The following is a 115,343-nucleotide window of genomic DNA, read 5'->3' as shown; positions in this document are numbered from 1 at the left end:
CGGCATGAGCGAGGAGGACCTGGCCGCGGCGAACCACCGGATCGTCGACCAGTCCGAGCTGAACCTCGCCAACGCCGCCCGCCTCGGGCTGTACGTGGTGAGCCGGCTGACCGAACGGCACGGCGTACGGGTCCGGCTCAAGGAGTCCGCGTACGGCGGCACCACCGCGGTCGTGCTGATCCCGCTGGAGCTGGTCACCGAGGCCGAGGCATCCCCGGAGGACTCCGGCTCGTTCCGGGCGGGTTCGGCCATCCCGCTGCCGTCCGCGCCCGCCACGGAGAGCAGCCGTCCGGCGTCCTCCGCACCGGTCGCGCTCGCCGCACCGACGGCGACCGCGCCGGACGCACCGGTGACCGCGGCGGTGCCGACCGACACCACCACCGCACCCACGGACGAGGAGGCGGAGGCGGACAGCGTTCTCCCCACCCGACAGCGGACCACCCCGACAGCCGGCACACCGGATCTGCCCACCCGCGCCCGGCGCGGCCCGGGTCAGCCAGCCCTGGAGGCCCCGACCGTGCCCACCGGTCTGCCCGCCGTTGACCGCGCCCGACCGAAGGACCGCGACGCCGAGCCGGTCGGGACCGGTGACGGTGGTCCGATGCCGGCCCGGGCCGAGGCGGAGCGGACCGACTCGGGCCTGCCGGTCCGGGTCCGACAGGCGAACATCGTTCCCGAGTTGCGGGACGACCCGGCGGTGTCGGAGAGCGACGACGAGGATGTGGTGCGTCCACCGGAGCAGGTGCGCCGGATGATGAGCTCCTACCAGACCGGTACCCGGCGTGGTCGCACCGACGCGGCTCGACTGCTCGGCGGCGGCTCCGGCGCCCCGGCGGCGACGCCGTCCGAGCCGACCGACGAGGATCCACAAGCGACCTGACCGAGCACCGAAGGCGCGGGTTCCCGCGCGGTGTGACGGTCAAGCCCCAGATGAACACGGCGCACAGCCGGGCGAGAAGAGGACGACGAAGTGACCCAGAAGACGGCTTCGAGCGCCGACCTGACGTGGTTGCTGGATGACCTGGTGGGCCGGGTGAAGCAGGCCGAACACGCGGTCGCGCTCTCCACCGACGGCCTCATGATGGCCTCCTCCCAGGGGTTGAGCCGGGACGACGGCGAGCACCTCGCGGCGATGGCGGCCGGCATCCAGAGCCTCGCCCGAGGCGCCGGTAAGCGTTTCGGCGGTGGGCAGGTGCAGCAGACCATCATCGAGATGCAGTCGTCGTTCCTGTTCGTCACCGCGGCCGGGCGTAACGCCTGCCTGGCGGTGCTGGCCACCGAGGACGCCGACGTCGGCCTGATCGCCTACGAGATGGCGATGCTGGTCACCCGCGTCGGCAAGTACGTCGCGTCGCCCTCGCGTGGCAGTGATCAGCAGGTCGGCGAGAGGTAACGGCGATGACGGTCCAGGGGGAGTCCGCAGACCACCAGTGGGTGGATGACCATGCGGGTCCGGTGGTGCGTCCGTACGCGGTGACGCGCGGTCGGGCCCGCCCGGTCACCGGCACCTTCGACCTGATCTCCCTGGTCACGGCGACCCGAGCCGAGGTCACGCCCGAGGTGGGTCTCGGTCCCGAGCATCTGGCGATCGTCGGGCTGTGCCAGCGCATACAGTCCGTCGCCGAGATCGCCGCCCATCTCGACCTGCCGGTGGGCACCATCCGGGTGCTTCTCGGTGATCTGGCGGCCCGCAGCCTGGTACAGGTGCGCGAGCCGCAGACCACGGCCGGTCTTCCCGACAACAGCATCTTCGAGGCGGTAATCAATGGACTACGGGCACTCTGACCGGCCGGCGGGAGCGACGCCACTGCCCACCGCGATCAAGATTCTGGTCGCGGGCGGCTTCGGCGTGGGCAAGACGACCATGGTCGGCGCGGTCAGTGAAACCCGGCCGTTGCGCACCGAGGAGGTGCTGACGGAGTCGGGAGTCGGCATCGACGACCTGTCCGGGGTGGAGGGCAAGACCACCACCACCGTGGCCATGGACTTCGGCCGGATCACCATCAGCGACGACCTGGTGCTGTACCTGTTCGGCACGCCGGGGCAGGACCGGTTCTGGTTCGTCTGGGACGAGTTGGCGTTGGGCGCGATCGGGGCGGTGGTGCTGGCCGACACCCGCCGGCTCGCCGACTGCTTCCCCTCGATCGACTACTTCGAGGGTCGGGGCACACCGTTCGTGGTCGCGGTGAACTGCTTCCAGGGCGCTCGGACGTACCGGCTCGACGAGGTGCAGGCCGCGCTGAACCTGGACCCGGGTGTGCCGGTGCTGCTCTGCGACGCCCGGCAACGGGAGTCCAGCAAGGAGGTGCTCGTCACGCTGATGGAGCACGCCATGAAGACCCGCGAGGCCCGCCGCCGCGCCGCCAACGGAGACTGACCGACATTTCTCGGGGGAGGGTGTCCGGAACGCGGTCGGCCGTTCGTCATGCTGGCGATGTCCCGAGAGACCAGGGAGTGACCAGATGAAGTACATGATGTTCGTTTGCAGCGACACCGAGCCGGACACCGACCCCACCCCGCTACCCGACATCGACAAGTGGGTGGCGGAGAACGACTCTCGTGGCCGCCGCCTGAGCGGCAACGAGCTGGGGCCGACCAGCGCGGCCACCACCGTCCGGGTCCGCGACGGTGAGCTGCTCGTCTCCGAGGGGCCGTTCGCGGAGACCAGCGAGGTGATCGTGGGCTTCGACCTGCTCGAATGCGCCGATCTGGACGAGGCGATCGAGGTGGCCCGCACCCACCCGATGGCCCGCGAAGGGCGACTGGAGCTGCGCCCGTTCGCGGACCTGCCCGACTGACGGGGTTGTCCACCTCACCGCGCCGGCCGATGCGCACGGGGGCAACGGCCGGCGCGGTGGCGGAGGCCGTCGCCGCCGCCGGCGTCGAGGCGTACCCCCGGATCGTCGCGACCCTGATCCGGGTGACCGGGGACTGGGCGTTGGCCGAGGACTGCGCCCAGGAGTCGTTGACCGTCGCCCTGGAACGCTGGCCCGCCGACGGTGTGCCCACCAACCCGGGCGGATGGCTCATGACGGTGGCGCGCAACCGCGCGATCGACGTGCTGCGCCGGGCCACCGTGGAGCGGCGCAAGTTGCACGACCTGGCGTTGCTCACGCCGCAGGACGCGCCGCCGGAGCCGGACGTGAGCCAGGACGTGGTGGACGACCGGCTGCGGCTCATCTTCACCTGCTGCCACCCGGCGCTCGCGATCGAAGCCCGGGTGGCGTTGACGTTGCGAACCGTCTGCGGCGTGCCGACCGCCGACATCGCCCGCCTCCTGCTGGTCAGCGAGTCGACGATGACCCGCCGGCTGACCCGGGCCCGTACCCGCATCGCGCAGGCCGGCATCCCGTACCGGGTGCCGAGCGGGCCGGCGCTGACCGAACGGCTGCCCGGTGTCCTCGCCGTGCTGTACCTGCTGTTCACCCGGGGTTACGTCGCCGACGGCGAGCCGGCCTTCGCCGACGAGGCGGTCCGGCTGGCCCGGCTGCTCGACCGGCTGATGCCCGAGCAGTCCGAGGTCGCCGCGCTGTTGGCGCTGGTGCTGTTGCAGCACTCCCGCCGGGACGCCCGCCGCGACGCCACTGGCACCCTGCTCACCCTGGAGCGGCAGGACCGCGACCGGTGGGACCGCGCCGCCATCGCCGAGGGCCTGGCCGCCCTCGATCGGGTACGCCACGACGGGCCGTACGCGTGGCAGGCCCGGATCGCCGCCCGCCACGCCACCGCCGCCTCGGCCGAGGACACCGACTGGCCGACGATCGCACGGGCCTACGACGCGCTGGTCGACATCCGTCCCTCACCGGTGATCGCGCTCAACCGTGCGGTCGCGCACGGTTACGCGTACGGGCCGGCCGCCGGGTTGGCCCTGCTCGACGCGGCGCGCGCCGGGGGAGGGCTGGACGGCTACCCGCTCACCGTGGCGGTGGAGGCCGACCTGGTGGCCCGGCAGGGGGACCGGCTGCGCGCCGCCAGCCTGTTCCGTCAGGCGGCGGCAGCGGTCGGCTCGACCGCCGAGCGCCGCGCGCTGCTCGACCGGGCCGACGAACTCACCCGCGCTTGACCAACACCAGGAACCGGGCCCAGGCCGCCGGGTCGAAGGCGAGCGCCGGACCGGCCAGGTCCTTGGAGTCGCGTACGCCGATGACGCCGGGGAGGTTGTCGGCCACCTCGACGCAGTCGCCGCCGTTGTTGCCACTCTTGCTGCTCTTGCGCCACCGAGCGCCGATCAGGTCCATGATGCTGCCGCTTCTCTGAGGAGGTTGAGGGACTGCGCGCGGGACAGGGCTGCGTCACGAATGCGTTCCCACCGCCGATCGAGCGTAGCAAGGTCGGCGGTCTTGTCGATGAGCTGCGCTTGCGCCTGGCTGTCGACGTGCGCGACCCGCGCCCCGTCCGGCATCTCGGCCACGGTGAACGGCCCCCCGAGGCCCGGATACATGCCGACGTCGGCGGGCACGACGAAGACCGACACGTTTGGCAGAGCGGCCTGCTCGGCAAGCCGCTCGCACTGCTCCCGCATCATGGCCCGGTCACCGTCGAGGGTGCGCTGGAGGACTGCCTCGTCGAGGACCGCGACGAGCAGCGGCGGGCGCTCCCGCCGCAGGACGGCCTGCCGACTCAACCGCGCCTCGGCGAGATCGTCGGCCTCGGCCGGCGTCAACGCCTCGCCGCCCAGCGTCGCCAGCGCGTACGCCTTCGTCTGGAGAAGCCCAGGAATCCACGCGAGCTGGAACGATCGCAGTGACAGCGCCTCACGTTCGATCTCGGCCCAGGGCCGGAACCAGGCCGGCGTCCGGCGCTTCAACACGTCCGGCCACAGCTCCTCGACGTTCCGACCGAGCAACTCGGCGACCCGCGCACGATGACGCGTCTGTGGAATTCGTCCCGTGCTCGCCCACTTCGCTGCCGTCTTCGGATCGACACCAATCTGAGCGGCGAGACTGTCCGCTGTGTGTCCTGTCTCGACCATGGCCACCTGCACCGCTCGATTCATCTCCGCACCCTCCAGAACGTTCCAGACGTCAGAAGGAGATACTTCTACGCGGTGTAGTCGGTTGGCAACCCTCGGCAGGGTGCTGTGGAGACAGCATCGAGGAGGGAGCGCAGGATGACCGACGACAGGCCCCGGAATCACCCGAAGCTGACGGGCGGTCCGTCACCGGCCCGGCCGCGTGTACCCCGCCGGATCGGGCCACCGCACCCCCCGTACCGTGGCCCCGGTCGCGCGCCGAACGTCGTACCCGAAGCACGCTGGCGCTCCCGGTGCGGCCCACCGGTGGCGCACACCGCCGACGGCCCCCTGTGGACGTGCGACATCTGCGGTCAGGACTGGCCCTGCCCGACGCTGCGCGCGACCCCGACGGACGCCGTCCGCCGCGCGACCCTGATCCCCGAGTTCTCCCGGATCACCCGACGGGCGATCCGGGACCTGCGCGGCCAGCCAGGTGGCCCCGATCCGGTGGCCATCGTCCGCCGTTTCCTCTGGTTCCTGCCGCTGACCGACGAGGAGGCCCGCGCTGTCGCGCTGCGGCTGCGCTGAGCGTCCACCCTGTCGCGCATCCTGTTGGACACGAGCCGGGGACCGATACGGTGGCCGCATGACATTGCCGTTCGACCTCGCTCTGCGAGGTTATGACATGCGTCAGGTCGAGAGTCTCTTTGCCACTGTCGACGGGGCTCTGGCTACCGACACCCCCGCGTCACGGGCTGCCGCGCGGGACGCGCTGCGGGCGGCCAGCCTGCGACGGCGGCTACGTGGCTACGAGATGCGGCAGGTGGATGCGGCGATAGAGCAACGGCTCGCTGCCCTCGCGCCCTGACCGCACGCCTTCCTCGGCTCGGACGGCGCAGGCCGCCCCCGCCGAAGCGGGAGCGGCCCTCGACCAGCCGTACGCGATCAGTTGGCGATCATGCGGCGCAGCACGTACTGCAGGATGCCGCCGTGCCGGTAGTAGTCCGCCTCACCGGGGGTGTCGATCCGGACCACAGCGTCGAACTCCACGCCGGTGTCGGTGCTGACGTGCACCGTACGCGGGGTCTCGCCGTCGTTCAGGGCGGTCACCCCGGTGATGGTGAACGTCTCGGTGCCGGTCAGGCCGAGCGACTCGGCGGTGACGTCCACCGGGAACTGCAACGGCAGCACGCCCATGCCGATGAGGTTGGAGCGGTGGATCCGCTCGTACGACTCGGCGATGACCGCCCGGACGCCCAGCAGCATCGTGCCCTTGGCCGCCCAGTCCCGCGACGACCCCGAGCCGTACTCCTTGCCGGCCAGCACGACCAGCGGGATGCCGGCCTCCTGGTAGGCGACCGAGGCGTCGTAAATCGAGGTCTGCTCGCCGGTGAGGTGGTTGACGGTGAAGCCGCCCTCCACCCCCGGGACCAGCTGGTTGCGCAGCCGGATGTTGGCGAAGGTGCCCCGGATCATCACCTCGTGGTTGCCCCGGCGGGAACCGTACGAGTTGAACTCGTGGCGCGGCACGCCGTGCTCGGCCAGGTACGTGCCCGCCGGGGAGTCCGCCTTGATCGCGCCGGCCGGCGAGATGTGGTCGGTGGTCACCGAGTCACCCAGCTTGGCCAGCACCCGGGCGGCGGAGATGTCGACGACCGGGGCCGGCTCCTGCTGCATGCCCTCGAAGTACGGGGGCTTACGCACGTAGGTGGAGTCGTTCGCCCAGGCGAAGGTGTCGCCGGTCGGGGTCGGCAGCGACTGCCACCGCTCGTCACCGGCGAAGACATCGGCGTACGCGGCGCTGAAACCGGTGGCACCGATCGCCTGGGCGATGACGTCCTGGATCTCGGCGCTGTTCGGCCAGATCTCGCGCAGGTAGACCGGGTTGCCCTCGGAGTCCTCACCGATCGGCTCGTTGGCCAGGTCGATGTCCATGGTGCCGGCCAGGGCGTAGGCGACCACCAGCGGCGGCGACGCCAGGTAGTTCATCTTGACGTCCGGGTTGATCCGGCCCTCGAAGTTCCGGTTGCCGGAGAGCACCGAAACCACCGACAGGTCGTGCTCGTTGACCGCGGCGGACACCTCCTCGGGCAGTGGACCCGAGTTGCCGATGCACGTGGTGCAGCCGTAGCCGACCAGGTTGAAGCCGAGCTTGTCCAGGTACGGGGTGAGGCCGGCCCGCTCGTAGTAGTCCATGACGACCTTCGACCCGGGGGCCAGGGTGGTCTTCACCCACGGCTTGCGGGTCAGGCCCTTCTCCACCGCGTTGCGGGCCAGCAGCGCGGCACCGATCATCACCTGCGGGTTCGACGTGTTGGTGCAGGAGGTGATCGCGGCGATCACCACGGCGCCGTGGTCCAGCTCGTACTCGACGCCGTCGGCGCCGGTGACCCGGATCGGGTTCGTGGCCCGGCCGCCCGCGCCGACCGCGGCGGTCTCCAGGTCACGCGGCTCGTCGGCCGGGTCGCTGAAGTCGTTGGCCGGCGGGTCGCTGGCCGGGAAGGACTCGGCGCTGGCCTCGTCGGCCGGGCCGTTGGCGCCACGCGGCAGCTCCTCGCGCGGGACACCCGGCTTGAGGTCCCGCTCACCGACAGAGTCGTCGGCGACGTAGTCGGTCAACGCGGAGCGGAACAGCGTCTTCGCGGCACCCAGCGGCACCCGGTCCTGCGGGCGCTTCGGGCCGGCGAGCGACGGCTCGATGGAGCTGAGGTCCAGCTCCAGGCGCTCGGAGTACTCCGGCTCGGCGTCCGGGTCGTGCCAGAGGCCCTGCTCCTTGGCGTACGCCTCGACGAGCGCGACCTGCGCGGCGTCGCGGCCGGTCAGCTCCAGGTAGCGGATCGTCTCCGCGTCGATCGGGAAGATCGCCACGGTGGAGCCGTACTCCGGGGACATGTTGCCGATGGTGGCCCGGTTGGCCAGCGGCACGGCGCTCACGCCGGGGCCGTAGAACTCGACGAACTTGCCGACCACACCGTGCTTGCGCAGCATCTCGGTGATGGTCAGCACCAGGTCGGTGGCGGTGGTGCCGGCCGGCATCTCACCGGAGAGCTTGAAGCCCACCACCCGCGGGATCAGCATGCTGACCGGCTGGCCGAGCATCGCGGCCTCGGCCTCGATGCCGCCGACGCCCCAGCCCAGCACGCCCAGGCCGTTGACCATGGTGGTGTGCGAGTCGGTGCCGACCACGGTGTCCGGGTACGCCTGGCCGTTGCGCTCCATGATGGTGCGGGCCAGGTACTCGATGTTGACCTGGTGCACGATGCCGGTGCCCGGCGGGACGACCTTGAACTCGTTGAACGCGGTCTGACCCCAGCGCAGGAACTGGTAGCGCTCCTTGTTGCGCTCGTACTCCAGCTCGACGTTGCGGGCGAACGCGTCCTCGCGGCCGAACAGGTCGGCGATGACCGAGTGGTCGATGACCAGCTCGGCCGGGGCGAGGGGGTTGACCTTGCTGGCGTCGCCGCCCAGGTCGCGCACAGCCTCACGCATGGTGGCCAGGTCGACCACGCACGGCACGCCGGTGAAGTCCTGCATCAGCACCCGCGCCGGGGTGAACTGGATCTCCACGCTGGGAGCGGCGGTGGAGTCCCACGCGCCGAGCTGGCGGATGTGGTCGGCGGTGATGTTCGCGCCGTCCTCGGTCCGCAGCAGGTTCTCCAGCAGGACCTTCAGGCTGTACGGCAGCCGCGCGTGGCCCTCCACCTTGTCAATCTTGAAAATCTCGTAGCTCGCGTCTCCGACGCGTAGCTGGGTCTTCGCACCGAAGGTGTCGAGGCTCGCCACGTCGTACTCCTTCACACCAGCGACCGTGAGTAGTCCTGAGCAGTCTGTCGCACCGGTTGGGGTGTCGCCGAGGTTAGGTGACACTTACCCGCCGATTCTGCTTCCAACAAAACCGTACGTCCGTCTTGCTATATACGCAACCCGGCGTCACGGTAGGGCAGCCACAACCCCGCCGCGTCATCAGACCGGCGGGGTAGGGTCGGGGCCGATTCGAAGGGGTGCCGAGTGATCGACGTTCAACACTGGCTCTCGGCGCTGCCTCCGGGCGTGATCTACCTGATCGTCGCCGGGGTGATCGGCGTGGAGAGCATGGGCGTCCCCCTGCCCGGGGAGATCGTCCTGGTCAGCTCCGCCCTGCTCGCCGCCACCGGCGTGGTGGAGCCGGAGTGGGTGGCCGGCGCGGCGGCGTTCGGCGCCATCGTCGGCGACTCCGTCGGGTACGCCATCGGTCGACGCGGCGGCCGTCCGCTGCTCGCCCGACTGGGCAGACGGTTCCCCAAACACCTGGGCCCGGCGCAACTCGCCCGCGCCGAACAGAGCTTCGCGCGGCACGGCGTCTGGGCGGTCTTCTTCGGCCGGTTCGTGGCACTGCTGAGGATCCTGGCCGGGCCGCTCGCCGGAGCGCTGCACGTGCCGTACCGCCGCTTCCTGCTGGCCAACGCAGCCGGCGGGCTGGTCTGGGCCTTCGGCACGACGTACCTGCTCTACTCGGTCGGCCGGGCGGCCGAACACTGGCTGAAGGACATCTCCTGGGCCGGGCTGGTCCTCGCGGTGCTCGCCGGGCTCGGCAGCACCTGGTGGCTACGCCGACGCGCGCAGCGCATCGGGTCGGCCGACAGCACCCCTGACCGGGAAGCGGCCGCTGCGGCCGGCGGTCAGCCCGCTGCGGTCGCCCCCGGCGCTGATCCGGTCCCTGCGGGCAACGAGCACTGACCTTTTGGGTATGCCGAAGGGCCGGGCCCCGGTGGTGGGGTCCGGCCCTTTCGGTTGGTGTGTGGTGGTGCGGTTGTCAGCTGGTGGCGTAGCCGCGGGTGGCGATCCAGTCGGCGAGGTGTTCGACGCTGATCTGGTAGGCGGCCTGGTTGGGGTCGGCGGAGTCGGCGATGGTGACGGTGTTGCCGTTGTCGTGGTAGCCGACGACGCTGATGTAGTGCCCGCCCTCGTAGGAGTGGTTGACGCCGTTGGTGTCGGTGCTGGTGCCGGCGATGTTCGCGACCACGGCCCGCCCGTCGTCCACGGTGCGGACGATGTCGGTGCGCAGTTGGTCGGTCTGCTTCGCGTCGGCGTCCGGGGAGCTGATCTCGACGGAGTGGTAGGCGTCCGCCTTGCCGGTTTCCTTGTTCAGTACGGGGGTGATGTCGTTGATGGAGTTCGTGCCGGCCTCGGTGGTGCCCATCTCCTTGGCCATGTCATCAACGTTGATGTCCTTGCCCTGCACGGACAGGGCGTTACGGGTCGCGGCGGGGCCGCAGTAGTAGAAGTTCGGCTGGGCTTCGTAGCGCACGCCCAGCTCCCGCTCACCATGACCGCTCTTGCGGTCGGTCTGGGTCTGGGTGGTCGGCTTGGCGTCCGACGCGGCGTAGGCGGCGGTGACGGGGCCGGCGATGGCGCCGCCGGTGAACGCGAGACCAGCAGCGGTCAGGGCGGTCTTACGGATCAGATCGGTACGCATGATGGCGTGCTCCTCTGCATCGGGGGATGCCCACACGACGTCCGGGGGGTGCGGGGCCGTGCGGGGGAAGTTCGAAGGGGTTCTGCCCGGCGACCCGGGAGACGGGGTCGGCGTCGGGACACGGTGTAACGGCTCGCGGTGCCCGCTCATTCCACCCACCCACCGGCCGGCCGGTTGCGGTGCTCGGCCGTCGTGGTGCTCGGCTGTACGGGGGTGGTCGGCCGTCGTGGTGCTCGGCCGTACGGGGGTGTAACCGGGGCGGCCGGCCGGGTGTTCCCGGCGGGGCCCGCCCGCCACCGACCCGCAAGGGGTGCGGTGATCTGCCAGGTATAACGACCCCGCCCGGCCGGCGATTCCGCCGCCGGGGTGGCCCCGACCACCCGACACCCACCCCCAAACCCGACAAACCACCCGCCCGACGTGGTTGGCAAACCCGACGCCGCGGACACCGCGGGATGATCGACTCGCGTTTCAGGAAAACGCGGTATCCCACTGCCCGCAACACCCCGACATCCTGAAACCCGAGTGGATCACGCGGATCGCGCGGATCACGCACGCACGCACGCACGCCCGCCGCCCGCCGCTGACGAGTCGAGTACCTGGTCCACTGCCCGCTGCCTCCGGGCAACATCTAGGCTCTGACCGAGAGGGGTGGATCATGGACGCTGCTATCCGCCGAGCTCTGGCTTTTTCCCCACTCGGGGTCGGCCGATGAGCGCCGTGGCATTCCTGAACATAAACATGCACGGGCACATAAACCCGACACTGCCCGTTGTGGGTGAGCTCGTGCGCCGTGGTCACTCCGTCACGTACCACACCACGCCGAACCATGCCGAGCAGATCGCGGCCACCGGGGCACGGGTGTTCCTCTACCACGGGGAGGATGCACCGCTGTCCGGTCCGCCGACGCCCGTCACGGTGATGGAACAGCTCGCGCGGACCGCCGTACGCGTGCTGCCGGCCGTCCTCACCGATCTGCGGGGCACCCGGCCCAACCTGATCGTGCACGACTCGCTCTGCCCGTGGGGGCCGGTGGCCGCCCGGGAACTCGGCGTGCCGCCCGCATCATCGTTTACCACCTTCGCCTTCAACCGGCGCGTGCCCAGCCCTACCCGCGGTTCCTGGGAGCTGTTCAGGGCGGCGGCGGCCCTTCCCCGCCCCACCGTGGGGTACCTGAGGTCGCGCTGGGAGCTGCGCCGCCGGTACGACACCCGCACGGTGCCCCTGATCGACCTGGCCAACATCCGTCAGCCGCTCAACCTGGTGTACACCTCGCGGGCGTTCCACCCGGAGGCGGACAGTTTCGACCAGTCCTACCAGTTCGTCGGGCCCAGCATCGGTGCCCGCCCCGCAGACTCGTCGTTCCCGGTCGATCGCTTGCAAGATCCGGTGATGTACGCCTCGATGGGCACGGTGTTCGACGCTCCGACGTTGCTGCGCACCTTCGCCGACGCGCTCGCCCCGCTCGGTGGCACCGTGGTCATCTCCACCGGGCACACCGACCCCGCCACGCTCGGCCCGCTACCGGACAACGTGCTCGCCTACCGTTCCGTACCGCAGTTGGAGGTGCTGGCCCGCGCCGCGCTGTTCATCACCCACGGCGGGGTGAACAGCGTCAACGAGGCCCTGTACGCGGGCACCCCGACGCTGGTGGTCCCGCAGGGCGCCGACCAACTGCTGGTGGCCTCCCGCATCGTCGAGCTCGATGCCGGCCTGTCGATCCGCACCGAGGACGTCACGGTGGAGGCCGTGCGGGCCCTCGCTCAGCGCCTGCTCGACGAGCCGCGATTCCGGGCCGCCGCGAGCACCCTGCAGGTCGCCCAGCGCGAGGCGGGCGGCTATGCGCGTGCCGCCGACGTCCTTGAGCAGTTCGTGCGGCAGACCGGTTCGGTCAGCCAGCCGGGCTCCGCCGACCTGCCACCACGGGGCTGACCGATGACTCCTTTCGTCGCCATCCTGTTGCTGGTCGCCGGGCTCTCCGAGGCCGCCGGACGTCTCCTGCCGGTGGTGGCACGCCTGTCCGGGGTGTCGCACGTGCGGGTGGTCAGCCTGTTGCTGGCGGGCGCGGTCGTCGACGGCGCGGTGTTCGCGCTCTGGCCGCTGTCCGCGTGGGCCGTCGCCAATCTGGTGCTGCCCACCTCCCCGTCCGACGAGGCCGCGCTGGTCTGGACACCGGGCCTGGCCGTTCCGCTGGTGCTCGCCGGGGTTCTCGCGTTTCCGCTCCTCGGGCCGCTGCTGCACCTGTTGCTCATGGTGGGCGTGGGGGCCGGCCTCACCGGTGCGCTCGCCACGTTGGCCGGAGTTCGCTGGTGGGAGGCCGCCGGCTGTGTCGCGATCGCCGGAGTGGGGCTCGGCGTCTCCGTCGAGGCCGTCCGACGCCTTGTCGTGAAGCTCAACACCAGACGCGCACCGGAGCGGGTCGCGTGATCGGGTTGGCGTTCCTGCTGCTGCTCGGCGTGATCGGACTGGTGCTGATCGCCGAGGCCCTGCTTGCCCGCTACGAGGTGCTGGTCTACGCCGCTGGCTGGCGCACACCCACCATCTCCCGCCCCGAGGGCATGTCCTACGCCCGAGGGGCGGATCCGGACCGCCCTCCGGACGCCTACCTGGTCTATCTGGACGGCATCGGGAAACGACGTTTCCACGACACCCGCGATGGTGGCCGACTGGTCAAGGCCCTGATCAACCGGGCGCCGGAGCTCCGGGTTCTGGGCCAGGTGCAGCCCTACTCGCCGCTCGCCGTGCCGCTCGCCGACCGGCCGGTCTGGACCTGGGTGCGCCGCCGCGTCGGGCTGGCGCTGTTCCTGCACAACGTGATGCAGATCTTCGTCGCCGCCGACCGCCGATACCGTCCGCTGTACAACCGTGCCGTCGGCGCGCAGATCGCCACCGAGCTCACGGTCGCCGGTTACCGGCCGGACAGCGGTATACCCGTGGTCCTGCTCAGCTACAGCGGTGGCGCCCAGGTCGCCAGCGGTGCGGTGAACGAACTGTGGTCCCAACTGCGTACGCCGCTCTGGCTGATCACCCTCGGCGGATTTCACAACGGTGCCAACGACATCACCCATGCTCAGCACCTCGACCAGCTCACCAGTGCCGGTGACTGGATCGAGCGCGTCGGCACCTGGATCTTCCCGCAGCGGTGGCGGCTGTTCCGTTGGAGCGGATGGAACCGGGCCGACCGCGCCGGCAAGATCACCGTGCACCGGCTCGACCCGGCCACGCACATCGGTCCCCGCAGCTACATCGCCCCGGAGGCCCGCCTACCCGACGGCCGCAGCCACCTCGACCGGACCACCGACACCGTGCTCGCGGTGATCCGGGACCGCCTCGGCCGCACCGCGGAGACCGACGGCCCGCGGCCCTGAACGTTCACACCTCGGCCTTCAAGCCCGCCTGGTGATCCGCCTCTGTCTGGGACAGCCCGGAGATCTGGAGCAGTTGACTGACGACAACGCGCAGCTGCGAGACGACGACCGCACCGGAGGACCCGACACCCTCGGTACACGCCTCGTCGATGTCGGCGATCACCTGTAGCGCTCGCTCCCGCGCGCGGTCCGGCTCCCGCCCGGCCAGGAAGTCACGATGCAGGAGCCTGAACGCCTGGCCGAAGTGCTCGATCGCGGCGGCAAGGCCGGCCGGCAGCGTCTCCCGGGCGTGCAGTGCCGAGACCACCCACTGCACCATCTCGCGGGTGCTGGTGTAGGCGAGTTCAAGGTGCTCGGCCGCGCGCGCGTACCGACGCATGATGCCCAGCCGTCGTCTCCGCCACGGCGAGAGGATCGCGACTTCGCAGGCCGCCGCGACCACGTCGGCGGTGTTGCGTCGTTGCGCCTCGGCCGCACGCAGTCGCTGTAGGGCGGCCTCGGCCTGCCGTGCGTCCTGGCGAGTCAGCGCCTCAGCGATGGCGGTCATTTCACGGGCGATGGCATCGACTGTCGGACCAGCGGCGCGGTGCACGATCCGCACCGGATTGAGCGGCAGAATCAGCAGGGCCACCACGATGGCCACCACGACACCGACCAGGGCATTCGCCGTCCGGGGTACGGCCAGGTCGGGCCGGTCCGGAGACACTGTGCCGAGCAGGACGGCGGTGCTTCCCGCCTGCACCATGACGGCTCCGGTGCCTCGAAAAACGGCTGCCGCCGAAATGGCCAACGCCACGACCACGCCGGTCTGTATCGGGCCCGCCCCGATCAACCCGACGATCCCGTTTCCGACCAGCACCCCCAGGAAGACCCCGGCGAGAAGTTCCAGAGTTCGACGGGCCCGATTACCGATGGCCGCCGCGATGGTGCCGACGGCGGCGGCGGGCGCGAACAGTGGCTGCGGGTTGTGCAGCACGTCGCTGGCCACGAACCAGGCCAGACCGGCGGCCAAACCCGCCTGCACCGCGAGGATGAGGTACGTGCGGAGCCGTTCGTAGGCCTCCCGGCCCTCGCGCAGGGCACTCTTCGCCGGTCGGGCACCCCGACGCCTGCCGCGCACCTCTCACCCCCCCCACCACCGATCGGCTCTCTGACGATCGTCGTACGACGGCGAGCGTCGGGGGTGAGAGATCCCCAATCTGCTGCGGCAGCGGCCGAAGCCTGCGCCTCGGCGCGCAGGGCCGGTGGGGTGTGGTCAGCCGGCGTCGAGCAGGTCCAGGACGGCGTCGCGGGCGGCCCGGACGGTTGCCTCCGACTGCGGGTTGTGGTCGAGGATGTCGAAGGAGTGCTGGCCGTCCGGCACCTCGATCACCCGCAGCGGCCAACCCTGCGCGGTCGCCGCGGGGAGGAACGCGTCGAGGCCGGCCAGCACCGGTGGGATGTCCTTACCGGCGCGGGTCAGCACCAGCGGCCTGTGCGACGGGCCTCGTCATGCCCTGACCATATCGATCTTCGACCTGCCCGGTGGCCCCGTTGACCGTCTACGGGGGACGGTGCTCAGGCCGGGTCGGCGGGCTTCGCGGCATCGCCGGACTGGGCGTGCCGCTCCAGCAACCGCTGCCGGATCTCCTCCGGGGTATACGCGCGTCGACGCCGTTCGGCCCGCGCGATGACCACGCCGGTGGCCGCGACGCCGGCGAGACCGGCCAGCCCGAGGACCTTCCACCACCGCATTCGTTGCCGCATCGGCCTAGGCTAAACCCTCATGAGCATCAGCCTGGATGAGGCCGTCGAGGTGACCCGCACCGGTGACGTGTGGGTGTTCCGGGGCCGCAGCGTGCCGGACCGGGCGATCCAGTTCACCACCAACAGCCCGGTGAACCACGTGGGGATGGCGGTGGTGTTGGACGACATGCCGCCGTTGATGTGGCACGCGGAGTTGGGCAGGTCGTTGCCGGACCTGTGGTCGGGCACCCACCAGCGCGGTGTCCAGCTGCACGACCTGCGGGACGCGGTCTGCGTCTGGGCCAACCGGTACGGCCAGCGGGCCTGGCTGCGTCAGCTCGACCCACCTGCCGACGGGGAGATGGAGCGGGCGGTGCTGCGGACGATCGCGCGGTTGGACGGTACGCCGTTCCCGTCGACCGCGCAGTTGGCGTGGCGCTGGGTGCGGGGTCGGGTGCCGACGCTGCCGCGCCCCGGCCGGCTGTCCGCGCTGGCGCGCCCCACCAGACCCACCAGGCCCGCCAGCCCGGCCGGATCGGCGGGGGAGCGGGACCGGGCGTTGGAGACGGCGTACTGCGCCGAGGTGGTGGCGGTGACCTATGAGGCCATGGGGTTACTGCCGGCGGGCCGGCGTCCGAACTGGTATGACCCGGGGCGGTTCTGGAGCGGTGACGACCTCGGCCTGGCCGCCGATGCGCGGTTGGGTGCGGAGATCGAGGTGCGGGTGCCGGCGCGCTGAGGTTTGACCGCAGCGGTGACCGGCAATTGCTGGGGCCGTGACCGCCTCCACGGACCTTGAGACGTTGGCCGACTTCTTCGACCGGTACGGCGTGGCGTTGACCTCCGGCGACCTGCCGGCCATCGCCGGCTGTTACGCCCTGCCAGGGTTGGTGGTGGCCGACACCTACAGCTTCTCGTTCACGTCCGCGGCGGCGGTGGCGCTGTCCTTCGTGGGCGCCGCGCCGGACTACCAGGACCGGGAGTTGGTCGCCGCCCACGCCCGGATGGAGGAGGTGCAGCCGTTGTCCGCCCTGTTGACGATGGTGGCGGTGGAGTGGGAGTTCCTGGACAGTCGGGGGCAGGCGGTGCCGGGTGAGCGGTACCGCTATCTGCTGCGCACCTCGGATGACGGGCCACTGATCTGCACGGTCGTCCGGACGGGCTGACCGACCGGGGCCGGTCGGCTCGATCCGTACCCGCCCGGTTTCCGGACCGTGCGGCGCTGGCTACGCTGTCGCGTCGGTGCGGGACGAGGGGAGACCTGATGGCGGTGCGGCCGGACGGTGCGGCAGATTCGCGGGCGGTGCGGGTGTTGGCATCGGTGCCGTGGATCGTGGTGCTGCTCGGTGTGGGTTTGCTCGTGGTGCTCCTGGTGGTTGCGCTGTTGTCGTTTCGGACCAGGGAGCGGGACGCCGCGCCGCAGGCCGCGCCTCCGGCGTTCCTGCCGACCGTGCCGGCCGGCGCGTCGACCACCGGTGGGCCGACCCCGGCCGGTGTGGAGCGGCGCTCGGTGTCTCCGCGACCATCGCGCAGTGGTCGGACGCCGTCGCCGCGGGCCACCGGGACCGGCTCGCCGACACCGGGGCGGACGAGCGTCCTGACGGCCCCGACGACGGCGTCGGCGGACGACACGGTCAGCGCCCGCTACCAGGTCGGTACGAACGGCTACAACGGGGACGCGGCGGTGCTGTCGGTGGTCAACAAGTCGAGTCGGTCGGTGGACTGGCAGGTGGAGTTGGCGTTCGACGACGACACGTGGGCGCTGCGCGTGGGTGATGACTCGGGCGTCTCGGTGCGCGGGCGGGGGAACGGGGAGTTCGTGTTGCGCGGCACCCGTTCGCTGAATCCGGGTGACTCCCGGACGGTGCGGCTGCGCGTCGGCTGGGGCGAGTCGGCGCAGCGACCGCTCACGTGCACGATCAACGGGGTCGACTGCCGGATCGGTTGACCTGGGGCCGGGCCAGCGTTGCGCCGCCAGGCTTTCCGGCCCGGGCCGCCGATCGCTACGCTGCGCGGACGGTCCGCTGAGGGAGGTACATGTCCGGCATCCGCCGTGCTTCGCGTCCGCCGAACGGTCCGGTCGCGATCGCCACGTCGCCCTGGATCGTGGTGGGCGCCGGTGTCGTCGTGATGGTGGTTCTGCTCTTCGTGGCCCTGGGCGCGTACCGGGGACGTAGCCCTGCGCCGGACGGCGCGCAGCCGCCGGCGTTGCCGCTGCCGTCCGCGGTGGCGGCGCCGAGCGCGCCCACGTCGGCGCCGTCTCCTGCTCCGGTGGTGCCGGGGTTGTCCGGGCGGGCGAGCGGGCTGCCGCCGAGCACCGCGCCCGGGTCGGGTTCACCGTCGGCGGCCCCGACGGTCGGTCCGATCACGAAGCCGACGGCGACGCGGTCGCCGAGTCGGGCGGCCTCGGGGCAGCCGGCGATGACCGGGCGGTACCGGGTGGTGCAGAGCTTCGACGGGGGTTTCATCGGCGAGGTGTCGATGGTCAACGGGTCGGCCCGCAGTCGTGGTTGGACGGTGTGGTTGGACTTCTCCGGTGGGCGGCTGGTGACCGCCTGGGTGGAGGGTGTGCCGCAGGGGACGGTCCGCCAGTTCGATGGTGGTTTCACCTACGTCAGTGGGGTTGAGGTGTCGCCGGGCGGTTCGGTGTCGTTGCGCTTCCACCTGGAGCGGGCGTCCCACACGCCCCGGGAGTGCACTGTGGACGGGGTGCGCTGCACCGGGCTCTGACCGGCACTTGCGCAAGGTTGCTGCTGCGTTGCGACCCTGTTTGCAAACTATTGCAGAATGTTTCGGCAAGGGTTAGCGTGCGGCCATCAGCGACCAGAGGAAGGCGTCGATGAAACCCCCGCCGATACCGCGCACCGCCCTGCTGGCCCTTGCCTCCCTGCTCACCGTCACGCTCGTCGGCGCCCCGGTCGCCGTGCACCCCGCCGCCGCGAACCCCCGACCCTCCGATGGCACCCCACCCGCCGCCGGTGGTGCGACCCAGTGGCGTACCGAACCCACCGCCGAGGCGCTGCTGAAAGCAGGCGACAACTCCGCCCGCGCTGAGCAGTTCTACTTCGTTCTGCCGGACCGGTTCGCCAACGGTGACCCCCGCAACGACCGGGGCGGCCTCAGCGGCGACCGGCTGCGGACCGGCCTCGACCCCACCGACAAAGGCTTCTACCACGGCGGCGACCTCAGGGGCGTCATCGACAAGTTGGACTACATCCAGGGGATGGGCACCACCGCCATCTGGCTCGCCCCGATCTTCAAGAACCGGCCGGTGCAGGGGGCCGGCAACGACATCTCGGCCGGCTACCACGGGTACTGGATCACCGACTTCACCCAGGTGGACCCGCACTTCGGCACCATGGAGGAGATGAAACGGCTGGTCAAGCTCGCCCACCAGCGTGGCATCAAGATCTACCTCGATGTGATCGTCAACCACACCGCCGACGTCATCAAGTACGCCGAGAACACGTACGCGTACGTGGACAAGGCGACCTCGCCGTACACCGACGCGCAGGGCCGTGCGTTCGAGGACCGCAACCACGCCGACGGCAGCCGCCCGTTCCCGCCGGTCAACAAGGAGTCCTTCCCGTACACGCCGACGTTCGCCGAGCCGAAGGACGCCAGCGTCAAGGTCCCGGCCTGGCTCAACGACGCCACCATGTACCACAACCGCGGTGACTCCACCTTCGCCGGCGAGAACAGCGAGTACGGCGACTTCTTCGGCCTCGACGACCTGTGGACCGAACGTCCCGAGGTGGTCCAGGGGCTGACCAAGGCGTACGGGGACTGGATCGGCGCGACCGGCGTCGACGGGTTCCGGCTGGACACCGTGAAACACGTCAACATGGACTTCTGGCCGCAGTTCAGCCAGGGCATCGAACGGGCCGCCGAGAAGGCCGGCAAGAAGGACTTCTTCATGTTCGGCGAGGTGTACAGCGCCGACCCGGAGATCAGCTCCAGCTATGTCCGGCGGGGCGGTCTGCCGGCCACCCTCGACTTCGCCTTCCAGGAGGCCGCGCGGGGCTTCACCGCCGGCGCCGGCTCGGCGAAGGCGCTCGCCGACGTGTACGCGCGCGACGACCTCTACGCGGCACGCGACACCGACGCGGGCCGGTTGACCACCTTCCTCGGCAACCACGACATGGGCCGGATCGGCTCGTTCATCGCCGGTGGCGGCACCGACCCGGCCAGTCACCTGCGCCGCGACCAACTCGCCCACCAGTTGATGTTCCTGACCCGTGGCCAGCCGGTGGTCTACTCCGGCGACGAACAGGGCTTCACCGGCCCGGGCGGCGACAAGGACGCCCGCCAGGACATGTTCGCCTCAAAGGTGCCCGACTACCTCGACGACGACCTGCTCGGCACCGACCGCACCCACGCCAGCGACCAGTTCGACCCGACCCACCCGCTGTACCGGACCATCGCCGACCTGGGCCGGCTGCGCCAGGCGCACCCCGCGCTGCGCGACGGTGTGCAGGTCACCCGGTACGCGGCCGACGGGCCCGGGGTCTTCGCCGCCTCCCGGATCGCCCCGGCCGACCGCATCGAGTACGTGGTGGCCGTGAACAACGCCGACACGGCGCAGACTGTCACCGTGGACACCTGGTCGGCCGGCGCCACCTTCACCGGCATCTACGGCGGCTCGAACGGCGACGCCGGTGCGCCCCCGGCCCCGACGACCGCGCGGGCCAACGGTGACGGCGAGCTGGCCCTCACCGTGCCGCCGCTGTCGGCGGTGGTGTACCGGGCCGGTACCCCCATCGCTGCGGCGGCCGACAAGCCGACCATCACCATCACCAGCCCCGACCCGGGCGCACCCGTCGCCACCCGCGCGGCGGTCAACGCCCGGGTGACCGGCGACCCGCTCGCCACCGTCACCGTCGCCGCCCGGGTAGCCGGCGGCCGGTGGACGCTGCTGGGCAGCGCCGACCACGCCCCGTACACCGTGCAGCACGACCTGACCGGCCTGGCCGGCGGTGTCCGGGTCGAGTACAAGGCGGTGGTCCGCGACGGTCGGGGTCGTACCGCCACCGCCCGGTCCGCCGCCGTGGTGGGCACCCCGGCCCAGGGCAGCTCCCGGGAATGGGCGGTGGTGCACTACCAGCGCCCCGCCGGCGGGTACGACGACTGGGCGTTGTACGCCTGGGGAGACATCGACCCGGCGTACGTCACCGAGTGGCCGAAGGGGCAGCCGTTCGCCGGGGAGGACTCCTACGGCCGGTTCGCCTGGGTGAAACTCAAGCCCGGCGCGACGTCGGTGAGCTTCCTGGTGGTCGACTCCGACGGCAACAAGGACGTCGCCCAGGACCGCAGCATCGACGTCACCCAGACCGGCGAGATCTGGCTCAAGCAGGGCGACCCGGCGATCTACCCGAGCCGACAGGCGGCCACCGGTGCCCAGGACCCGCCGGTCGAGGAGGGCACCGCCGTGCTGCACTACCGGCGGGCCGACGGCAACTACGACGGCTGGGGCCTGCACCTGTGGGACGGCGCGGCCAACCCGACCGAGTGGTCCGCCCCGCTGCGGCCGAGCGCCGTCGACGCGTTCGGGGCGGTGTTCCGGGTGCCGCTGGCAGCCGGCGCCACCGGTCTGAACTACATCATCCACCAGGGCGACACCAAGGACCTCCCCGACGACCAGCGGCTCGACTTCGCCAGCGCCGGCCGGGAGGTGTGGCTGCTCGCCGCCACACCGGGCCGCCTGCTGCCGTCGATGGCCAGCACCGCCAGCGGGGACACCGACATCAGCAAACAGAAGGCGCACTGGATCGACCGGTCCACCGTGGCGTGGCAGACCCCGCCGACCGACAGCAAGACGTACGCGCTGGTCGCCGCGCCCACCGGCGGCGTCAGCGTGGTCGACGGCGAACTGACCGGCACGTACACCACGATGCCGCTGCGGGCGCAGCGTAACGGGCTCACCGAGGCGCAACGCGACAGGTTCCCGCACCTGTGGTCGTACCGTAGCTTCGCCCTGGACACCGCGGACCTGGCCAAGGTCCCGGCGGCGCTGCGGGGGCAGGTGCTGGTCACCGAGCGCGACGCCGAGGGTGCGCTGCTCGCCGCGACCGGCGTGCAGCTGCCCGGTGTGCTCGACGACGTGTACTCCCGGGCGGCCGACGCCACCCTCGGGCCCACGTTCGTGGGCCGGACGCCGAGCCTCGCGTTGTGGGCGCCGACCGCCCGCACCGTGCGCCTGCAGCTGTTCGCCACACCCACCGCCGCGCCGAAGACCGTGCCGATGCGCCGCGACGATCGCACCGGCGTCTGGTCGGTACGCGGCGACCACACCTGGACCGGCGCGTTCTACCGGTACGAGGTGACGGCCTGGCAGCCGGCGACGCAGCAGATGGTCACCGCGTCGGTCACCGACCCGTACTCGGTGGCCCTCGCCGCGGACTCCACGCACAGCCAACTGGTCGACCTGAGCGACCCGAAGCTGGCCCCGCCCGGGTGGCGCACGCTGCGCAAACCGGCACCGGTGCCGCCCGCGAAGGCGCAGATCACCGAGCTGTCCGTACGGGACTTCTCCATCGCCGACGACACCGTGCCGGCGCAGCGGCGCGGGACCTTCCTCGCCTTCACCGACCCGGGAACCGCCGGCATGACCCACCTGCGGGCGCTCGGCGACGCCGGGGTCACCCACCTGCACCTGCTGCCGGCGTTCGACTTCGCGACGATCCCCGAGCGGCGGGCCGACCAGCGCCAGCCCGCCTGCGACCTGGCGGCGCTCCCGCCAGACTCGGCGGAGCAGCAGAAATGCGTGGCGGCGGTCGCCGAGACCGACGGCTACAACTGGGGGTACGACCCGCTGCACTACACCGTGCCGGAGGGCGGTTACGCCGTCGACCCGGCCGGCGCGGCCCGGACCACCGAGTTCCGGCGGATGGTCGCCGGGGTGAACGACGCCGGGCTGCGGGTGGTCATGGACGTCGTCTACAACCACACCTCCGCCGCCGGCGCCGACGCGAAGTCGGTGCTCGACCAGATCGTGCCCGGCTACTACCACCGGCTGCTGGAGGACGGCACGGTGGCCAACTCCACCTGCTGCGCCAACACCGCTCCGGAGCACGCCATGATGGGCAAGCTGGTGGTCGACTCGCTGGTCACCTGGGCCCGACAGTACAAGGTGGACGGCTTCCGCTTCGACCTGATGGGACACCACCCGAAGGCCAACATCCTGGCCGTCCGTGCGGCCCTGGACCGGTTGACCGTCGCCCGCGACGGCGTGGACGGCCGGTCGATCCTGCTCTACGGCGAGGGCTGGAACTTCGGCGAGGTCGCCAACGACGCCCGTTTCGTCCAGGCCACCCAGGCCAACATGGCCGGCACCGGCATCGGCACCTTCAACGACCGGCTCCGCGACGCGGTGCGCGGCGGTGGACCATTCGACGCCAACCCACGGGTGCAGGGTTTCGCCTCCGGGCTCTACACCGACCCGAACGGCGATGCGGTCAACGGGTCACCGGCCGAGCAGAAAGCCCGGCTGCTGCACGCCCACGACCTGCTCAAGGTGGGCCTCACCGGCAACCTGCGCGACTACCGGTTCACCGACACCGCCGGGCGGCAGGTCACCGGGGCGCAGGTGGACTACAACGGCTCCCCGGCCGGCTACACCGCCACGCCGGGGGAGGCCATCACCTACGCCGACGCGCACGACAACGAGATCCTGTACGACGCGCTGGCGTACAAACTGCCGCAGGCCACCACGGCGGCGGACCGCTCCCGGATGCAGGTGCTGGCACTGGGCACGGTGGTGCTGGGACAGGGCACCGGTTTCGTCACCGCCGGCACCGAACGCCTGCGGTCCAAGTCGCTCGACCGCAACTCGTACAACTCCGGTGACTGGTTCAACCAGATCCGCTGGGGCTGCGCACGGGGCAACGGGTTCGGCGCCGGTCTGCCCCCCGCGCCCGACAACGAGGACAAGTGGTCGTACGCCAAGCCGCTGCTGGCCGACCCGGTGCTGGTGCCCGACTGCGCGGCGATCAACACCACCGACGCGCGGTACGCCGAGTTGCTGCGCATCCGGGCGTCGTCGCCGGTGTTCGGGCTGGCCACCGCCGAGCAGGTGCAGCAGCGGGTCGCGTTCCCGCTGGCCGGTGCCCAGGAGACGCCCGGTGTGCTGACCATGACCCTGGATGCCCGCGGGCTGGGCGGTCCGTGGAAGTCGGTGACAGTCGTCTTCAACGGCACCCCGTCGGCGGCGACGCAGACGGTGACCGGGCTGCGCGGAGCGGATGTGGCACTGCACCCGGTGCTGGTCGACTCGGCCGACCCGGTGCTGCGCAGCGCCTCGTTCGACCGGGCGACCGGCACATTCACCGTACCGGCGCGCAGCGTGGCGGTCTTCGTCCAGAAGTGACGGTGAACCGGCCCCCTTCCGCGTCTCGCGGAAGGGGGCCGGTCCGTTGTGCTGGCGCTGCGTCGCGGTCACCCGAGGGTGCTGCGCTGCGTCACCCGAAGGTGATCAGGCGAAGCAGTTCTCGATGGTGCCGCCCGGGATGGCCAGGCAGTTGGTCGGACGGTTCGCGGTGATCGCAGACTTGTCGTCCACGTTCACGTCTCCGAAGAAGCTGAAGACACCGCCCGGCTCGAAGGTGGAGAAGTTGTGGGCGACCTTCGTCTTCAGCAGGTTGACGTCGCCGAAGATGTTGAAGATGCCGCCACCGACCCCGATCGGACCCAGGGCCCGGTTGCCGACAACCTCGCTGTCGCGCAGCGTGGTGGTGCTGCCGGCGTTGAAGAGCCCGCCGCCGAAGAAGCCGGCGGTGTTGTCCTTGATGCTGCTCTTCTCGAACGTGGCCACGCTGTCGAAGGCGATGGCCACACCACCACCGACACCGGCGGTGCTGTTCTTCTCCACCGTGACGTGGTGCAGGTTCAGCTGGCTGTCCGCTGCCGCGATACCACCGCCAGCGAGAACCGCGGTGTTCGAGACGAACTTGGTCTCGTACGCCGTGGTGTTGCCCTCGATGTCGAGGTAGCCGCCGCCGAAGCCCAGCGTCTCGTTGTCGGTGATCTCGGCCTTTTTGAGCTCGACCGTTCCGCCGTCGACGTCGTCGGTGAAGATCTCCGCGGCACCGTTGGAGATACCGCCACCACCGATGATGGCGGTGTTGTCCTTGATCTTCGACTCCTCGACCTTGAGCAGGCCGGCGTTGAAGACGCCGCCACCGAAGAAGAAGGCGGTGTTACGGGCGACGGTGCTGTGCCAGATCTTCGTGGTGCCGAAGTTGGCCACGCCACCACCGTTGCCGCCCGACTGGTTCAGGACGACCTCGGACTCCAGGATCTCGGCGGTGCCACCCGGTTGGACCAGGATTCCGGCACCGTCGGTCGCCTCCGGCTGCTCGACGAGCGGCGTGACGACGCCCGCCTTGGCGGTCGGCGCGGCCTTGGCCGTGACCTTCGGAGCGGCCGTCAGGCCCGCCTTCGGGTTGGCCTGCCGGGCGGTGAGCGCCTGGTTCAGCGGAACGCCGGCCTTCACCTGCGCCGCAATGGCCTCGGAGTCGGAGTACGACGCCCAGACGGCCGCCGGCTCGACACCGTTGAACAGTTCGAGGGTCTGGCCGCCCTTGATGGTCAGGCCCTTGATGGTGAGGTGACCACCCGCGCCGACGTTGAGGATGCGGAAGTAGTCCGCGGTGGCTTCCCGAGCGATCGTCGTGTGCTCACCCTTCAGGGTGATGCGCTCGGTGATCACCGGCAGGCCGTTGCCCTCGTAGTCGTTGCGGGTCAGGTTGTAGGTGCAGCCCTTGGCCAGTTCCAGCACACCGCCGTGCTTGTTGTTGGCGAACACGATCGCCTGAATCAGCTTGTCGGTGTCGCAGGGCACCTCCTTCCCGCGCTCGTGGTCCTTGTCCCGGTCCTTGTCGCGGCCCTCGTCCCGGTTCTTGTCCTTGTCCTTGTCCCAGTCGCGCCCTTCTTCACCCCGCTGGTCGCCGTCCTTGCTGACCTGCGCGGTGTTCCAGTTCAGGCCGACCGCTCCGGCGCTGCCCGCGACGCCCACCGCCGCAAGACTGATCACGCCCGTCAATCCGGCCACGCCACTGGCGAGCCAGAGCTTGCGGCGGCGCTTGGCCGTCGCCTGCCCGGAGGCTTCGTTGTTCGATAGGTAGTTGGACATCGGAGCTCTCTGCCCTCTCCTCGTACCAGACAGGGTCGCCGCCGTCAGACGGGCGTCCCCTGCTACAAATCGGTTGTAGCTCCCAAAACCACCGTATGAGAAGGTTCCTCGCCTCGCGGGCTTATCCGAGAGAAGCCCACATTCGGTTCATGTTGCCCTCGGAGGCCCGGAAGGGCGCGCTGCCGCCCAAGCCGGTCGCGCAGCCCTGTGACCTGCCCAAATGGGTACGCCCCTCCGAACCGTGACCGGCTCGGAGGGGCGCGCCCTCTATGTAAATCAGCCCCACCCGATCAGGCGAAGCAGTCCGGAACGTTGAAGCAGTTGGTCGGGCGGTTGGCAGTGACCGCAGACTTGTCGTCGAGCGTCACGGTGCCGCCGAGGCTGTTGAAGATGCCCCCCGGCGGGAGGGTGGAGAAGTTGTGCGCCACCGTCGTCCGGTGGAGCCTGACCTCGCTCCCCTCGGTGTTGAAGATGCCGCCGCCGCGAGCGAACGGGCCGACCGCGCGGTTGCCCACCACCTCGCTGTCGCGCAGCGTGGTGACGCTGTCGTCGTTGTAGAGACCGGCGCCGAAGAAGCCGGCGGTGTTGTCCTTGATCCTGCTGTTCTCGATCGTCGCGACGCTGTCGAAGGCCACGGCCAGGCCGCCACCCACACCGGCGGTGCTGTTCTTCGCCACCGTGGCGTCCTTGAGGGTGAGCTGGCTGTCGGCCACGGCGATACCACCACCGGCCAGGACCGCGGTGTTGTCACTGACCGTCGTCTGGTGCAACGTCGTGGTGCCCTCGACATCCAGGACGCCGCCGCCGAAGCCCAGCGTCTCGTTGTCGCTGACCTCGCTCTTGTAGATCCAGGCCGAGCCGCCGTCGACGTCGTCGGTGAAGATCTCCGGAGCACCGTTGGCGACGCCACCGCCGCCGATGATCCCGGTGTTGTCCTTGATTTTCGACTCGTCGACCTGGAGTACGCCGGCGTTGAAGATGCCACCGCCGAAGAAGAAGGCGGTGTTGTGCGCGACCGTCGTCTTGCTGAGCCGGGTGCTGCCAAAGTTGGCCAGCCCGCCGCCGTTGCCGCCGGACTGGTTGTAGAGCAACTCACTGTCGAGGATCTCCGCGCGACCACCGGGCTGCACCAGCACCCCGGCACCGTCGGTGAACCCCGGCTGCTCGACCAGCGGCGTCACCGCCGGCCCGGCAGCGACCGGCTTCGCCGCTGCGGCTACCGGCTTGACGGCCGTCGCCTTGGTGGCTGTCGGTGTGGCCTTGGTGGCTTTGGCTGCCGTTGGGGCCTTGGCCGTGGTGGCTTTCGCGGTGGCCGGCGCCGGCGCTGCCTTGGTGGCAACCTTCGCGGCCGGCTTCGCGGTCGCAGCGGGCTTCGCTGCTGCTGTCGCCGGCTTGGCGCCAGGCGCCGCTGCGGCCGACGGCTTGGCCACGGTGGAGCGGACCGCAGCCGAGTACGGCGCCCAGACCGTCGCCGGGTCAGCCGTCATCACGGGTTGAAGGGTCTGGCCACCCCTGATGCTCAGGCCCTTGAGAGTGAGGTGCCCGCCGGGGCCGACGTTCAGGATGCGGAAGTAGTCGGCCGTGGCATCGCGGCCGATGGTGGTGTGCTCACCCTTGAGGGTGATGTGCTCGGTGATCACCGGGAGGCCGTTGCCCTCCTGGTTGCGCGTCAGGGTGTAGGTGCACCCCTTGGCCAGCTCCAGCACGCCGCCGTGCTTGTTGTTGGCGAACGTGATCGCCTGAATCAGCTTGTCGGAGTCGCAGGGGACCTGCCGGGTGCGGTCCTTCTCGCCGTACTCGCCCCCCTTGCCGTACTCGCCCCCCTTGCCGTCCTTGCCCGACTGGTCGTCGAATCCGCTCCAGTCGCCGCCGCTCCACTCGTCGTCCTGACCACCGTCGTCCTTGCCGCCGTCTCGGTTCGCGCCGTCGTCGCTGACGTTCTGCCGATTGGTCGACGGCTGCGCGTCGGACACCTGCTCGGACTGCGGCTTGTCGTTCCGGGCGGCGACGCCGCCGAGGGCCGCCAGGCCGACCACGCCGGTCAGCCCGGCCACACCGGCGACCCAGAGCGCCCGCCTTCGCCGTGTTGGCGGAGCTGTCGAGGCCCCGCCGTCGGTACTCGTTACGTCGTTGGACATCAGAGCCTTCCGCCCTTTCCTGCTACCAGACGGGATCGCACCGCCCGAGGCGCCACGACCAGCTACAAATGGGTTGCAGCCACTGATCCCCACGGTATGAGAACCATCTTCGCGATGCGGACGTATCCGAGATAACCGCACATTCGACGCACCCGCGCAGAGGGTGACCAACCGGTTTCGGGCTGGCAGAAACGGCGCGAGCAGCACAAACAGCGACGGGCAGTGTCACTGGGCAGGCCGAACGCCCTCGGCGCCCAACCCGCCACGCGTCCCCGTGCGAGCGCCACCATCCCCTCGTGCGGACAGGACCGCACCAAAGGCACACCGCCCTTTGCTCTGCACCCGCCCATGCGCCGGTTACGGACCGTGCGTGGTGCGCGGGCGGGTGCAGAGCAAAGGGCGGAGACCGCTCGGCAGGCCGTGGTCACCGACGGGGTGAGGGGGTTGCCGTCTGGGTCATCTGGCGGCCGGCGGCCTGCCCGGTGGCCCCTGTGTCAACGCCGCTCCAACCCTGGATCTGGCCCACTTTCCGTGATCAGGACTGACCCGGCTCGGGGTACCAAGTCCACTGTGTAGGGTGCGTCGTGCGATCGGCTGATCTTGTTGCGGTCCTGCCTCATCTGGCACCTGTCGTGGTTGAGCGAGTGGATCGGCAGTCAGCTGGCCTGCGGATATGGGCGCGAGCGCGAGCCCGTCGTGCGGCGTGTACCGGTTGTGGGCGTCGGGCCCGGCGGGTTCACAGCCGCTACGAACGTCGACTCAGCGATGCCGCGGTGGCTGGCCAGCCGGTGGAGATCCGGTTGCGGGTCCGCCGGTTCTTCTGCGACACGGTGCGCTGCCCGGTCCACACGTTCGCCGAGCAAGTCAGCGGGTTGACCTGCAGGTATGGGCGGCGCAGTCCGCTGCTTCGCCAGACGCTGGAGAAGATCGGGCTGGCGCTTGCCGGTCGAGCGGGTGCCCGGCTGGCCGGCCGCCTCGGTCTGGTGACCAGCCGCAGCAGCGTCCTGAGGCTGGTCCGCGCCCTGCCCGACCCGCCGGTCGGGAGGCTCACCGCGGTGGGCGTGGATGACTTCGCCCTGCGCCGAGGCCACCGCTACGCGACGGTGCTGGTCGACGTCGACACCCGCCGGCCGATCGATCTGCTACCCGATCGTGAAGCGGCCACCCTCGCCACCTGGCTGGGGCAGCATCCGAGCGTGCAGGTTATCTGCCGAGATCGCGCCAGCGCCTACGCCGAGGGCGCCCGCACCGGTGCGCCCCAGGCTATCCAGGTGGCCGACCGGTGGCATCTGTGGCACAACCTCGCCGAACACGTCGAGAAGACCGTCGCCCGTCACCACCGCTGCCTCACCACCGCGCCGCCGCAGCCCGCACTGACGGCCACGGAGGACCTGATCCAGGTTGCCGTCGATGCCACTACCCAACGGGCAGAGCAGGGACTGTTGGTGCCTCGAACCCGGCGCCGTTATGAGCAGGTTCAGGCGCTCTGGGCTGAGGGCCACAGCATCCGGGAGATCACCAGGCGACTCGACCTCGCCCGCGGCACCGTGCGCCGCTTCGCCCGCGCCGGCAGTGTCGATGAGCTCCTGGCCAAACCTCGCGCCGGGCGGCCCAGCATCCTCGACGACCACCTCGACTACCTGCACCAACGCCTCAACGATGGCATCACCAACGCCACCGAACTGTTCGCCGAGATCCGCGCCCGTGGCTACCGCGGCAGTGCCACCACCCTGCGCACCTACCTGCAACCCCTACGAGCTGTCGCCACGCCACCACCAGCCCGACCCCGGCCGCCGAAAGTTCGCCGGATCACCGCCTGGTTGCTGCGCCACCCCGACGCACTGCACCCTGACGACCAAGTCGGCCTCGCCACGATCCGTGCTGCCTGCCCGCACCTGAACGCTGTTGCGGACCACGTCAACGCGTTCGCGGAGATCCTTACCGGCCGCCACGGGCACCGCCTCAATGCCTGGATCACCGCAGTGACCGCAGACGACCAGCCCGACCTGCACTCGTTCATCGCTGGTCTGCGCCGTGACCACGACGCCGTCCTCAACGGCCTGACCCTTCCCTACAGCTCCGGCGTCGTCGAAGGACACGTCAACCGAATCAAAATGATCAAGCGACAGATGTATGGCCGCGCGAACCTCGACCTGCTCCGCAAGCGAGTCCTGCTGAGCTGACCGGGTCAATCCCGATCACGGAAAGTGGGTCAGATCCCCAACCCTGACCACCGTGGTCCGGCTGAAACTGGACCACCTCGGTTGGTTGATCTTTAGTCGTTGGTCTTATTTGCTGCAGGGACGCGGCCGAGGTCGCGGTCTTTGAGTCGGTAGCTGTCGCCCTTCATCGAGATGACTTCGGCGTGGTGGACGAGGCGGTCGATCATGGCTGCGGCGACGACGTCATCGCCGAAGACTTCGCCCCATCTGCCGAAGGGCTTGTTCGAGGTGACGATGAGGCTGGCGCGTTCGTAGCGGTTGGAGACCAGTTGGAAGAACAGGTTCGCGGCTTCGGCTTCGAAGGGGATGTAGCCAACCTCGTCGACGATCAGCAGCGGAATCCGAGCGAGCTTGACCAGTTCGTCCTGCAGACGCCCGGCGTGGTGGGCGTCTGCCAGGCGGGACACCCACTGGGCGGCGGTGGCGAACGCGACCCGGTGTCCGGCCTGGCAGGCCCGGATCCCGAGGCCGATGGACAGGTGGGTCTTGCCAGTGCCGGGCGGGCCCAAGAAGACGACGTTCTCCTTCGACGCCACGAAGTCGAGGGTGCCGAGGTGGGCGATCGTTTCCCGCTTCAACGACCGCTGGTGCTCGAAGTCGAACTCCTCGAGACTCTTGCGGGCCGGGAACCTCGCGGCTCGGATGCGGCCCTCACCGCCGTGGGCCTCCCGGGCAGCCACTTCGCGTTGCAGGCAGGCGGCGAGGAACTCCTCATGCGTCCACGACTCCGCCCGAGCCCGCTCCGCCAGACGTTCCACCGACGCAGCCAAGGAGGGCGCTTTCAGGGCGCGGGTGAGGAACGCGATCTCGGAGGACACGTTGCGGTTGCTGGTCTTGGCGGCCATCACGCAGCCACCTCAACGTCGAGGCCGAACATCCGGTCGTAATCGCTGAGCCGCCGGTGCTCGACCTCCGCGGTGACTGCCGGCGCCGGCACCTGCCGGGCGGCCATACGCAGGTCAGCAGCGGCCTGCCGATGGACCGGGTCGGTGATGCTCTGATGCTTGGCCCAGCAGCGGTCGTGTCGGGCGACCTGGCGGCTGTCGCAGAACACCTGCACCCGATCGGCGTCAGCGACGATGTCGACACGTCTTCCCACCGCCGCCGGGTGCACCGAGTAGTCGTTACTGTCCAACCGGACGTAATGATCGCGAGGCAACCGCGTGGTCTGTCGCCAGCCGACCACCGGCGCGACCGGCGGCAGCGACAGCATCGCGGCCCGGTCGGCGTCCCACCGCTCGGCCGGGCGGCAGCCCAACATCCGGTGTTGGCGGTTGTTCGCCCGCACCAGCCACTCGGTGAGCTGGGCGTTGAAGTCCTGCGGCGAGCCGAACCGGCGCCCGGGCAGGAACGACGTCTCGAGATAGCCGTTGGCCCTCTCGACCAGGCCCTTGGCCTCCGGGTCCGCCGGCCGGCACTGGATCACCTTGATGCCCAGGGTCCCGCGGAAGGCGTTCATCGCCTCGGTCAGCTGCGGCCGACCAGCCCGCCACTGCCCGACCGCGGACTCGTTGTCCCACACCAACGCCTTCGGCGTCCGATCCCAGCCTGAGATCAACGTCCAGTGCCCCGCCAGCAGATCCGGTGACTGCCGCGACGGGATCATCACCGCCGACAGCCACCGCGAATACCCCGACACCATCACCAACACCGGTGGCCGGCCGACCTGACCGAAACCCAAGGTCACGTCCGCCGGCGGGAACCACAGGTCGCACTGCGCCAACTCGCCCGGCAGATAGTCAGTGCGCTGGGCCGGGTCGGGGCGGCGGAACAACGGCCGCAGCTGCTGCACCCGATCGCAGAACACCGTCTTGCCCCGGGTCCACCCGACCCGTTCCATGATCACTGTCGAGGGCATGTCGGGGAACTCCGCCAACAACACCCTGATCTGCGGCTCGACCGCGTCCACGATCGAGCCCTTCGCCGCCCGCTGATACCGCGGCGGCTCATCACTGGCCAGGGCCTTCTTCACGGTGTTGCGAGACATCCTCAACCGCCGTGCGATGGCCTGAATCGCCATACCCTCCGACCGCCGCAGCCGCCGGATCTCCGCCCAGTCCTCCACGCTCAGCACCTCCCGATGCTTCAGGAGGTGGTCCCGATTCACCCGGAACCACGTGGTCAGTTTTCAGGCGGAGCCGACACCCTGGAGGTGTTCGGCTGCCGAACGTTGCTCGACCTCGCGGCCTGATCCACTCGGGTTTCTTGAAATTGCGGTGTCCGGACGACGGGGATGCCGCGACTTCAAGGAACCCGAGTGGATCACGGCTGGGTCGGCCTGGCTGCTAGCCCGCAGCGACGGCCGGATGGCCTCTTGCGGCCACGGGTGGGTGGTGGCCGGGCCGGGGGCGTTGGGTCGGGTGGGTGGTGGCCGGGCCGGGGGCGTTGGGTCGGGTGGGTGGTGGCCGGGCCGGGGGCGTTGGGTCGGGTGGGTGGTGGCCGGGCCGGGGGCGTTGGGTCGGGTGGGTGGTGGCCGGGCCGGAGGCGCGGGGCCGGGCGGGCGGGGGTCGCAGGGGTCAGAGGCCAACGAGGGTGGGGGCCACAGAGGGGAGTGGACGACGTGGCGTTGTGGTGGGCTCGGCCTGCGGTGCGGTGGCCTATGGCGTTGGGGCTCGGCGCGCCGGGGAGGACGTACGCTGCCGTCTCGCTCGGGCGTCGGGGAGTGCGGATACCGCACGTGCTGACCCGCCGAGCGTGATCCACTCGGTTCACTGATGACGTGGCATCCGCGGGACGGGGATAGCGCGACTTCAGGAAACCGAGTGGATCACGGGGCGAGGGCTTGAGCTACCCGGCCTTTGGGGCGCGGCCAGCTGGGCTGGCGGGTCTGCCGGGCTGGCGGGTCTGCCGGGCTGGCGGGGCTGGCGGGTCTGCCGGGCTGGCGGGTCTGCCGGGCTGGCGGTTTAGCTGGGCTGGGCGGGTTAGCTGGGTAGGCGGGGGCCGGCTTCGCGCTGCTCGGCCAGCCAGGTCTCCACCTCGTCGGAGGTACGGGGCAACCCGGCCGACAGGTTGACCGCGCCGGTCGCGGTGACCAGCACGTCGTCCTCGATCCGGATGCCGACACCGCGCAGCTCGGCGGGGACCAGCTCGTCCTCGGGCTGGAAGTACAGACCGGGCTCGACGGTGAGCACGTAGCCCTCACCCAGCGCGCCGTCGCGGTACGTCTCCTTGCGGGCGTTGGAGCAGTCGTGCACGTCGATGCCGAGCATGTGGCCGAAGCCGTGCAGCGTCCACCGCCGGTAGACGGTCGACTTCTCGTCCATCGCCTCGTCCACGCTGACCGGCAGCAGACCCAGGTCGGACAGCCCTTCGGCGAGGACCCGCATGCAGGTCAGGTGGACGTCCTTGAACTTGACGCCGGGGCGGATGGCCTCGATGCCGGCCTGCTGCGAGGCGTACACGATGTCGTAGACCTGGCGCTGCAGCGCGGTGAACCGGCCGTTCACCGGCAGGACCCGGGTCACGTCGGCGGTGTAGAGGTTGCGGCCCTCGACACCCATGTCCATCAGCAGCAGGTCACCCGGTCGGGTGGCGCCGTGGTTGTGCACCCAGTGCAGGATCGTGGCGTGCTCGCCGGCACCGACGATCGAGCCGTACCCGACGTCGTTGCCGTCGTGGCGGGCCCGCAGCGCGAAGACGCCCTCCAGGAGCCGTTCGGAGACCGCCCGGTCGGCCGGCAGGATCCGGGCCACGTCCTCGAAGCCGCGTACGGTGGCGTCGATCGCGTCCTGGAGCTGGCCGATCTCCCACTCGTCCTTGACCAGCTTCATCTCGGAGATGGCACTGGCCAGCTCCCGGTCGCGGGCCGGCTGGCCCTCGGCGCGGGGCCCGTCGTAGGGGCGGACGGCCGCGTCCACCTGGGCGTCGAAACCGCGCAACACCCGGGTACGCCCCGGAGCCAGGTCGGCGAGCGTCGCCTCCAGGCCGGTCAGGTCGGCGGTGGGCAGACCCAGCTCGGTCGACTTCTCGCTGAGGGTGTGCCGCCGGCCCACCCACAGCTCGCCGTTGCGGCTGCGGAAGAACTCGTCGGTCTCCCGGGAAGACCGGGGGCGCATGTACAGCGTCGCGTCGTGCCCGGAGCCGTTCGGGCGCAGCACCAGCACGCTGTCGGCGTCGTGGTCGCCGGTCAAGTAGGCGAAGTCGCTGCCCGGTCGGAACGGGTAGTCGGTGTCGTTGGCCCGGACCTTCTCGGTGCCGGTGGGGATCACCAGCGTCTCGCCGGGGAAGGCCGCCGAGAGGGCCGCCCGCCGCTTGGCGTAGTTGGGCGTCTCTGGGCGGGGCGTCACGGGGAGCGCCGTGTCGCGCCAGCCCTGCCGCATGAAGGACAGGAACGCCTCCGGGAAGTCCGGATCGTGCGATTCCGTACCGTCCGTCGGCGTACCGTCGGTGCGTCCCTCGGTCATTGCGCCGCTCCCTCCGCTTCGTTGCTGGTCCCGACGGTACCGCGCCCCCGGTTGGCGGTAACGCCCCCGGGGAGGCGGGTGGATCGACGGACGGCTGCGAGGGCCGACAGTGCGCGTGGAAAGATGGCCACCATGTGCGGACTTCTGGCCTTCTTCAGCGCGAACGGCAACGCCGCGGCGCATCGCGACCACATCGCCGGAGCGTTGGAATGCCTGCACCACCGCGGCCCCGACGAGACCGGGGTCGAGGTGGTCGGCGACGCCTCCGGCCGGTACGCGGACGGCGTGTTCGCCCACAAGCGGCTGGCCATCATCGACGTCGCGTCGAGCCACGAGCCACTGCCCTACGCGAACGGCCGTTACCTGCTGACCTTCAACGGCGAGATCTACAACTACATCGAGCTGCGCGAGGAGTTGATCAGAAACTTCGGCGCACAGTTCGCCACCGCCGGTGACGGTGAGGTGATCGTCGCGGGCTACCACTTCTGGGGTGAGCAGGTGCTCACCCGGCTGCGGGGCATGTTCGCCTTCGTCATCTGGGACCGGCAGGAGCGCCGGGCGTTCGGCGCCCGCGACTACTTCGGCATCAAGCCGATGCACTACCTGGAGACCGCCGACGGCCTCTACCTGGCCTCGGAGAAGAAGGCGCTGCTGCCGTTCGCGCACAGCAACTACCAGGGCGATGCGGGCGTCGACACGGCCAACCTGAGCCACTACCTGACCCTGCAGTACGTGCCCGAGCCCGGCACCCTGCACAAGGGCATCAACCGGATCGGCTCCGGGGAGTACCTGAACTGGACCCCGGGCGGGCGGATCGACGTACGCCGGTGGTACCGGCCGGTGTTCCGGCCGGCGCCCGTCGACGACGAGCAGAAGCTGTACCACGAGATCCGTGAGACGCTGCGGGAGAGCGTGCGCATGCACATGCGCTCCGATGTGCCGGTGGGCTCGTTCCTGTCCAGCGGTATCGACTCCACCGCGGTGGTCGCGCTGGCGCGCGAGTTCAACCCGAACATCCTCACCTTCACCGTGGGCTACGACGTGCCGGGTTACTCGGAGATCGACGTCGCCCAGGAGTCGGCCCGGCACCTGGACGTCACGACGATCCCCACCAAGATCGGTCCGCAGGACATGATCGACGCCCTGCCGAAGATCGTCTGGCACCTGGACGACCCGGTGGCCGACCCGGCGTTGGTGCCGCTCTACTTCGTGGCCAAGAAGGCCGCCGAGCACGTCACGGTGGTGCTCTCCGGTGAGGGTGCGGACGAGTTCTTCGGCGGCTACACGATCTACCGGGAGCCGCTGTCGCTGGGCACCGTGAACGGCCTGCCCGGCGGTGTGCAGAAGGGGCTGCGCGCGGTCTCCAAGGCGATCCCGCAGGGGGTCAAGGGAAAGAGCTTCCTGGAGCGCGGCACCACCCCGATCGAGGAGCGCTACTACGGCAACGCCCGGATGTTCACCGAGGAGGAGAAGCAGCAGCTGATGCGCCGCTACGACCCCTCGGTGCGCTACACGGACGTCACCGCCCCGATCTACGCGGAGTGCACGGAGCTCGACGACGTCACCAAGATGCAGTACGTGGACCTCTACACCTGGCTGCGCGGCGACATCCTGGTCAAGGCCGACCGGATCTCGATGTCGCACTCGTTGGAGGTGCGGGTGCCGTTCCTCGACCGGGAGGTCTTCGACGTCGCGGCGAAGATCCCGGTCGACCTGAAGCTGCCGCCGCGCTCCGACGCCACCAAGTACGCGATGCGTCAGGCGTTGCAGGGTGTCGTGCCGCCGGCCATCGTCAACCGTAAGAAGCTGGGCTTCCCGACCCCCACCCGGGTCTGGCTGCGCGGTGAGATGTACGAGTGGGCCCGGCACGTGCTCAGCACCTCGGGTGCGGGTGATCTGCTCGACCTGTCGTACGCGCTGCGGCTGCTCGACGAGCACAAGCGGGAGGAGGCCGACCACTCCCGCAAGGTGTGGACGGTGCTGATCTTCTGCATCTGGCACGCGATCTTCGTGGCCAAGACCCTTGACCCGGGTATCCAGCGCAACCAGTCGGCGCTGCTCACGAAGCCGGTCGTCGGTTCCATGGTCCGCTGACCTCGCCCCACCCTGTTGATCAAGAGGTTTGCGTCATCCGGCGCGGTTCCGGTGACGCAAACCTCTTGATCATTTCAGGGGTGGTGGTGGTCAGGGGTGCTGGTGTTAGCGGCGGGCGCAGGTGACCGTGGGGATCCCGTTGGTGCCGGTGCTGCTGGCCAGGAAGCCGAACGTGGTGCTGCCGTTTGGTGCGACGGTGCCGTTGTAGGAGACGTTCGTCGCTGTCACTGTCGAGCCGGACGAGGTCTGGGTGGCACTCCAGATCTGGTTGATCGACTGCCCGTTGGGCCAGGTCCAGCTGGCGGTCCAGCCGGAGAACGGTGTACTGCCGTGGTTCATGATCGTGACCTCACCCTGGAAGCCACCCTGCCAGGCGCTGGTCACCTTGTAGGCGGCCATGCAGTCACCGCCGGCCGGCGGCGGGGTGGTCGTCGGCGGCGGGTCGGTCGGCCCGGGGGTCGGGTCGGTCGGCGTGGGCGTCGGGTCGGTCGGCGTGGGCGTCGGCGACGTCGTGCCGCCCTTGATGCCGGTCACCTGACCGTTGCCACCGTCGAAGACCACGTCGGAGCAGCCGAAGAAGTTCTCCTGCGAGTCCGAGCGGACCCAGCGGGAGTAGATGATGTGCTGGCCGCTCTTGCCCGACGGCAGGTTGCCACTGAAGTAGTAGTGACCGTCGTTGGTGCCGACGGCGCCGCGCTGCGGCGGGTTGGTCACCGTGAGGAATGGCTGCTCCTCCAGGTCACTCCAGGCCAGCGCCCGGTTCGGGCTCCAGCTGTTCTTCGTGATGTAGAAGTAGAAGGTGCCCGGGTGGTGCGCCCAGTTGCTGTACCGGAAGTCCAACCGTGCACCGGCGGTCAGGTGGGTCAGCGGCCAGTCCGTGCGGGCCAGGTCGTAGCCGCGGAAGCCGGAGTTGCCGCCGCTGCACAGCTGCCCGTCCGGAATGAAGCCGGTGGTGCGACCACCGGCGTCGGAGCGCAGCACGCTGAACCAGTTGTAGAGCGAGTTCGCCCCGCTCTGCGCCACGGCAGCGGAGCACGCGGGGTTGGTCGGCCTGATCTCACCGGTCGTGCTGAGGCCGTCCTGCCAGCACAGGTAGGTGCGGCTGCCGGGCGTCATCGCCGCGCCGTGCGCGGCGGCCGGCTGCGGACTGGACGCCAGGGCGACAGCGCCCAGTGCGAGGGTCATGGCCGCGGTGAGCAAGGCGGCCATACGGGAACGGTTCACGGGTTCTCCTGACTCGCGAGGGGCGTTTGCTGAGCCGCCCCGCGCCATCGGGTGGGATGTGGCGTGATCGCCCCGCTGTCGTGAGCGGTGCGACGATCACGGCGACGTGCCCCGGCGGACAACAGCCAGTGGACGTGCGCCGTCGACGGTCCTGTCCTGGACCGGTGCCCTCGCGTCTAACCAACCCGGCAACCGGCGGCGCCGCAGCCCTCGCACCCCCGGTACGCGTCATCCCACCATGTCCCACCGGTCGAGCGCAATAGCCGTTCCTCGATGCATGAGAAGACCCGCCGGCCGCCGTCGCACGCCATATCCTGCGTACGGGGAGTGGGAACGGAGAGGCGGCCGTCGGTGCCGGACGTGTTCGACGAGGTGCACCGTCGGTGCCGCGACGGCGTACCGGTCGCGCTGGCCACCGTCGTGGCCACCTGGCACTCCGCCCCACAGCCACCCGGTGCCGCCATGGTGGTCGCGCCCGACGGCACTGTCGTCGGCAGTGTCTCCGGCGGCTGCGTCGAGGCGGATCTCTACGAACGGGCCCGCCGCGTGCTCGACACCGGCCACCCCGAGCTGTGCCGCTACGGGATCAGCGACGACGACGCGTACACCGTGGGCCTGACCTGCGGCGGGATCCTCGACGTGTTCGTGGAGCGCGTCGACGCGAGCGCCCGGCCGGCGCTGGACGCGGTCGCCGCCGCCCGCCGCGCCGGCCACCCGGCGGCCATCGTCACCTGCGTGGCGGCCGACGCCGCCGGCCCACCCGACGCCACCGTCCCGCCCGCCGCCACCGCGCCGCCAGCCGCCGCCACCGCGCCGCCAGCCGCCGCCACCGCGCCGCCAGCCGCCGCCACCGCGCCGCCCGCCGACCCGGCCCGACGGCTCGGCCGACGGTTGGTGGTGCGCAGCGGTCAGCGGCCCGTCGGGTCGCTCGGCGACGACCGGCTCGACGACGCCGCCTGCGCCGACGCCCTCGGGCTGCTCGCGGCCGGGCGCAGCGGGATGCTCCGGTACGGGTACCACGGGCAGCGCCGGGGCAGCGGTGTCAGCCTCTTCGTGACCGCGTACGCCAGCCGACCCCGGATGATCGTCTTCGGGGCGATCGATTTCGCCGCCGCGGTGGCCCGGCTCGGCAGGTTCCTCGGCTACCGGGTCACCGTCTGCGACGCCCGGCCGGTCTTCGCCACCGCGCGGCGCTTTCCCGACGCGGACGAGGTGGTGGTGCAGTGGCCGCACCGCTACCTGGGTGCGGAGTTGGCGGCCGGTCGGCTCGACGAGCGGACGGTGGTGTGCGTGCTCACCCACGACCCGAGGTTCGACGTGCCGTTGCTGGAGTTGGCGCTGCGCCACCCGCTGGCGTACGTCGGTGCGATGGGCTCCCGGCGCACCCACGACGAGCGGCACAAGCTGCTCAGCGAGGCGGGGCTCAACCCGGAGCAACTGGCCCGGCTCGCCTCCCCGATCGGGTTGGATCTCGGTGGTCGTACCCCGGAGGAGACCGCGGTGAGTGTGGCCGCGCAGATCGTCGCGGCCCGGTGGGGCGGCACCGGCCGGCCCCTGGCAGCGCTCGACGGGCCGATCCACCAGCCGGGGTAGCGCGGACGTCGGTGCGCGGCCTTCGGGGCCCATCGGGGCGCGCGCTGTGCCAGCCTGGTGCCACGGCGATCGGCGCGGCGAGCGGGGGTCGGTGGCGACGACGAGAGGATCGGCATGGGATACGCGGTGGTGCTCGGCGAGGCGCTCGTCGACCTGCTCGACACTGAGCTCGACGGGGAGCGGGTCTATCGGCAGGCCATCGGCGGCGGGCCGCTCAACGTCGCGGTCGGGGTGGCCCGACTCGGCGGTGCGGCACAGTTCGTCGGCTCGCTCGGTGATGACGCGCTGGGCGGCCGGATCCGCGGGTTCCTCACCGCAGCCGACGTCGGGGTGGCCGGGGCGATCACGGTGTCGGCGCCGACCACCCTCGCGGTGGTCACGTACGCCGGGCCGGAGCCGGATTTCCGTTTCTACGGCGAGCCGGCCTCCTACGGACTGCTCGGCCCCGACGATCTGGATCTGGCGCTGCTGGAGGGCGCCGACGTGCTGTACTGCGGTTCGATCGTGCTGCTTCAGCCCGGCCCACTGGCGGCCGCCCGACGCGCCTGGTCGCTCGCCCCCGGCCTGCGGGTCTTCGACCCGAACGTACGTCCCCGACTGCTGAACGGGCCGGCCGCGCTGGACGGGCTGCGGGAGGTGGTGGCCGAGTTCGCCGCCGGCGCGCACGTGGTCAAGATGAGCGCCGCCGACGCCGTGCTGCTCTATCCCGGTGAGCCGGTCGAGGGGGTCGCGGCGTACCTGCGTGAGCTGGGGGCGGCCACGGTGGTGGTGACGCTCGGCGCGGCCGGCGCGGTGTTGGCCGCCGCCGGCGCCGATCCGGTCCGGGTGCCGGCCCCCACGGTCAACGCGATCGATGCCACCGGTGCGGGTGACTCGGTGATGGCCGCGCTGATCGCCGACCTGCTGGTCGACGGCGAACCGGAGAGCCCGTCGGGCTGGGTGGAGCGGGTGGCCTTCGCGTTGCGGGTGGCCGGTCTGGTCTGCGAATCGCGGGGCGGCGCGACCGCCATGCCCACCCGCGCCGCCGTAACGGACCGCTTCGGCGGGTGACACCCACCGCCGAGACCGTCGTGACCGACCTGTGGTCGGGCGTGGCCCTCGGCGCCAACCAGCAGTGGCGACGCACGTCGGCGTAGCCGGTCAGGCCGTGCCGGTCAGTTCGAGGTAGCCGCGGTGGGCGGCGACCAGGGCGGGGCGGGCGCCGAAGGGGGCCTCGGCGGCCACCCGCTCCGGAGGTGCGCTGCCGGTGTGCGCCGCCCGGATCAGCCAGGCCAGCTTCGCCAGCTCCGCGTGCTGGGCGCGGACGAAGTCGACGTCCACCGGATCGCCGTGGCCCGGGATCACCACCGTGCGCGCGGTGGTCAGCCGCAGCAGGTCCGCGACCGCGTCCGGCCACTGCAAGGGGTACGAGTCCTCGAAGGCGGGCGGGCCGCTCTGCTCCACCAGGTCCCCGGCGACCAGCACGTCGGCGTCCGGCACGTGCACCACCAGGTCGGCGTCGGTGTGCCCGCGCCCCGGGTGTCGCAGCAGCACCCGTCGGCCACCCAGGTCGAGGGTCGTCTCGACGTGCACGGTGTGCGTCGGGGCGAGCAGTGGGGTGTCGGCCAGCTCGGCGGCGAGCGCCGGGTGCTCCGCGCGCACCTCCTCGTACGCCTCCCGGCGCAGCCGCTCCGGCTCCTCACGCAGGGCCGTGGCGGCCAGTTCGTGCGCGTACACCGGGCGGGGTGGGTCACCGGCCAGCACCGCGTTGCCGAAGCAGTGGTCGTAGTGGTGGTGGGTGTTGACCAGCGTCAACGGGCGGTCGGTGACCGCCCGGACGGCCGCGGCCAGCGCGGTGGCCTGGACCGCCGAGGAGAGCGTGTCCACCAGGAGCGCCTCGTCGTCGCCGACGACCAGCGTGACGTTGACCCGCAGCAGCGGCTCGACCAGCACGTGCACCCGGTCGGCGACCTCGACGAACCCGGCGTTCACGACGTCCGCCCGGCCCGCTCGACGAAGCGCCCCCGGTCGACCAGGATCCGGTCCACCCGGCCCCGGGCCACCGTCTGGTCACCATCGCTGACCGTGACCTCGAACGACAGCCGGCGACCGTCGACGCTCGCCAGCAACGCCTGCGCCCGGACCGTCCGGCCGATCACGGTCGGCGCCAGGTGCTCCAGCTCGACCCGGGTGCCCACGGTCGTCGAACCGGGCGGCATCCCGGTCGCCGTCGCCGCGACGGTGGCCGCCTCGGCCAGCGCCAGCACCCGGGGAGTGCCCAGCACCGGTACGTCCCCGGAACCGACCGCCTGGGCGGTGTCCGCGTCGGTGACGGTCAACTCGACCTGGGCGGTCAGACCCGGCGCGAAGGCCGGCTCGGGCTGCTCCTGCATGGTCGTCAGCCTAGGTGTTCGACGAGCCCGCCGAGCGCGCGGCCGGTGATCCGGCACCGCCCGCCCTCCCACCTGTGCACGGCCTCCCCGGGTGGTCCCCGTCGGTCGATGCCGCCCCCGTCGTTAACCTTGACCCCGATGGCCGTCGTGACTGACCCCCAGCCCCCCGCCCGGACCGACCCACCCGCGTCCCCGGACGGGGGTCGTCGGCGCGTCATCGCCATGACCCTCTGGGCGGTCGCCTTCGTCGCCGCGTGGCTGGCCATCGGGCTGCCCACCGACCCGGCGTACGCCTTCGTCTGGATCTGGGCCGCGACGATCGCCTGGAACAGTGACCGCCCGTGGCGTAGTCACCTGCGCTTCGCCCGGGACTGGGTGCCGGTGGTGCTGCTCTTCGTGGTGTACAACCTCTCGCGGGGGTTCGCCGACAACGGGGCCACGCCGCACGCGATGGAGTTGATCGTCGCCGACCGGTTCATGTTCGGCTGGGCCACCGGTGGTGAGGTGCCCACCGTCTGGTTGCAGCAACACCTCTACCACCCGCAGGTGCAGTGGTGGGACGTCGCGGCGAGCTGGGTGTACTTCTCGCACTTCGTGGTGACGCTCGCCGCCGCCGCGGTGCTCTGGCTGCGCAACCGGCACCGCTGGGCCGCGTACATGCGGCGCTGGGGTTTCCTCTGCGCGGCCGGCCTGGTCACCTACTTCGTCTACCCGGCCGCCCCACCGTGGTGGGCGGCGCAGAACGGCCTGCTCACCGAGGTGGCCCGGATCTCGACCCGGGGTTGGAAGGCGTTCGGCATGCACGGTGCCGGCAATGTCCTCAACGCCGGCCAGATCGCCTCCAACCCGGTCGCCGCGATGCCGTCGCTGCACACCGCGTGGGCGTTGTTCGTGGTGCTGTTCTTCCTGACCGCCACCCGTCGTCGCTGGTGGCCGCTGCTGCTCGCGTACCCGCTGGCGATGACCTTCACCCTGGTCTACTCGGGCGAGCACTACGTGATCGATGTGCTGGTCGGCTGGGCGTACGTGGGGATGACCTTCCTGGTGGTCGGTCTGGCGGAGCGCGGCTGGGCGGCGTGGCGTGCCCGCCACCCGAAAGCCACGGCGCACGGCCCCACGAGCGGCCCACCGGAGCAGCCCGGCACCCCCGCCGCCAGCCAGCCCGACCCGCCAACCCCCCGCGAACCAGACACCACCCCCACCCACCCCGCGGTCCCCGCCGACCACTGACCCGCCCCTGGCCCGTTGATCATGAAGTTATCGCCCCACGCCGCGTGGGAGGGCAACAACTTCATGATCAACGAGGGTTGGCGGGGGTCGGGGAGGGGAAGTGGGGCGGAGTTAGCGGGTTCGGTGGGTGCGGGCTCGGTGGGCTCTGGCGGTCAGGTCGGCGGCCAGGGCCCAGGCCTCGGCCAGGTCGCGGTCCTGGGCGGTGGCGCCGGAACCGCCGGCGGTGTCCGCGTGTACGGACGCCAACCCCATCCGCCGCTGAATGGGCCCCTGCACCACCCGTACGCTCTGGATCCGGGCGTACGGCACGATCACCAGTTGCCGGGTGAACCGCCCGGAGCGGGTGGCGAACACCTGCTCGAAGAGCCCCGCGCCGAACGCGGTACGGCCCAGCGGGTGCAGCCAACGGGTCCGGCGCGGAGGTGGGCTCAGCGGGAGCGCGTCGAGACGTACGCCGGGCAGCACCTCGGCGACGATCATTGTCGCCGTCGGCAGGTCGCCGACCGGTAGTAGTCGGTCGGGCCGGTTGCGGTCGTCGCCCTCCGCGGCGGAGTAGCCGGCCACCTCCAGCCGCAGTCGCAGCCAGCCGTTCACCCGCCACAGCAACGGCCAGGTGGCCCCCACGGTCTGCACCCGCTCCAGCGGCACGGTCTGCGCGCGCGTCTCCAGCAGGCCGTTGTGCACCCGTAGCGTGCCGCCGTCGCGGGCCAGCCGGAAGTTCCAGTCGTCGAGGACCCGGCGGATCGGTTGCAGCAGGACACCCGCCATCGCGGTCAGGGTGCTCGCCACCGCGACGAACGACCACGAGCCGGCGGTGAGGAACTGCACCACGACGAAGGCCACACCGAACGGGAGCAGGAACGCCTGCGGGGTGAGCAGTTGGCTGATCAGCAGGTTCTGGTTGCGGACCGCGTGCAGTGGCCGGCCCGGTCGGGCGGCCGGCGGCGGCACCGTCGCACCCGGCGCCACCGGGGTCGCCGCGTCGCCGGGCGCGGGCAGTTGCGCCACCCGCCCGGCCAGGGCCAGCAGACGCTCGCGCAGCAGGGCCGCGTCGGCCACCCCGAGGTACGCCAGTGGCGCCTCCGTCTTGCCCCCGCCGACCACCTCCAGGCGCAGTTCGGCCAGGCCGGTGAGCTGAGCGAGCAGCGGCCGGACCACCTCCACGGCCTGCAACCGTTCCAACGGGATGGCCCGGGTACGCCGCCAGAGCAGCCCTTCGTACACCCGTAGCTCCCGGCCCACGACGTGGTAGCCGGTGTTGTACCAGCTGACCACGGACAGCACTGTCGCGCCGAGCGCCAGCACCACCACCATGGCGGCGAACCAGCCGAAGCCCACCCGGGACAGGGTCGACCAGGACAACCCGGCGATCACCACGACCAGGGACTTGGCGCCGTGCAGCACCGGGCTGAGCGGGTGCAGTCGTTGCCGGGGCTCGCCCTCGCCGCCGCCCGGTGGGGCCGGCCACGGTGCGGGCATCCCCGGTGGCACCGCGTCGGCGGGCGGCGCGCCAGCGGGCAGCCCCGGCGGCGTCGGGCCGGTGGGTGGCACGGTGCTCGGCTCGGCGGGCCCGTCGTTCATCGCAGCGGCCCTCGGCGGGGGTGGCCACGGCCCGCGCGGGCGCTCACAGCCCCTCCGCCCGGTCCTCGCCGAGCGCGGTGAGTCGATCGCGCAGCCGGGACGCCTCCGCCGGACGCAGCCCGGGCACCCGGGCGTCGCTCGCCGCCGCCGCCGTGTGCAGCTGCACGGTGGCCAGGTCGAAGGCGCGCTCCAACGGACCGGCGCTCACGTCGACGAACTGCATCCGCGAATACGGCACGATGGAGAGTCGGCGGACCAGCAGCCCGTGCCGGACCAGCAGATCGTTCTCCCGCTCGGCGTACCCCCAGGCCCGGACCGCGCGGACGATCGTGACGGCCCGCCACACGCCGAGCAGCACCACGACGGCGACGGCGAGCCCGAACAGCCAGTGGCCGCTGAACGCCCAGGCGACGGCCGTCACGGCCAGCCCGATGGCGACCACGACCGCCAGCCGGATCAGCCCCACCCAGATCAGATCGGTGGAGATCGGCTGCCAGTTGACCGTGTCCGGCCAGGGCTCCAGCGGACCCCGGCCAACCGGCGCGGCGGTCAACAGTGGGCCGGGAGTGCCGGGGTCGGGTGGCAGGAGGCCGGGGGCCGGCAGGTCGGGCGCGCGCCGGTCGGCGGGGGTCGGCCGGTGACCGGGTGGCAGCGCGCCCGGTGGCAGCGGGGCGGGCGTCGAGACATCCGGCGCGGTGGGCTCCGGGCCGAGCGTGCCGGGTGCCGGGAACGCGCCGGGCGGCGGCTCGACGCCCGGTGGTGCGGTGGCCGGGGTGGGCGGCCAGGACGGGGAACTGGGGCCGGGGGAAGCCGGATGGTCGCCGCTCACAGGTCGAGCGTAGGCGATGCGGGCACCGCAGTGACGGCACGCAGGAAGCCTCGAGCGTCCAGGAAGTCACCGAGGCTGCCCCGATGCTCGGCGCAGGCCAACCAGGTCTTGCGCCGATCGGCGTCGTGCAGGCGGGGATTGTTCCACTCCAGCGCCCAGACGGCGGCGGACCGGCAGCCCCGGGCCGAACAGACCAGGGCCTCGTCAGCGGGGGAGGGGATGCTCATCCCGGCCAGTCTAGGGCGTCGGGACGGAGAGCTTGAGCGCCGGGCGACCACGGGGGGAGCCGCCCGGCGACGGGTGAATCGTACACGCGCCGGGCCGGTCCGTGCACACCCGCGATGCGCGATTCGGCTGCTGGGGACGGCGCGCCCAAAATCGGCTTCTCCCCACCTCCACACTCAGCAAGGCGTGGGAGTCTTGATACCGCACAAGCCGCGACGACCGACAAACGCTGTGGAGGACCGGTGGCCCAGCCGACCATGCCCGACGCCCCGACGCCGAACGGAGCGGCACCTGCGCCGGTGACCACACCCGCACAGGACGCCACCCTGTTGGAGAAGGCGCTGTTCGAGATCAAACGTGTGATCGTCGGGCAGGACCGGATGGTGGAGCGGATGTTCGTGGCGCTGCTCGCCCGAGGTCACTGCCTGATCGAGGGTGTGCCCGGGGTGGCCAAGACCCTGGCGGTGGAGACCCTCGCCAAGGTCGTCGGCGGGTCCTTCGCCCGGGTGCAGTTCACCCCGGACCTGGTGCCCGCCGACATCATGGGCACCCGGATCTACCGGCAGTCGAGCGAGAAGTTCGACGTCGAGTTGGGCCCGGTCTTCGTCAACTTCCTGCTCGCCGACGAGATCAACCGGGCGCCGGCGAAGGTGCAGTCCGCGCTGCTGGAGGTGATGAGCGAGCGGCAGGTGTCCATCGGTGGGGAGAGCCACCGGGTGCCCGACCCGTTCCTGGTGATGGCGACCCAGAACCCGATCGAGCAGGAGGGCGTCTATCCGCTGCCGGAGGCGCAACGGGACCGGTTCCTGCTGAAGATCGTGGTGGGCTACCCGAGCGACGCGGAGGAACGGGAGATCGTCTACCGGATGGGTGTGGCCGCGCCCGAACCGACAGCGGTCTTCGACACCCCGGAGCTGATCGCCCTGCAACGCAAGGCCGACCAGGTCTTCGTCCACAACGCCCTGGTCGACTACGCGGTCCGGTTGGTGCTGGCCACCCGCACCCCGGCCGAGCACGGCATGCCCGACGTCGCGCAACTGATCCAGTACGGGGCCAGCCCGCGGGCCTCGTTGGGTCTGGTCCGGGCGACCCGCGCCCTGGCGCTGCTGCGCGGGCGCGACTACGCGCTGCCGCAGGACGTGCAGGACATCGCACCGGACATCCTGCGGCACCGGTTGGTGCTCAGCTACGACGCACTCGCCGACGACGTGCCCGCCGACCACATCGTGCAGCGGGTGATGTCGACGATTCCGCTCCCGGCGGTCGCCCCCCGGCAGCAGGCCACCCCGCCGTCGATCGCGCCGCCGCCGGGCGCTGGTTGGCCCGGGCAGCGGCCGTGACCTCACCCACCCCTCGTCCGGCCCCCCTCGCCGACCGTAGTGAGGCCGTGCTGTCCCGGCTTCAGCTGCTCGTCACCCGCAAACTCGACGGCCTCCTCCAGGGCGACTACGCCGGGCTGCTGCCCGGCCCGGGCAGTGAGGCGGGGGAGTCGCGGGAGTACCGACCCGGCGACGACGTGCGCCGGATGGACTGGCCGGTCACGGCACGGACCACCACGCCGCACGTGCGGCGTACGGCCGCCGACCGGGAGTTGGAGACCTGGCTCGCGCTGGATCTCTCCGCCAGCCTCGACTTCGGTACGGGGCAGTGGCTCAAGCGGGAGGTCGTGGTGGCCGCGGCGGCCGCCATCACCCACCTGACCGTGCGCGGCGGCAACCGGATCGGCGCCGTGATCGGCACCGGTGGCGGGGTGTCCACGCCGGCCCGCCGCTGGCGAGGCGGGCCGCCGACGGTCGGGCCCGGGGTGCTCACCCGGCTGCCGGCCCGCTCCGGCCGCAAGGAGGCGCAGGGCCTGCTGCGTGCCGTCGCCGGCACCGCCATCCGGCCCGGCCGTGGTGATCTGGGGGCGCTGATCGAGATGCTCAACCGTCCGCCGCGCCGTCGCGGGGTGGCCGTGGTGGTCTCGGACTTCCTCGCGCCGGCCGAGCAGTGGGCGCGGCCGATGCGCAAGCTGCGCGTCCGCCACGACGTGCTGGCGATCGAGGTGGTCGACCCACGTGAGCTGGAGCTGCCCGACGTCGGCGTGTTGCCGGTGGTCGACCCGGAGACCGGCGAGCTGCACGAGGTGCAGACCGCCGACCCACGGCTGCGGCAGCGCTACGCCGAGGCCGCCACCGCCCAACGGGCCACGATCGCCGCCGCCCTGCGCGGCGCCGGGGCGGCCCACCTGCGTCTGCGTACCGACCGAGACTGGCTGCTGGACATGGTGCGATTCGTTGCCGCGCAGCGGCACGCGCGTACCCGGGGGACGACACGATGATCCGTTTTCTGCAACCGTGGTGGCTGCTGGCTGTGCTGCCGGTGTTCGCCCTCGCCGCGTTCTACGTCTGGCGGCAGTTGCACCGCCGGGCGTACGCGATGCGGTTCACCAATGTGGACCTGTTGCGTACGGTGGCGCCGAAGGGCCTGGGCTGGCGTCGGCACGTCCCGGCGACCGCGTTCCTGCTCTGCCTGTTGGTGCTGGCCACCGCGCTGGCCCGGCCGGCGGTGGACACCAAGGAGCCGCTGGAGCGGGCCACCGTGATGCTCGCCATCGACGTGTCGTTGTCGATGCAGGCCGACGACGTGGTGCCGAACCGGCTGGAGGCGGCCCAGGAGGCGGCCAAGCAGTTCGTCAGTGAGCTGCCGGAGAGCTACAACCTGGGTCTTGTGTCGTTCGCCAAGGCGGCCAACGTGCTGGTGCCGCCGGGCAAGGACCGGGACGCGGTGACCAGCGCCATCGACGGGCTGGTGTTGGCCGAGGCGACCGCGACCGGCGAGGCGGTGTTCACCTGCCTGGAGGCGATCCGGTCGGTGCCGGCCGACGGCGCGGCGGGTATTCCGCCGGCGCGGATCGTGCTGCTCTCCGACGGTTTCCGGACCTCGGGTCGGGCGGTGGAGGAGGCGGCGGCGGCCGCGCAGGCCGCGAACGTTCCGGTCTCCACCATCGCCTTCGGCACCGACACCGGCCAGGTGGACATCGGCGGGCAGTTGCAGCGGGTGCCGGTGGACCGGATGGCCCTCGCCGAACTCGCCGAGACCACCGAGGGTTACTTCTACGAGGCGGCTTCGGTGAGCGAGCTGAAGCAGGTCTATCAGGACATGGGCAGCTCGATCGGGTTCCGCACCGAGCCGCGTGAGGTGACCCAGTGGTACGCCGGGGTGGCGTTGCTGCTGGCGCTCTGCGCGGGCGCGCTCAGCCTGCTGTGGTCGTCGCGGATGGTGTGACCGGTGTGCCGGCGGCGGTCAGTGACCGCCGCCGGCGAGCACGAAGACGATGGCCACCCAGACGGCGGCGAGGGTGAAGCCCAGCGGGGCGACGTAGCGGCTCATGGACGGCTCCGGGTGGCGGCTGGACGGTCCGCGTGCGGGGGCGGACCGCAGGGGTAGGGACGCGCACACGAAGTCGTGACCGGGCGGCTCCCGGCGGCCGCCCGAAATCGGGCGGCGCGGCACACTCACCTCGGCAGGTGCCGACGTGGTGGGGAGCGGAGCGGGGTCAGCTCACCAGACTGAGTCGTGGCTCAGCGGGACTGACCATCGGCCCGGCCACGACTGGGAGGATCGCTATCTCGCACAGCGATCACCTCCTGCAAGTCGGGCCGGCCGGAACGTCGATGATCGTACACCTGCGGTGTCGACGGACCGTACTCGGCCGACCGGCTGGCGACCCCTCCACCGCCCGGTTGACGCCGCGACCGCGGCCGACCCACCCGTACGACGGTGACCAGCACCACCGCGAGCAGCGGCAGCCAGCAGCAGCGCGCGAGCACCCAGCCCGGGTCGTCCGGGGCGGTGTGCAGACCGGGCAGGGTCAGCCCGCCGCGGGCGGTGAGCGCGGTCACCGCCACCAGGACGGGCTGGTGCCACAGGTAGATCCGCACCGCGGAGCGGTTCACAGCGGTCACCGCGCGGCCCGGCACCGGCCGGGTCAGCAGCCGTCGCAGGGCGGGCCGCGCGAGCAGCCCCAGCCCGACCTGGGTGACCGCCAGCGCCACGACCAGCAGCGACGGCGGGTTCAGGTTGGACACCCCGGCGCCGGGCACGCCGACCGCGCTCACCGGGTAGCCCAGTGCCAGCAGCGCCGCCAGCGCGACCGCCCCACCAGCCGCCACCGTCGCGCCCGCGCGCCGGCCGTCCAGCCACCCGTCGGCGTGCGCCACGCCGAGCAGGTACGGCACCGACCAGGCCGCCAGCACGGTGACCGGGGGCAGGTCGGTGCCGGCCGGCAGCAGGCGGACGGCCAGGTCGGCGGCGGCGACCACGGCCACCGCCGGTGCCACGCAGCGCGTCACCCCCCACCGGCGTACGGCGGCGCGCAGCGGGCCGGTCACCGCGACGAGGATCACCAGCGGCAGCAGGAACCACAGCGGGCTGATCGCGAGCCGCAACGCCACGCCGAGCGTGTCGTCCGAGGTGCCGACGACGGTGGCGGCGAGCAGAACGGCGGCCCCCACCCCGAGCAGCGCCACCGCGGGCAGCAGCAGCCGACGCAGCCGACCGGCCAGCCACCCGCCCGCGTCGCCCGGATGGCGGGCCAGCGACCGGGTCGAGCCGAACCCGGCGGTGAAGAAGAACAACCCGAGCGTCTGCAACACCCAGGTCATCGGGGCCAGGTCGGGCATCGCGGTCAGCGGACTGGCCTGGTGCAGGCCGCCGTCGCCGGTGAGCACCAAGCCGGTGACCAGCCAGTGCCCCAGCACCACCCCGCCGATCGCGTACGCCCGCAGCGCGTCGACGGCGCGGTCGCGGCTCACTGGGCGTCCCGGACCGGGTCGGCGGCCACGCCGCCCCGCACGACCGCCGCCACCGCGACCAGCGCGCCGCTGCCAGGCGCGAGGTAGCCGTCGTGCCCCGCCACCCCGTCCACCGGCAGCGGGCGGGCGCCGAACGCCGGGTCGCCGGGTCGCCGGCCGAAGCCCAGGCCGGGCAGCCGCACCGGTGGTACCCGACGGATCCAGTCGGTAGGTGCCTCGGCCGCCCAGAACCGCCGCCCGCCGGGCAGGTCGTCGGCGCGCTGCACCCCGGCGCCCACGCCGCCGAGGCTGACCACATCGGTGACCTGGGTCGGGGCGTCCGCCGCCGCCAGCGACACCACCAGCGCCCCGTAGCTGTGCCCGACCAGCGTGATCGTGGCCGCCGGACGCCGCCCGGCCAACTCCCGCAGCAGGGTGCCCAGCGCGGCCGCGCCCCGTCGGGCGCTGACCTGCCCGGCGGCGGTCAACACCCCGTCGGGCGGGTCGTAGCCGAGCCAGGCCAGCACCGCGACCCGCGCCCCCGGGTCGGCCGCCCGCAGCTCCCGGTAGAGCTGCCCGGCCTGCACCGCCGGCGCCCGCCGGGCCACCCCGCCCAACCCCCGGTCGAAGTCGGCGAGGGTGCTGCCGACCCCCGGCACCAGCACCGCGATCCGGTCGGCGTGGGCGAGGTCACCGAGGACCTCGACCGCGCGGCCGTCACCGCGCCCGTCGAACAGCAGGAACCGGCGTCCGTCGGCCGCCCAGTCCGCGTACGGGGGGCCGGCCGCGCGCATCGCCGCCGCCGTCACCGGGTACGCCTCGACGAACCCCGCCGCCGTGGCCGGCCCGGGTCTGGTCGGCAGGACCAGGTTCACGCCGAGCAGTGCGGCCATCGCCACCCGGCTGGCACCTCGTCGTCGCATCACGTTCTCCCTCCGGAATGTCATCCGGAGGGAGAGTGCGCCCGGGGGCGGAGCCTGGTCGTCGTACCGCGGAGCCGTCTGCGGGCTGGCTCCACGGGACTACTCGCCGGCGGCCACCAGACCGGTCTCGTACGCCAGCACCACGGCCTGGGCCCGGTCGCGCAGACCCAGCTTGGCCAGGATCCGCCCGACGTGCGTCTTCACGGTCTGCTCGGCCACCACCAGGTCACCGGCGATCTCCGCGTTGTTGCGGCCCCGGGCGATCAGCCGCAGCACCTCGGTCTCGCGGGGGGTCAGCCCGGCCAGGTCGGTGGGGCGCGGGCGGCGGCGGTCCGGACGGGCCGCGAACTCGGCGATCAGCCGGCGGGTGACCGTCGGGGCGAGCAGCGCGTCCCCGGCCGCGACCACCCGCACCGCCTGCACCAGGTCGGCCGCCGGGGCGTCCTTGAGCAGGAATCCGCTGGCCCCGGCGCGCAGCGCCTCGTACACGTAGTCGTCCAGGTCGAAGGTGGTCAGGATGAGCACCTTCGGTCGCTGCGCGGACCGGTCACCGAGCAGCTTGCGGGTGGCCTCCAACCCGTCCATGACCGGCATCCGCACGTCCATCAGCACCACGTCCGGGTCGAGGTGGCGGGCGGCGGTCACGGCCTGCGCCCCGTCGGCGGCGTCACCCACCACCAGCAGGTCCGGTTGGGCGGCGAGCAGCGCGCCGAAACCCTGCCGGACCATCGCCTGGTCGTCGACGATCAGCACCCGGATCATTCGGTCCCGCCCTCCGCGTCGTACGGCAGCTCGGCCGCCACCGCGTAACCCCCGTCGGGCAGCGGCCCGGCGGTGAACGTACCGCCCAGCGAGGTGGCCCGCTCCCGCATGCCGGTCAGCCCGTGCCCGGAGCCCGTCTCGCGGGGCCGGGAGCCCGCCTCGGCGGGTGGCGCGTTCTCTACGCGTACCCGAAGACCGGACCGGCCGGCGCGGACGGTGACCCGCACCGCGGCGCCGGCCGCGTGGCGGGCCGCGTTGGCCAGGCCCTCCTGCACGATGCGGTACGCGGCCAGCCCGACCGGCGCGGGCACCCGGTCGTCGTCCGCCAGCTCGGCGTCCAGGGTGACCGGCAGCCCGGCCCGGTGGGCCGCGTCCACCATCGCGCCCAGGTCGGTCAGGTCCGGCTGCGGCGCGGTCTGCGGCCCGGTCGTCTCGCTGCGCAGCACCCCCAGCAGCCGCCGCATGTCGGTCAGCGCGTCGCGGGCCGACGCGGCGATGGCGACGAACTCCGCGGCTGCCGGAGCGGACACGTCCGTCAGCCGGTACGGGGCGGTCTCCGCCTGCACCGCGATCAGCGACATGTGGTGGGCCACCACGTCGTGCAGCTCCCGGGCGATCCGGGTGCGTTCCTCCAGCACCGCGCGGCGCTCCTGCTCGCGCTCGTTCAGCTCGGTCTGCGCGGCCAGCTCCCGCCGGGACAACCGGTTGCGTCGGATCAGGTCACCGACGATCGCCGACGCGCCGAGCAGCAGCAGGACCGGGACCCGGTTGTCGGGGTGCACCAGGGTGAACACCGGCACCGTGCTGATCGTCACCACCCAGGCCAGCACCGGCCGGTCGACCCGCGTGACGGTCAGGGCCAGCACCACGATCGACCCGAGCGCCAACGGTGGGGTCCATGGCCAGGCCTGGTCGGCTGGCGCGTTGAACGTGCAGATCAGCAGGGCCAGCACGGTCAGCCGCCAGGCCAGCAGGGGACGCCGGGGCAGCGCCAGCAGCGGCGCCACGGTCATCGCCGCGAACAGCACCGCGACTGGCGCCGGCAGGCCCCAGTCGCTCTCCACGGTCAGCGTGATCAGGAAGAGACCGAGGGCGGCGAGCAGGCCGACCGGGGTGACGTAGCGGGCCGGGCCGGGCCAGCGGGCCAGCAGCGGTCGTTCGGGCCGGGGGTCCGGGCCCAGCAGGGTCTGTCGCAGGGCGCGCAGGGCCCCGGCGATCGGTTGCCGGTTCACCACCGGGAGGCTACGGGCCGAGCCCGCCACCAGGCGTGCCACCAGGGGTTGATCCGGGTGTCGTACCCCAGTGTGACGTGTCTCCCGTTAGCGCTTACCTGCCGGTAACGCCTAGGCTCCGACGCGTCCGTGCTGACCATTCGCAAGGGGGAACAGTGGCCCGTACCGTGCTGGTGACCGGGGGCAACCGGGGGATCGGCCTCGCCATCGCGCAGGCCTTCGCCAAGCAGGGCGACCGGGTGGCGGTCACCCACCGCAGCGGCGAGGCGCCCGACGGGCTGTTCGGCGTACGCGCCGACGTCACCGACGCCGCCTCGATCGACGCCGCGTTCACCGCTGTCGAGGCCGAGCTGGGGCCGGTCGAGGTGGTGGTCGCCAACGCCGGCATGACCGCCGACACGTTGCTGCTGCGCATGTCCGAGGAGCAGTTCACCGATGTGGTGAACACCAACCTCACCGGCGCGTTCCGGGTGGCGAAGCGGGCCTCCGGCAAGATGCTGCGCGCCAAGTGGGGTCGCATGATCTTCATCTCCTCGGTGGTCGGCCTCGCCGGCGGCGCCGGGCAGGTCAACTACGCCGCCAGCAAGGCCGGTCTCGTCGGCGTCGCCCGCTCGATCACCCGGGAGCTGGGCAGCCGCAACATCACCGCGAACGTGGTGGCGCCCGGCTTCATCGCCACGGACATGACCGCCGGTCTCTCCGACGACCGCAAGGCGGAGATCCTCAAGTCGATCCCGGCTGGCCGGATGGCCAACCCGGAGGAGGTCGCCGCCGTGGTCACCTGGCTGGCCTCCGACAGCGCCGGGTACGTCTCCGGCGCCGTCATCCCGGTCGACGGTGGCCTCGGCATGGGCCACTGACCCCTATCTACCTACGGAGGAAACCCCGGATGTCCGGACTGCTCGCCGGTAAGCGACTGCTCGTCACCGGTGTCATCACCGACGCCTCGATCGCCTTCTCGGTGGCGAAGCTCGCTCAGGAGAACGGCGCGCAGGTCGTGCTCACCGGCTACGGCCGGCTCTCCCTGGTCGAGCGGATCGCCAAGCGGCTGCCCGAGCCGGCGCCGGTGATCGAGGTGGACGTCACCAACACCGAGCACCTGGCCGGCCTCGCCGACCGGGTACGCGAGCACGTCGACGGCCTCGACGGTGTCGTGCACTCGATCGGCTTCGCCCCGCAGAGCTGCCTGGGTGGCGGCTTCCTCGACGCGCCCTGGGAGGACGTGGCGACCGCCCTGCACGTCTCCACCTTCTCGTACAAGTCCCTCGCGATGGCGGCGCTGCCGCTGATGTCGCCCGGCGGCGCGGTGGTCGGTCTGACCTTCGACGCGACGAAGGCGTGGCCGGTCTACGACTGGATGGGCGTGGCCAAGGCCGGCCTGGAGTCCGCGTCCCGCTACCTGGCGCTGCACCTGGGCAAGCAGGGCATCCGCAGCAACCTGGTGGCCGCCGGGCCGCTGCGCACCATCGCCGCGAAGTCGATCCCCGGCTTCGACCAGTTCGAGGACGCCTGGGCCGAGCGTGCCCCGCTGGGCTGGAACCTCACCGACCAGGAGCCGGCCGCGCGGGCCTGCCTGGCGCTGCTCTCCGACTGGTTCCCGGCCACCACCGGCGAGATCGTCCACGTCGACGGTGGCTACCACGCCATCGGTTCCTGACGCTTCGCCGCGACGCTCCCTGGCCGCCGCCCGCGTGATCTACGCGTCCCGGCCAGGGGGCGTCGCCGGGACGTCCCGGCCGAGGGGCAAGAATGACCCCATGTCGTACGACGCGGTGGTGCTGGTGTCCTTCGGCGGGCCGGAGCGGCCCGAGGACGTGATGCCGTTCCTGCAGAACGTGACCCGGGGCCGGGGGGTGCCGCCCGAGCGGCTGGCCGAGGTCGCCGAGCACTATCAGCACTTCGGTGGGGTGTCCCCGATCAACCAGCAGTGCCGAGAGTTGCTGGCCGCCGTCCGCGCCGACTTCGCCGCGCACGGTGTCGACCTGCCCATCTACTGGGGCAACCGCAACTGGGATCCGATGCTCGCCGACACCGTGACCCAGATGCGCGACGACGGGATCACCCGGGCGCTGGCCTTCGTCACCAGCGCGTACGGCGGCTACTCGTCCTGCCGGCAGTACCAGGAGGACATCGCCGCCGCGCGTGCCGCCGTCGGCCCGGACGCGCCGGTGATCGAGAAGTTGCGTCAGTTCTGGGACCACCCCGGGTTCGTCGAGCCGCACGTCGACGCGGTCCGGGCCGCCCTGGGCCAGCTCGACCCGGCCCAGCGGGACACCACCCGGCTGGTCTTCACCGCCCACTCCATCCCCAGCTCGATGGCGGCCAACGCCGGCCCGCACGGTGGCCGGTACGAGGCGCAGCTGCACGAGACCGCCCGGCTGGTCGCCGCGGCCGCCGCACCCGACCTGCGCTACGACCTGGTCTGGCAGAGCCGCTCCGGCCCGCCGCAGGTGCCGTGGTTGGAGCCGGACATCAACGACCACCTGGCCGCCCTCGCGCAGGGTGGCACCACCGCGGTGGTGGTCAGCCCGATCGGGTTCGTCTCCGATCACCTGGAGGTCGTGTGGGACCTGGACACCGAGGCGCGGGAGACGGCGAAGCAGCTCGGCCTGGACTTCGTCCGGGCCGGCACGCCGGGCACCGACCCCCGCTTCGTGACCATGGTGCGTGAGCTGGTCACCGAGCGGACCGACCCGGACGGTGCGCAGCTGCGCCGCCGGCTGGGCGAGCTGCCCATGTGGGACACCTGCCCCACCGTTTGTTGCGTGCCGACCCGGCGCCCCTGACCTGTTGCGTGCCGACCCGGCACCCCTGACCTGTGCGTGCCGACCCGGCGCCCCTGACCTTTGAGGATCATCATGCATGACCGTAAGCCCGTGCAGAGTTGGCTGACCGACATGGACGGCGTGCTGGTGCACGAGGGCCAGCCGGTGCCCGGCGCGCCGGAGTTCATCAACCGGATGCGCGCCTCGGGCAAGCCGTTCCTGGTGCTGACCAACAACTCGATCTACACCCCGCGTGACCTGACCGCCCGGCTCAGCCGGATGGGGCTGGACGTGCCGGAGGAGTCGATCTGGTCCTCCGCCCTCGCCACCGGTCAGTTCCTCGCCGACCAGCGGCCGGGTGGCACCGCGTACGTCATCGGTGAGGCCGGGCTGACCACGGCGCTGCACGCCGTCGGCTACGTGCTGACCGACTTCGCTCCCGACTACGTGGTGCTCGGCGAGACCCGCACCTACAGTTTCGAGGCGATCACCAAGGCGGTCCGGCTGATCAACGACGGTGCCCGGTTCATCTGCACCAACCCCGACGTGACCGGCCCGTCCGTGGAGGGCGCGCTACCCGCCGCCGGCTCGGTCGCCGCCATGATCTCCAAGGCGACCGGGGTGGAGCCGTACTTCGTCGGCAAGCCCAACCCGATGATGATGCGTTCGGCGCTCAACACCATCAACGCGCACTCGGAGAGCACCGCGATGATCGGTGACCGGATGGACACCGACATCCTGTGCGGCCTGGAGGCCGGGTTGGAGACCATCCTGGTGCTCACCGGGATCAGCAGCCGCACCGAGGCGGAGCGGTACCCGTACCGGCCGTCCCGGATCGTCAACTCGGTCGCGGACCTGCTCGACGAGATCTGACGGCGCTGCTGTTCGTCATCCCGCCCCGTCCGGCCTCGCCGAGCCCGGCCTCGCCCCGTCGATCGCCCCCGCCGATCATGGAGTTGTGGTGGGTGACAAAAAACCCGCCGAATGCCAAAGCGGGCACCACAACTCCTTGATCGACAAGGCCGGACCTGCCCCTCTCGCGCCGGAGAGTCGGTGGTTGGCCGGTATGCCAAGGAGTACCTGCGGGCTGGCGATGATCGCGGGCGAGGTTCCGGTCAGGGGCGCAGGGGGGCGTTGCAGGCGGCCACCAGGGCCTGCCGGCAGGCGGCGGTCAGCGGACGAAGGGCCGCGTCCCGTTGCTGCGCCTCGTAGTTGTTGATCGCCCCGCCGGGCGCGGAGTGCCCGGCCAACGCGAGCACCCGGTCGAGCACCGCGGCCCGGGCGAAGAGCCGCCGGGCGCGCGGGTCGAAGCCCGGCGGCAGGTCGGTGGTGCCGTCGGGGCGGCGTAGCGCGGCCAGCGCGCCGGCCAGCTCGGGCCGCCACTGGGCCACGTCGAGGCGGGTCAGCGCGGCGGTCGTCTCGGCCAGCGCGGCGGCCAGCTCGGCCTCTGCCTCGGCGGCGCCCGGCAACGAGAGGGACGCGGCGGGGGCGTTGGCCGGCAGTGGGTAGACGCGCCACAGCACCGTCTCGAAACAGTCCCCGGAGCCGGAGGTGTGCGAGCGCACCTCGGGGATCAACCCGAGCCCGCCGGCGACCACCGCCTCGCCCGTGACCAGCGCCGCCCCCGCGAAGTCGCCGGGGCCGGGTAGACCCCGGGGGTCACCCGGCGCGGGCAGCACCAGGCGGATCTCGTCCGGGGAGAGCTTGGCCAGGGTGGGCAGCGCGGCGCCCAGCGGGACGTCGGTCCAGGTGCCCGGGGCGTCCGCGACGAGATGTTCCTCGTCGCCGGCGATGGCGTCGGCAACCTCGTCGTACGGCACCAACCCGGCACGCCACGCGCGCACCCAGGCAACGAACCGGCTGGACCGGCGCGGCGCGAGCGTGACCGCGCCCGTTGCGGGGGTGGACATGCCGAAAGGGTACGTGGTCACGACCGGCCCTGTCTCGACTGCCGCTCCGGTCGCCCGACCTGCCACCAACTGCCCCCTTCGCCCCAATCCTGTCCGGCGTCCCTTGGCGTCTCCGCGCCCACCGCCCTGGTCGATCATGGAGTCGTGGTGGGCGAAAGGTGCCGATTGGAGCCGTTTCGTGACGCACCACAACTGCATGATCGACGCCTGCGGGCGGGTGGCGGGTGGCGGGCGGGTGGCGGGCGGGCGACGGGCGGCGGGGCGGTGGGCGGGCGGCGGGTGGGGGCGGGGCGGTGTGTCGGGGGTGGGGTGGGGGCGGGCGAGGTTTAGCGTGATCGACATGGCGGGGCGATACGGCGAGGACGTGTTGGCGGGCGACTGGCGGCGGCGCAAGGTCACCCCCGAGGTGGACGCCGAACCGGACCTCGTGGTCGAGGACGCCGACTCCGGGTTCTGCGGAGCGGTGGTGAGCTTCGAGGCCGGTGCCGTGGTGCTGGAGGACCGGCACGGTAAGCGGCGCAACTTCCCGCTGCTGCCGGCGGCGTTCCTCCTCGACGGCAGCCCGGTCACGCTGCGCCGCCCCACCCGCGCGCCGGTGCCGGCGGCCCGGCGGCGGACCGCGTCGGGTTCGGTGGCGGTGGACAACGTCCGCGCCCAGGTGGCGAAGGCCAGCCGGATCTGGGTGGAGGGCATCCACGACGCCGCCCTGGTCGAGCGGATCTGGGGTGACGACCTGCGTATCGAGGGCGTGGTGGTGGAGCCGTTGGACGGCATCGACGCGCTCGACGCCGAGGTACGCGACTTCGGCCCCGGCCCGACCCGACGCCTCGGCGTGCTCGTCGACCACCTGGTGCCGGGCAGCAAGGAGAGCCGGATCGTGGCCCGGGTGAACTCCCCGCACGTGCTGGTGACCGGGCACCCCTACGTGGACGTGTGGCAGGCGGTCAAGCCGGCGGCGTTGGGCATCGCGGCGTGGCCGGTGGTGCCGCCGGGGCAGCCGTGGAAGGAAGGGGTCTGCGCGGCCCTCGGGGTGGCCGAGCCGGCCGACATGTGGCGGCACATCCTGTCCCGGGTGAACAGCTTCGCCGACGTGGAGACGCCCCTGATCAACGCCATGGAACGCCTCATCGACTTCGTCACCGAGCCGGCCTGACCACCTGGTCGGCCGGCTCGGTTCAGCGGTGGGTCAGGGGGCCTCGTCGGGGCTGCGCGTGAAGACGAACGTGGCGATGTCGACCGCCGTCGCCCGTCCGCTGTCGTCGCGCAGCACCGACAGGATCTCGCCGTTCTCCGGGCCCGAGTGTCCCCGCCAGCGGTCCGTCCCCTCGGCCGTGAACCGGCTGACCCGCTCACCGCGTACGTGGGCGACCAGGTCACCCGCGTCCCAGGTCAGGTCCAGCGGAATGCCCATCCACCACCAGCGGCCGGTCAGCTCGGCCAGTTCGGTCGCGGGCGCGGCGGTGGCGGGCCGCCACGGCGGGGGGAACGCCGGCTCGGCGTCCAGCACGGTGGTCAGCAGCCTTCGGCTGAGCCGGGTGATCGGAAAGCCGTACGAGTTGGCGAAGCCGACCACCGCGGTTCGGGTGGGCCGGTGCACCACGAGGGATGCCACGTACCCGGGCATCGAGCCGCCGTGCCCGACGTACACGCGTTCGCCGTCGCGGTAGAGCTCCAGTCCCAGGCCGTGCCCCTCGCTCCAGGAGTCGAGATCACTGATCACCACGGGCGCGCACATTTCGGTGAGCGTCTCGGCGGCCAGTACCGACGGGTCGGGGTCGGCCAGGAAGGCGGCCCAGCGGCCCAGGTCCTCGATCGTCGACCAGAGTTGCCCGGCGGGGGCCATCGCGCCGGTGTCGGTACGGGGTTCCTCGCGCAACGTGTGGTGCCAGGGGTGGACGACGTAGCCACGGGCGTACGGCTCGGTGGCGGCGTAGGTGGTGCGGTGCAGGCCCAGCGGGGTGAGGATCCGTTCGTCGAGCAGGTCGGCCCAGGGCTTCCCGGTGAGCCGTTCGAGTAGCCCGCCGAGCAGCCCGTACGCCAGGTTGGAGTAGTGGTACGCGCGGTGCGGCGGGTAGGCGATCTTGTTGGCGTCGACCCCGGCGAGCAGGGTGGGCAGGTCGACGCCCGCCGCCCGCTCCCACCAGTCGCCCTCGGGTTCGCGTTGCATGCCGCTGGCGTGGCCGAGCAGTTGGCGCAGGGTGAGCGCGCCCACGCCGGTGCCCGGCAGGTGCTGCTCCAGCCGGTCGTCGAGGGCCAGTAGGCCGGCGTCGCGTAACTGCATGATCAGGGTGGCGGTCATCGTCTTGCTGATCGAGCCCACCCGGTACTGCAGGTCGACGTCCGGGCGGGGGTGCTCGCCGGCGGCGGCCACGTGCGCCAGCGCGCCGTCGCGAACCACGCCCAGCACCAGCGACGGGGCGTGACCGTCGGCTTGTGCCTGGGCGACCCGAGTGTCGATCTGTCGGGCGGTCTCGGGTAGCAGGGTCACCGGGATCTCCTCGGGTCGGCCGCCGATTCGTGGCGTTCTGGCGGGACGGGCAGGGCCTCGCCCGAGCTTACTGATCTTGCGGGGCGGTCGCGCGTGCGTTTACGTGTCAGGATTGTGGCGTGGACGCCGTGGTGTGGATCGTTTTGGGTGTGCTGCTGGCCGTCGCCGAGATTTTCACGACGACGCTATTCTTGATCATGTTTGGGGTCGGTGCGTTCGCCGCCGCCGGTGCGGCCGCGCTGGGTGCGCCGGTCGCCGTGCAGGCGCTGGTCTTCGCGGTGGTGTCGGCGTTGAGCCTGGTGGTGGTCCGACCGGTCATCCGACGGCACAGTCGCTCGGCCCTGGAGAGCGGCGAGCAGCCGTTCGGTGTGGAGGCTCTCGAGGGCGCCACCGCTCTGGTGTTGGAACGGGTGGACGCCGAGCACGGTTTGGTCAAGATCGACGGTGAGTTGTGGACGGCCCGGCCGTACGACACGACGCAGACTTTCGAGCCCGGTCAACGGGTTCGGGTGATAAAGGTCCGGGGCGCGACAGCCCTGGTGTGGCAGGACGATGTTTCTTCCGCCGGCGAGTTGCCGGAAGCGAGAGGGTGAACGGATGACGGTCATCGGTGTGCTGATCATCGCGGTGGCGTTGATCGCCGTGATTACGCTAGCCAAGGCGCTGCGGATCGTGCCGCAGCAGCGCCAGGACGTGGTGGAACGGCTCGGCAAGTACAAGCGCACCCTGAACCCCGGCCTCAACCTGCTGGTGCCGTTCGTCGACGCGGTTCGGACCAAGGTCGACATGCGGGAGCAGGTGGTCAGCTTCCCGCCGCAGCCGGTGATCACCTCCGACAACCTGGTCGTCTCGATCGACACGGTTCTCTACTTCAAGGTGGTCGACTCGGTCCGGGCGACCTACGAGATCTCCAGCTTCCTCCAGGCCATCGAGCAGTTGACCGTCACCACATTGCGTAACGTGATCGGTTCGCTCGACCTGGAGCGGGCGCTGACCAGCCGCGACGAGATCAACCGGCACCTCTCGGGTGTGCTGGACGAGACCACCGGCCGGTGGGGCATCAAGGTGACCCGGGTCGAGATCAAGGCGATCGAGCCGCCGGCCAGCATCCGCGACTCGATGGAGAAGCAGATGCGCGCCGAGCGGGACCGCCGGGCGGCGATCCTGACCGCCGAGGGGCACAAGCAGGCGCAGATCCTCACCGCCGAGGGTGAGAAGCAGTCGGCGGTGCTGCGGGCCGACGGTGACCGGCAGGCCCGTATCCTGCAGGCCGAGGGTCAGGCGAAGGCGATCCGGACGGTCTTCGACGCGATCCACCAGGCCAACCCGAGCCAGAAGGTGCTCGCCTACCAGTACCTGCAGGCTCTCCCGCAGATCGCCCAGGGCAGCGCCAACAAGGTCTGGATCGTCCCGGCCGAGCTGACCAAGGCCCTGGAGGGGATGGGTGGCGCGCTCGGCGGGCTGAGCCAGATGGTGGGGGACATGCCCGCACCGGAGGCAGCGGACCACGCGAGCCAGGTCGAGCGCGAGGCCGCGGAGGCGGCCCAGGCCGCGGCGGACGCCGCCCAGCAGATCCACGACGAGGTACGCGTCGCCGAGGCGCAGGCCACCGGCGGCAACAAGCCGCAGGGGCTGCCCGCGCCGGAGCCGGTGTCGCCGACCAGCCTCGTCGAGGACCCGGCCGACCAGCGCGAGCGCGGCTGATCCCGTACGCCGGCCGCCCGGCCGGATAAAAGCGAGAAAGACTCATGGGGCGCTCCGACGCCTGCCACGATCGGTCCTAGGACGGGTGGTGACCAGGCAATCGGGGCGCCCCGGCGCGTCCCGCACCGTTCGTCGACGAGCGAGGTGACGCATGAAGGATCCGGCGAATCGGATGTGGTCCTCGGCCCCGGTGCCCGGCGCGCACGACCCGATCGCCCCGCTGGGCACTCGGCGCAGCGGTGGCGGGTTCGGCGTACTGCCCTTCGTCGGAGAGCCGACCCCGGGGGCTCCCGCCACGAACGCCAGCTGGGCCTGGTCGGTACGTCGGTTCGCGCGGGCGGCGGTCTGGCTGCTGCCCGCGTACGCCATCCTCTACGGCGCGGTGGCGATGGCCAGCGACGGCGGGGTGGGCAACGACCCCTATCCGGCCGACGGCCAGGCGGTGTACCTGATCGGTTGGGTGGCCGCGGTCTGGCTCGGCCTGCTCGCGTTGCTGGCCCTCACCGGGCTACTGGCCGCGACCCGCAGTCGCCGGGTGGCCGCCGCCGGGCTGCTGGTCAGCATCGCCGGCACCGTGCTCATGCTGCCGTTCGCCGGGCTCGAGGAGCAGACGCCGGTCTTCGGCGCCACCGCGCGGTCGCTGGTCCTGGTCGGCGCGACGTTCTACAGCGCGGGCTGGTTCCTCACCGGGTGGGCGGTGGCCCGCTCGGGCACCTTCAGCCTTGGCGACGGCGTCATGTTGATCATCGCCGCGCCGCTGCTCGGCCTCGGCGGTGCCCTGATCGGCTCGTTGCAGACGTTCGGTGCGATCTTCGTACTGATCGCCGGCATCGGCATCGGCTACCGCTCCGGGCGCCTGATGCCCCGCGAAACCGCCAGAGACGCCGCCAGCGCCAGCCTCAGCACCCCAACCCCTAACCCCTAACCCCTAACCACCCCGGCCTTCGGCCAGCTCCGGTGATCATGAGGTTGACGGGCGATTCCGTGATCAAACCTCCCGCTAACCCCATGATCACCGGAGCGGGAGCGGGGGCGGGGGCGGGGGCGGGGGGAGCGGGGGAGCGGGGAGCGGGGCTGGGGGTTGGCTGGTGGGGGGCCGTGAAGTTGGTGACAATCGGGCTCTGAGGGTGGTCGGTTGGCGGTTTTTGTGGCAATCCTGGGTTGCATGGCCGCCCCCCGCTCGCCGCTGTCGCGGCTGTTCACCGTGCTGTTCGCCGGCGTGTTGGCCGGGCTCGTCCTGGCTGTCGCCGCGCTACCCGGCAACCTGCTGCTCGGGCTCAGTGCCCGCTCGGCGCTCGGGTCGTATGCCGCGTTGCCCGCCTCGCTGAAGACTCCCGCGACGCCGCAGCGTTCGTACCTCTACGCCAACGACGGCAAGACGCTGATCACCACGTTCTACGACGTGAACCGCACCGACGTCCCGTTGTCGGAGATCGCCCCGGTCATGCGGCAGGCGATCGTCGCGGCCGAGGACCGGCGCTTCTACGACCACGGCGGCGCGGACCTGCGCGGCCTCGCCCGGGCACTGGTGGCCAACGTCAAGGGCGGCGGCACCGAGCAGGGCGGCTCGACGCTGACCATGCAGTACGTCCGTAACGTGCTGAAGACCGACCCCACCCGCACCGCCGAGGAGCGCGCCGCCGCGACCGACCCCACGGTGGGCCGCAAGATCCAGGAGATCCGGTACGCGAGCGCGCTGGACAAGAGCCTCGGCAAGGACGAGATCCTCGACCGCTATCTGAACATCGCCTACTTCGGCTCCGGCGCGTACGGGATCGCGGCGGCCAGTCAGCGGTACTTCGGCAAGCCTCCGGCGCAGTTGACCCTCGGCGAGGCGGCCCTGCTGGCCGGTCTGGTGCAGTCCCCGGACGCGTACAGCCCGATCAGCGGGGACAAGGACGAGGCGCTGGCGCGCCGGTCGTACGTGCTCGACTCGATGGTCGCCACCAACGCGATCACCGCCGCGCAGGCCGCCCAGGCCAAGGCGGAGCCGCTGGCCCTGCACCCCACCCCGCAGCCCAACGGCTGCACCGCGGTCTCCCAGGGCCACGACGACTGGGGCTACTTCTGTGACTACCTGCGTCAGTGGTGGCTGACCCAGCCGGCGTTCGGGGCCACCGTCGCGGAGCGCGAGCAGGCGCTGCGCTCGGGCGGCTACACCGTGGTCACCTCGCTGGACCCGAAGATCCAGGCCACCGCGCAGCAGCAGGCAACCAAGGTCTACGGGTACGACAACAAGCGCGCCCTGCCGATCGCGGCGGTGCAGCCGGGCACCGGGCGGGTGTTGGCGATGGCGGTCAACCGGCACTACAGCCTGGCCGACAACCCGGCCGGGCAGGCGAACTACCCGAACACCGTCAACCCGTTGATCTCCGGTGGCGCCAGCGTCGACGGGTACCAGGCGGGTTCGACGTTCAAAATGTTCACCATGCTCGCCGCGCTGGAGTCGGGTCGTACCCTCTCCACCGGTTTCGACGCGCCCGCCAAGCTACCCACCCGGTACGCCGCCGAAGGGCCGGGTAGCTGTGACGGCCACTGGTGCCCGGCGAACGCCAACCCGGACTGGATGGACGGGTACCGGATGATGTGGGACGGCTTCGGCCGCTCGGTGAACACCTACTTCGTCTGGTTGGCCGAGCAGGTCGGCCAGGACAAGGTGGTCGAGATGGCGCAGCGGCTCGGCATCACCTTCCGCGCCGACTCGGACGCCGCCTTCGCCAAGAACGACGCCAGGAACTGGGGTTCGTTCACCCTCGGCGTGGCCGCCACCACCCCCCTCGATCTGGCCAACGCGTACGCCACGGTGGCCGCCGAGGGCACCTACTGCACTCCGGTGCCGGTGGTCTCGGTGACCGGCGCGGACGGCACGAAGGTGCCGGTCGGGCAGCCCTCCTGCAAGCGGGTTCTCGACCCGGACGTCGCCCGTGCCGCGACCGACGCGGCGCGCTGCCCGGTGGGCCAGCAGTCCGCGTTCGGGCAGTGCAACGGCGGCACCGCCACCGGCGTGAACGACATCCTCGACGGCCGGCCGGTGGCGGGTAAGACGGGTAGCTCGGAGCAGAACTCCACCGAGACGTTCGTCGGCTTCACCCCGCAGGTCGCGGTCGCCGGTATCGCCGCCAACCCGGACGACCCGGCCGACTCGGTGGGGTCGGCGGTGCAGACCAAGGTGATCGACGCGGTCGCCCGGGTCATCGCCACCGCGGTGAAGGGCCAGCCGGAGAAGGCGTTCGTCGCGCCGAGCCACGACCTGGTCGGCAACCCGCACCGCCCGGTCGAACGCCCAACGGTCCCGCAGAACCAGAACGACGACCCCGAGTCGCCCCTGGACCGCTGGCTAAACCGCCGAGGCTAAACCCAACCCCGCCCCACCCACCCCACCCACCCCGCCCGCCCCGCCCGCCCCGCCCCGCCCCGCCCCCGCCCCGTCGATCATGGACTTGTGGTGCCCGTTATGTGACTGCGCGGGGCTTTCATCCACCACCACAACTCCATGATCGACGGAGTAGGGGTGGTGGGGCCGGGGCCGGAGGGCCGGGCGGGCCGGAGAGCCGGCGGGGCGGGGCGTTAGCGGTCGCGGCGGCGGGGGCGGTAGCTGGTCAGGGTCGCGGGGATGCCTCGGCGGATGATGCCGGCCCAGTCGGTGTCGCCGCGCAGCACCGCCGCCGCGGTCTTGCGGGCCTGTTCGACGGTGAAGTGCGGTGGCAACATCAGCTCGGCCGGGTCGACCAGGGCGTTGATCACCACGGGCCGGTCGGCGGTGAGCGCCCGGTCCCAGACGTCGCGTACCTGCTCCGGTGAGTCGATCAGCTCGCCGTGCAGTCCGAGCACCTCCGCCCACTGGTGGTAGCCGATGTCCGGCAACTGCTGGCTGTCCGGGAACATCGGCGTTCCTTCGGTGGAGCGCTGTTCCCAGCTGACGAACGCCAGGTCGCGGTTGTTGAGCACCAGCACCACGAAGCGCGGGTCGGCCCAGCTGCGCCAGTACTTCGCCACGGTGATCAGTTCGTTGACGCCGTTCATCTGCATGGCCCCGTCGCCGATGAGCGCGACCAGTGGTCGGTCCGGGTGGGCGAACTTGGCGCTCAGCGCGTACGGCATGGCGCCGCCCATGGACAGCAGCGTGCCGGAGAGGCTGGCCAGCATCCCGGGGCGGACCTGGATGTGTCGGGCGTACCAGGCGGTGGTGGTGCCACAGTCGACGGCGAGCAGCACGTCGTCGGGTAGCCGCTCGTTGAGGGTGTGGAAGAGCAATTGCGGGTTGACCGGGTCGGCGGTCTGCTCGGCCAGGTCGTGTTGCACCCGGCGCCACGCCGAGGTGGCCTCGGCGATCTCCGCCCGCCAGGCGGTCGGCCCTGGGCCGGGGCCCAGTTCGTTCAGCAGCGCGCGCAGCGTGGGGCGGGCGTCGCCGGTCAGGTTCACCTCGGTGGGGTAGCGCAGCCCGAGCTGGGTGCCGTCCAGGTCGATCTGCACCGCGCGGGCCTGCCCGGGTGGCGGGTAGAACTCCGAGTACGGCATGTTGCTGCCCACGATCAGCAGCCGGTCGCAGCCGCTCATCAGCTGCCAGCTGGGTCGGGTGCCGAGCAGTCCGATCGCGCCGGTCACCCACGGCTCACGGTGGTCGACGGCGGTGAAGCCGAGCAGCGCGGTGGCCACGCCGGCCCCGAGCCGGTCGGCGATCTCGCGGACCTCGTCGCGCGCGCCGAGCGCGCCCTGCCCGACCAGCATGGCCACCCGCTGCCCGCCGCGCAGCACCTCGGCCGCCCGGCGTACGTCCGCCTCCGGGGGCACCGTCGGCGTGGTGCTCGGCGTGTTGCTGGTCTGGTAGTAGCCGTGGGCGTGCGGCGGGTTCGGGACGGCCGGCTCGTCCTGGATGTCCAGGGGGAGGACCAGGGCGGTGACGGTACGCCGGGCCAGCGCCGTCCGGCAGGCCCGGTCGATGAGGTGGCGGACCTGCGCCGGGTTGTCGAGTTGGGCGAGGAACGCGGCGGCCACGTCCTTGTAGAGGGCGAGCAGGTCGACCTCCTGGTAGTAGCCGCCGCCCTCGGCGGTGGTCGCGGTGTGCCCGACCAGGGCGATCACCGGTTGGTGGTCGAGCTTCGCGTCGTACAGGCCGTTGAGCAGGTGGATGGCGCCCGGACCGCTGGTGACCAGCGCGCAGCCCAGCGGGCCGCCGCCGTACTTGACGTGCGCGGAGGCGGCGAAGCCGGCGGTCTCCTCGTGGCGGACCTGGATGAACTGGGCCCGCCCGTTGGTGCGTTGCAGCGCCGAGGTCATGCCGTTGATGCCGTCGCCGGGGTAGCCGAAGTAGCGGTGTACGCCCCAGCTGAACAGTCGCGACACGATGTGGTCGGCGACGGTCGGACGTCGGGGCAGAGCACCCGTTTCGTCCGGGGCCGTGTGGTCTGCGCTCACCTGGCTTGTCCTTCCCGTCGAGTCCGATGCTCGGCCGGTCATTCCCGTTCTTCTCCGGACAAAACACCTCGCTGAGCGGGTGTCGGAGCGCGACGCGGCGCGTCCGGCAGAATCGTCGGGTGCCAGTCCACGAGATCACCGACCCTGACGACGACCGGATCGCCGACTACCGGGCGCTCACCGACGTCGAGCTGCGCACCCGCTGGGAGCCACCGCACGGCCTGTTCATCGCCGAGGGGGAGCTGGTGCTGCGCCGGGCGCTGCGCGCGGGCTACCCCGCCCGGTCGTACCTGGTCGACGCCAAGCGGGTCGACCAGCTCGCCGACCTGGACACCGGCGACGCGCCGGTCTACGCCGCGACGCCGGACGTGCTGCAACGGGCCACCGGCTTCCACGTACACCGGGGGGTGCTGGCGTCGTTCCACCGCCGGCCGCTGCCGACGGCGGCCGAGGTGCTCGCCACCGCGCGCCGGGTCGTGCTGCTGGAGGACGTGAACAACCACACCAACCTGGGCGCGATCTTCCGGGGCGCCGCCGCGCTCGGCGTCGACGCGGTGCTGCTCTCGCCGACCTGCGCCGACCCGCTGTACCGACGCAGTGTCCGGGTCAGCATGGGTGAGGTCTTCGCGATGCCGTACGCGAAGCTGGACCGCTGGCCCGGGGGTCTGGACCAGGTGCGGGAGGCCGGTTTCACGGTGCTCGCCATGACGCCCGCGCCGGACGCCGTACCCATCCAGCGGTTGACCCCGGCGCAGCGCGAGCGGGCGGCGTTGCTGCTCGGCGCGGAGGGGCCCGGTCTCACCGCGGCGGCCCAGGCCGCCAGCGACGTTCGGGTGGTCGTTCCGATGCGGCGCGGCGTCGACTCGTTGAACGTGGCCGCCGCGGCGGCGGTGGCGTTCTGGGAGCTGGGCCGCGACGATCCGCCGTTCGGTGGCGAGTAGATCGCTTCAGCTTGCATGGCCATGCGTTCTATTGCATAATTTTCCCCGTGTCCAAGGTTCTCACCTCCCTGCCCACCGGCGAACGTGTCGGCATCGCCTTCTCCGGCGGCCTCGACACCTCCGTCGCCGTCGCGTGGATGCGCGACAAGGGCGCGATTCCCTGCGCCTACACCGCCGACATCGGCCAGTACGACGAGCCCGACATCGCCTCGGTGCCCGGTCGCGCGCTCAGCTACGGCGCCGAACTCGGCCGCCTGGTCGACTGCCGCGCCGCCCTGGTCGAGGAGGGTCTCGCCGCGCTGACCTGCGGCGCCTTCCACATCCGCACCGGCGGCCGGGCGTACTTCAACACCACCCCGCTGGGCCGCGCCGTGACCGGCACCCTGCTGGTGCGGGCGATGGTCGCCGACGACGTCCAGATCTGGGGCGACGGCTCGACCTTCAAGGGCAACGACATCGAGCGGTTCTACCGCTACGGCCTGCTGGCCAACCCGATGCTGCGCATCTACAAGCCGTGGCTCGACACCGCCTTCGTCACCGAGCTGGGTGGGCGTAAGGAGATGTCGGAGTGGCTGCTGGAGCGCGGCCTGCCCTACCGGGACAGCACCGAGAAGGCGTACTCGACCGACGCCAACATCTGGGGCGCCACGCACGAGGCGAAGACCCTGGAGCACCTCGACACCGGCATCGAGACGGTCAACCCGATCATGGGCGTCCGGTTCTGGGACCCGTCGGTGGAGATCCCGACCGAGGACGTCACCATCGGCTTCGACCAGGGCCGCCCGGTCACCATCAACGGCAAGGAGTTCGGCAGCGCCGTCGACCTGGTGCTGGAGGCCAACGCCATCGGCGGCCGGCACGGCCTGGGCATGTCGGACCAGATCGAGAACCGGATCATCGAGGCCAAGAGTCGCGGCATCTACGAGGCGCCCGGAATGGCGCTGCTGCACGCCGCGTACGAACGGCTGGTGAACGCCATCCACAACGAGGACACCCTGGCGAACTACCACAACGAGGGTCGCCGCCTCGGTCGGCTGATGTACGAGGGCCGCTGGCTGGACCCGCAGGCGCTGATGCTGCGCGAGTCGTTGCAGCGGTGGGTCGGCACGGCGGTCACCGGCGAGGTGACGTTGCGGCTGCGCCGGGGCGAGGACTACTCGATCCTCGACACCACCGGCCCGTCGTTCAGCTACCACCCCGACAAGCTGTCGATGGAGCGTACCGAGGACTCGGCGTTCGGTCCGAACGACCGGATCGGCCAGCTCACCATGCGCAACCTGGACATCGCCGACTCGCGGTCGAAGCTGGAGCAGTACGCCTCCCTCGGTCTGGTCGGTGGTGGAAGCCCGCAGCGGATGATCGGGGCCGCGCAGGCCGCCTCGACCGGTCTGATCGGCGCGATGCCCGAGGGTGGCGCGGAGGCCATCGCCTCGCGGGGCGTCGCCTCGGCGGAGGACGAGGCCCTCGACCGCGCCGCGATGGAGTTCGGCGTCGACTGAACGCAACACCGTCAGGCACCGGGTCGCGCCCGAACGGCGCGACCCGGTAGGACACGTCAGCGGCTGCTGGGGGGTCAGGCGAAGTACGTCGACCAGAGGTTGTGCGACGGCCAGCTGGTCACCGCCCGGGAGGCGGTCCACAGTGCCGAGTCGATGGCGCCGTAGCTGAGCCCGGACGGGTCGTCGCGCTGGTTGAAGACCACCGCCCAGCTCATCCCGTGGTAGGTGCGCACCAGGAGGCTGTAGGTGCCGGGCATGCTGCCGGTGTGCCAGGTGTTGCGGCCGGTGCCACCGCTGACCGGCCGGACCTGCCAGCCCAGGCCGTAGTACCAGCCGTCGGGGTTGACCCCGACGGTCGGCACCGCGAAGACCCGGTTGAGCGCGGTGGCGTTGAGCACTGTGCTGCCGGTGTCGAAGGCCGAGGCCCAGCGGACCAGGTCGACGGCGGACGCGATCCAGCCTCCGTTCGCGTCCTGCAGGCGCATGCTGAAACTGCCGTACGGCGCCGGCACCGTCGCGCCCGAGCCGTCCAGGACGGTCGGCCCGCTGTACTGCGAGCGGTAGCCCACCTCGCCGCTGTGCCGGGCGATGGTCCAGCCGCTCGCCATCCGGGTGATCTTCAGTGGGGCGAGCAGCTTCTGCTTCACGTACGTCTCGTACGGCAGGCCGCTGGCCGCCTCGATGACCCGGCCGGCCAGCAGGTAGCCGTAGTTGCTGTAGGAGACCGTCGAGCCGGGGTTGTGGATCAGCGGCTGTCCGTTCATGAACCGGATGACGTCCTTGTGGTACAACTCCATCGGCACGCCCAGCGCCTGCGAGATGATCCGATCCTTGAACAGTGGGTCGAACGCCGTCTGGGTCCGGTCCCAACCGCTGGTGTGCTGCAGCAGGCGCCACATCGTGACCTGCGGCAGACGCGGGTCCACGGCCTGCCCGGCCGGCGGGGTGAGATCGATGTGCTTGGCGATCGAGTCGCCCATGGTCAGCTTGCCGTCCTGGGCGAGCCGGACGACCGCCGCCGCCGTCAGCGACTTCGACAGGCTGGCCACCCGGAACAGTGACGTCGGCTGGATCGTCTCCGGTGAGTTGTTGCCGTAACCGCGGGCGAGCACGAGCCGGCCCTGATAGGTCACCGCGAGCTGCCCGGCGGAGATCCCCCGCGCCTGCATGAAGCTCTTCATCGTGTCGTCGAAGGAGCGCAGGGCGGTGACCGCCGTCCCGGTGGCGGTCCAGGTGGCGGCGGCGGCCGGCAGCCCGACGCCGGCGGCACCTACCAGAGTTCCCGCGCCGGCGGCACCTACCAGTTTTCCGAACGCCCTGCGACTGACCTTCATCCCGTCCATGCCCGTCCTTCCGTTTTGATCACGAACACAGGGCACGCTACTGGAGAAGATCGTTTGGGTGGGGGCGAGTCGTACCGTCCGGCGGCTGTCGACGCCGGCGCTTTCGGCGGTGGCGGCGCGGGCGTGCCGGCGGACGTGATGGTCGAATTCGGGGTCACGCAGGGTAGCGTGGCGGCCGTGTTCCCTACCGTCCGTGAGGTTTTGGCCCTGGACCCCGTCCGCCACGGCGCCCCGCGCGTGGTGGCCGGCGACGACGGGCTGGACCGACCCGTCCGCTGGGTGCACATCGCCGAGGTGCCGGACATCGCCACTCTGCTCGGCGGCGGCGAGCTGGTGCTCACCACCGGCATCGGCCTGCCCGGTGACGACGCCGGGTTGCGCGCGTTCATCGGCGATCTCGCCGACGTCGGCGTCTCCGGACTCGTCGTCGAGCTGGGCCGCCGGTACGTCAGCGGGGTGCCCCGGGTGATGGTCGCCGCCGCCGAGCGGCGCGGGCTGCCGCTGGTGGAGCTGCGCCGGGCCACCCCGTTCGTCCCGATCACCGAGGCGGTGCACGCGCTGATCGTCGACGCGCAGCTCACCGAGTTGCGCGCCACCGAGGAGATCCACCAGCGGTTCAACGACCTCTCGGTCGAGGGTGCCGACGCCGCGGAGGTGATCCGACAGACCGCCGAGCTGTCCGGTTGCCCGGTGGTGCTGGAGAACCTGTCCCGGCAGGTGCTCGGGTACGACCCGGCGGGGGAGAGCGCCGAGCTGCTGCTGGACGGCTGGGAGCAGCACTCCCGACGGATTCGCCCCGCCGGGCGGACCGCGTACGACCCGGACAGCGGCTGGCTGGTGACCACCGTCGGCGCCCGGGGACAGGACTGGGGGCGGCTGCTGCTGCGCTGGCCGGCCAGCGGGGACGTGCCCAGCGCCCGCTCCGTCCCACCGACCGCCGACTCGCCCACCCGGCTCACCATCCTGATCGAGCGGGCCGCGTCCACCCTGGCCCTGGGCCGGCTGATCCGCCGCGACGCCGAGGGCCTGGAACGGCAGATCCACCGCACCCTGCTCACCGCGCTGCTCGACCACTCCCGCCCGGTGGACGAGGTGGGGCTACGGGCCAAGGCGCTCGGCGTGGTGCTCGACCGGCGGCACCTGGTCGGCGTGATGGTCCGCCACCGCGCCGACGACCCCGCCGGGGAGATCGGCCCCGAGGCCGGCCAGGCCCGGCTGCGGGACCTCTCCGAAGCCGTCGGTCAGGCCCTGCGGGAGGCGAAGCTGACCGCGCTGACCAGCGCCGTCGACGACAATTCGGTGGGCGTGCTGCTGGCCCTACCCGACCCGGCCGCCGAGGACCGCGCGCTGTCCGCGTTCGCCAGCGCACTTCGTCGGGTACGCCTCGACGCCGGCACCGGCCGGACCGGTCCCGGTGCCGAACCAGCTCGGGCTGCTTCCGGCGTCGACCCGGCCCGCTCCGAGTCCTCCCGCTCCGAGTCCTCCCGTTCCCTCCTCGGGGCCGATCCCGCGCGCGCGGGGTTCGCGGTCGAGGCCGCCCGGGCGGGGGTCGACGGTTCGAGGGGCGCTGGTCCGGGTGCCGTGATCATTGCCGCCGGGTCCGGGGTGGGCACCCTGCGGGAGGCCCGCCGGTCGCTGGTCGAGGCGCGGCAGATCGCCGAGGCGGCCCGCCGTGACCGGCGCGACCTGCCGATCTTCCGGCTACCGCACGTCGGTCTGGCCGGGCTGCTGCACCTGCTGCGCGACGAGCCCCGGCTACAGACATTCGTGGAGCGTGAACTCGGCGCCCTGCTGGAGTACGACGCCCGGCACCCCCGGGAGCGGCTGCTCGACACCCTGCGCGCCTACCTGGAGCAGGGGCGCAACAAGTCCGCCGCTGCCGCCGCCGCCCACCTGTCCCGGCCGGCCTTCTACGAACGCCTGGCCCGCATCGCCCGCATCCTCGACGTGGACCTCGACTCGGTGGAGGCCAGCCTGTCCCTCCACGTAGCCCTCCTGGCCCTAGAAGCAGTCCGCACCCCCTAACACCCCCACCCCGCCCTCAGCCCGACCCCACCCCAGCCCTCACCCCTTCCCGGGTCGATCAAGGAGTTGTGGTGCCTCACAAAAGTCGTGATCCCGGACATAACGCCCACCACAACTCCATGATCGACCCGGGGAGGGGGCGAGTCCCGGGGGACGGGGGCGGGGGGGGGGGTCAGGCTCCTAGGGCGTTTAGGGCTTTGGTGTAGGTGGGGGGGATGTGGTTGGGGCCGCCGGGGGTGAAGACGTCCGAGTGGGCCACTGCGGACCAGGCCGTCTCTGGCACGGCGGCGACGAGGGCCTGGATGACCGGGGCGTCGCGCCACTGGTCCTGCTCGGCGAGCAGGCCGAGGGCCACCACCGACTCCTCGACCTCGCCCACGCACTCGAACGGCTTGTGCCCGTCCACGCCCAGCAGCTCGCGGTAGCCGGGGATCTGCGACTCGTCGGCGAGCAGGTCGCCGCCGAAGATGTGGGTGATCCGCTCCCGGGGCATGAACGGGGCCATGGCCAGGAAGACGAAGCGGCACTTCGGGCAGTCCCGGCACCAGCGCTCACTCGCGTCGTGCAGCTTGAACGCGGCGTTGCAGCTGGTCACCACGTCGTCGTACCGGGTGAACTCGGCGAACAACCGGGCGATGTGCAGCTCGGACAGCGACCGCAGCAGGGAGAAGTACGGGTCGGTCAGGCCGGCGTGCTCGGCCAGTGACGCCCGCAGCAGCCCCTCCGCCTCGACGCCCTTGGACCACTGGTGGTTGATCTCGTGGCCGTTCCAGACCAGGTTCGGGTCGGACGCCGACCGCTCGTTGGACATCACCACCGGGCCCAGCCCGTGCAGGACGGCGGTGGCCACCGCGATCAGGGAGTTGATGGCGGTGACCGGGATGTGCCCGTTCAGCGCGCCGGCCGCGTTCAGCTCGAACAGCGCCGGGTCGATGCGCCGCCGGGCGGCGAGCGGGACCAGCCCGGACGCCTCGTTGACGGCGACGATCACGTGGTTCGGGTTGACCGAGAACGGCACCGGGTCCAGTTCGGCGCGGCGCAGCGCCTCCAGGCTGACGATCGAGTCCTTACCGCCGCCGACCGCCGAGAGGGGGCGACGGTCGGAGTCGTCGTACACCCGTGGCGTCTCCGGAGAGCCTGCCGGCACCTCGGGGCGCAGCTCGAGCACGTGCGGCAGCTGGTTGCGGTACGCGTACTCCGCGAGGCCCTTGGTGTAGACGGCCGTGACGTAGTCGACGGTGGCCGCGCCCACCGGTGCCGGCAGCACGAGTCGGGGCGGCGCGGCGGCCTTGTAGTAGCTGACCCCGGCGACGAGGTGCAGCACCTCCAGCACCCGGTTGAGGGTCGCCACCGTCTCGTCCGACGGCGGCTCCGCCGGCAGCGGAAGTGTGATCACCTCGGTGAACCGCTGCTCACCGGCCGGACCGGTCAGGGCGTAGTCGAACAACACCTCGCCGGTGGCGAAGTCGATCGAGTAGGACGGGAAGGTGAAGGCGTCCATCCGCCGGAGCTGCTCGTTGGGCACACGCCATACTAGGCCCTGGTTCGTCCGGCCGTGTCCGGACCGGGCCCGCCCTGCCGCCGCCGTGACCCCCGAGGAGAGCCCCGTGCGCCTTTCTGACCTGCGCGGACGTACCGTCGCCGTCTGGGGCACCGGTCGGGAGGGCCGGGCCGCTGTGACCGCCATCGCCGCGCACGGCCCGGCCGATCTGGTTGCCGTCGACGACAGCGCGAACTTCCTGTCGCTGCCCTGGGACGGCCCCCTGGCCGAGGCGGCGCCGCTGGTCACCGGTGAGGCGGGCTTCGAGCGGCTGGCCGCCGCCGACGTGGTGGTCCGCTCCCCGGGCGTGCCCCAGACCCACCCGTGGCTGGTCGAGCTGCGCCGGCGCGGCACCCTGGTCACCCAGGGCACCGCGTTGTGGATGGCCGACCACGCCGCGCGCACCGTCGGGGTCACCGGCAGCAAGGGCAAGAGCACCACGTCCAGCCTGATCAGCCACCTGCTCACCGCGATGGGCCGGCCGAACGTCTTCGGCGGCAACATCGGGGTGCCGACCCTGGACCTGCCGGAGGCGGAGCTGTACGTCCTGGAGCTGTCCAGTTACCAGTGCAGCGATCTCACCGACTCGCCCCGGGTGGCGGTGGTGACCGCGCTGTTCCCCGAGCACCTGGACGCGCACGGTGGGGAACGGGAGTACTACCGGGACAAGCTCAACCTGCTCGCCCACGACCCGCAGACGATCGTGGTCAACGGTGGCGACCCCCGGCTCGCCGCGGAGCTCGGTGAGGTGCCGGCGGTGCGGGCCGGTCGCCCCGACACCAGCCACGTCGGCACCGGCGTCGACGGCACGCCCTGGTTCCACTTCGGTGACCAGCCGCTCTTCCCGCGGGCGGTGCTGCCGCTGGTCGGCAGGCACAACGAGGGCAACCTCTGCGTCGCGCTCGCCGTGCTCGACGCGCTCGGCGTGGACGTGGTGGCCGGCAAGGACCACCTCGCCGTCGCGGTCGCCGAGTTCCAGGGGCTGGCCCACCGGCTCACCGAGATCACCGACCCGTCCGGGCTGACCTTCGTCGACGACACGCTGGCCACCAGCCCGTACGCGGCCATGCACGCCATCGACGCGTACGACGGGCGACCGTTGACGGTGATCGTCGGGGGCAACGACCGGGGTCTGGACTACACGCCGTTGGCCGAGCACCTGGCTGAGCGGGAGCTGACCGTGATCGGGATTCCGGACAGCGGCACCCGCATCGTCGAGGTGCTCGCCGGCCTGCCGAAGGTGCGTACCGAACTGGTCGACGACCTGGTGGACGCGGTCCGGCTGTCCCGCGAGGTGACCCCGCCCGGTGGGGTGGTGCTGCTGTCCCCGGCCGCGCCCAGTTACGGCCGGTTCCGCAACTTCGAGCATCGTTCCGAGGTCTTCGCCCAGGCCGTCGCCGACACCGCAGGCTGACCCCGACCCGGCCCCGGGTGGGACCGGTTCAGCGGGATCGTGACGGCCACCGGCGCAGCCAGGAACGGCGGGCCGGCGCCGCCTCGTCACCGAGGTCGGGCTGCGGTTGGCCGGTGCCCTCCCGCTGCCACCGGTTGCCCTGCTGGTCGGTGAAGCGCAGCTGCACCGTCGCCGATGCGTACCCGCTGAGGTCGACGCTGCGGTCGACGTTGATGAACAGCTCCGCGGCGGCCCCGCCGTCGAGCCGGTCGACGGGCCCGGTCACCGTGGCCACCGGCACCTGACGGCCGCCGGGACCCGGGTCGCCGGTGTGCGCCACCGGCGTGACGGCCAGGTCGAAGACCGGCCCGTCGCTGTCGTTGGCGACCCGTACGCGCAGGACGCCCTTGCCCTCGGTGCGGGTGGTGCTGGAGACGAGTCGCGCCTGTCGGGCCTGCGCGGCCCGGTCCTCCCGCCGTCGGGCCCGCAACTCACGGCGCAGGCTGAGCACGCCGAAGAGGAGTGTGCCGACGGTGCCGAGGCCGCCGAACCAGTCCGGGACCGAGCCCCAGTCGATGCCCCAGTCGACCGGAATGCACGCCAGAGTCTCCACAGTCGACATGTGTCCACGGTAGTCGTGGTACCCCAGTCCGCCCTCGGCTCCACCGTTCAGCGGCGCCCACCGGCCGTCCCGCCCACGGGACTGCATCTTTCATCCCGGTGCGGCTGCGTAGAGTGTTCGCGTGCGCTCCAGCGGGTAGTGTCTGGGTAACGGATCACGCGGTCGACAGCCATCCCCTCGGCGTGGACCGACCACCGTGGAGCCTGCCGTCACGCCCCTCCGGGAGGCCAGATGACCCACCGTCGCCTCACCCTTCACCGGCCCGGCCGGACCCGGCCGGCCCGCCTCCTGACGGGCCGTCCGGAGCGCGGCAGCCCAGAGACGCGCCGAAGGGAGCCGGGCCGTACGGAGGCGGGCCGATGACCGCGCCGGCACCGGGCACCGGATTTTCGATCATTCCGCCGCGCCGTAACCGGCTGCCGTTGCGCGGGCGCGACGAGCTGGTCGAGACGCTCCTGCGGGCGGCCGAGCCGCCCGCCGGCACGGTGCGTGCTCCGGAGGAGGGCACGCAGATCCTCTTCGGGCTGGGCGGCTGTGGCAAGAGCCTCACCGCTCAGGAGGTGGCCCGCCAGCTCGAGGAACGTGGCCGGCTGGTCTGGTGGATCTCGGCAAAGGACTCGGCACGGGTCAGCGCCGGGATGCGCGAGGTCGCGGGCCAGTTGCAGGCTACGGAGAACCAACTCGACCTCGCCTGGGCCGGAAAGGCCCGCAGTCCGGTGGAGCTGGTCTGGGACCTGTTGAACAGCTCTCCCCGGCCCTGGTTGCTGATCTTCGACAATGCCGACGAACCGACTCTGCTGGCCCCCGCCGACGGGCAGGTCGCCGACGGCACGGGCTGGCTCCGCCAGCCGCGTACGGCCAATGGGCTGGTCCTGGTCACCACCCGGGACGGCCGGCGGGACACGTGGGGCGAATGGTCCACGATGTACCTGGTGGACGAGTTGTCGCCGGAGGACGGCGGGCAGGTGCTCGTCGACCTCGCCGGCACGGCCCCCGGCACGCTGGAGCAGGCGACCGGGCTCGCCGCCCGGCTCAAGGGGCACCCGCTGGCGCTGCGCGGCGCCGGCACCTACCTGGCGGAGGCCAACCGCATCCCGGTCGGCGCCACCCGGTCTTCGATCCGCACCTACGACGACTACCGGGAGGCACTGGACCGGCGCACGGGCACCGGCATCCGGCGCACCGGCTCCAGCGGCTTCGACATGGCTGTCCGTCCGGTGGTGCAGTCCTGGGAGATGTCGCTGGACCTGCTCGCCAGGCGTGGGCTCGATCAGGCCCGGCCGGTGCTGCGCCTGCTGGCCTGTCTCGGTGACGCGCCGATTCCCTACGCCGTGCTGCTCGACCCGGTCCGGCTTTCGGCCTCGCCGCTGATCGGCGAGATCGGCGAGGACCGGCTGCGCGAGGTCCTGCGTTCGCTGGCGGACTTCGCGCTGGTCGACCTCGGGGTGGTCGAGTCACTGCCGGCCCAGTCCTCGGTGGCCCACGTGGTCACCCTGCACCCGCTGGTACGCGAGCTGATCCGGGGCCTGCCCGACGTGGTGGCCGCCCGGGCGGAATATCACGAACTGGTGCTCGACCTGCTGGACGCGCTTCGGCTGCGCGACCCGGACCGCCCTCGCGAGGAGGAGTTCGACCCCGACGAGCCGGACAAGTGGGCGAGCTGGCACCTGTTGGCACCACCCACGATGGGCGCGGTGCTGGATTTCCTCGACAGCGGCGACCTGCCCCGGACCCGGCCCGACCTGCTGGACGTCGCACTCGATCTGGCCCGGCTGATCGCCCGTTACATCCTGGCCGTGGGCCTGCCCGGGCAGGCGGAGATCTTCCTGGACCTCTGCCTGGAGGGGTGCCGCCGCATCGGCGTCGACCTCAACGACCGGCCGGCGCTGAGCCTCCGCCACGAACGTTCCCGGGCGGCGTTGGAGCAGGGGCATCTGAGCTGGGCCGAGAACGAGCTGCGCACCATCATTCCGGCCCGGGAGGCGCTGCTGGGACGGGAGCACCGCAACACCCTGGCCAGCCGGCACAAGCTGGCCCGGACCATCCTGGAACAGGGCCGGTGGCACGACGCCGAGGAAGAGTTACGCGACATCGTCCGGGCCGAGTACCGGGTGCGTGGCCCCGAGGACCGGGACACCATGACCGCGCGGCACAGCCTGGCCCGCGCGATCGTCTACCAGGGACGGTACGCCGACGCCCACGCCGAGCTGGCCGAGATCCTGGAGATCCGCCTGCGGCACTGGGCACCGGACCACTTCGAGACCCTGACGGTCCGGCACACCCTGGACCTGTGCCGGCTGCGCGAGGGTGAGGTCGAGGAGGCCCTCGCCGACCTCCGCGACATCCTCTCGACGGACAGCGCCAAGCGGCAGGTCCAACACGTCGCGATGATCGCCGCCCGGCACACCCTGGCGGAGTGTCTCATCGCCACCGGCGCCAACGCCGAGGCGGAGAAGGTGCTGTCCGGGGTGGTCAAGGACCGGCGGCGGATCCTCGGCGACGACCACGCCGACACGGTCCGGGCCGAGACCGACCTCAGGAAGCTTCGTGGCGAGTGACGGACGGGACGTCGAGGTCCCGCTCCGGTTCCGCAGCCCAGCCTGACGAGGAGCTGATGTGAGCGATCAACTGCGCCGCCGGGACCGACTGACCGCCGAGTCGCTGCGGGAGTTGGCGACCGGTGAGATCGACGTGATCTGGCACCGCGAGTACTACCCACCGCAGCTGTGCGACGCCGCGTTGCCCCGGGTGGTCCGCGCGGTCGACGAGGCGAACTTCCTGCTCACCAAGGAGTTCACCAGCGTCGGCACGTCGATGGGCGAGGTGGCGAACGGCGGCGACAGTGTCCAGCGCTACCTGGACACCGCCGCCGACACGACCCGGCTGATCCGGCACGACGTGTTCGCCGAGCAGCAGTCACCCACCGACCTGATCCGGCTCGACCTGGATGAGATGTGGCCGTACGGGGCCACGGTCGGGCGGCACGACGGCCGCATGATGCTGCCCGGTGTGCTGCGTCGGATGACGCCCGGTGGCCGGGGCCGCCCGCACATCGACCGCCGGGAGATCCCGCTGCTCGACGCGTACCAGCTGCATCGGCGGTTGGGGGTGAACATCTACCTGGAGGTGCCGGAGCCCGGCGCGGGTGGCGAGATCGACTTCTGGGGGACCCTGTCCGAGGAGGAGTTCGTGGCGCTCAAGACCGACCCGTTCGACTACGGAATCGAGCCTGAGCGGGTCGGCCCACCGTTGGACACCGTGCTGCCCGGCAAAGGCGATCTGGTGATGTTCGAGGCGGGCCGGATGCACGGCGTCCGCGAGGTGCGGGCGGGCTGCCGTACCTCGGCTGCCTGCTTCATCGGCGTTCGCACGGAGACCGACCCGCTGCTGATCTTCGCCTGAGGAGCCACGCCGCCGGTGTCACGCCGCCGGTGTCACGTTGGCTGCGTCAGGGCGGTGTGCAGGGCGCGCATCGAGCGGATCGCCGAACGGATCTCCTGGAGGTAGCGCCCCGGAGTGAGGGTCTGCTCGGGCAGCACGGCCAGATCGGCCAGGGCCGGGTCCACCCCGACCGTCTCGATGGCGCACCCGTACGGCACCGCGAGGGTGCGCAGCGCGTCGCAGTGCTGGAACGGCACGTAGATCGGCGCGGTGATCATCAGGACGTCGTCGCCCGGGGCGAGTTGAACGTGGCCGGCCCAGAACCGCTGGGTGTCGGCGGTGTGCGCGCGCCGGTGGTCCGGTTCGCTCGATGGTGCGGCCAGCACCCGGATCGGCGGCAGCCCGTCGGGCCGGTAGGTCCGCGACGACCAGGAGTGGTGTGGGTGGTCGGTGTCCACGCCGTCCCACTCGGCCGGGGCGGTCACGTCGAACACTCGGCGGACGGCCGTGTCCAGTACGTCCACCTCGGTCTCGTCGGCCGGCAGGCCCGCGTCGGCCAGCGTCCGGCGTTCCCGGTCCGACAGTGGCCGGAAGCTGCCCAGGACGGCGACCTCGCCGCGCACCGGTAGGCCGGCGCGGAGCAGGTGCGCGGCGTACCCCACGCGGCGTACGCAGGCGTGCGCCAGACCGCCGAGCACCACCAGGTGGGCGTACGCCGACCGGGCGGGTGGCACCGGGCGGATCAGCCCGAGGGCGGCGGCCGCGTCGAGCACCAGTGTCGCGGTGGCCGGGTCGAGGTCGGGTTCGCGGGCGTCGGGCCGTTCCCGGCCGCCCCGGAAGTCCCAGTGGTGGGCGGAGAAGTCGTCGAGGAAGCGGAGCACCTCGGTGAGGTCGCCGTCGGGCCAGGTGCCGCCGAAGTGGGCGACCAGGCCGCGCAGCGGGGTGGAGCAGACCCAGGCCCGAACCTCCGCTGTGATCCGCTCGTCGTCCGTTCCGGTCGGCGGCGGCGCGTCCGCTCTGTGCACCTGCCGGATGCTACCGGCCCGCTGTGGTGGGGCCAGCGGTTGTGGGTGCTGTTTACGCTGGCGGGAGCGGTTGATTGGGGGTCTCGATGATCCGTGACGTGGCCCGTCAGCGGGTACAGACACCGGGCGGCAGGTCCGGTAGCGGGCTCGTTCGTCTGGTGGCGCACGCCGACCCGGTGGCGTTGGTCGGCATCACGCTGTCGATCACCCTCAGCATCGTGCTCGACCTCACCAACGCCGCCTCGGGGGTGGAGTCGCTGTTGGCCGGCCTGATGGGCATCACCATCTCGCTGCTGGTCGACTCACTGGCCCGCGCGGAGCGTCGCTTTCACCTGCGCACCCTGTTGGACGGCCCGCCCTGGCTGGTCCGTACCACCACGGAGTTGGCCGGGGCGGTGCGGGCGGCGGCCGAGCAGCATGCGGGTACCCGGGTCGCGGTGGAGGCGCAGCGACGCTACGAGCAGTTCCGGGTGGAGGCCGAGCAGCTCGCGGAGGGTCGGATCATCCGGCGCGGCGACGAGGACGAGGATCTGATCGGCGCGACCCGCACCTGCGTGCACCGGCTGGATGCGTTGACCAATGTGATGCCCCGGGTGAGCGGGGAGCTGAGCTGGTGGCGCAGCGAGATCGGCCGGCGCTACTGGGAGGCCAACCTGGAGGCCCTGCGACGGGGCGTCCAGATCACCCGGGTCTTCGTCTACGCCACGCTGAGCGATGAGCTGTCCGCCCTGGTGCAACGACAGCGTGCGGCCGGGGCGCGGGTGGGTCTGCTGCCGCTCGGTGTGGTCAGTCCGCACCTGCACGTCAACCTGACGCTGTGGGACGGGTCGAGCTGTTGGGAGGCCCACATGACCGCGCACGGTGAGATCGGCGAGAACCAGTTCTCGGTCAACCGGGCGGACGTCGACCGGCTCACCCGCGTGTTCGACCTCTGCGCGGGCGCCGCGACCTTCTCGGACTGACGGCCCGGCCGGGGCAGGGGCGGGCGGGTCATGACGTGGAGCGCGGTCCTGCTGGTGACGGCCGTGGTCTGGGCGGTCAGTGTGATCCGCTCGGTCCGGCTCCGCGCGCTGGTCTACAGCCTGCCGTTGCCGATGACGCTCGCCCTGGTCGCCACCGACCACCGGGTGGCCGGTGCGCAGGTGCTCGGCGTGCTCGGGCTCAATCTCTTCTTCGTCACCGTGACGGTCGCGCACCAGCGGTTGCGCTGGCCGATCCTGCTCGCCGACGTGGCGGGGATCGTGGTGTACGTGGCGCTGAGCGCCGGCCTGCTCGCCGTCGAGGTCCCGTTCGAGGCGGCCCTCGCCGGCGCGCTCGTGCTCTGGTTGGCGGCCCTGCTGTGGTTGCGCCGTCGTGCCGGTCGTAGCACCGGCCCGCGCGCCGAGGTGGTCGTGGTCGGGCAGACCCGCCCGGACGGGCTGCCGGTGTTGCTCAAGCTGGTGGTGATCTTCGTGGGGGCGATCCTCACCGCGCTGCTCGGTGCCGTGCTGCGCGGCATGGTGGTGACCTTCCCGTACTCGGGGGTGCTGGTCGCGGTCGAGGCCCGCCGGCAGTTGGCGGAGTTCAGTCGGCACTTCGCCCGCAACAGTCTCGCGCTCGTCGGTTTCCTCACCGCGTACCACTACCTTCAGGACGTTTCGTCGGCCCTGGCGCTGGGTGCCGGTTGGGTGGCCTTCGCGGTGGTGGCCGCCGCTCTGCACCTGCCGATGCGCCGGCGCCGGGTGGCGCGGGCGGCGAGCGGTCCGCCGCAGGCGTTGCGGCCAGCGGCCGAGCCACCCGCGCAGCCCGGCCGGTCCTGACAGTTCTGCGCTGGCGGCGGCCCCGGGGCGGCTGGTGGTGATAACGGTTCGACCGTCAGGACTTGAAGTCCCGGCCCGGCTGTCGTAGAAATTCTTCAGCAACAGAGCATGAACTGAAGAGAATCACCGCGCCTCGCGCGGCGGACGCCTCCCCCACCCACCGGTGATCCGCCCGACCCGACCCGAGGAGATCCCATGAACAGGCGTGACATCCTGCGGCGCAGCGCCGCCGCCGGCCTCCTGGCCACCCCCGCCGCCGGGCTGCTGTCCGGCTGCGCCACCAGCGGTGGCGGTGACAAGAAGGATGCCGAGACCTACCAGGGCACCAAGAGCGCGCAGAATCCGCTCGGTGTGAAAGAGGACGCTCCACTTGAGGTGGTGATCTTCGGCGGCGGGTTCGGTGAGGAGTACGCCAAGGCCCACGAGGCCATGTACACCGAGAAGTACCCGAAGGCGAAGATCGAGCACTCGTCCACCCAGGAGATCAGCAAGACTCTCCAGCCGCGCTTCGTCGACGGCACCCCACCGGACGTGGTCAACAACTCCGGCTCCGGCCAGATCGACTTCAACGGCCTGGTCAGTCAGAACGCCCTCGCCGGCCTCGACGAGCTGCTGGCCGCCCCGAGCCTCGACATCCCCGGCAAGACGGTCAAGGACACCCTGCTGCCCGGCGCGGTCGAGGTCGGCTCCTACGACGGCAAGTTCCTGGTGCTCAACTACACCTACACCGCCTACGGCATCTGGCACTCCGCCAAGCTCTTCGCCGACCGGGGCTGGACGTACGCGAAGACCTGGGACGAGCACATCGCGCTCTGCAAGCAGATCAAGGCCGCCGGCATCGCCCCCTGGACGTACGCCGGTCTGCACCCGCGCTACATGAGCTGGCCCCTGATCTCCACGGCGATCAAGCTCGGTGGCCCGTCGGTGGCGACCGCCATCGACAACCTGGAGCCGAACGCCTGGAAGTCCGACGCGATGCGGACCGCCGCCGACGCCTGGTACCAGATCGTCAAGGACAAGTACATCCTGGACGGCTCGCCCGGCCTGGACCACAAGCAGTCGCAGACCGCCTGGTGCCAGGGCAAGGCCGCCTTCATCTCCTGCGGGTCCTGGCTGGAGAGCGAGCAGAAGGACGTCACGCCGGCCGGGTTCAACATGACCATCGCGCCGACGCCGAGCTTGGGCAGCGGGGACATGCTGCCGTTCGAGGCGATCCGGGGCACCGCCGGGGAACCGTTCATGGTGCCGGCGAAGGCCCGCAACGTCGCCGGTGGTCTGGAGTACTTCCGGACCATGCTCTCCAAGAGGGGCGCCCAGGACTTCACGAAGAAGGTCGCCAGCCTCACCGTGGTCGCCGGCGCCACCGAGGGCGTCGAGCTGCCGTACGGGCTGAGCACCGTGGTCAAGGCCCTCGATGCGTCCGGCGCCAACGGCTTCAACTGGGTCTACAACAACTTCTACCGCAAGTTGGAGCGCAACCTCGTCGACGCCGCGTGCGGCGAGTTCTTCAGCGGCCGGATCGGCCCCGCGGAGTTCCTCGAACAGTGCCAGAAGGGCGCGGACTCGATCGCCCAGGACAGCTCGATCAAGAAGTACAAGCGAGCGGCCTGACCCGCCCGGGCCGGTGGGGGAGAGGTCCCACCCCCACCGGCCGTACCCCCACGGAAGAGGTCCTCCTCGTGAAGCATGGCAAGTGGCCGCTGATCGGCACGTTCCTGGTGCCGCCGGTGCTGCTGTACGTGTTCTTCGTCGTCTCGCCGTACCTTCAGGCGTTCCAGATCTCCACCACCGACTGGCTCGGCTACTCGGCGGAGGCCAACCCGGTCGGGCTGGCCAACTTCAAGACCCTCTGGCACGACGACTACGTGTGGAACGCGCTGAAGAACAACGTGATCCTGCTGGCTCTGGTGCCGGTGCTGACCATCGTGCTCGGGCTCTTCTTCGCCACCATGCTCGCCATGGGCGGGCGTAAGGGCAGTGCCGGCGTGACCGGCGTGCGTGGTGGTGCGCTCTACCGCACTGTCTACTTCTTCCCGCAGGTGCTCTCCGTGGTGATCATCGCGCTGCTCTGGAAGGAGGTGTACCACCCCAACCAGGGGCTGCTCACCAGCGCTCTGCATGGTCTCGGCCTGTCCGCGCCGACCTGGCTCGGCGACCCGGCGACCGCCTTCTGGTGCGTGCTGGCGGTGATGGTGTGGAGCAACGTCGGCTTCTACGTGGTGCTGTTCGGTGCGGCGATGTCAGCCGTACCCAGGGAGATCTACGAGGCGGTGCTGCTCGACGGCGCGTCCCGGTTCACCACCCTGCGCCGGGTCACCCTGCCGCTGCTCTGGGACACCGTCCAGGTCGCCTGGGTCTACCTGGCGATCTTCGCCTTGGACGGGTTCATCCTCGTGCAGCTGATGACCAACGGCGGCCCGAACTTCTCCACCGACGTGATCGGCGTACGGATGTACGACACCGCCTTCGGCAGTGAGACCAAGTTCGGCTACGCCTCGGCGATCGGCGTGGTGATGTTCTTCCTGACCCTCTCGGTGGCGGTGCTGTCGCTGCGCATCGGCCGGCGCGAACGGATCGAGTACGCGTGACCACTGTGGATAAGCCCACCGCCCCCCTGGTTGTCGGCCGCGACCGCCCGGTGCGCCGGGAACTCGGCGTGGCCAACACCCTCTCGCACGGCTTCCTGCTGCTCTGGGGCCTGCTCACCGTCCTGCCGTTGCTGTGGATGTTCATCAGCTCGTTCAAGACCAACGGTGAGATCCTCGCCGACCCGTGGGGGCTGCCCGGCGCGCTGCACCTGGACAACTGGGCGCGGGCCTGGACCAGCGCGCACATCGGCCGGTACTTCCTCAACAGCCTGGTGGTGGTGGCCGGCTCGGTCAGCCTCACCATGCTGATGGGCGCCACCGCCGCGTACGTCTTCGCCCGGTACGAGTTCCGGGGCCGCCAGGTCGTCTACTACCTGTTCGTCGGCGGTCTGATGTTCCCGGTGTTCCTGGCCCTGGTGCCGCTCTTCTTCGTGGTCCGCAACGTCGGGCTGTTCAACACCTGGCTCGGCCTGATCCTGGTGTACGCGGCCTACTCGCTGCCCTTCACGGTGTTCTTCCTGACCGCGTTCTTCCGGACCCTGCCGACGTCGGTGGCGGAGGCCGCGCTGGTCGACGGATGCGGTCACTTCCGGCTGTTCTTCCGGGTGATGCTGCCGATGGCGCGTCCGGGATTGATCAGCGTGGCGATCTTCAACTTCCTCAGCCACTGGAACCAGTTCCTGTTACCGCAGGTGTTGTTGCAGGGCGACGAGTCCAAGTGGATGTTGGCGCAGGGGTTGTTCGCGCTCTCGGTCAGTCAGGGCTACGCCGGTGACTACGCGCGGCTCTTCGCCGGGCTGAGCATCGCGGTGCTACCGGTGCTCGCCGTGTACGTGGCGTTCCAGCGCCAGGTGCAGGCCGGCCTGACCGCCGGGCAGCTCAAGTAGCCAGCACTCGTCGCTGACCGATCCCGATCATCACACTCGCAGCCCGGCGCGGCCACGCCGAGCTGCGGTCGTGGTGGGTCAGGGGGTGGGGAAGAGGCGGGCGTGCAGGGCGGCGGGGTCGGTGACCTCGGCCAGGTCGCGGGCGGCCAGCCAGGCCGCGGCGGCGGCCCCGTCGCCAGCGGTACGGAGCGGGGCGGCCGGCCAGCGCCGGCCGACCTCGGCCCGGACGGCGGTGGCCAGTGGGGTGTCCCCGGTGAGCAGCCCGCCGCCCAGCACGACGGGTGTCACCGCCCCGTCCGGGCGGATCCGGCCCACGCTGTCGACCAGGTGCGCGGCGGCCTCGGCGAGCAGCGCGGTGGCGACCGGGTCGCCGTGGGTGGCGGCGTCGACGGCGAGTGGCGCGAGCCGGGCCAGCTCGATCGGGGGTCGACGGGTCACCGCCTGGATGGTGGCGTCGACGGTGTCCCGGGGGCGGGGCGCGATGTCGGCGCTGCCGAGCAGTTCGGTGAGCACCGTCGTGGCCAGCGTGCCAGGGGCGCGGCCCGCGTCGAGGTCGGCGAGTAGTCGGCGGACCGCTTCCCGACCGAGCCAGAAGCCCGAGCCGGCGTCGCCGAGGAGCCAGCCGTGGCCGTCGGCGATGCGGTCGAGCCGTAGCTCGTGGACCTGCGCGGTGATCGCCCCGGTGCCGGCGATGAGGATGGTCCCGTCGGGTGCGGCGGTGCCGGAGGCGTAGGCGACCAGGGCGTCGCCGTGCACTTCGTACGGGCAGCGCAGGCCGGCGTCGTGCCAGGCCCGGTCGAAGGCGGCCCGGCCGGCCGGGTCGGCGAGCAGCCGGCCGGCGCCGGCGAGCCCGATGGTGCCGGCGGCCACCCGGGTCGGGTCGACGTCGGCGAGCGCTTCGCGCAGGGCGGTCAGCAGTTCGGCCGCGGCGCGTTCGGCGCCGTGACTGGTGGGGTTGCCGCCGCCGGCGCGGCCGGTGCCGACGCGTTGTCCGGTGAGGGTGAGCGCGGCCGCCCGGGTGGACGTACCGCCGACATCGAGACCCACCACGACGGTGTCGGACATCGGCACGATTCTCCTTGCGCGAGGCGGCGATCTGGCTTGTTCATGCTGGTCGGCGGGGTCGTGCGGGGCAAGTTGGGGCGGGGTTCGAGGGCTGTGCGCCAGGTAACAGTTTGAAAACTTCGCCCACGGTCTTGACATAGAGGGTCGTTCAGTAAGAACTTTTACCACTAACAGTTAACAGTCTTTTCGGAAAGCTGAGGCGACTCATGGTTGATCACGAGGTGGACACCGCCGCGGGGACCGCGGTGGTCGACGCCGACGTGATCGACCGGCGCAGCTCAGCCTCCGACGGGGTGTTGGCCCGGGTCCGCAACGGGCTCGGTGAGCTGACCGGCGCGCTGCGCCGGGTCGCCGAGCACGTGCTCAGCGACCCGGAGGCCGCCGCCCGCTCGACAATCGTCGAACTGGCCGAGCGCAGCGGCACCTCACCGGCGACCATCACCCGCTTCTGCCGGGCGATGGGCTTCGAGGGGTACGCCGACCTGCGGCTGGGCATCGCCTCCGAGACCGGCCGGGCACGCTCGGCCGGGTGGACCGTCGACATCGGACGGGAGATCCAGCCCAGCGACCCGCTCGCCCGCGTGCTCGACCAGATCATGGCCGCCGACACCCGGGCCATGCACGACACCGCCACCCTGCTCGACCTCGGCGAGGTGGAACGGGCCGCGGTGGCGATAGCCGGTGCCAGCCGGGTGAACATCTTCGGCGCCAGTGGCAGCGCCCTGGTCGGCGAGGAGATGCAGTTCAGCCTGCACCGCATCGGCGTGGCGGCGTGGGCGTGGAACGACGTGCACGAGGGGTTGGCCAGCGCCGCGTTGCTGCGATCGGGGGACGTGGCGCTGGGCATCTCGCACACCGGGCAGACCCGGGAGACCATCGAGATGCTCGCCGAGGCGGGCAGCCGCGGCGCCACCACGCTCGCGCTCACCGGCTTTCCCCGTTCACCGTTGGCCGAGCTGGCCGACATCGTGCTGCTCACGGCCAGCCAGGCGACCACCTTCCGGCCGGACGCGCTCTCCGCCCGGCACCCCCAGCTGGTGGTGCTCGACCTGCTCTACATCGCCGTCGCCCAACGCACGCACGACCGCGCGCACGCGGCCTTCCGGCGCACCGCGCAGGCCGTCGACGGGCACAAGGCCGCGAAAGGGGTCGTTTCATGATCAGCGCCCAGGGGTACGCGGACGCCGTCCGCCCGGTGCTCGACCGGCTGCTCGACTCGGAGGCCGACGGGATCACCCGGGCCGCCGACCTGATCGCCGACAGCCTGCGCGACGGCGGTGTGCTCCAGGCGTTCGGCGCCGGGCACTCGGAGGCGTTCGCCGCCGAACTGGTTGCCCGGGCCGGCGGGTTGGTCCCCACCAACCGGCTCTCGGTACGGGACCTGGTGATGCACGGTGACGCCCCGCGCGACGTGCTCGCCGACCCGAAGCTGGAACGTGATCCCTCCATCGCCCACCAGATCTACGCGCTCGCGGCGCCCCAACCGCGCGACGTGTTCGTGGTGGCATCCCAGTCCGGCATCAACGGCTCGGTGGTCGAGCTGGCGGCGCTGGTCACCGAGCGCGGTCACCCGTTGATCGCGGTCACCTCGGTCGAGCACACCGCGCGGGTCGCCCCACGGCACCCGTCGGGGCATCGGCTCGCCGACCTCGCCGACGTCGTGCTGGACAACGGCGCGCCGTACGGCGATGCACTGCTGCCGCTCGAGGGCGGCGGCGCGGTCTGTGCGGTCTCCTCGGTCACCACGGCACTGCTGGCGCAGTTGCTGACCGCGGAGGTCGTACGACGGTTCCACCAGGCCGGGGAGGTACCCCCTATCTACCTCTCCGCCAACGTCCCCGGCGGGGACGAGCACAACCTCGCCCTCGAGTCGCGGTACGCCGGGCGTCTCCGGCGTACCGCTTGACCCGACACCACAAGGAGAGTCAAAGATGTCGGATTCCCCCGAGAACATCGGTGACCTGAACCGTCGGACCTTGCTGCAGCGCGCCGCGGCGGCGGGTCTGCTCGCCGTTCCGGCCGCGGGCCTGTTGAGTGCCTGTGCCGGTAGCGAGCCGACCAAGTCCACCGACAGCGGTGCGGCGAAGAGCAAGGACAACCCGTTCGGCGTCAAGGACGGCAGCGCGGTCAAGGTGGTCGTCTTCAACGGCGGCCTCGGCGACCAGTGGGCCAAGGAGGACAAGGTCCTCTTCAACGCCAAGCACCCGAACATCACGGTCAACATGAGCTCCACCCAGAAGATCAAGACCGAAGAACAGCCGAAGATGGCGACCCAGCCGAGCGACCTGGTGATGAACTCGGGCGCGGACATCATGGACCGCAGCACGCTGATCAACGAGGGCGCGATCGAGGCGCTCGACGACCTGCTCACCGCCCCCGCCTGGGACAGCGAGGGCACCGTCGCCGACACCCTGCTGCCCGGCACCGTCACCGACGGCACCCAGAACGGCAAGTTCTACGTGGTGAACGTCGCCTACACCGTCTGGGGCAACTGGTACAACGCGGCCCTGTTCAAGCGTGAGGGCTGGACCGCGCCGACCACCTGGGACGAGTTCTTCGCCCTCGCGCCGAAGATCAAGGCCAAGGGCATGGCGCCGTACGTGCACGACGCCGCGCACGGCTACTACCCGCGCTGGGCGCTCTTCGCCAGCATCTGGAAGGCCGTCGGCAAGCAGCCGATCATCGACATCGACAACCTGAAGGAGAACGCCTGGAAGGCCGACGGCATCGTCGCGGCGCTGGAGCCGTGGGAGAAGCTGGTCAAGGACAAGCTGCTGCTGCCGGGCAAGCTCGACCACACCCAGTCGCAGCAGGCCTGGCTCGACGGTAAGGCGGCGTTCATCCAGGTCGGCACCTGGCTGAAGAACGAGATGTCGGCGACCATCCCGCCGGGCTTCGAGATGACCCTGTCGGACTACTGGAGCAAGCCCGGGGACAAGGCCGCCAAGGACGTCTTCGCCTCCTCCGGCGAGGGCTTCGTGGTGCCGAGCAAGGCCCCGAACAAGGAGGCCGCGAAGGAGTTCCTGCGGGCCATCCTCTCCAAGGCCGGCTCGGCGAAGTTCGCCGAGCTGACCAAGTCGCTGGCCTCCACCAAGGGCTCCGGCGACAACGTGCAGGATTCCGCCCTGGCCTCGGCCAACGCGCTGATGAAGAACGGCAGCGACGACCTGATCTCGGTCAAGTTCCCGGACTTCTACGCCGACCTGGACAAGGAGAGCCAGAACCTGGCCGAGGAGCTGATGGCGGGACGCCTCACCGCACAGCAGTTTGTCGACAAGATGCAGGCGGCCGCGGACAAGGTCGCGAAGGACTCCTCGGTCAAGAAGCAGACCCGTACCGCCTGACAGGCCTGACCAGCTAGAGAAGTGAGTGACCATGCGGCACGGTGTTGCGCGTTTCGTCACGGGTTTCCTGGCCTTGCCGCTTGGGCTGTACCTCTTCTACGTGGTGTGGCCCTTCGTGCAGGCGGCGGGATACTCGTTGACCGACTGGGGTGGTTATTCGGACACCCAGAACTTCGTCGGTCTGGACAACTACGTCCGGCTGCTGTCGGATGAGTTGATCAGGAAGGCTTTCTGGCACAACGTCTTTTTCCTGATCACCGTGCCGCTGTTCACCATCGCGCTGGCCCTGTTCCTCGCGTTCCTGCTCAATGTGGGCGGACGCGAGGACAGGGCCGGCATCCGCGGGGTGTTCGGCTCCGGGATCTACAAGATCATTTTCTTCTTCCCGCAGGTGCTGTCACTGGTGGTCATCGCCGTAATGTGGCAGCAGATCTACCGCAGCGACGGCCAGGGTCTGATCAACGGTCTCATGATCAAGATCGGTCTGGTCGACGCGGACAACCCGATCGCCTTCACCTCCGACCCGGAGCCGTTCCTCGGCGTACCGGCGGTGCTGTGGTGGCTGCTGCTGATCGCGGTCTGGAGCGGCGCGGGCTTCTACATGGTGCTCTTCAGCGCGGCGATGCAGTCCATCCCGAAGGACATCTACGAGGCGGCGCTCCTGGACGGGGCCAGCCGCTTCCACACCTTCTTCCGGATCACGTTGCCCCTGCTGCGGGACACCGTCTCGGTCGCCTGGGTCTACCTGGGCTTCATCGCACTGGACATGTACGCCCTGGTCTTCGTCATGACGCCCAGCCAGGGCGGCCCGAACCACGCCAGTGAGATCTTCGCGTCGGTGCTGAACTTCACCGCGTTCCAGAAGGGCCAGTTCGGTTACGCCTGCGCGATGGGTGTCGCCTTGGCGATCTTCACGATCCTGCTCGCCGCGGCGCAGCTCCGGATCACCCGTCGTGAGCGTATCGAGTACTGAGGAGGCTGGACGATGAGCACAGCGACTCACGATGGTCTGACCCGTCCCGACCAGAGCCCGGACACGCCATCCAAGCGTGGTGCCGGTGGCGGGTCCACCGCGGCCGCGGTGGGCGGCCGGTTCTTCAACGGCTTCTCCCACGTCTTCCTGCTGGTCTGGGCCGTGATGGTGATCTACCCGCTGCTGTGGGTGGTGATGTCGGCGCTGAAGACCGACTCGGAGGTCATCCGCCAACCGCTGTCCCTGATCCCGGCAAAGCTCAACTGGGACAACTTCGCCCGGGCCTGGGGCGCGGGGCACCTCGGGTCGTTCTTCCTCAACACCGTGCTGGTGCTGGCCGGCAGTGTCACCCTCACCATGCTGCTGGGTTCGATGGCCGCGTACGCGTTGGCCCGCTACGAGTTCCGGGGCAACCGGCTGATCTACTACGTGTTCCTCTCCGGCCTGACCCTGCCGGTCTACCTGGCCGCGGTGCCGCTGTTCAAGGGCGTCTACAACACGAGCGTCTACCTCCCGATGCTCGGCCCGAACAAGCACCTCATGCTGATCCTGGTGTACGTCGCCTGGTCGCTGTCGTTCACGGTCTTCTTCATGCACTCGTTCTTCCGCACGCTGCCCAACACCATCGCCGAGGCGGCCATGGTGGACGGCGCATCGCACAGCCGACTCTTCTTCAGCGTCATGCTGCCGATGTCCAAGCCCGGCCTGATCAGCATCGGCATCTTCAACGTGCTGGGCCAGTGGAACCAGTGGTACCTGCCGACCCTGCTCATGCAGTCGGTCGCGGGGGAGGAGAAGAACCAGGTGATCGCCCAGGGCCTGATCGAACTCTCGGTCAACCAGGGCTACAAGTCCGACTGGTCGGGCCTCTTCGCCGGGGTGACCATGGCGATGCTCCCGGTGCTCGTGGTCTACATCATCTTCCAGCGGCAGGTGCAGTCCGGCCTCACCGCGGGCGTCGGCAAGTAACCATCCGTACCGCGAAGGGGCACCTCGGGAAGGGGCACCTCGGGAACGAGGTGCCCCTTCCTCGTGTTTTGACCATCGAGGGGATTCGTGGTGGTCGAGGTCTAGCGGAATGGGGAGGACCCTGTCCATGATCTGAGTTCTCACACAAAGATCATCAATGGGCAGGGTCCTCGATGAGAAGCGTAACGGCTACCGGTGCCGGTGACAGCGAGCTGGGCCGGATCTTGTTGGATGCGTGGCGGCGGGAGTTGTACGAGGGCGTTCTCGCGTCCCGGTCACGGACGTTGTTCTCGCTGGTCGACGAGTTGGCCGCTGATCAGGGCCGGTGTGGTTGCCCGGCGCATCTATCGCTGAGCACGGTCACCGGGCACGCTGCGGCGTACCGGGCGTTACGTGACGGCGAGATCGACACCGGCCGGGCGTTACGGGCGGCGTGCGAGATCGCCACGCGGTCCGGTCTGCCGCGGGTGTATGCCGTTGACACCACCGCGTGGCCGCGGCCGACCGCAGCCACCAGCCCGGACCGGCAGCCGCAGTACACCCCCGGCGGGCCCCGCGGCACGGCGCTGATCAAGACGGGGTGGCGGTATCAGCATGTCGTGCGGCTGTCTCTGACTCCGGACTCGTGGGTCGTGCCGGTGCTGGCCGACCGGATCGCCTCCGACGACGATCTGGTGGAGGTCACCGTGGACCACATCACCCGAGTCTGCGCCCAGGACGGCGCCCGCCCGGCCGATCCGTCACTGTTTCTGCTGGACTCCGGTTATCCCGCGGCCCGGATCACCCATCTGCTGCGCGAGCGCGGGATTCCCGCGGACGTGCTAGTCAGGCTGGCGACTTCGCAGACCATGTGGACCCGGCCCGAACGCCGGGCCGCTCACCCCCTCGGAGGCCGGCCCCGCCGGCACGGGTTCCGCCTCGCTCTGCGCGAGCCCGGCCTACCCCCGGATACCGGTGTCAGCGGCCCGGTCGGTATCTACGGCACCGTCACCGTCCGGGCCTGGCATCAGGTCCATCCCAAACTCACCCGCGCCAGCCGGGGCTTCACCGGCCAGGGCACCCTCCCGATCGTCGAGGGCAGCGTGCTCCTCGCCCGGGTCCAACACCTGCGCCCCAGCCGCCGCGCCGGCGACCTCGCTCTCTGGTACTCCGGCCGCCGCCGCGACCTACTCACCCTGGTCATGACCTACCTGGCCCGCTTCGACATCGAGCACTACTTCCGATATCTCAAGAGCACCGCCCAGGCCCCGGACTTCCACCCCCGCCAGCCCGGCACCCTGACCACCTGGCTACGCCTGCACGCCTACGCCTACCTACACCTGTTCTGCGCCCGCACCCACATCACCCACCACCGACTGCCCTGGGAACCCGCCACCACCACCAGCCCGACCCCCGGCCAGACACGCCGGCAGGTTTCGCCCGCTCTGCGCAACGCCTGGCAACCACCAGGCAACCCGAAACCCGGACACCCCGGACCCGGCCGCCCCGCCGGGAAACGCCGCAAACGCCGAACCCGCTACCCGATCATCCGCAAAAACGCCGTCCACAAGGGCAAATGACAGCCCTCACCCACACCACCACGAACACACCCCCACCACACCGCCAAACCACCCTGCCCACAGAACGGTCAAAACACGAGGAAGGGGCACCTCGGGAACGAGGTGCCCCTTCGTCATCTCGGGTGCTCGTCGACCTGGGTGTGCCAGGAGCGCCACAGGGCGGCGTACGCGCCACCGGCCGCGACCAGCTCGTCGTGGCTGCCGATCTCGGTGATCCGGCCGTCCGCGAGCACGGCGACCCGGTCGGCGTCGTGCGCGGTGTTCAGCCGGTGCGCGATCGCGATGACGGTCCGCCCGACCAGCACGGCGGCCAGCGCGCGTTCGGTCCGTCGGGCGGTGGTCGGATCGAGCGCGGCGGTCGCCTCGTCCAGGATCAACGTGTGCGGGTCGGCGAGCACCAACCGGGCCAGCGCCAACTGCTGGGCCTCGGCCGCGCCGAGCTGACGGGCCCCGTCGCCGAGCTGGGTGTCCAGGTCGTCGGGGAGGTCCGCGAACCACTGGGCGCCCACGGTCAGCAGCGCGGCGCGCATCTGGTCGTCGGAGGCGTCGGGCGCGGCGAACGAGAGGTTGTCGCGTACCGAGCCGATGAAGACGTGGTGTTCCTGGGTGACCAGGGCGATCCGGCGGCGGCGCTCGGCCGGGTCGAGGTCGGTCACCGGGCAGCCGCCGATGCTGACCACACCGTGCCGGGGCGCGTCGATCCCGGCCAGCAGCCGGGCCAGGGTGGACTTCCCGGCGCCGGATGGCCCGACGACGGCCAGCCGCTCACCGGGCTGCACCTCCAGGTCGATGCCGTGCAGCACGTCCGGCCCGTCGTCGGAGTAGGAGAACCGCGCCCCCCGGACCACGAGCCGCTCACCGCGGGACGGCGCGGTCGTGCCGGGCGGCTCCGGTGGGACCAGGCCGACGCCGAGCACCCGGGCGTACGACGCGAAGCCGCGTTGCGCCTGCTCCGTCCAGATCAACAGCCGATCCAGCGGCTCGATCGCCTGTTGCAGGTAGAGCGCGGCGGCGACCACCGCGCCGAGCGACACCATGTCCCGGGCGAACAGGAAGCCCCCGACCAGCAGGACGGTGGCGACCGGCAGCGGGTAGCTGGCCTCGACGACCGAGAAGAACACGGTCCGCAGCGCGAGGGTGGCCCGGCGGGCCTGCCACAGCACGGCGACCCGGGTGGTGCCGTGCCGGACGCGGTCGTCGGTCAGCCGCAGCGCCTCCACCGTGCGGGCGCCCTCGGCGGTGGTGGTCAGCGTCTCGGTCAACTCGGCCGACGCCGCGCCCTCGGCGAGGTACGCGGGGCTGGCCCGGCGCAGGTACCACCGGGTCACCGCCAGGATCGACGGGAGCGAGGCCAGCGCGGCCAGCCCAAGCAGCGGGTGCAGTAGGAAGACCGCCCCGAACAGCAACGTCAACTGCACCGAGGCGATGACGATGGTCGGTACCACCTCCCGGACGGTGGTGCCGACCGTCGCGACGTCGACGGAGCTGCGGGTGGCCAGGTCCCCGGAGCCGGCGCGCTCGACGACCGAGACCGGCAGGCCGAGGGTCCGGGAGACGAACTCCTCGCGCAGCTCGGCGATGGCCCGTTCGCCGAAGCGGTGGCCGGCGTACTGGGCGTACCGCGTGAGCACCGCGCTGGCCGCGACGCAGCCGGTGATGGCCAGCGCCAGCCGGTCCACGGTGGCCACCCCCGCGCCCCCGGTGACCCGATCGACGATGGCGCCCAGCAGCCACGGCGGGGCGAGCCCGGCGACCGCGGCGGCGCAGTGCAGCGCCAGCACCAGCCCGACGGCGCGGCGGTGCCGGCTGATCAGCTCCCGCAGGGCCCGGCGTACGGTGCGGCGGTCGGCCACCGGCAGCCCGGTCACCGGTACACCTCCTCGGTGTCGGCGGGTTTGTCCAGGTCGGGGTCGTCGCTGCCCCGGGCCACCAGGTGGCGGTAGCCCGGGTCGCGGTCGAGCAGGTCGGCGTGGCTGCCGGTGGCCGTGATCCGGTCACCGACCAGGTGCGCGACCAGGTCGGCTCGGCCGAGCAGCAGCGGCGACGTGGCGATCACGACGGTTGTCCGTCCGGCCCGCGCCGCCCGCAGCCGCTCGGCGATGCGTGCCTCGGTGTGCGCGTCGACCGCCGACGTCGGGTCGACGAGGATCAGCACCTCCGGTTCGCTGTGCAGCGCCCGGGCCAGGCGCAGCCGTTGCCGCTGACCGCCGGAGAGGGTGCGGGCGCGGGCGTCGATCGGGGTGTCCAGCCCGGCCGGCAGGGTGTCGACGATGTCCTGCGCCGACGCGGCCCGCAGGGCCACGCCGATCCGCTCGTCGTTGTCGTCGGCCCCGGCACGCAGGATGTCGCGCAGGGTGCCGGCGAAGAGGTACGAGTCGTGGTCGGCGACGAGGACCCGGGCACGGACCTCGTCCAGGGCGACCCCACTCAACGGCACGCCGCCCCAGGTGACGTCGCTGGGGACGTAGCGGCCGAGTCGGTCGGCCAGGGCCACGGCCGCCGCCGGGTCGTCCGCCGCCACCCCGATCAGCTGGCCGGCGGGTACGGTCAGCCCGCTCACCGGGTCGTGCAGGTCGGCCGGGCCGTCGGGCGCGGCCGGCTCACCCGGTCGGCGCGCCTCCGGCACGGTGCCCGGCCAGCGGCGACCCGGGCCGCCGACGTCGTCCGGTGTCACGGTCAGCAGGTCGGCGATCCGCCGCGCGGCGACCCGACCCCGGATGAGCTGGTGACTGCCCTCCAGCAGAAACCAGACCGGCACGATCAGGGTCGCCACGTAGCCGTATACGGCGACCAGTTCGCCGATCGTGACGTCACCGGTCACCGCCATCCGGGCCGTCAGCCACACCACCGCCGCCAGGAACAAGCCGGGGATGGCGATCGTGGCCGCCTCGATCCAGCTGTTGACCGCGCCGACCCGGTAGCCCTCGGCGCGCAGCTGCTGGGACCTGGCCGCGTACCGTCGGGCGAACAGGTCCCGTCCACCCACCCCGGCGAGCACGCGCAGCCCGGCCACGATGTCGCCCGATCGGGCGGTGAGCGCGCCCTGCTGCCCCCGGTAGACCGACTCGGCCCGCTCCAGCCGGCGCAGCAGCGGCCCGACGACCAGCCCGACCACTGGCACCCCCACCAGCACGCAGAGCGCGAGCAGCGGGGAGACCGACCAGAGCACCACGGCGATGACCCCGTACGCCATGACCGCGCCGACGCCCGGCCCGGTCAGCGTCAGCACCTGCGCAGCCCAGTCGATGTCGGAGCCGCCGACGGTGGACACCTCACCCGCGCCGACCCGGCGCGGCAGCACCGCACCGATGCGGGACAGGTGACGCAGCAGGACCTCCGCCGAGCGGGCCTTCGCGTCCTCCCGGATGAAGGTCATCGTGCGGTGCCGCATGATGCCGAGGTAGGACTCCACCACACCCCCGAGGACGATCACCACGACCCAGAAGGCCAGGGCGCGGGTGTCGCGTTCGCGTAGCCCGTCGTCGACCGCGCGGGAGATCAGGTAGGGCCGGGCCGAGAGCCCGACCATCCAGGCCGTGCCGATCAGGCTGCCGCGCAGCACCCGCCCGGGCTGACAGCGGACCAGCCACCACAGGTACCGCATCGGGCCGCGGGTGTCGGGAGTGCCAGGATCGGGATGCGGGATCTGGATAGGCACCCTGGTCACGCTACCGATCGGCCCCGGCGCCGCGCCGACCCGATCATGGTGAGGTGCGCCTCCGTTTCTGTCGTAGGGAAGAGGCAGAATCACGTTCGTGCTGGTGGCGGTGGTGTCCGACGAGCGGGGTGGGGGAGTGTTGTGCCCGCTGGACGCCACCGGCCGGCCGGTCGGCCCGCCCGAGGTCGTCGCCGACCTGGTGGCCGCGGTGGCCGCCCGGGAGGCCGCCGAGCACCCGCGCTGGGTCTGGTCGACCGCGCCGGCGGTCTACCCGCCGCTGCTGCGCGCCGGCGTCCGGGTCGACCGGTGCCACGACGTGGAGTTGACCGAGGCGCTGCTGCTCGGGCACGCGGGTCGCTGGGGTGAGCCGCGCTCGCTGGCCGCCGCCTGGGCCCGGCTGACCGGCGCGGCGGTGCCGCCCGACCCGCCGCCGCGCGCCGCCGCGCCACCCGGGCACGGGCAGGGCGCGCTCTTCGACACCCTGCCCGGTCCGCCGGGGCCGGGCATCGAGGCACTGACCCGGGTGTACGCCGACCAGCTCGCCCGCGTCGGCGCGACCGAGCACCCCGGCCGGTTCCGGTTGCTGGTGGCCGCCGAGTCGGCCGGCGCGCTGATCGCGGTGGAGATGGGCGTCGCCGGGCTGCCCTGGCGTGCCGACGTGCACAACGAGATCCTGCGTGAGCTGCTCGGGGAGGCGTCCCCGGTCGGTGGGCCGCCGCGCCGGCTCGCCGAGTTGGCGGCCCGGATCGGCGACGCGCTGGGCGTCCGCGGTCTGCACACCGACTCCCCGGCGGAGTTGCTGAAGGCGTTCGCCCGGGTCGGGGTGGAGCTGCCCAACACCCGGGCCTGGGTGCTGCGCGGGGTGGACCATCCGGCGGTGCCACTGGTGTTGGAATACAAGGAGCTCTACCGGATCTGGACGGCGCACGGCTGGTCCTGGCTCGATCAGTGGGTGCGCGGTGGCCGGTTCCAACCGGAGTACGTGCCGGGTGGTGTCGTCTCCGGGCGGTGGGCCACCCGGGGTGGTGGCGCGTTGCAGATCCCCAAGGTGATCCGGCGGGCGGTGGTGGCCGATCCGGGGTGGCGGTTGGTGGTCGCCGACGCCGGCCAGTTGGAGCCTCGGGTGTTGGCCGCGGTCTCCGGCGACGCGCGGTTGGCGGCGGCGGGCGGCGCCGGTGACCTCTACGCGGCCCTCGCCCGGGACTCGTTCGGCGGTGACCGGGCCAAGGCCAAGGTGGCGCTGCTCGGTGCGATGTACGGGCAGACCGGCGGGGCCGCGCTGCCCGCGTTGGCGGTGCTCAAGCGCAGCTACCCGACGGCGTTCGGTTACGTCGAGGCGGCCGCGCGTACCGGTGAGACGGGCGGGTTGGTGCGGTCCTGGTTGGGGCGGACGTGCCCGCCGGGCTCGGTCGGTTTCGGTGGTCTCGACGACGAGCCCGCCGACCCGGAGGGGGCGGCCGATCCGCGCGGGCCGCGGGCACGGGCCGCCCGGTCCCGGGGGCGTTTCACCCGCAACTTCGTCATCCAGGCCACCGCCGCGGAGTGGGCCTCCACGCTGTTGGCGACGCTGCGGACGGAGTTGTCCGGCACCGACGCCGAGTTGGTGTTCTTCCAGCACGACGAGGTGGTCGTGCACGCGCCCGCCGAGCAGGCGGACGCGGTGGCGGAGGCGGTCAACCGGTCCGGCGAGCGCGCCTCGGCGCTGCTCTTCGGTGCGACGCCGGTCCGCTTTCCGCTGGATCTGTCCATCGTGGACTGCTACGCCGACGCGGCCTGATCCGTAGGGTTGCGCGGGCGTCGGTTAGCCTGACCGCAGCGTCGCGCAGCCGTCGGAACGGGGAGTGCCATGGTCGCCGTCATCGCCCGTCATCTGGCCGGGATGGCCGTCGCCTGGTTGGTCTTCGTCGCTGAGGCCATCGTGGGCTACCTCGGTCTGCTGGCGTACGCGCTGGTTACCGGGTCCGGGTTGGGGGGCCCGCTGGCCGGGCCGCTGCTCGCGGTGGTCGCCGCCGTGCTCGGCGTGGCTCTGCTCCCGTTGCTCTTCCTGCCGGCTGTGGTCGTCGCCGAGGCCGTGGGTCGGCGGCAGGGGACCGGCAGGGTGGTGCGGCTGGCCGCGCTCGTCGCGGTCGTTCTGGCCGCCGGGTACGCCACCGTCGGGGCGATCGTCACGCGGGTGTCGGCCGGCTACGTGCCCCTGGTCGCGGCGATCGCCGCGCTCCTCGTCCTCGCTCCGGTGATCCTGTACGCGCTGACCGTGCGCGGCCTGGCCCGACGGATCACGCGTCACGACCAGCACCTTCCGTTCCCGCAGGAGATGCCGGTCGTGTAACGGTTGTGCTATTTCTCCTTTTCGCCCCGCCACCCTCGGCTGGCCGTCCTCGTTGCAGTGTCCGTAGGAGGGGACGGATCGGTCACGGTCCGTCCCGTGCTGGAGGGGGCGCAGCTGAACCGGATCGCAGGAATGATCATCGCCGCAGGCGGGGGACGACGGATCGGTGGTCCCGAGGCGCTGCTGCACCAGGGAGGCAAACCCCTGGTCAATCAGATGATCGACACGATGACCGAGGCGGGCTGCGAGCGGATCGTGGTCGTGTTGGGTGCCGCCGCCGAGCAGGTCCAGGAGACCGCTGACCTCGGCAAGGCCACCGTTGTGATCAACAAGGCGTGGGGCACCGGAGTCGGCTCGTCCATCCGGGCCGGCCTGGCCGCCATGGACGACGACGGGATCGAGGCGGTGGTGGTGGTCCCGGTCGACATGCCGGGCCTGACCGCCACGGCGGTCAGGCGGGTGGCCGCGCTGCCGTACCCGGACGTGCTGGTCTGCGCCACCTACGACGGGCTGCGCGGCTACCCGATGCTGTTCGGTCGCCGGCACTGGCCCGGCATCGCCACCCTGGCCAGCGCCGATGTGGGCGCCCGGCCATACCTGTTGGCGCACAAGGACCAGATCGTGGACATCGCCTGCGACTCAGTGGCCGACGGCAGCCGGATCGACACCCCAGAGCTGATGGACCTGTACGGCCTCACCGTCCCGCCCCAACGCGTCGGGGTCTGAGGCGGCCGACGGTCCAGGAGGCGTTGCGTCACGCTTCCTGATGCCTGTGAGTCATCAAGATGACTCACAGGCATCACGCTCGTCAGGACATGGCCGCAGGCTCGCTGCGGGCGTGGCGGGGTACGTCAGTCCTGCGCCGAGTCCAGCTCTCCGGTGGCGGCTAGGCGCTGGTACCAGTGGGCGCTGTCCTTCCAGGTGCGGACCTGGGTGTCGTAGTCGACGCGGATGATGCCGAAGCGACGGTCGTAGCCGTAGCCCCACTCGAAGTTGTCCAGCAACGACCAGACGAAGTAGCCGCGCACGTCCGCGCCCTGCGCGCGGGCGTCGGCCATCGCGCCGATGTGCCGACGCAGGTAGTCGATGCGCCGGTCGTCGTGGATGCGGCCGTCGGCCGACACCACGTCGTCGAACGCCGCACCGTTCTCGGTGATCATCATGGGCTGGTTCGGGTATTCGCGCTGCAGGCGCAGCAGCAGCTCGGTCAGCGCCGGCGGGTCGATGTTCCACCCCATGGCCGTGTACGGGCCGGGCTGCGGCAGGAAGTCGACGTCGTCGGCGGCGACCCACGGGGTGGAGGTCGACGCGCCGTGCCCGTCGGCGTCGGAGCGGGCCGACACCCCGTCCCAGGCCCGGACCAGGGTGCTGGAGTAGTAGTTGACCCCGAGCACGTCCAGCGGCACCGCGATCAGCTTCTCGTCGCCCTCGCGGACGAACGACCAGTCGGTGACGGAGGCGGTGTCGGCCAGCAGGTCGGCCGGGTACGCCCCGTCCAGCATCGGGCCGAGGAACGCCCGGTTGGCAAGGGCGTCGATCCGCCGGACCGCGTCCTGGTCGGCGGCCGAGTCGGAGGCGCCCCGCACGACGTGCAGGTTCAGCGTCACCGACAGTTCGGCGGACGGGGCCAGTTCCCGGACCACCCGGCCGGCCAGGCCGTGCGCGAGGTTGAGGTGGTGTACCGCGGCCAGCGCCGCCGCCGGTTCGGTCCGACCCGGCGCGTGCACCCCGGAGGCGTAGCCCAGGTACGCGGAGCACCACGGCTCGTTGAGCGTCGTCCAGGTGTGCACCCGGTCGCCGAGCGCACCGACGATGCCCGCCGCGTACTCCTGGAAGCGCAACGCGGTCTCCCGCACCGCCCACCCGCCGGCGTCCTCCAACTCCTGCGGCAGGTCCCAGTGGTACATGGTGGCCACCGGGCGGACACCCCGCTCCAGCAGCCCGTCCACCAACCGCGAGTAGAAGTCGATGCCGGCCTGGTTGAACCGGCCCGAGCCGCCCGGCTGCACCCGGGGCCAGGCGATGGAGAACCGGTACGCGCCCAGCCCGAGGTCGGCGATGTGCCCGAGGTCGTCGGCCCACCGGTGGTAGTGGTCGGCGGCCACGTCACCGGTGTCACCGTTGAGGGTCCGACCGGGCGTGTGGCTGTAGGTGTCCCAGATGGACGGCCCGCGGCCGTCCTCGGTCGCCGCGCCCTCGATCTGGTACGCGGCGGTCGCCGAGCCCCAGACGAAGCTCTCCGGGAAGTGGTGTCGCGTCATCGTTCCGTCCCCTGGATCTCGCAGATGTAGCCCGTCGAGGTGCCGGCGACCAGTTCGGCACTGGCCGTGCCACCCTCGTAGCGCACGTCGAACTCGGCGCCCGGCCCGTTGCCGGGTGACGGTACCCGTACCCGGGTCCGCTGCCCCTCGGCCGGTGCGTACACCCGCAGCCGCACGTCGTCGGCCCACTCGTAGTCCGGTCGGTCGGTGCGGGAGCCGAACGGGATGACCGCGCCGGGACGGGCCAGCACCGGCAGGCTGTCGAAGCCGTGCTTCTCGGTCACCCAGGCCGGGCCGGTGACCTGCGCGCCGGTGACCAGGTGCGTCCAGGTGCCGGCGGGTACGTAGTACGTGACGTCGCCGTCGGCGCTGAGCACCGGCGCGACCAGCACGTCCGAGCCGAGCATGTACTGCCGGTCCAGGTGTGCCGTCGCCGGGTCGTCCGGGAACTCCAGGAACATCGGCCGCATCATCGGGGTGCCGTCGCGGTGTGCCTCCTCGGCGGCGGCCGCCAGGTACGGCATCAGGCTCAGCTTGAGGTGCGTGAAGTGCCGCAGCACGTCGACGGCCTCCTCGTCGAACGCCCACGGCACCCGGTAGGAGCCGGAGCCGTGCAGCCGGGAGTGCGAGGAGAGCAGCCCGAAGGCGACCCACCGCTTGAACACCGCCGGGTCGGGAGTGCCCTCGAATCCGCCGATGTCGTGGCTCCAGTAGCCGAAGCCGGACGCCGCCAGGGACAGCCCGCCGCGCAGCGACTCGGCCATCGCGACGAACGTCGACTCGCAGTCGCCGCCCCAGTGCACCGGGAACTGCTGCCCGCCGGTGGTGGCCGAGCGGGCGAAGAGCACCGCCTCGCCCTTGCCGCGCTCGGTCTCCAGCAGCTCGAAGACGGCCTTGTTGTAGAGGTACGAGTAGTAGTTGTGCATCCGCTGCGGGTCCGAGCCGTCGTGCCACACCACGTCGGTCGGGATGCGCTCGCCGAAGTCGGTCTTGAAGCAGTCGACGCCCATGTCCAGCAGCACCTTGAGCTTGCCGGTGAACCACGCGACCGCGTCCGGGTTGGTGAAGTCGACAAGCGCCATGCCGGCCTGCCACTTGTCCCACTGCCAGACCGAGCCGTCGGGGTTGCGCACCAGGTAGCCGGCCGCGCGGCCCTCCTCGAAGAGGTACGAGCGCTGCGCGATGTACGGGTTGATCCAGACACACACCTTCAGGTCGCGCTCGTGCAGCCGGCGCAGCATCCCCTCGGGGTCGGGGAAGGTCGCCGGGTCCCAGACGAAGTCGACCCAGTGGAACTGACGCATCCAGAAGCAGTCGAAGTGGAACACCGACAGGGGCAGTCCCCGCTCGGCCATCCCGTCGACGAACTCGGTCACGGTCTTCTCGTCGTACGAGGTGGTGAACGACGTGGAGAGCCAGAGGCCGTACGACCAGGCGGGGATCCGGGCCGGACGGCCGGTGAGCGCGGTGTACCGGCGCAGCACGTCCTTCGGGTGGGGCCCGTCGATGACGTAGTAGGTGAGCGACTGGCCTTCGACGCTGAACTGGGTCTGCGTGACGACCTCGGAGCCCACCTCGAACGACACGTGCTCCGGGTGGTCGACGAAGACCCCGTAGCCGGCGCTGCTGAGGTAGAACGGCACGTTCTTGTACGCCTGCTCGCTGGCGGTGCCGCCGTCGGCGTTCCAGATGTCGACGGTCTGCCCGTTCTTGACGAACGGGCCGAAGCGCTCGCCCAGCCCGTACACCGTCTCTCCGACACCGAGGGCGAGCCGTTCGTGCACATGGTGGCGGCCCTCGGCGTCGGTGACGACGCCGATGCTGCGCGCGGTGGACGCGGTGACCAGCCGGTCGCCGTGCAGGAACTCGACCTTCCAGCCGTCGATGAGCGCGACCCGCGCGGTCAACTCGCCGGTGGTCAGCGTGGCGCTGAGCCCGCTGACGTCGACGGTGACCGGGTGCGTGTCGTCGGTGTCCAGCGCGAAGTGCGGCTCGCGGGGCAGCCCTCCGGTGTGGTGGGCGATGGTCACCCCGATGACGCCGGGGGCGGGGGAGAAGAACCGGACGGTGACCAGGGGCCGGTTGAGGGTGTCGCCGCGTCCGGTGATCTGACCGGTCGGTGCGAAGACGGTGAAGCCGCGCTTGTCCGGCTCGACCGACTCCACGGTGCCAGGGCGCAGGACGCTGACGCCGGGGCGCAGCTGCCAGTACCCGTCGGTGAACTTCACTTCTCGGCTCCTGCCGTGATGCCGCGCGCGAGAGTGCGCTGGAAGATGAGGAAGAAGAGGATGGCCGGCACCAGGCTGATCAGCGCGCCGGCGTTGGTGGTCGGAGCGTCCATCAGCCGGTCGCCCTGCAACGACGCGAGCGCGACCGGAATGGTCTGCGTCTGGTTGTCGATCAGCATGACCAGCGGGATGAGGAACTCGTTCCACGTCCAGATGAAGAAGAAGATGAGCAGCACCGCGAGGGTGGGCCGCAGGTTGGGGAAGACCACCCGCCACAGCACCGTCCACTTGCCGGCGCCGTCGAGCGAGGCGGCCTCCAGCAGCGAGCGCGGGAACGTGCTCATCACCGAGGCGAGCAGGTAGGTGCCGAACGCGCTCTGGATCACGGTGAAGATGATGATCACCGAGAGTTGGGTGTTGTAGAGGCCGACCTGCTTCGCCACGTAGTACAGCGGGTAGATCAGCGCCTCCTGCGGCAGCATGTTGGCCAGCAGGAAGAGACCGACGATCCACAGCCGGCCACGGACCCGGCCGATGCCCAGGGCGTACGCGTTGAGCAGTGAGACGGCGACGCCGAGCACGGCCACGGAACCGGCGATGAGCGCCGAGTTCCAGAACTTGAGCGGGAAGTTCACCTCGGTCCAGTACGTGCGCAGACCCTTGGTGTAGAACTCCGTCGGCCAGCTCAGCGGGCCGCCCGAGGAGTAGTCGCCGGGCGACTTGAACGCGTTGAGCAGCATGAACGCGAATGGCACCAGCATGACCAGCGCGCCGAGGGTGACCAGGGCGAGCACCACCCAGCGGCTGACGCCGCGGTGCTGCCGGTCGCGTACGGGCCGGGCCGGTGTCACCGGTGCGGTGCTCGGTGTGAGCGTGACGGCCATGTCAGAACCCCCGGTCCCGGCGCTCGCTGCGGGCCTGCATCCAGATGAAGATCCCGGCCACCACCACGATGATCAGTGTCAGCACCATGGAGATCGCGGAGCCGTAGCCGACCTGCAGCTTCTTGAAGAACGTGTAGTAGGCGAAGTAGGACGGCACGTTGGTGGCGTTGTCCGGGCCGCCGCGGGTCAGGGCGAAGATCGGCCCGAACACCTTCAACGCGGCGATGGTGCAGGTCAGGGCCACCACGAAGGTCTCCGGCCGGATCTGCGGAAGGGTGATCGCCCGGAACCGGTGCAGCCAGTTCGCGCCGTCGACCTCGGCGGCCTCGTACAGCTCGGGGTCGACCCGCTGCAACGCCGCCATGAAGACGACCACCGGGTAGCCGATCTGCACCCAGATCATCACGCCCATCACGGCCGGCAGGGCGGTGCCCGGGTCGCCGAGCCAGTCGTGGCGGAGCGCGCCGAGACCGACCGCGTCGAGGAGGCTGTTGAACGCGCCGTCGGGGCGGAGGATCCAGCCCCAGACGATGCCGGCCACCACGACGGGCAGCACCTGCGGGAGGTAGAACGCGGCCCGCAGCGCGGCGGCGGTGCGCGGCTTGAACCGGCGGCCGATGACGTCGAAGAGCACCGCGGCGAGCAGCAGCCCGAGCACGGTGGGCACCACCACCATCGCGACGAGCATCCAGATGGTGTTGCGGAACGACGCCCAGAACACGTCGTCGTGCAGCAGGTGCTGGTAGTTGTCCAGGCCGACCCACCGGGGGTCGCCGATGCCGGACCACTTGGTCAGCGACAGGTAGAGGGTGCCGACCAGCGGCGCGCCGATGACCAGGAGAAAGAGCACCGCTCCGGGGAGCAGGTAGAGCCAGTACGCCGCGGTGCGGCCGCGGCGTCGGCGGCTGGGCGCGGGCGGGGTGGGGGTCGCGGCCGGCGGTGTGGCGGCGACCGTGTCGGAGACTGCCATGGAAGATCCTTCCCGACGGGGCGGGCGGGCGCGCCGGTCGTACCGGTCGCGCCCGCCGCTCGCCGTGTCACTTGCCGGTGATCTCCTTGACGCCATCGGCGTACGGCTTGGCGATCGTGTCGAGGACCTGGTCGGGCGACTTCGAGCCGTTGATCAGGCCCTGGAAGCCGGAGACCAGCACGTCGTAGTAGCCGGGGACCGGCCAGTCCGGGTAGAAGGCGAGGCCGTCGGACTTGCTGACCGTGTTGAAGTCCTCGATCAGCTTGCGGTCCTTCGGGTCGGTGATCTTCGACGCGTCGGCGGCGACCGGAACACCGCCGTTGTTGCCGATCAGGTCCTGGATCTCCGGACGCAGGGTGATGTCGATGAAGTCGTACGCCAGGCTCTTGGCCTTGCTGTTCTCCGGGACCACCCAGAGGTTGCCGGAGGACCCGGCCTGCAGGGTGTTGCCGGGGAAGAGGAAGGTGTCCCAGTTGGCCTTCATCTCGGTCTTGAACCGGCCGTACCACCAGCTACCCGAGACGATCATCGGAACCTTGCCGCCGATGAAGGCGGTGCCCATGTCCTCGGCCTTGAGGCTGGCCGAGTTCTTGGCGACGTAGCCCTTCTGGACCCACTGGGCGAAGGTGTCCGCGCCGTACTTGAGCGGGTCGGCCTTGAAGTCGACCGGGTTCTTGTAGAGCTGGTAGTTGTCGACGAACTGCCGGTCCGCCTTGGAGAGGGCGAGCTGGTAGAAGAGCTGCCCGGCGGGGTACTCGGCACCGGCCATGCCCAGCGGGGTGATGCCCTTGCCGACGAAGGTGTCCATCGCGGCGGTCATCTCGGCCATGGTGGTCGGGACCTTGACGCCGTTGCTCTGGAAAAGGTCCTTGTTGTAGTAGACGGTGACGTACTCGCCGTAGTTCGGCACACCGAACCAGTTGCCGGAGCCCATCACGCCCTTGTCGCTGTACCGGGCGGTGGTCTGCAGGCTGGGGCTGAGCTTGTCGGCCCAGCCGCGCTTGTCGGCCTCGTCGCTCAGGTCGGCCAGCAGGCCCTGGGAGGAGAGCAGCCCGGCGGTGGCGTTGCCCTTGTTGTACTCCATGATGTCCGGGCCCTCGGACGAGTTGATGATCATGCCAGCGTTCTGCTGGATCTGCTCGAACGCCTTGCGTTCGAAGCGCACCTCGACACCCGGGTGCTCAGACTTGAAGATCTCGATGGCCTTGTTCCAGCCGACCCCCATGGCACTGGTCTCGCTCTCGTAGTGCCAGAGCTTCAGAACCTTGGCGTCGCTGTCGTCCCCGTTGTCACCACCGCCGCAAGCGGCCACGGTGGTCGTCGCGGTCGCGGCCAGGGCGATCGCGGCGACGAGCCGGCGGAATCGCTGCATTACTATCCTCCTCGTTGAGTACTAGCCGGTACTTCACAGGGCCCGTCGTCGCGTTGCAGCGCGATGGCGGGCCGTTTTCGCTGGTCAGCCGCCGTCTTTCGACGGTGGACCAGCGGTAGCCAGGGTGAGCCGCCGTGGTGCGGCGGTCGACCCCCGAACCTCCAACGTGCACGGCAGCAGTTGCTGGTGACGAAGGTCCGCGGGACCGTCCAGGTGGCGCGTCAGCGCTTCGATGGCGATCCGGCCGAGCGCCGAGCCGGGCGACGTCATCGCGGTCAGCGCCGGGGTGGCCAGCTCGGCGACCTGCGGCGAGGTGACCATCGAGACGACGGAGACGTCGTCGGGCACCGCCAACCCGCGGCCGGTCAACTCGCCGAGGATGCCGAAGATCGCCGTCTCGTTCATGGCCAACACCGCGGTCAGGTCCGGCGCCTTGGCGAACGCGGCGGCCAGGGCGGCCCGCCCGCCGGCGGCGCTGTCCTCGGCGGCGATCATCAACGGCTCCAGACCGTGCCCGGTCATCGCCGCGGTGAAGGCGTCGCGGGTCCGCAGCGCCGGCCCGTAACCGCTGGCCAAGGTGGCGGCCGAGTGGTTGACGTAGACGATCCGCCGGTGGCCGAGTGCGACCAGGTGCGCGACGGCCTCGTGGACGGTCTGGTCGAAGTCGATGTCGACGTAGGAGAGCGCGCTGGTGTCGCCGGTGCGCCCGATCAGCACCAGCGGCACCCCCGCCTCCTGGAGCACGGTGACCCGCTCGTCGTCCAGCTGAACCTCCATCAGCACGACCCCGTCGAGCATCCGCTGGCTGGCCAGGCGGCGCAGGTCGTCGAGGTTGCCCCCGCCGACCGGCGAGAGCACCAGGTGGTAGCCGGCGACGCTGGCCGCCGCGGCGGCGCCGGTGACGAACGCGGTCTCGGTGGCGCCGAGGCCGCGCTCGTCCATCGGCATCAGCAGGCCGAGGATCCGGCTGCGGCGACTGGCCAGCCCCCGGGCCATCGCGTTGGGCTGGTAGTCGAGCTGCGCCATCGCGGCCAGCACCTTGTTGCGGGTGGCCTGCGAGATCGGCCGGGTGCCGGTGAGCACGTACGAGACGGTGCTGACCGAGACCTGCGCGAGGCGGGCGACGTCGTGCATGGTGGCCACCGCGCACCTCCTCCGGCCTGGGGTGGGACCACTTCCGTTACTCCGTCGAAGCGTTTCGACGAAGCGGTTCGACAGGACGCTAGGCCACCTGTTACGGCGACGTCAATAGCAGATGTCGAAAAGAAATTCAGCCGTTCCGCGGCACCCCTGCATCCGGTCGCGGGGTCGCCCGTCGTGGTCCTTCGGCGGGCCGGGCTCAGGCCAGGTCGAACAGGGCGGCGGCGCTGTTCCAGCAGACCGCGCGCAGCCAGTCGTCGCCCAGGTCCAGCCGGGCCAGCCCGGTGATCTGGTCGGCGTACGGGTACGGGAGGTTCGGGAAGTCGCTGCCCAGCAGCACCTTGCCGGCCAGCCCCACCTCACGCAACCGGGGCAGTTCGTCCGTGGGGAACGGCATGAACTGGTCGAAAAAGGGCGTGAAGGCCATGGTGGTGTCCAGTCGGACCCGCTCGTACGTCTCCGCGAGGTCCAGGAACGCCCGATAGTCCGGGGCGCCCAGGTGCGCCACCACGGCGGTCAGCCGAGGGTGACGGGCGAGCAGCGCGGCGAACGGGTCCGGGCCGGTGTGGGCGGTCCCCACCGGCGCGTGCCCGGCGTGCACCACCACCGGCACACCCGCGTCCGACAACATCCCCCACACCTGGTCCAGCGCAGGATCGGTCGGCGCGAAACCGCCGACCTGCAGGTGCACCTTGAACAGCCGGGCACCCTCGGCGAGGGCGGCCGCGACGTACCCGGGGGCTTCCGGCTCCGGGTAGAACGTGGCCGAGGCCAGGCACCCGGGGGTGTCGCGGGCGAAATCCAGCGTCCAGCGGTTGAGGTCCGCCGCCATGCCGGGCCGGTGGGCGTACGCCAACGCGCTGAACGCCCGCACCCCGAGCCGGCGCAGGTGCGCGACCCGGTCGGCGTCGCTCCACCGGTAGCGGATCGGCCATTCGGTGCCGACCAGCGGCCCGGCGGCGTCGAAGTAGGCCCACACCCGACGCAGCAGTCGCGGCGGCAGGAAGTGCACGTGCACGTCGGCGAGACCGGGCAGCCCCAGCGTGCGGCAGAACTGAGGCACCCGTTCGTCCGCGACCGGCGGGATCACCGGCGCGGAATCGGTCATACGTCGACGCCGAATCGCCTCAGCACCGAGGGCGCGACCAAGCCGACGGTGGCCAGCGCCGAGACGGCGGTCAGTGCGATGCGCATCCCGACCACCTCGGCCTTGCTGCCGACGCGCAGGGCGATGCGGTTCGGCAGACCGATCATCATCCACATGCGCCGTTTGATCGGGATCGGCCAGAGGATCGGCACGCCGGCTCGGGTGATCATGTCGCCGAGGATGTGCACGAAGCAGCCCACGCCCAGCGCGGTGCCGATCAGCGGATAGCCGCGCCCACCGGGCAGGTTGGCGTAGGTGAACCAGGCCGCCCCGGCCGACGCGAGCGTGATGATCACCCAGCCGGCCCGCTCGGCCCACTTGTCGAACAGCCCGCGTAGCGCCAGGCCGAACATGAAGAACAGGATGGTGATGACCGCCCACTTGCCGTACGCGGCGCACAGCGCGGTGGTGCCCCAACCGATCAGCGCGGTGAACGGCAGCGTGTGGGTCAGCGTCCGGTGCCCGTTGTTGCGGCGGGGGTCCTTGCTGAGCTTCGTGGCGTAGTAGACCCCGAGGGAGATCTTCTCCATCACTTCGGCGGCGAAGAGTGAGAAGACCCCGAAGGTGCGGGCCACGGTGGCCCCGCCCTGGTTCTTGGTCACCTTGCCTGACATGTCGAGGTCGGGAAAGAGCGCGCCGCCGGCGCACACCGCGGTGCCCACCGCCAACGCGAGCGGCGACTGGTGGTAGTCGGCGAACTGCTCCAGTGCCCAGGAGCCCGCCAACCATACCGCCGCGCCGGACAGCGCGTGCTGCGGTCCCATCATCTCGGCTCACCCTCCCCAGGGATCTTGAGCGCCAAAACTACGCCACTGTAGTCAGCGCCGGCGCCGCAGGGGCATCACCCGGAGGGTCCACATCGGACCGGGTCACAGGGTGGGGGTGAAGCTCTGCCGGATCATCGGCAAGTATGCCGCGTTGACCTGCCAGTCGAACTCTTCTGTCAACCACGAGACGGTGTACGAGCGGTCGGCCGAGGTGTTGGCCAGCAGCCGGAAGCTGTGCACCGACACGCCGAGGGCGTTCTGCCAGCCGCACTCCCACACGGCACCACCCGCGAAGATGTTCATCGCCGAGATGTCCACCCGGCGATAGTCGGGCAACGCCTCGATCGCAATCAGCCGAGCCTCCTCGGCCCGCCAGTACGCCACCGGATCCGCGCGGGCCGGACCCGCCTCGACGCTGAGCACCCGGGACCCACCGGACTTGCGGAAGCAGGTCGCCGTGCCCTCGCTCCAGCGTGCCCAACCCACCGGGGCGGCGATCCGAAACCCGCTCGGGTCGTCGTACCAGGTCCACCCCTCGGGCAGCCCGTACCTGACGTCTGGCGGCGGTGCCACCGCCACCACCGGGGCCGCCGACGGTGGCGGGGATGACGCGCAGGCGAACGCCGCCGGCCGGGCGGTCGGCGCGCCGCCACCCGAGCCGGACGGGGGAGTCCGGTCGTCGTGCCGGTTGACCAGCGCCAGCGTGACGCCTCCCGCGACGAGCAGCGCGGTGGCCGCACCACCCAGGGTGATCAGGCGCCGGCGCCGACCGGGTCGACGCGGCGGGCGCGGGCGCGGCGTCGGCAGGTCGCCCGACGGGGTCACCGGTTCGACCGGGAGTGGGGCGATGGCCCGGCCGGCGCTGCGGACCGCCGCGACCGCCGAGGACCGGACCGACCCCGAGGGCTCCTCGGGGCTCGCCGCGGCGCGGCGCAGCAACGGCTCCGCCTCGACGGCGGTCAGTCGCCGCCAGGGGTCGCGCTGCAACAGGCCGGTGAGGACGGGACGCAACGGACCGGCCCGACGCATCGGGTCCGGTGGTTCGGTGGCCAGCGCGCTGAGCGTCGCCATCGCGCTGGAGCGCGCGTACGGTGACTGCCCCTCAACCGTCGCGTAGAGCGTCGCGCCCAGCGACCACATGTCGGTCCGCACGTCGGACACCCCTTCGCGGGCCCGTTCCGGGGCGACGAACTGCGGTGAGCCGAGCACCGTGCCGGGCCCGGTCATCACACCGTCGCCACCGTCGAAGGTGGCCAGCCCGAAGTCGGTGAGCACCACCCGCCCGTCGTCGGCGACCAGCACGTTGGGCGGCTTCACGTCGCGGTGCAGCACCCCGGCGGCGTGCGCGGCCCGCAGCGCGGCGAGCACCGCCAGCCCGATCCGGGCGGTCCGCTGCGGGCTCAGCGGCCCCTCGGCGGTGATGATCTGCTGCACCGACCGCGACGGCACGTACTCCATCACGATCCACGGGCTGTCCCGGTCGTGGACCACGTCGTAGAGGCGGACCACGTTGGGATGGTTGAGCCGGGCGGCGGTGCGGGCCTCCCGCAGGGTCCGCAGCCGCAATTCCGCGCGCTCGGTCTCGGCCAGCCAGGACGGCGGCACGACCTCCTTCACCGCCACGTCGCGATGCAGCATCTCGTCGCGAGCGAGCCACACCCGGCCCATTCCGCCGGTGCCGACCAGGTCGAGCAGCCGGTACCGACCCGCGATCAGCAACTGATGCACGGTCGCTCCCCCTCGGTCACCCCGAGGTCCACGATAGCTACCAATGCCGGCATTCTCATCCGCTGAGCGGCCTCGATCCACGCCGGACGGTGCTCCGGATCATGACCATACGGTGCAGGTCAGCGGGGTGGTCGGAAACTATCTCGGACCAGTTCCCAGTCGGCTGCGGCCATGGCCCAGTCCTCGTCGCGGGTGATCCAACCCAGCGTCCACCGGTTGGCGTGGAAGATCTGTTGCCGGGCGTGCAGCCACGACCCGTGCGGTGTCTGCCAGCGGCACTCCCACTCGGCTCCGCCGTCACCCGCGGCGAGCCGGATCTCGTTGTACCCCGGCAACGCGCCCGCCTTGGCCGCCGCGTCGCGGGTGGTGCGCAGCCGCTGAAGGGGATCGACGGCGTCGCCCCCGGCGATGCTGAGGGCCCGTCCGGTCGCCGGGTCCTGGAAGCACGTCACGCTGTCGTCGCGGGAGGTCACCCAGGTCGCCGGGACGGAGACCCGGAAGCCGGCGGTGTCGGCGTGCCAGACCCAGCCGGGCGGTGGCCGGAACTCCTCGCCCGAGTGCGCTGCCCCGGCCCGCACGGGCGTCCCGACGATCTCCGGACGGACACAGGCGAACGGGGGCGGGGGGAGGTTCCGGCCGGCTGGTGGCCGACCGGGGCCGAACGGTCCGTCGTTGGGCGGACGGTTCGGCTGCGGGGAGGACCAGCCGGTGGTGTCGCCGGGTTCGTCCCCGGTGACGACCAGGGCGGTGCCGACGCCGGCCACCACGGCTACCAGCAGCGCGACGGCGACCACCGCCACCCGACGCGCGGTACGCCCGGCGGCCGGATCCGGGGCCGGCGTGGGGGAGACGCTGACGGCGGCGCCCGGGTTGGGCAGCGGAATGGTGGGGTCGGAGTCGTCGGGGTCGTCGGCCGGGCTGGTTTGGTCGGCCCGCTTCGACGCCGGCCCGTCGGCCGAGGGCTGGTCGGTGGCCGACGGCGGGTCGGTGTGGCCGGTCGCGGCCGTGGTGAGCAACCGTCGGGCCGTGTCGTGGTCGAGGCGGTCGCGCGGGTCGCGGCGCAGCAGCCCGTCCAGCACCGGCGCGAGCGCCCCTGCGTGGGGGGCCGGGTCCGGCGGGTTGGCGGCGAGCGCGCTGAGGGTGGCCATCGCGGTGCTGCGGGCGTACGGGGACTGCCCCTCCACGGCGGCGTGCAGGGTCGCCCCGAGCGACCACAGGTCGGCGGCCACCGTGGACACCCCCTCGGCGGCCCGCTCCGGGGCCACGTACTGCGGGGAGCCCAGGACCATGCCGGGGCGGGTCGTCGCGCCGTCGCCGCCGTCGAAGGTGGCCAGCCCGAAGTCGGTGAGCATCACCCGTCCGTCGTGCGCCACCAGTACGTTCTGCGGTTTGATGTCGCGGTGCAGCACCCCGGCGGTGTGCGCGGCCTGTAGGGCGTCGAGCACGGCCAGGCCGATCCGGGCCGCGCGGGCCGGTTCCAGGGGCCCTTCGGCGTCCACCACGTCCTGGAGGGTGCGGGACGGGACGTACTCCATGACGATCCATGGGCTGCCCTCGACCGCGACGACGTCGTAGAGCCGGACCACGGCGGGGTGGTTGAGTCGGGCCGCGGCGCGCGCCTCCCGCATGGTGCGCGCGCGCACCTCGGCCCGTTCATGTTCGGCCAACCAACTCGGTGGAACGATCTCCTTGACCGCTACCTCGCGGTGCAGCATCTCGTCGCGGGCGCGCCAGACCCGACCCATGCCCCCGCGACCCACCAGGTCGAGCAGCCGGTACCGACCCGTGATCAGCACCTCTGCACGCTCCTCCCCAGCCGCTGTCCGGGCTACACCCTAACCAGCGGATCGGAAGTCACCTATAGGTCATCTGACGTAGGTCAGCTCGCGGCGTGGTCGGCGGTGGCGAACAGGTTCCCCTCCGGGATGGCGATCCGGGGGCGTCCGCCGGCCAGTCGGGCGGCGGCGCGTCGGGCCTGCACGGGGCCGTGTTCGCGGCGGGCGGTGGCGTAGCTGGCGGTGGTGCGGGCCGCGATGGTGGCCCAGCCGTACCGTTGGCCGACCATCGTGCGGGCCCTGCGGGCCAGCCGCCGGGCGAAGACCTCGTCGCCGAGCAGTTGGCCGACCGCGCCGGCGAGCGCGTCCGGGTCGCTGTGCGGGAACGTCACCCCGGTCACGCCGGGCTCGACGATCTCGGCGAGGCCGCCGGTGCGGGCCACCGCCAGGGGTGCGCCGGCGGCTGCGGCCTCCAGCGCCACCATGCCGAACGGCTCGTAGAGGCTGGGGACCACTGTCGCGTCGGTGGCGCCGAGCATCGCCGGCAGTTGGGTGGCGTCGAGGAAGCCGGTGAACCGGACGGTCGAGCTGAGCGCCAGCCGCCGGGCCTCCGCC

The 115,343-nt window shown here is 71.4% G+C and carries 99 protein-coding genes (2 of these 99 running past the window's edge); 54 read left to right on the top strand and 45 right to left on the bottom strand.

Annotated elements, in window-relative coordinates; translation table 11 throughout:
• From EV382_RS15575 to EV382_RS15550, 6 genes are all read left to right on the top strand, one after another.
• Positions 1 to 880: the end of a nitrate- and nitrite sensing domain-containing protein gene (locus tag EV382_RS15575; protein WP_130402656.1), read on the top strand. 1,673 nt of this gene lie to the left of the window's left edge; 880 of the gene's 2,553 nt are visible here — the last part of the coding sequence; its start codon lies off the left edge, out of view; its stop codon occupies positions 878 to 880.
• A 90-nt stretch (positions 881 to 970) separates the two neighbouring features.
• Entirely contained in the window at positions 971 to 1,393 is a 423-nt protein-coding gene (locus tag EV382_RS15570; protein ID WP_130402654.1) for a roadblock/LC7 domain-containing protein, read from the top strand.
• Positions 1,394 to 1,398: 5 nt separating this feature from the next.
• Positions 1,399 to 1,785 carry a DUF742 domain-containing protein gene (locus tag EV382_RS15565; RefSeq protein ID WP_030337267.1) on the top strand — a complete coding sequence of 129 codons (387 nt, stop codon included), beginning with the start codon at positions 1,399 to 1,401 and terminating at the stop codon, positions 1,783 to 1,785.
• Complete coding sequence (locus EV382_RS15560) at positions 1,766 to 2,377, top strand: GTP-binding protein (protein ID WP_130402652.1); 612 nt, start codon at positions 1,766 to 1,768, stop codon at positions 2,375 to 2,377. The genes EV382_RS15565 and EV382_RS15560 overlap by 20 nt, the downstream gene beginning before the upstream one ends.
• A gap of 94 nt (positions 2,378 to 2,471) precedes the next feature.
• Complete coding sequence (locus EV382_RS15555) at positions 2,472 to 2,798, top strand: YciI family protein (RefSeq protein WP_425271989.1); 327 nt, start codon at positions 2,472 to 2,474, stop codon at positions 2,796 to 2,798.
• A gap of 29 nt (positions 2,799 to 2,827) precedes the next feature.
• On the top strand, positions 2,828 to 4,063 hold the full coding sequence (locus EV382_RS15550; RefSeq protein WP_130402648.1) for an RNA polymerase sigma factor: 1,236 nt from the start codon (positions 2,828 to 2,830) through the stop codon (positions 4,061 to 4,063).
• Here the strand turns inward: EV382_RS15550 and EV382_RS15545 are convergent.
• Together EV382_RS15545 and EV382_RS15540 are read right to left on the bottom strand one after the other, a co-directional pair.
• The gene (locus tag EV382_RS15545) at positions 4,050 to 4,238 is read right to left on the bottom strand and encodes a DUF397 domain-containing protein (protein ID WP_130402646.1); all 189 of its coding nucleotides are present in this window, start codon (positions 4,236 to 4,238) and stop codon (positions 4,050 to 4,052) included. The two genes, EV382_RS15550 and EV382_RS15545, sit on opposite strands and share 14 nt — an antisense overlap.
• A complete protein-coding gene (locus EV382_RS15540) occupies positions 4,229 to 4,996 on the bottom strand; it encodes a DUF5753 domain-containing protein (RefSeq protein WP_130402644.1) in 768 nt (255 codons plus the stop codon). The genes EV382_RS15545 and EV382_RS15540 overlap by 10 nt, the downstream gene beginning before the upstream one ends.
• Before the next feature lie 282 nt (positions 4,997 to 5,278).
• Between EV382_RS15540 and EV382_RS15535 the strand changes: the two genes are divergently transcribed.
• Positions 5,279 to 5,542 (top strand): hypothetical protein, encoded by a 264-nt coding sequence (locus EV382_RS15535; protein ID WP_130402642.1) that lies wholly within the window; start codon positions 5,279 to 5,281, stop codon positions 5,540 to 5,542.
• Positions 5,543 to 5,600: 58 nt separating this feature from the next.
• A complete protein-coding gene (locus EV382_RS32745; RefSeq protein WP_165435800.1) occupies positions 5,601 to 5,822 on the top strand; it encodes a hypothetical protein in 222 nt (73 codons plus the stop codon).
• Positions 5,823 to 5,899: 77 nt separating this feature from the next.
• Here the strand turns inward: EV382_RS32745 and EV382_RS15525 are convergent, their stop codons facing one another.
• Entirely contained in the window at positions 5,900 to 8,752 is a 2,853-nt protein-coding gene (locus EV382_RS15525; protein WP_130402640.1) for an aconitate hydratase, read from the bottom strand.
• A gap of 210 nt (positions 8,753 to 8,962) precedes the next feature.
• Between EV382_RS15525 and EV382_RS15520 the strand changes: the two genes are divergently transcribed.
• Complete coding sequence (locus EV382_RS15520; RefSeq protein WP_130402638.1) at positions 8,963 to 9,670, top strand: DedA family protein; 708 nt, start codon at positions 8,963 to 8,965, stop codon at positions 9,668 to 9,670.
• A gap of 76 nt (positions 9,671 to 9,746) precedes the next feature.
• Here the strand turns inward: EV382_RS15520 and EV382_RS15515 are convergent, their stop codons facing one another.
• Positions 9,747 to 10,409 (bottom strand): C39 family peptidase, encoded by a 663-nt coding sequence (locus EV382_RS15515; RefSeq protein ID WP_130402636.1) that lies wholly within the window; start codon positions 10,407 to 10,409, stop codon positions 9,747 to 9,749.
• 711 nt (positions 10,410 to 11,120) lie between these two features.
• Here EV382_RS15515 and EV382_RS15510 point away from each other — a divergent pair.
• Genes EV382_RS15510 through EV382_RS15500 form a run of 3 tightly spaced genes read left to right on the top strand, consistent with a single transcriptional unit; the run spans position 11,121 to position 13,777 of the window.
• A complete protein-coding gene (locus tag EV382_RS15510; protein WP_130402634.1) occupies positions 11,121 to 12,341 on the top strand; it encodes a macrolide family glycosyltransferase in 1,221 nt (406 codons plus the stop codon).
• Positions 12,342 to 12,344: 3 nt separating this feature from the next.
• On the top strand, positions 12,345 to 12,836 hold the full coding sequence (locus EV382_RS15505; RefSeq protein WP_130402632.1) for a hypothetical protein: 492 nt from the start codon (positions 12,345 to 12,347) through the stop codon (positions 12,834 to 12,836).
• Positions 12,833 to 13,777 carry a hypothetical protein gene (locus tag EV382_RS15500; RefSeq protein ID WP_208758425.1) on the top strand — a complete coding sequence of 315 codons (945 nt, stop codon included), beginning with the start codon at positions 12,833 to 12,835 and terminating at the stop codon, positions 13,775 to 13,777. Before EV382_RS15505 ends, EV382_RS15500 begins: the two co-directional genes overlap by 4 nt.
• Before the next feature lie 4 nt (positions 13,778 to 13,781).
• Here EV382_RS15500 and EV382_RS15495 read toward each other — a convergent pair whose 3' ends face one another.
• From EV382_RS15495 to EV382_RS15485, 3 genes are all read right to left on the bottom strand, one after another.
• Complete coding sequence (locus EV382_RS15495) at positions 13,782 to 14,897, bottom strand: FUSC family protein (RefSeq protein WP_130402630.1); 1,116 nt, start codon at positions 14,895 to 14,897, stop codon at positions 13,782 to 13,784.
• A 135-nt stretch (positions 14,898 to 15,032) separates the two neighbouring features.
• Positions 15,033 to 15,242 (bottom strand): hypothetical protein, encoded by a 210-nt coding sequence (locus tag EV382_RS15490; RefSeq protein WP_130402628.1) that lies wholly within the window; start codon positions 15,240 to 15,242, stop codon positions 15,033 to 15,035.
• A 92-nt stretch (positions 15,243 to 15,334) separates the two neighbouring features.
• Entirely contained in the window at positions 15,335 to 15,523 is a 189-nt protein-coding gene (locus EV382_RS15485; protein ID WP_130402626.1) for a hypothetical protein, read from the bottom strand.
• 19 nt (positions 15,524 to 15,542) lie between these two features.
• On the opposite strand from EV382_RS15485, the gene EV382_RS15480 reads away from it, so the two are divergent.
• The 3 genes from EV382_RS15480 (at position 15,543) to EV382_RS15470 (ending at position 17,450) form a co-directional block, all read left to right on the top strand.
• Entirely contained in the window at positions 15,543 to 16,241 is a 699-nt protein-coding gene (locus tag EV382_RS15480) for a hypothetical protein (protein WP_130402624.1), read from the top strand.
• A 37-nt stretch (positions 16,242 to 16,278) separates the two neighbouring features.
• Complete coding sequence (locus EV382_RS15475; RefSeq protein ID WP_130402622.1) at positions 16,279 to 16,668, top strand: hypothetical protein; 390 nt, start codon at positions 16,279 to 16,281, stop codon at positions 16,666 to 16,668.
• Between the two features lie 98 nt (positions 16,669 to 16,766).
• Positions 16,767 to 17,450, top strand: coding sequence for a hypothetical protein (locus tag EV382_RS15470; protein ID WP_130402620.1), 684 nt, complete (start codon positions 16,767 to 16,769; stop codon positions 17,448 to 17,450).
• Positions 17,451 to 17,505: 55 nt separating this feature from the next.
• Here EV382_RS15470 and EV382_RS33500 read toward each other — a convergent pair whose 3' ends face one another.
• Entirely contained in the window at positions 17,506 to 17,871 is a 366-nt protein-coding gene (locus tag EV382_RS33500) for a hypothetical protein (protein WP_244236709.1), read from the bottom strand.
• A 52-nt stretch (positions 17,872 to 17,923) separates the two neighbouring features.
• Here EV382_RS33500 and EV382_RS33495 point away from each other — a divergent pair, with 52 nt between their 5' ends.
• Positions 17,924 to 18,232, top strand: a complete 309-nt coding sequence (locus EV382_RS33495) for a cellulose binding domain-containing protein (protein ID WP_244236708.1) — start codon at positions 17,924 to 17,926, stop codon at positions 18,230 to 18,232.
• A gap of 109 nt (positions 18,233 to 18,341) precedes the next feature.
• Positions 18,342 to 23,867 carry a pullulanase-type alpha-1,6-glucosidase gene (gene pulA, locus EV382_RS15460; RefSeq protein ID WP_130402616.1) on the top strand — a complete coding sequence of 1,842 codons (5,526 nt, stop codon included), beginning with the start codon at positions 18,342 to 18,344 and terminating at the stop codon, positions 23,865 to 23,867.
• A gap of 105 nt (positions 23,868 to 23,972) precedes the next feature.
• On the opposite strand, the gene EV382_RS15455 is transcribed toward pulA, so the two are convergent.
• A complete protein-coding gene (locus EV382_RS15455; RefSeq protein WP_130402614.1) occupies positions 23,973 to 25,631 on the bottom strand; it encodes a hypothetical protein in 1,659 nt (552 codons plus the stop codon).
• Positions 25,632 to 25,921: 290 nt separating this feature from the next.
• The gene (locus EV382_RS32740; protein WP_165435799.1) at positions 25,922 to 27,769 is read right to left on the bottom strand and encodes a right-handed parallel beta-helix repeat-containing protein; all 1,848 of its coding nucleotides are present in this window, start codon (positions 27,767 to 27,769) and stop codon (positions 25,922 to 25,924) included.
• 584 nt (positions 27,770 to 28,353) lie between these two features.
• Between EV382_RS32740 and EV382_RS15440 the strand changes: the two genes are divergently transcribed.
• Positions 28,354 to 29,952 carry an ISL3 family transposase gene (locus EV382_RS15440; RefSeq protein ID WP_341870162.1) on the top strand — a complete coding sequence of 533 codons (1,599 nt, stop codon included), beginning with the start codon at positions 28,354 to 28,356 and terminating at the stop codon, positions 29,950 to 29,952.
• A 92-nt stretch (positions 29,953 to 30,044) separates the two neighbouring features.
• Here EV382_RS15440 and istB read toward each other — a convergent pair whose 3' ends face one another.
• The 3 genes from istB to EV382_RS15425 form a co-directional block, all read right to left on the bottom strand.
• Positions 30,045 to 30,836 (bottom strand): IS21-like element helper ATPase IstB, encoded by a 792-nt coding sequence (istB, locus tag EV382_RS15435; protein WP_130402608.1) that lies wholly within the window; start codon positions 30,834 to 30,836, stop codon positions 30,045 to 30,047.
• Positions 30,836 to 32,065 carry an IS21 family transposase gene (gene istA, locus EV382_RS15430; protein WP_130402606.1) on the bottom strand — a complete coding sequence of 410 codons (1,230 nt, stop codon included), beginning with the start codon at positions 32,063 to 32,065 and terminating at the stop codon, positions 30,836 to 30,838. Before istA ends, istB begins: the two co-directional genes overlap by 1 nt.
• Before the next feature lie 847 nt (positions 32,066 to 32,912).
• The gene (locus EV382_RS15425; protein ID WP_130402604.1) at positions 32,913 to 34,394 is read right to left on the bottom strand and encodes an aminopeptidase P family protein; all 1,482 of its coding nucleotides are present in this window, start codon (positions 34,392 to 34,394) and stop codon (positions 32,913 to 32,915) included.
• Between the two features lie 132 nt (positions 34,395 to 34,526).
• On the opposite strand from EV382_RS15425, the gene asnB reads away from it, so the two are divergent.
• Positions 34,527 to 36,488, top strand: a complete 1,962-nt coding sequence (gene asnB / locus EV382_RS15420; protein WP_130402602.1) for an asparagine synthase (glutamine-hydrolyzing) — start codon at positions 34,527 to 34,529, stop codon at positions 36,486 to 36,488.
• Between the two features lie 105 nt (positions 36,489 to 36,593).
• Here the strand turns inward: asnB and EV382_RS15415 are convergent, their stop codons facing one another.
• Positions 36,594 to 37,760, bottom strand: coding sequence for a lytic polysaccharide monooxygenase (locus EV382_RS15415; RefSeq protein ID WP_130402600.1), 1,167 nt, complete (start codon positions 37,758 to 37,760; stop codon positions 36,594 to 36,596).
• Positions 37,761 to 38,063: 303 nt separating this feature from the next.
• Between EV382_RS15415 and EV382_RS15410 the strand changes: the two genes are divergently transcribed.
• Positions 38,064 to 39,305: an XdhC family protein gene (locus tag EV382_RS15410; protein ID WP_130402598.1), complete on the top strand. Its 1,242-nt coding sequence runs from the start codon at positions 38,064 to 38,066 to the stop codon at positions 39,303 to 39,305.
• A 114-nt stretch (positions 39,306 to 39,419) separates the two neighbouring features.
• A complete protein-coding gene (locus tag EV382_RS15405; protein ID WP_130402596.1) occupies positions 39,420 to 40,355 on the top strand; it encodes a PfkB family carbohydrate kinase in 936 nt (311 codons plus the stop codon).
• A gap of 90 nt (positions 40,356 to 40,445) precedes the next feature.
• Here the strand turns inward: EV382_RS15405 and EV382_RS15400 are convergent, their stop codons facing one another.
• Both EV382_RS15400 and EV382_RS15395 read right to left on the bottom strand, forming a co-directional pair.
• Positions 40,446 to 41,276, bottom strand: coding sequence for an MBL fold metallo-hydrolase (locus EV382_RS15400; protein ID WP_130402594.1), 831 nt, complete (start codon positions 41,274 to 41,276; stop codon positions 40,446 to 40,448).
• Complete coding sequence (locus EV382_RS15395) at positions 41,273 to 41,677, bottom strand: thioesterase family protein (protein ID WP_130402592.1); 405 nt, start codon at positions 41,675 to 41,677, stop codon at positions 41,273 to 41,275. The genes EV382_RS15400 and EV382_RS15395 overlap by 4 nt, the downstream gene beginning before the upstream one ends.
• A gap of 138 nt (positions 41,678 to 41,815) precedes the next feature.
• Here EV382_RS15395 and EV382_RS15390 point away from each other — a divergent pair, with 138 nt between their 5' ends.
• Entirely contained in the window at positions 41,816 to 42,907 is a 1,092-nt protein-coding gene (locus EV382_RS15390; protein WP_244236707.1) for a phosphatase PAP2 family protein, read from the top strand.
• Positions 42,908 to 43,018: 111 nt separating this feature from the next.
• On the opposite strand, the gene EV382_RS15385 is transcribed toward EV382_RS15390, so the two are convergent.
• The 3 genes from EV382_RS15385 to EV382_RS15375 form a co-directional block, all read right to left on the bottom strand.
• Positions 43,019 to 44,386 (bottom strand): PH domain-containing protein, encoded by a 1,368-nt coding sequence (locus tag EV382_RS15385; RefSeq protein WP_425271988.1) that lies wholly within the window; start codon positions 44,384 to 44,386, stop codon positions 43,019 to 43,021.
• Positions 44,387 to 44,531: 145 nt separating this feature from the next.
• Positions 44,532 to 45,074 carry a PH domain-containing protein gene (locus tag EV382_RS15380; protein WP_165435928.1) on the bottom strand — a complete coding sequence of 181 codons (543 nt, stop codon included), beginning with the start codon at positions 45,072 to 45,074 and terminating at the stop codon, positions 44,532 to 44,534.
• 239 nt (positions 45,075 to 45,313) lie between these two features.
• Positions 45,314 to 45,544 (bottom strand): hypothetical protein, encoded by a 231-nt coding sequence (locus tag EV382_RS15375; RefSeq protein WP_130402588.1) that lies wholly within the window; start codon positions 45,542 to 45,544, stop codon positions 45,314 to 45,316.
• Positions 45,545 to 45,784: 240 nt separating this feature from the next.
• Here EV382_RS15375 and EV382_RS15370 point away from each other — a divergent pair, with 240 nt between their 5' ends.
• From EV382_RS15370 to EV382_RS15360, 3 genes are read left to right on the top strand one after another with little or no spacing between them, the layout of a single operon-like run.
• Positions 45,785 to 46,882 carry an AAA family ATPase gene (locus tag EV382_RS15370; RefSeq protein WP_130402586.1) on the top strand — a complete coding sequence of 366 codons (1,098 nt, stop codon included), beginning with the start codon at positions 45,785 to 45,787 and terminating at the stop codon, positions 46,880 to 46,882.
• Positions 46,861 to 47,862 carry a DUF58 domain-containing protein gene (locus tag EV382_RS15365; RefSeq protein WP_130402584.1) on the top strand — a complete coding sequence of 334 codons (1,002 nt, stop codon included), beginning with the start codon at positions 46,861 to 46,863 and terminating at the stop codon, positions 47,860 to 47,862. Before EV382_RS15370 ends, EV382_RS15365 begins: the two co-directional genes overlap by 22 nt.
• A complete protein-coding gene (locus EV382_RS15360) occupies positions 47,859 to 48,809 on the top strand; it encodes a VWA domain-containing protein (protein ID WP_130402582.1) in 951 nt (316 codons plus the stop codon). Before EV382_RS15365 ends, EV382_RS15360 begins: the two co-directional genes overlap by 4 nt.
• A gap of 18 nt (positions 48,810 to 48,827) precedes the next feature.
• Here EV382_RS15360 and EV382_RS15355 read toward each other — a convergent pair whose 3' ends face one another.
• The 5 genes from EV382_RS15355 to EV382_RS15335 all read right to left on the bottom strand — a co-directional run bounded on the left by EV382_RS15355 (position 48,828) and on the right by EV382_RS15335 (position 53,234).
• Positions 48,828 to 49,043 carry a hypothetical protein gene (locus EV382_RS15355; protein ID WP_130402580.1) on the bottom strand — a complete coding sequence of 72 codons (216 nt, stop codon included), beginning with the start codon at positions 49,041 to 49,043 and terminating at the stop codon, positions 48,828 to 48,830.
• Between the two features lie 62 nt (positions 49,044 to 49,105).
• A complete protein-coding gene (locus EV382_RS15350; RefSeq protein ID WP_130402578.1) occupies positions 49,106 to 50,338 on the bottom strand; it encodes an acyltransferase family protein in 1,233 nt (410 codons plus the stop codon).
• Positions 50,335 to 51,240 carry an alpha/beta hydrolase gene (locus tag EV382_RS15345; RefSeq protein ID WP_130402576.1) on the bottom strand — a complete coding sequence of 302 codons (906 nt, stop codon included), beginning with the start codon at positions 51,238 to 51,240 and terminating at the stop codon, positions 50,335 to 50,337. Before EV382_RS15345 ends, EV382_RS15350 begins: the two co-directional genes overlap by 4 nt.
• A gap of 99 nt (positions 51,241 to 51,339) precedes the next feature.
• Positions 51,340 to 52,002 carry a response regulator gene (locus tag EV382_RS15340; protein ID WP_130402574.1) on the bottom strand — a complete coding sequence of 221 codons (663 nt, stop codon included), beginning with the start codon at positions 52,000 to 52,002 and terminating at the stop codon, positions 51,340 to 51,342.
• Positions 51,999 to 53,234, bottom strand: coding sequence for a sensor histidine kinase (locus tag EV382_RS15335; protein ID WP_130402572.1), 1,236 nt, complete (start codon positions 53,232 to 53,234; stop codon positions 51,999 to 52,001). Before EV382_RS15335 ends, EV382_RS15340 begins: the two co-directional genes overlap by 4 nt.
• 155 nt (positions 53,235 to 53,389) lie before the next feature.
• Here EV382_RS15335 and fabG point away from each other — a divergent pair, with 155 nt between their 5' ends.
• From fabG to EV382_RS15315, 4 genes are all read left to right on the top strand, one after another.
• Positions 53,390 to 54,094, top strand: a complete 705-nt coding sequence (gene fabG, locus EV382_RS15330) for a 3-oxoacyl-ACP reductase FabG (RefSeq protein ID WP_130402570.1) — start codon at positions 53,390 to 53,392, stop codon at positions 54,092 to 54,094.
• Positions 54,095 to 54,123: 29 nt separating this feature from the next.
• Positions 54,124 to 54,891, top strand: a complete 768-nt coding sequence (gene fabI / locus EV382_RS15325) for an enoyl-ACP reductase FabI (RefSeq protein ID WP_130402568.1) — start codon at positions 54,124 to 54,126, stop codon at positions 54,889 to 54,891.
• 100 nt (positions 54,892 to 54,991) lie between these two features.
• Positions 54,992 to 56,020 (top strand): ferrochelatase, encoded by a 1,029-nt coding sequence (locus tag EV382_RS15320; protein ID WP_130402566.1) that lies wholly within the window; start codon positions 54,992 to 54,994, stop codon positions 56,018 to 56,020.
• Between the two features lie 72 nt (positions 56,021 to 56,092).
• Positions 56,093 to 56,872: an HAD-IIA family hydrolase gene (locus tag EV382_RS15315; RefSeq protein WP_088988620.1), complete on the top strand. Its 780-nt coding sequence runs from the start codon at positions 56,093 to 56,095 to the stop codon at positions 56,870 to 56,872.
• Between the two features lie 242 nt (positions 56,873 to 57,114).
• Here EV382_RS15315 and EV382_RS15310 read toward each other — a convergent pair whose 3' ends face one another.
• Complete coding sequence (locus EV382_RS15310; protein WP_130402564.1) at positions 57,115 to 57,909, bottom strand: hypothetical protein; 795 nt, start codon at positions 57,907 to 57,909, stop codon at positions 57,115 to 57,117.
• Between the two features lie 340 nt (positions 57,910 to 58,249).
• Between EV382_RS15310 and EV382_RS15305 the strand changes: the two genes are divergently transcribed.
• Positions 58,250 to 59,062 carry a DUF3097 domain-containing protein gene (locus tag EV382_RS15305; RefSeq protein WP_130402562.1) on the top strand — a complete coding sequence of 271 codons (813 nt, stop codon included), beginning with the start codon at positions 58,250 to 58,252 and terminating at the stop codon, positions 59,060 to 59,062.
• Positions 59,063 to 59,095: 33 nt separating this feature from the next.
• On the opposite strand, the gene EV382_RS15300 is transcribed toward EV382_RS15305, so the two are convergent.
• On the bottom strand, positions 59,096 to 60,397 hold the full coding sequence (locus EV382_RS15300; RefSeq protein WP_130402560.1) for a serine hydrolase domain-containing protein: 1,302 nt from the start codon (positions 60,395 to 60,397) through the stop codon (positions 59,096 to 59,098).
• 119 nt (positions 60,398 to 60,516) lie between these two features.
• On the opposite strand from EV382_RS15300, the gene EV382_RS15295 reads away from it, so the two are divergent.
• The 4 genes from EV382_RS15295 to EV382_RS15275 all read left to right on the top strand — a co-directional run bounded on the left by EV382_RS15295 (position 60,517) and on the right by EV382_RS15275 (position 65,456).
• On the top strand, positions 60,517 to 60,990 hold the full coding sequence (locus tag EV382_RS15295) for an NfeD family protein (protein WP_130402558.1): 474 nt from the start codon (positions 60,517 to 60,519) through the stop codon (positions 60,988 to 60,990).
• Between the two features lie 4 nt (positions 60,991 to 60,994).
• Positions 60,995 to 62,101, top strand: a complete 1,107-nt coding sequence (locus EV382_RS15290; RefSeq protein ID WP_130402556.1) for an SPFH domain-containing protein — start codon at positions 60,995 to 60,997, stop codon at positions 62,099 to 62,101.
• A 151-nt stretch (positions 62,102 to 62,252) separates the two neighbouring features.
• Complete coding sequence (locus EV382_RS15285) at positions 62,253 to 63,026, top strand: hypothetical protein (RefSeq protein WP_130402554.1); 774 nt, start codon at positions 62,253 to 62,255, stop codon at positions 63,024 to 63,026.
• Between the two features lie 240 nt (positions 63,027 to 63,266).
• The gene (locus EV382_RS15275) at positions 63,267 to 65,456 is read left to right on the top strand and encodes a transglycosylase domain-containing protein (RefSeq protein ID WP_244236706.1); all 2,190 of its coding nucleotides are present in this window, start codon (positions 63,267 to 63,269) and stop codon (positions 65,454 to 65,456) included.
• Positions 65,457 to 65,668: 212 nt separating this feature from the next.
• Here EV382_RS15275 and EV382_RS15270 read toward each other — a convergent pair whose 3' ends face one another.
• Positions 65,669 to 67,516 (bottom strand): thiamine pyrophosphate-requiring protein, encoded by a 1,848-nt coding sequence (locus EV382_RS15270; protein ID WP_130402550.1) that lies wholly within the window; start codon positions 67,514 to 67,516, stop codon positions 65,669 to 65,671.
• 26 nt (positions 67,517 to 67,542) lie between these two features.
• Here EV382_RS15270 and EV382_RS15265 point away from each other — a divergent pair, with 26 nt between their 5' ends.
• Entirely contained in the window at positions 67,543 to 68,457 is a 915-nt protein-coding gene (locus EV382_RS15265) for a TrmH family RNA methyltransferase (RefSeq protein ID WP_425271900.1), read from the top strand.
• Positions 68,458 to 68,504: 47 nt separating this feature from the next.
• Positions 68,505 to 69,956, top strand: a complete 1,452-nt coding sequence (gene argG / locus EV382_RS15260; RefSeq protein ID WP_130402546.1) for an argininosuccinate synthase — start codon at positions 68,505 to 68,507, stop codon at positions 69,954 to 69,956.
• A gap of 74 nt (positions 69,957 to 70,030) precedes the next feature.
• Here the strand turns inward: argG and EV382_RS15255 are convergent, their stop codons facing one another.
• The gene (locus EV382_RS15255; RefSeq protein WP_130402544.1) at positions 70,031 to 71,299 is read right to left on the bottom strand and encodes a serine hydrolase domain-containing protein; all 1,269 of its coding nucleotides are present in this window, start codon (positions 71,297 to 71,299) and stop codon (positions 70,031 to 70,033) included.
• Between the two features lie 177 nt (positions 71,300 to 71,476).
• Here EV382_RS15255 and EV382_RS15250 point away from each other — a divergent pair, with 177 nt between their 5' ends.
• Positions 71,477 to 73,324: a PucR family transcriptional regulator gene (locus EV382_RS15250; RefSeq protein ID WP_130402542.1), complete on the top strand. Its 1,848-nt coding sequence runs from the start codon at positions 71,477 to 71,479 to the stop codon at positions 73,322 to 73,324.
• Between the two features lie 172 nt (positions 73,325 to 73,496).
• Here the strand turns inward: EV382_RS15250 and EV382_RS15245 are convergent, their stop codons facing one another.
• Complete coding sequence (locus tag EV382_RS15245) at positions 73,497 to 74,849, bottom strand: MurL-like N-terminal domain-containing (protein WP_130402540.1); 1,353 nt, start codon at positions 74,847 to 74,849, stop codon at positions 73,497 to 73,499.
• Positions 74,850 to 74,931: 82 nt separating this feature from the next.
• Here EV382_RS15245 and murD point away from each other — a divergent pair, with 82 nt between their 5' ends.
• Positions 74,932 to 76,278, top strand: a complete 1,347-nt coding sequence (gene murD / locus EV382_RS15240) for a UDP-N-acetylmuramoyl-L-alanine--D-glutamate ligase (protein ID WP_130402538.1) — start codon at positions 74,932 to 74,934, stop codon at positions 76,276 to 76,278.
• A 28-nt stretch (positions 76,279 to 76,306) separates the two neighbouring features.
• Here murD and EV382_RS15235 read toward each other — a convergent pair whose 3' ends face one another.
• Positions 76,307 to 76,879, bottom strand: coding sequence for a hypothetical protein (locus EV382_RS15235; protein ID WP_130402536.1), 573 nt, complete (start codon positions 76,877 to 76,879; stop codon positions 76,307 to 76,309).
• A gap of 359 nt (positions 76,880 to 77,238) precedes the next feature.
• Here EV382_RS15235 and EV382_RS15230 point away from each other — a divergent pair, with 359 nt between their 5' ends.
• Both EV382_RS15230 and EV382_RS15225 read left to right on the top strand, forming a co-directional pair.
• On the top strand, positions 77,239 to 79,437 hold the full coding sequence (locus EV382_RS15230) for a tetratricopeptide repeat protein (RefSeq protein ID WP_130402534.1): 2,199 nt from the start codon (positions 77,239 to 77,241) through the stop codon (positions 79,435 to 79,437).
• Positions 79,438 to 79,495: 58 nt separating this feature from the next.
• Complete coding sequence (locus tag EV382_RS15225; protein WP_130402532.1) at positions 79,496 to 80,281, top strand: 2OG-Fe(II) oxygenase; 786 nt, start codon at positions 79,496 to 79,498, stop codon at positions 80,279 to 80,281.
• Between the two features lie 32 nt (positions 80,282 to 80,313).
• On the opposite strand, the gene EV382_RS15220 is transcribed toward EV382_RS15225, so the two are convergent.
• Positions 80,314 to 81,285 (bottom strand): hypothetical protein, encoded by a 972-nt coding sequence (locus EV382_RS15220; RefSeq protein ID WP_130402530.1) that lies wholly within the window; start codon positions 81,283 to 81,285, stop codon positions 80,314 to 80,316.
• 86 nt (positions 81,286 to 81,371) lie between these two features.
• Here EV382_RS15220 and EV382_RS15215 point away from each other — a divergent pair, with 86 nt between their 5' ends.
• The 5 genes from EV382_RS15215 (at position 81,372) to EV382_RS15195 (ending at position 86,559) form a co-directional block, all read left to right on the top strand.
• A complete protein-coding gene (locus EV382_RS15215) occupies positions 81,372 to 82,247 on the top strand; it encodes a hypothetical protein (RefSeq protein WP_130402528.1) in 876 nt (291 codons plus the stop codon).
• A gap of 30 nt (positions 82,248 to 82,277) precedes the next feature.
• Complete coding sequence (locus EV382_RS15210; RefSeq protein ID WP_130402526.1) at positions 82,278 to 83,084, top strand: hypothetical protein; 807 nt, start codon at positions 82,278 to 82,280, stop codon at positions 83,082 to 83,084.
• Between the two features lie 195 nt (positions 83,085 to 83,279).
• Positions 83,280 to 84,695 (top strand): N-acetylglucosamine/diacetylchitobiose ABC transporter substrate-binding protein, encoded by a 1,416-nt coding sequence (ngcE, locus tag EV382_RS15205; protein ID WP_130402524.1) that lies wholly within the window; start codon positions 83,280 to 83,282, stop codon positions 84,693 to 84,695.
• A 68-nt stretch (positions 84,696 to 84,763) separates the two neighbouring features.
• Positions 84,764 to 85,672, top strand: a complete 909-nt coding sequence (locus tag EV382_RS15200; protein ID WP_130402522.1) for a carbohydrate ABC transporter permease — start codon at positions 84,764 to 84,766, stop codon at positions 85,670 to 85,672.
• Entirely contained in the window at positions 85,669 to 86,559 is an 891-nt protein-coding gene (locus EV382_RS15195; protein ID WP_244236705.1) for a carbohydrate ABC transporter permease, read from the top strand. Before EV382_RS15200 ends, EV382_RS15195 begins: the two co-directional genes overlap by 4 nt.
• Before the next feature lie 78 nt (positions 86,560 to 86,637).
• On the opposite strand, the gene EV382_RS15190 is transcribed toward EV382_RS15195, so the two are convergent.
• Complete coding sequence (locus EV382_RS15190; protein WP_130402520.1) at positions 86,638 to 87,624, bottom strand: N-acetylglucosamine kinase; 987 nt, start codon at positions 87,622 to 87,624, stop codon at positions 86,638 to 86,640.
• A 206-nt stretch (positions 87,625 to 87,830) separates the two neighbouring features.
• Here EV382_RS15190 and EV382_RS15185 point away from each other — a divergent pair, with 206 nt between their 5' ends.
• From EV382_RS15185 to EV382_RS33490, 6 genes are all read left to right on the top strand, one after another.
• Positions 87,831 to 88,784 (top strand): MurR/RpiR family transcriptional regulator, encoded by a 954-nt coding sequence (locus tag EV382_RS15185; protein ID WP_130402518.1) that lies wholly within the window; start codon positions 87,831 to 87,833, stop codon positions 88,782 to 88,784.
• Positions 88,781 to 89,530, top strand: coding sequence for a sugar isomerase domain-containing protein (locus EV382_RS15180; protein WP_091403970.1), 750 nt, complete (start codon positions 88,781 to 88,783; stop codon positions 89,528 to 89,530). Before EV382_RS15185 ends, EV382_RS15180 begins: the two co-directional genes overlap by 4 nt.
• A gap of 25 nt (positions 89,531 to 89,555) precedes the next feature.
• On the top strand, positions 89,556 to 90,968 hold the full coding sequence (ngcE, locus tag EV382_RS15175; protein WP_130402516.1) for an N-acetylglucosamine/diacetylchitobiose ABC transporter substrate-binding protein: 1,413 nt from the start codon (positions 89,556 to 89,558) through the stop codon (positions 90,966 to 90,968).
• Between the two features lie 31 nt (positions 90,969 to 90,999).
• Positions 91,000 to 91,941 carry a carbohydrate ABC transporter permease gene (locus tag EV382_RS15170; RefSeq protein WP_130402514.1) on the top strand — a complete coding sequence of 314 codons (942 nt, stop codon included), beginning with the start codon at positions 91,000 to 91,002 and terminating at the stop codon, positions 91,939 to 91,941.
• Between the two features lie 165 nt (positions 91,942 to 92,106).
• The gene (locus tag EV382_RS15165; protein ID WP_341870186.1) at positions 92,107 to 92,910 is read left to right on the top strand and encodes a carbohydrate ABC transporter permease; all 804 of its coding nucleotides are present in this window, start codon (positions 92,107 to 92,109) and stop codon (positions 92,908 to 92,910) included.
• Between the two features lie 173 nt (positions 92,911 to 93,083).
• Positions 93,084 to 94,469, top strand: coding sequence for a transposase (locus tag EV382_RS33490; RefSeq protein ID WP_244236484.1), 1,386 nt, complete (start codon positions 93,084 to 93,086; stop codon positions 94,467 to 94,469).
• A gap of 113 nt (positions 94,470 to 94,582) precedes the next feature.
• On the opposite strand, the gene EV382_RS15155 is transcribed toward EV382_RS33490, so the two are convergent.
• A complete protein-coding gene (locus EV382_RS15155; RefSeq protein ID WP_130402510.1) occupies positions 94,583 to 96,337 on the bottom strand; it encodes an ABC transporter ATP-binding protein in 1,755 nt (584 codons plus the stop codon).
• Positions 96,334 to 98,073: an ABC transporter transmembrane domain-containing protein gene (locus tag EV382_RS15150; RefSeq protein WP_244236954.1), complete on the bottom strand. Its 1,740-nt coding sequence runs from the start codon at positions 98,071 to 98,073 to the stop codon at positions 96,334 to 96,336. Before EV382_RS15150 ends, EV382_RS15155 begins: the two co-directional genes overlap by 4 nt.
• Positions 98,074 to 98,224: 151 nt before the next feature.
• Here EV382_RS15150 and EV382_RS15145 point away from each other — a divergent pair, with 151 nt between their 5' ends.
• From EV382_RS15145 to EV382_RS15135, 3 genes are all read left to right on the top strand, one after another.
• Positions 98,225 to 99,904 carry a bifunctional 3'-5' exonuclease/DNA polymerase gene (locus EV382_RS15145; protein ID WP_208758424.1) on the top strand — a complete coding sequence of 560 codons (1,680 nt, stop codon included), beginning with the start codon at positions 98,225 to 98,227 and terminating at the stop codon, positions 99,902 to 99,904.
• 69 nt (positions 99,905 to 99,973) lie between these two features.
• A complete protein-coding gene (locus EV382_RS15140) occupies positions 99,974 to 100,456 on the top strand; it encodes a hypothetical protein (protein ID WP_130402508.1) in 483 nt (160 codons plus the stop codon).
• Positions 100,457 to 100,588: 132 nt separating this feature from the next.
• Positions 100,589 to 101,182, top strand: coding sequence for a nucleotidyltransferase family protein (locus EV382_RS15135; protein WP_130408837.1), 594 nt, complete (start codon positions 100,589 to 100,591; stop codon positions 101,180 to 101,182).
• Positions 101,183 to 101,307: 125 nt separating this feature from the next.
• Here EV382_RS15135 and EV382_RS15130 read toward each other — a convergent pair whose 3' ends face one another.
• The 11 genes from EV382_RS15130 to EV382_RS15080 all read right to left on the bottom strand — a co-directional run.
• The gene (locus tag EV382_RS15130; RefSeq protein ID WP_130402506.1) at positions 101,308 to 102,717 is read right to left on the bottom strand and encodes a GH1 family beta-glucosidase; all 1,410 of its coding nucleotides are present in this window, start codon (positions 102,715 to 102,717) and stop codon (positions 101,308 to 101,310) included.
• The gene (gene yicI, locus EV382_RS15125; RefSeq protein WP_130402504.1) at positions 102,714 to 104,945 is read right to left on the bottom strand and encodes an alpha-xylosidase; all 2,232 of its coding nucleotides are present in this window, start codon (positions 104,943 to 104,945) and stop codon (positions 102,714 to 102,716) included. Before yicI ends, EV382_RS15130 begins: the two co-directional genes overlap by 4 nt.
• Positions 104,942 to 105,829, bottom strand: coding sequence for a carbohydrate ABC transporter permease (locus EV382_RS15120; RefSeq protein WP_130402502.1), 888 nt, complete (start codon positions 105,827 to 105,829; stop codon positions 104,942 to 104,944). Before EV382_RS15120 ends, yicI begins: the two co-directional genes overlap by 4 nt.
• 1 nt (position 105,830) lies before the next feature.
• The gene (locus EV382_RS15115; protein WP_130402500.1) at positions 105,831 to 106,799 is read right to left on the bottom strand and encodes a carbohydrate ABC transporter permease; all 969 of its coding nucleotides are present in this window, start codon (positions 106,797 to 106,799) and stop codon (positions 105,831 to 105,833) included.
• A gap of 67 nt (positions 106,800 to 106,866) precedes the next feature.
• Positions 106,867 to 108,171 (bottom strand): ABC transporter substrate-binding protein, encoded by a 1,305-nt coding sequence (locus EV382_RS15110; protein ID WP_130402498.1) that lies wholly within the window; start codon positions 108,169 to 108,171, stop codon positions 106,867 to 106,869.
• Between the two features lie 84 nt (positions 108,172 to 108,255).
• The gene (locus EV382_RS15105) at positions 108,256 to 109,305 is read right to left on the bottom strand and encodes a LacI family DNA-binding transcriptional regulator (RefSeq protein ID WP_244236952.1); all 1,050 of its coding nucleotides are present in this window, start codon (positions 109,303 to 109,305) and stop codon (positions 108,256 to 108,258) included.
• Positions 109,306 to 109,510: 205 nt separating this feature from the next.
• Entirely contained in the window at positions 109,511 to 110,419 is a 909-nt protein-coding gene (locus tag EV382_RS15100; RefSeq protein WP_130402494.1) for an amidohydrolase family protein, read from the bottom strand.
• Complete coding sequence (locus tag EV382_RS15095; RefSeq protein ID WP_130402492.1) at positions 110,416 to 111,225, bottom strand: metal-dependent hydrolase; 810 nt, start codon at positions 111,223 to 111,225, stop codon at positions 110,416 to 110,418. The genes EV382_RS15100 and EV382_RS15095 overlap by 4 nt, the downstream gene beginning before the upstream one ends.
• Before the next feature lie 102 nt (positions 111,226 to 111,327).
• Entirely contained in the window at positions 111,328 to 112,953 is a 1,626-nt protein-coding gene (locus EV382_RS15090; RefSeq protein WP_130402490.1) for a serine/threonine-protein kinase, read from the bottom strand.
• A gap of 119 nt (positions 112,954 to 113,072) precedes the next feature.
• Positions 113,073 to 114,749, bottom strand: coding sequence for a serine/threonine-protein kinase (locus EV382_RS15085; protein WP_244236704.1), 1,677 nt, complete (start codon positions 114,747 to 114,749; stop codon positions 113,073 to 113,075).
• Positions 114,750 to 114,832: 83 nt separating this feature from the next.
• Positions 114,833 to 115,343: the 3' end of a glycosyltransferase family 4 protein gene (locus EV382_RS15080; protein WP_208758423.1), read on the bottom strand. It continues 824 nt past the right edge of the window; the window shows 511 of its 1,335 coding nt (coding positions 825-1,335); its start codon lies beyond the right edge, outside the window — the gene reads right to left on this strand; its stop codon occupies positions 114,833 to 114,835.

This window comes from Micromonospora violae, from assembly GCF_004217135.1.
Classification (GTDB): domain Bacteria; phylum Actinomycetota; class Actinomycetes; order Mycobacteriales; family Micromonosporaceae; genus Micromonospora; species Micromonospora violae.
The sequence above is the reverse complement of the archived record's forward strand: the minus strand, read 5'-3'. Positions and strand labels throughout refer to the sequence as shown.

Coding starts and splice junctions, on each gene's coding strand:
- EV382_RS15310 (WP_130402564.1), bottom strand. CDS start 57,909: ATGTCCACCCCCGCAACGGGCGCGGTCACGCTCGCGCCGCGCCGGTCC.
- EV382_RS15110 (WP_130402498.1), bottom strand. CDS start 108,171: ATGCAGCGATTCCGCCGGCTCGTCGCCGCGATCGCCCTGGCCGCGACC.
- EV382_RS15545 (WP_130402646.1), bottom strand. CDS start 4,238: ATGGACCTGATCGGCGCTCGGTGGCGCAAGAGCAGCAAGAGTGGCAAC.
- EV382_RS15345 (WP_130402576.1), bottom strand. CDS start 51,240: ATGCGACGACGAGGTGCCAGCCGGGTGGCGATGGCCGCACTGCTCGGC.
- EV382_RS15515 (WP_130402636.1), bottom strand. CDS start 10,409: ATGCGTACCGATCTGATCCGTAAGACCGCCCTGACCGCTGCTGGTCTC.
- EV382_RS15425 (WP_130402604.1), bottom strand. CDS start 34,394: ATGACCGAGGGACGCACCGACGGTACGCCGACGGACGGTACGGAATCG.
- EV382_RS15150 (WP_244236954.1), bottom strand. CDS start 98,073: ATGCGGTACCTGTGGTGGCTGGTCCGCTGTCAGCCCGGGCGGGTGCTG.
- EV382_RS15290 (WP_130402556.1), top strand. CDS start 60,995: ATGACGGTCATCGGTGTGCTGATCATCGCGGTGGCGTTGATCGCCGTG.
- EV382_RS15375 (WP_130402588.1), bottom strand. CDS start 45,544: ATGAGCATCCCCTCCCCCGCTGACGAGGCCCTGGTCTGTTCGGCCCGG.
- pulA (WP_130402616.1), top strand. CDS start 18,342: ATGAAACCCCCGCCGATACCGCGCACCGCCCTGCTGGCCCTTGCCTCC.
- istB (WP_130402608.1), bottom strand. CDS start 30,836: ATGGCCGCCAAGACCAGCAACCGCAACGTGTCCTCCGAGATCGCGTTC.
- EV382_RS15550 (WP_130402648.1), top strand. CDS start 2,828: ATGCGCACGGGGGCAACGGCCGGCGCGGTGGCGGAGGCCGTCGCCGCC.
- EV382_RS15235 (WP_130402536.1), bottom strand. CDS start 76,879: ATGTCGACTGTGGAGACTCTGGCGTGCATTCCGGTCGACTGGGGCATC.
- EV382_RS15360 (WP_130402582.1), top strand. CDS start 47,859: ATGATCCGTTTTCTGCAACCGTGGTGGCTGCTGGCTGTGCTGCCGGTG.
- EV382_RS15540 (WP_130402644.1), bottom strand. CDS start 4,996: ATGAATCGAGCGGTGCAGGTGGCCATGGTCGAGACAGGACACACAGCG.
- EV382_RS15265 (WP_425271900.1), top strand. CDS start 67,543: ATGCTCGGCCGGTCATTCCCGTTCTTCTCCGGACAAAACACCTCGCTG.
- EV382_RS15395 (WP_130402592.1), bottom strand. CDS start 41,677: ATGCAGGAGCAGCCCGAGCCGGCCTTCGCGCCGGGTCTGACCGCCCAG.
- EV382_RS15390 (WP_244236707.1), top strand. CDS start 41,816: ATGGCCGTCGTGACTGACCCCCAGCCCCCCGCCCGGACCGACCCACCC.
- EV382_RS15105 (WP_244236952.1), bottom strand. CDS start 109,305: ATGCACGACGTCGCCCGCCTCGCGCAGGTCTCGGTCAGCACCGTCTCG.
- fabI (WP_130402568.1), top strand. CDS start 54,124: ATGTCCGGACTGCTCGCCGGTAAGCGACTGCTCGTCACCGGTGTCATC.
- EV382_RS15405 (WP_130402596.1), top strand. CDS start 39,420: ATGGGATACGCGGTGGTGCTCGGCGAGGCGCTCGTCGACCTGCTCGAC.
- EV382_RS15470 (WP_130402620.1), top strand. CDS start 16,767: ATGGCGGTGCGGCCGGACGGTGCGGCAGATTCGCGGGCGGTGCGGGTG.
- EV382_RS15480 (WP_130402624.1), top strand. CDS start 15,543: ATGAGCATCAGCCTGGATGAGGCCGTCGAGGTGACCCGCACCGGTGAC.
- EV382_RS15215 (WP_130402528.1), top strand. CDS start 81,372: ATGATCCGTGACGTGGCCCGTCAGCGGGTACAGACACCGGGCGGCAGG.
- EV382_RS15320 (WP_130402566.1), top strand. CDS start 54,992: ATGTCGTACGACGCGGTGGTGCTGGTGTCCTTCGGCGGGCCGGAGCGG.
- EV382_RS15255 (WP_130402544.1), bottom strand. CDS start 71,299: ATGGACGGGATGAAGGTCAGTCGCAGGGCGTTCGGAAAACTGGTAGGT.
- EV382_RS15210 (WP_130402526.1), top strand. CDS start 82,278: ATGACGTGGAGCGCGGTCCTGCTGGTGACGGCCGTGGTCTGGGCGGTC.
- EV382_RS15140 (WP_130402508.1), top strand. CDS start 99,974: ATGGTCGCCGTCATCGCCCGTCATCTGGCCGGGATGGCCGTCGCCTGG.
- EV382_RS15135 (WP_130408837.1), top strand. CDS start 100,589: ATGATCATCGCCGCAGGCGGGGGACGACGGATCGGTGGTCCCGAGGCG.
- EV382_RS15095 (WP_130402492.1), bottom strand. CDS start 111,225: ATGATGGGACCGCAGCACGCGCTGTCCGGCGCGGCGGTATGGTTGGCG.
- EV382_RS15560 (WP_130402652.1), top strand. CDS start 1,766: ATGGACTACGGGCACTCTGACCGGCCGGCGGGAGCGACGCCACTGCCC.
- EV382_RS15285 (WP_130402554.1), top strand. CDS start 62,253: ATGAAGGATCCGGCGAATCGGATGTGGTCCTCGGCCCCGGTGCCCGGC.
- EV382_RS15555 (WP_425271989.1), top strand. CDS start 2,472: ATGATGTTCGTTTGCAGCGACACCGAGCCGGACACCGACCCCACCCCG.
- EV382_RS15165 (WP_341870186.1), top strand. CDS start 92,107: ATGGTGATCTACCCGCTGCTGTGGGTGGTGATGTCGGCGCTGAAGACC.
- asnB (WP_130402602.1), top strand. CDS start 34,527: ATGTGCGGACTTCTGGCCTTCTTCAGCGCGAACGGCAACGCCGCGGCG.
- EV382_RS15100 (WP_130402494.1), bottom strand. CDS start 110,419: ATGACCGATTCCGCGCCGGTGATCCCGCCGGTCGCGGACGAACGGGTG.
- EV382_RS15130 (WP_130402506.1), bottom strand. CDS start 102,717: ATGACGCGACACCACTTCCCGGAGAGCTTCGTCTGGGGCTCGGCGACC.
- EV382_RS15510 (WP_130402634.1), top strand. CDS start 11,121: ATGAGCGCCGTGGCATTCCTGAACATAAACATGCACGGGCACATAAAC.
- EV382_RS15230 (WP_130402534.1), top strand. CDS start 77,239: ATGACCGCGCCGGCACCGGGCACCGGATTTTCGATCATTCCGCCGCGC.
- EV382_RS15185 (WP_130402518.1), top strand. CDS start 87,831: ATGGTTGATCACGAGGTGGACACCGCCGCGGGGACCGCGGTGGTCGAC.
- EV382_RS15340 (WP_130402574.1), bottom strand. CDS start 52,002: ATGATCCGGGTGCTGATCGTCGACGACCAGGCGATGGTCCGGCAGGGT.
- EV382_RS15385 (WP_425271988.1), bottom strand. CDS start 44,386: ATGCCCGCACCGTGGCCGGCCCCACCGGGCGGCGGCGAGGGCGAGCCC.
- EV382_RS33490 (WP_244236484.1), top strand. CDS start 93,084: ATGAGAAGCGTAACGGCTACCGGTGCCGGTGACAGCGAGCTGGGCCGG.
- EV382_RS33495 (WP_244236708.1), top strand. CDS start 17,924: ATGACCGGGCGGTACCGGGTGGTGCAGAGCTTCGACGGGGGTTTCATC.
- EV382_RS15180 (WP_091403970.1), top strand. CDS start 88,781: ATGATCAGCGCCCAGGGGTACGCGGACGCCGTCCGCCCGGTGCTCGAC.
- EV382_RS32740 (WP_165435799.1), bottom strand. CDS start 27,769: ATGTCCAACGACGTAACGAGTACCGACGGCGGGGCCTCGACAGCTCCG.
- EV382_RS15305 (WP_130402562.1), top strand. CDS start 58,250: ATGGCGGGGCGATACGGCGAGGACGTGTTGGCGGGCGACTGGCGGCGG.
- EV382_RS15275 (WP_244236706.1), top strand. CDS start 63,267: ATGGCCGCCCCCCGCTCGCCGCTGTCGCGGCTGTTCACCGTGCTGTTC.
- EV382_RS15565 (WP_030337267.1), top strand. CDS start 1,399: ATGACGGTCCAGGGGGAGTCCGCAGACCACCAGTGGGTGGATGACCAT.
- EV382_RS15485 (WP_130402626.1), bottom strand. CDS start 15,523: ATGCGGCAACGAATGCGGTGGTGGAAGGTCCTCGGGCTGGCCGGTCTC.
- ngcE (WP_130402524.1), top strand. CDS start 83,280: ATGAACAGGCGTGACATCCTGCGGCGCAGCGCCGCCGCCGGCCTCCTG.
- ngcE (WP_130402516.1), top strand. CDS start 89,556: ATGTCGGATTCCCCCGAGAACATCGGTGACCTGAACCGTCGGACCTTG.
- EV382_RS15190 (WP_130402520.1), bottom strand. CDS start 87,624: ATGTCCGACACCGTCGTGGTGGGTCTCGATGTCGGCGGTACGTCCACC.
- EV382_RS15505 (WP_130402632.1), top strand. CDS start 12,345: ATGACTCCTTTCGTCGCCATCCTGTTGCTGGTCGCCGGGCTCTCCGAG.
- EV382_RS32745 (WP_165435800.1), top strand. CDS start 5,601: ATGACATTGCCGTTCGACCTCGCTCTGCGAGGTTATGACATGCGTCAG.
- EV382_RS15415 (WP_130402600.1), bottom strand. CDS start 37,760: ATGGCGCGGGGCGGCTCAGCAAACGCCCCTCGCGAGTCAGGAGAACCC.
- EV382_RS15170 (WP_130402514.1), top strand. CDS start 91,000: ATGCGGCACGGTGTTGCGCGTTTCGTCACGGGTTTCCTGGCCTTGCCG.
- EV382_RS15455 (WP_130402614.1), bottom strand. CDS start 25,631: ATGTCCAACTACCTATCGAACAACGAAGCCTCCGGGCAGGCGACGGCC.
- EV382_RS15120 (WP_130402502.1), bottom strand. CDS start 105,829: ATGGCCGTCACGCTCACACCGAGCACCGCACCGGTGACACCGGCCCGG.
- EV382_RS15315 (WP_088988620.1), top strand. CDS start 56,093: ATGCATGACCGTAAGCCCGTGCAGAGTTGGCTGACCGACATGGACGGC.
- EV382_RS15115 (WP_130402500.1), bottom strand. CDS start 106,799: ATGGCAGTCTCCGACACGGTCGCCGCCACACCGCCGGCCGCGACCCCC.